The sequence below is a fragment of the Streptomyces marianii genome, from assembly GCF_005795905.1.
Classification (GTDB): domain Bacteria; phylum Actinomycetota; class Actinomycetes; order Streptomycetales; family Streptomycetaceae; genus Streptomyces; species Streptomyces marianii.
Map to the genome: position 1 here is coordinate 6,401,289 of NZ_VAWE01000001.1, position 114,968 is coordinate 6,516,256.

The 114,968-nt window shown below is 72.7% G+C and carries 102 protein-coding genes and 1 riboswitch (2 of these 103 cut by a window edge); of the genes, 67 read left to right on the plus strand and 35 right to left on the minus strand.

Annotation, left to right across the window (positions count from 1 at the left end; genetic code table 11):
* Positions 1-390: the final stretch of a gluzincin family metallopeptidase gene (locus FEF34_RS29050; RefSeq protein WP_138055794.1), read on the plus strand. The gene continues 870 nt to the left of window position 1, outside the view; the window shows 390 of its 1,260 coding nt (coding positions 871-1,260); its start codon lies off the left edge, out of view; its stop codon occupies positions 388-390.
* A 314-nt stretch (positions 391-704) separates the two neighbouring features.
* On the opposite strand, the gene FEF34_RS29055 is transcribed toward FEF34_RS29050, so the two are convergent.
* On the minus strand, positions 705-1,988 hold the full coding sequence (locus tag FEF34_RS29055) for a glycosyltransferase family 87 protein (RefSeq protein WP_138055795.1): 1,284 nt from the start codon (positions 1,986-1,988) through the stop codon (positions 705-707).
* Between the two features lie 136 nt (positions 1,989-2,124).
* Here FEF34_RS29055 and FEF34_RS29060 point away from each other — a divergent pair, with 136 nt between their 5' ends.
* Both FEF34_RS29060 and FEF34_RS29065 read left to right on the plus strand, forming a co-directional pair.
* The gene (locus FEF34_RS29060; RefSeq protein ID WP_138055796.1) at positions 2,125-3,267 is read left to right on the plus strand and encodes a glycosyltransferase family 4 protein; all 1,143 of its coding nucleotides are present in this window, start codon (positions 2,125-2,127) and stop codon (positions 3,265-3,267) included.
* 925 nt (positions 3,268-4,192) lie between these two features.
* Positions 4,193-5,833, plus strand: a complete 1,641-nt coding sequence (locus FEF34_RS29065; protein ID WP_171053342.1) for a GMC oxidoreductase — start codon at positions 4,193-4,195, stop codon at positions 5,831-5,833.
* Here the strand turns inward: FEF34_RS29065 and FEF34_RS29070 are convergent.
* Positions 5,821-7,617, minus strand: coding sequence for an AMP-dependent synthetase/ligase (locus FEF34_RS29070; protein ID WP_138055798.1), 1,797 nt, complete (start codon positions 7,615-7,617; stop codon positions 5,821-5,823). The genes FEF34_RS29065 and FEF34_RS29070 overlap by 13 nt on opposite strands.
* Before the next feature lie 237 nt (positions 7,618-7,854).
* Here FEF34_RS29070 and FEF34_RS29075 point away from each other — a divergent pair, with 237 nt between their 5' ends.
* The 6 genes from FEF34_RS29075 to FEF34_RS29100 all read left to right on the plus strand — a co-directional run bounded on the left by FEF34_RS29075 (position 7,855) and on the right by FEF34_RS29100 (position 13,478).
* Entirely contained in the window at positions 7,855-8,616 is a 762-nt protein-coding gene (locus FEF34_RS29075; protein WP_171053136.1) for a metallophosphoesterase family protein, read from the plus strand.
* Positions 8,617-8,681: 65 nt separating this feature from the next.
* Positions 8,682-9,131 carry an SRPBCC family protein gene (locus FEF34_RS29080; RefSeq protein ID WP_138055799.1) on the plus strand — a complete coding sequence of 150 codons (450 nt, stop codon included), beginning with the start codon at positions 8,682-8,684 and terminating at the stop codon, positions 9,129-9,131.
* Positions 9,132-9,143: 12 nt separating this feature from the next.
* On the plus strand, positions 9,144-10,475 hold the full coding sequence (locus tag FEF34_RS29085) for an ArsA family ATPase (protein WP_138055800.1): 1,332 nt from the start codon (positions 9,144-9,146) through the stop codon (positions 10,473-10,475).
* Positions 10,476-10,533: 58 nt separating this feature from the next.
* A complete protein-coding gene (locus FEF34_RS29090) occupies positions 10,534-10,989 on the plus strand; it encodes a DUF5304 domain-containing protein (RefSeq protein WP_138055801.1) in 456 nt (151 codons plus the stop codon).
* A 61-nt stretch (positions 10,990-11,050) separates the two neighbouring features.
* Positions 11,051-11,992, plus strand: a complete 942-nt coding sequence (locus tag FEF34_RS29095) for an ROK family glucokinase (protein WP_138055802.1) — start codon at positions 11,051-11,053, stop codon at positions 11,990-11,992.
* Between the two features lie 658 nt (positions 11,993-12,650).
* Positions 12,651-13,478 (plus strand): endonuclease/exonuclease/phosphatase family protein, encoded by an 828-nt coding sequence (locus FEF34_RS29100; protein WP_171053137.1) that lies wholly within the window; start codon positions 12,651-12,653, stop codon positions 13,476-13,478.
* 476 nt (positions 13,479-13,954) lie between these two features.
* Here FEF34_RS29100 and FEF34_RS29105 read toward each other — a convergent pair whose 3' ends face one another.
* Entirely contained in the window at positions 13,955-14,575 is a 621-nt protein-coding gene (locus FEF34_RS29105; protein WP_138055803.1) for a hypothetical protein, read from the minus strand.
* A complete protein-coding gene (locus FEF34_RS29110) occupies positions 14,568-15,347 on the minus strand; it encodes an alpha/beta hydrolase (RefSeq protein ID WP_138055804.1) in 780 nt (259 codons plus the stop codon). The genes FEF34_RS29105 and FEF34_RS29110 overlap by 8 nt, the downstream gene beginning before the upstream one ends.
* A gap of 187 nt (positions 15,348-15,534) precedes the next feature.
* Here FEF34_RS29110 and FEF34_RS29115 point away from each other — a divergent pair, with 187 nt between their 5' ends.
* The 5 genes from FEF34_RS29115 to FEF34_RS29135 all read left to right on the plus strand — a co-directional run bounded on the left by FEF34_RS29115 (position 15,535) and on the right by FEF34_RS29135 (position 21,698).
* Positions 15,535-16,287, plus strand: a complete 753-nt coding sequence (locus FEF34_RS29115; protein WP_138057790.1) for a lysophospholipid acyltransferase family protein — start codon at positions 15,535-15,537, stop codon at positions 16,285-16,287.
* Positions 16,288-16,326: 39 nt separating this feature from the next.
* Positions 16,327-17,559 carry a MacS family sensor histidine kinase gene (gene macS, locus FEF34_RS29120; protein WP_138055805.1) on the plus strand — a complete coding sequence of 411 codons (1,233 nt, stop codon included), beginning with the start codon at positions 16,327-16,329 and terminating at the stop codon, positions 17,557-17,559.
* Positions 17,556-18,245, plus strand: coding sequence for a response regulator (locus tag FEF34_RS29125; RefSeq protein ID WP_138055806.1), 690 nt, complete (start codon positions 17,556-17,558; stop codon positions 18,243-18,245). Before macS ends, FEF34_RS29125 begins: the two co-directional genes overlap by 4 nt.
* A 173-nt stretch (positions 18,246-18,418) precedes the next feature.
* On the plus strand, positions 18,419-19,447 hold the full coding sequence (locus tag FEF34_RS29130) for a 6-phosphofructokinase (RefSeq protein ID WP_138055807.1): 1,029 nt from the start codon (positions 18,419-18,421) through the stop codon (positions 19,445-19,447).
* Between the two features lie 460 nt (positions 19,448-19,907).
* Positions 19,908-21,698 carry an NlpC/P60 family protein gene (locus FEF34_RS29135; RefSeq protein WP_138055808.1) on the plus strand — a complete coding sequence of 597 codons (1,791 nt, stop codon included), beginning with the start codon at positions 19,908-19,910 and terminating at the stop codon, positions 21,696-21,698.
* Between the two features lie 103 nt (positions 21,699-21,801).
* Here FEF34_RS29135 and FEF34_RS29140 read toward each other — a convergent pair whose 3' ends face one another.
* Positions 21,802-23,721 (minus strand): anthranilate synthase family protein, encoded by a 1,920-nt coding sequence (locus FEF34_RS29140; protein ID WP_138055809.1) that lies wholly within the window; start codon positions 23,719-23,721, stop codon positions 21,802-21,804.
* Between the two features lie 94 nt (positions 23,722-23,815).
* On the minus strand, positions 23,816-23,872 hold the full coding sequence (locus FEF34_RS44340; protein ID WP_138057791.1) for a trp operon leader peptide: 57 nt from the start codon (positions 23,870-23,872) through the stop codon (positions 23,816-23,818).
* A gap of 102 nt (positions 23,873-23,974) precedes the next feature.
* Between FEF34_RS44340 and FEF34_RS29150 the strand changes: the two genes are divergently transcribed.
* Complete coding sequence (locus FEF34_RS29150) at positions 23,975-25,327, plus strand: class II 3-deoxy-7-phosphoheptulonate synthase (protein ID WP_138055810.1); 1,353 nt, start codon at positions 23,975-23,977, stop codon at positions 25,325-25,327.
* Between the two features lie 154 nt (positions 25,328-25,481).
* A complete protein-coding gene (locus tag FEF34_RS29155; protein WP_234042606.1) occupies positions 25,482-25,763 on the plus strand; it encodes a (2Fe-2S)-binding protein in 282 nt (93 codons plus the stop codon).
* Positions 25,764-26,017: 254 nt separating this feature from the next.
* On the opposite strand, the gene bfr is transcribed toward FEF34_RS29155, so the two are convergent.
* Positions 26,018-26,497, minus strand: a complete 480-nt coding sequence (bfr, locus tag FEF34_RS29160) for a bacterioferritin (RefSeq protein ID WP_138055812.1) — start codon at positions 26,495-26,497, stop codon at positions 26,018-26,020.
* 156 nt (positions 26,498-26,653) lie between these two features.
* Between bfr and FEF34_RS29165 the strand changes: the two genes are divergently transcribed.
* The gene (locus FEF34_RS29165; RefSeq protein ID WP_138055813.1) at positions 26,654-27,286 is read left to right on the plus strand and encodes a sulfite oxidase-like oxidoreductase; all 633 of its coding nucleotides are present in this window, start codon (positions 26,654-26,656) and stop codon (positions 27,284-27,286) included.
* 348 nt (positions 27,287-27,634) lie between these two features.
* Here FEF34_RS29165 and FEF34_RS29170 read toward each other — a convergent pair whose 3' ends face one another.
* The 5 genes from FEF34_RS29170 to thiO form a co-directional block, all read right to left on the minus strand.
* A complete protein-coding gene (locus tag FEF34_RS29170; protein WP_138055814.1) occupies positions 27,635-28,498 on the minus strand; it encodes a deoxyribonuclease IV in 864 nt (287 codons plus the stop codon).
* A gap of 5 nt (positions 28,499-28,503) precedes the next feature.
* Complete coding sequence (gene pknB, locus FEF34_RS29175; RefSeq protein WP_171053138.1) at positions 28,504-30,423, minus strand: Stk1 family PASTA domain-containing Ser/Thr kinase; 1,920 nt, start codon at positions 30,421-30,423, stop codon at positions 28,504-28,506.
* 112 nt (positions 30,424-30,535) lie between these two features.
* Positions 30,536-31,333: a thiazole synthase gene (locus FEF34_RS29180; RefSeq protein ID WP_138055815.1), complete on the minus strand. Its 798-nt coding sequence runs from the start codon at positions 31,331-31,333 to the stop codon at positions 30,536-30,538.
* 5 nt (positions 31,334-31,338) lie between these two features.
* A complete protein-coding gene (gene thiS, locus FEF34_RS29185; protein ID WP_138055816.1) occupies positions 31,339-31,554 on the minus strand; it encodes a sulfur carrier protein ThiS in 216 nt (71 codons plus the stop codon).
* The gene (gene thiO, locus FEF34_RS29190; protein ID WP_138055817.1) at positions 31,551-32,726 is read right to left on the minus strand and encodes a glycine oxidase ThiO; all 1,176 of its coding nucleotides are present in this window, start codon (positions 32,724-32,726) and stop codon (positions 31,551-31,553) included. The genes thiS and thiO overlap by 4 nt, the downstream gene beginning before the upstream one ends.
* Positions 32,724-32,836: riboswitch (TPP riboswitch) on the minus strand. (Overlaps the previous gene by 3 nt.)
* Positions 32,837-32,888: 52 nt before the next feature.
* Between thiO and FEF34_RS29195 the strand changes: the two genes are divergently transcribed.
* The 6 genes from FEF34_RS29195 (at position 32,889) to FEF34_RS29220 (ending at position 37,757) form a co-directional block, all read left to right on the plus strand.
* Positions 32,889-33,230 (plus strand): hypothetical protein, encoded by a 342-nt coding sequence (locus tag FEF34_RS29195; protein WP_138055818.1) that lies wholly within the window; start codon positions 32,889-32,891, stop codon positions 33,228-33,230.
* 85 nt (positions 33,231-33,315) lie between these two features.
* Positions 33,316-34,500, plus strand: coding sequence for an NAD(P)/FAD-dependent oxidoreductase (locus FEF34_RS29200; RefSeq protein ID WP_234043255.1), 1,185 nt, complete (start codon positions 33,316-33,318; stop codon positions 34,498-34,500).
* A 169-nt stretch (positions 34,501-34,669) separates the two neighbouring features.
* Complete coding sequence (locus FEF34_RS29205; RefSeq protein WP_138055820.1) at positions 34,670-35,035, plus strand: Rv2175c family DNA-binding protein; 366 nt, start codon at positions 34,670-34,672, stop codon at positions 35,033-35,035.
* Positions 35,036-35,151: 116 nt separating this feature from the next.
* Positions 35,152-35,802: a thiamine phosphate synthase gene (gene thiE, locus FEF34_RS29210; RefSeq protein WP_138055821.1), complete on the plus strand. Its 651-nt coding sequence runs from the start codon at positions 35,152-35,154 to the stop codon at positions 35,800-35,802.
* 76 nt (positions 35,803-35,878) lie between these two features.
* Positions 35,879-36,796, plus strand: a complete 918-nt coding sequence (gene metF, locus FEF34_RS29215; RefSeq protein ID WP_138055822.1) for a methylenetetrahydrofolate reductase [NAD(P)H] — start codon at positions 35,879-35,881, stop codon at positions 36,794-36,796.
* Positions 36,797-36,848: 52 nt separating this feature from the next.
* Positions 36,849-37,757 (plus strand): hypothetical protein, encoded by a 909-nt coding sequence (locus FEF34_RS29220; protein ID WP_138055823.1) that lies wholly within the window; start codon positions 36,849-36,851, stop codon positions 37,755-37,757.
* Positions 37,758-38,071: 314 nt separating this feature from the next.
* Here FEF34_RS29220 and FEF34_RS29225 read toward each other — a convergent pair whose 3' ends face one another.
* The 5 genes from FEF34_RS29225 to FEF34_RS29245 all read right to left on the minus strand — a co-directional run bounded on the left by FEF34_RS29225 (position 38,072) and on the right by FEF34_RS29245 (position 45,006).
* Positions 38,072-39,598 carry a phytoene desaturase family protein gene (locus tag FEF34_RS29225; RefSeq protein ID WP_234042607.1) on the minus strand — a complete coding sequence of 509 codons (1,527 nt, stop codon included), beginning with the start codon at positions 39,596-39,598 and terminating at the stop codon, positions 38,072-38,074.
* A 569-nt stretch (positions 39,599-40,167) separates the two neighbouring features.
* Positions 40,168-40,776 (minus strand): TetR/AcrR family transcriptional regulator, encoded by a 609-nt coding sequence (locus FEF34_RS29230; protein ID WP_138055824.1) that lies wholly within the window; start codon positions 40,774-40,776, stop codon positions 40,168-40,170.
* Between the two features lie 28 nt (positions 40,777-40,804).
* Complete coding sequence (locus FEF34_RS29235; protein WP_138055825.1) at positions 40,805-42,892, minus strand: YhgE/Pip family protein; 2,088 nt, start codon at positions 42,890-42,892, stop codon at positions 40,805-40,807.
* Complete coding sequence (locus FEF34_RS44345) at positions 42,864-43,979, minus strand: ATP-binding cassette domain-containing protein (RefSeq protein ID WP_138055826.1); 1,116 nt, start codon at positions 43,977-43,979, stop codon at positions 42,864-42,866. Before FEF34_RS44345 ends, FEF34_RS29235 begins: the two co-directional genes overlap by 29 nt.
* A 79-nt stretch (positions 43,980-44,058) precedes the next feature.
* Positions 44,059-45,006 carry an MASE1 domain-containing protein gene (locus FEF34_RS29245; RefSeq protein WP_138055827.1) on the minus strand — a complete coding sequence of 316 codons (948 nt, stop codon included), beginning with the start codon at positions 45,004-45,006 and terminating at the stop codon, positions 44,059-44,061.
* A gap of 607 nt (positions 45,007-45,613) precedes the next feature.
* On the opposite strand from FEF34_RS29245, the gene FEF34_RS29255 reads away from it, so the two are divergent.
* From FEF34_RS29255 to FEF34_RS29265, 3 genes are all read left to right on the plus strand, one after another.
* Positions 45,614-46,174, plus strand: coding sequence for an SAV_6107 family HEPN domain-containing protein (locus FEF34_RS29255; protein ID WP_138055828.1), 561 nt, complete (start codon positions 45,614-45,616; stop codon positions 46,172-46,174).
* A 164-nt stretch (positions 46,175-46,338) separates the two neighbouring features.
* Positions 46,339-47,127 carry a methyltransferase gene (locus FEF34_RS29260; RefSeq protein WP_138055829.1) on the plus strand — a complete coding sequence of 263 codons (789 nt, stop codon included), beginning with the start codon at positions 46,339-46,341 and terminating at the stop codon, positions 47,125-47,127.
* Positions 47,128-47,410: 283 nt separating this feature from the next.
* Complete coding sequence (locus FEF34_RS29265) at positions 47,411-47,803, plus strand: DUF3040 domain-containing protein (protein WP_138055830.1); 393 nt, start codon at positions 47,411-47,413, stop codon at positions 47,801-47,803.
* 375 nt (positions 47,804-48,178) lie between these two features.
* On the opposite strand, the gene FEF34_RS29270 is transcribed toward FEF34_RS29265, so the two are convergent.
* The 4 genes from FEF34_RS29270 to FEF34_RS29285 all read right to left on the minus strand — a co-directional run bounded on the left by FEF34_RS29270 (position 48,179) and on the right by FEF34_RS29285 (position 53,961).
* Positions 48,179-50,596, minus strand: a complete 2,418-nt coding sequence (locus FEF34_RS29270; RefSeq protein WP_171053139.1) for a transglutaminase TgpA family protein — start codon at positions 50,594-50,596, stop codon at positions 48,179-48,181.
* Positions 50,593-51,936: a DUF58 domain-containing protein gene (locus tag FEF34_RS29275; RefSeq protein ID WP_138055831.1), complete on the minus strand. Its 1,344-nt coding sequence runs from the start codon at positions 51,934-51,936 to the stop codon at positions 50,593-50,595. Before FEF34_RS29275 ends, FEF34_RS29270 begins: the two co-directional genes overlap by 4 nt.
* A complete protein-coding gene (locus FEF34_RS29280) occupies positions 51,936-52,988 on the minus strand; it encodes an AAA family ATPase (RefSeq protein ID WP_138055832.1) in 1,053 nt (350 codons plus the stop codon). The genes FEF34_RS29275 and FEF34_RS29280 overlap by 1 nt, the downstream gene beginning before the upstream one ends.
* A 430-nt stretch (positions 52,989-53,418) precedes the next feature.
* Entirely contained in the window at positions 53,419-53,961 is a 543-nt protein-coding gene (locus FEF34_RS29285) for a beta-class carbonic anhydrase (protein ID WP_138055833.1), read from the minus strand.
* Positions 53,962-54,266: 305 nt separating this feature from the next.
* On the opposite strand from FEF34_RS29285, the gene rsmH reads away from it, so the two are divergent.
* From rsmH to FEF34_RS29370, 16 genes are all read left to right on the plus strand, one after another.
* A complete protein-coding gene (rsmH, locus tag FEF34_RS29290) occupies positions 54,267-55,247 on the plus strand; it encodes a 16S rRNA (cytosine(1402)-N(4))-methyltransferase RsmH (RefSeq protein WP_138055834.1) in 981 nt (326 codons plus the stop codon).
* A gap of 60 nt (positions 55,248-55,307) precedes the next feature.
* Positions 55,308-55,868, plus strand: a complete 561-nt coding sequence (locus FEF34_RS29295; protein ID WP_407698314.1) for an FtsB family cell division protein — start codon at positions 55,308-55,310, stop codon at positions 55,866-55,868.
* A gap of 4 nt (positions 55,869-55,872) precedes the next feature.
* Positions 55,873-57,831 carry a peptidoglycan D,D-transpeptidase FtsI family protein gene (locus FEF34_RS29300; RefSeq protein ID WP_138055835.1) on the plus strand — a complete coding sequence of 653 codons (1,959 nt, stop codon included), beginning with the start codon at positions 55,873-55,875 and terminating at the stop codon, positions 57,829-57,831.
* A 17-nt stretch (positions 57,832-57,848) separates the two neighbouring features.
* On the plus strand, positions 57,849-59,543 hold the full coding sequence (locus tag FEF34_RS29305) for a UDP-N-acetylmuramoyl-L-alanyl-D-glutamate--2,6-diaminopimelate ligase (RefSeq protein WP_407698315.1): 1,695 nt from the start codon (positions 57,849-57,851) through the stop codon (positions 59,541-59,543).
* A gap of 3 nt (positions 59,544-59,546) precedes the next feature.
* On the plus strand, positions 59,547-60,983 hold the full coding sequence (locus tag FEF34_RS29310; RefSeq protein WP_138055837.1) for a UDP-N-acetylmuramoyl-tripeptide--D-alanyl-D-alanine ligase: 1,437 nt from the start codon (positions 59,547-59,549) through the stop codon (positions 60,981-60,983).
* Positions 60,980-62,050, plus strand: coding sequence for a phospho-N-acetylmuramoyl-pentapeptide-transferase (mraY, locus tag FEF34_RS29315; RefSeq protein ID WP_138055838.1), 1,071 nt, complete (start codon positions 60,980-60,982; stop codon positions 62,048-62,050). Before FEF34_RS29310 ends, mraY begins: the two co-directional genes overlap by 4 nt.
* Positions 62,047-63,474: a UDP-N-acetylmuramoyl-L-alanine--D-glutamate ligase gene (murD, locus tag FEF34_RS29320; RefSeq protein WP_138055839.1), complete on the plus strand. Its 1,428-nt coding sequence runs from the start codon at positions 62,047-62,049 to the stop codon at positions 63,472-63,474. The genes mraY and murD overlap by 4 nt, the downstream gene beginning before the upstream one ends.
* Before the next feature lie 245 nt (positions 63,475-63,719).
* Positions 63,720-65,396, plus strand: a complete 1,677-nt coding sequence (ftsW, locus tag FEF34_RS29325) for a putative lipid II flippase FtsW (protein ID WP_407698362.1) — start codon at positions 63,720-63,722, stop codon at positions 65,394-65,396.
* A 6-nt stretch (positions 65,397-65,402) separates the two neighbouring features.
* Positions 65,403-66,491, plus strand: coding sequence for an undecaprenyldiphospho-muramoylpentapeptide beta-N-acetylglucosaminyltransferase (gene murG / locus FEF34_RS29330; RefSeq protein WP_138055840.1), 1,089 nt, complete (start codon positions 65,403-65,405; stop codon positions 66,489-66,491).
* A gap of 21 nt (positions 66,492-66,512) precedes the next feature.
* Positions 66,513-67,313, plus strand: a complete 801-nt coding sequence (locus FEF34_RS29335) for a cell division protein FtsQ/DivIB (RefSeq protein WP_138055841.1) — start codon at positions 66,513-66,515, stop codon at positions 67,311-67,313.
* A 280-nt stretch (positions 67,314-67,593) separates the two neighbouring features.
* On the plus strand, positions 67,594-68,799 hold the full coding sequence (gene ftsZ, locus FEF34_RS29345) for a cell division protein FtsZ (RefSeq protein WP_138055843.1): 1,206 nt from the start codon (positions 67,594-67,596) through the stop codon (positions 68,797-68,799).
* A gap of 28 nt (positions 68,800-68,827) precedes the next feature.
* The gene (gene pgeF / locus FEF34_RS29350) at positions 68,828-69,553 is read left to right on the plus strand and encodes a peptidoglycan editing factor PgeF (protein ID WP_138055844.1); all 726 of its coding nucleotides are present in this window, start codon (positions 68,828-68,830) and stop codon (positions 69,551-69,553) included.
* On the plus strand, positions 69,550-70,269 hold the full coding sequence (locus FEF34_RS29355; protein ID WP_138055845.1) for a YggS family pyridoxal phosphate-dependent enzyme: 720 nt from the start codon (positions 69,550-69,552) through the stop codon (positions 70,267-70,269). The genes pgeF and FEF34_RS29355 overlap by 4 nt, the downstream gene beginning before the upstream one ends.
* A 134-nt stretch (positions 70,270-70,403) precedes the next feature.
* On the plus strand, positions 70,404-71,063 hold the full coding sequence (locus tag FEF34_RS29360; protein ID WP_138055846.1) for a cell division protein SepF: 660 nt from the start codon (positions 70,404-70,406) through the stop codon (positions 71,061-71,063).
* Between the two features lie 77 nt (positions 71,064-71,140).
* Positions 71,141-71,437 (plus strand): YggT family protein, encoded by a 297-nt coding sequence (locus FEF34_RS29365; RefSeq protein ID WP_017947448.1) that lies wholly within the window; start codon positions 71,141-71,143, stop codon positions 71,435-71,437.
* A gap of 49 nt (positions 71,438-71,486) precedes the next feature.
* Positions 71,487-72,569, plus strand: coding sequence for a DivIVA domain-containing protein (locus FEF34_RS29370; protein ID WP_138055847.1), 1,083 nt, complete (start codon positions 71,487-71,489; stop codon positions 72,567-72,569).
* Between the two features lie 339 nt (positions 72,570-72,908).
* Here FEF34_RS29370 and ileS read toward each other — a convergent pair whose 3' ends face one another.
* Positions 72,909-76,064: an isoleucine--tRNA ligase gene (ileS, locus tag FEF34_RS29375; RefSeq protein ID WP_138055848.1), complete on the minus strand. Its 3,156-nt coding sequence runs from the start codon at positions 76,062-76,064 to the stop codon at positions 72,909-72,911.
* Positions 76,065-76,641: 577 nt separating this feature from the next.
* Between ileS and FEF34_RS29385 the strand changes: the two genes are divergently transcribed.
* The 5 genes from FEF34_RS29385 (at position 76,642) to FEF34_RS29405 (ending at position 81,395) form a co-directional block, all read left to right on the plus strand.
* Positions 76,642-77,844, plus strand: a complete 1,203-nt coding sequence (locus FEF34_RS29385; RefSeq protein WP_138055849.1) for a TraR/DksA family transcriptional regulator — start codon at positions 76,642-76,644, stop codon at positions 77,842-77,844.
* A gap of 102 nt (positions 77,845-77,946) precedes the next feature.
* A complete protein-coding gene (lspA, locus tag FEF34_RS29390; protein ID WP_138055850.1) occupies positions 77,947-78,507 on the plus strand; it encodes a signal peptidase II in 561 nt (186 codons plus the stop codon).
* A gap of 168 nt (positions 78,508-78,675) precedes the next feature.
* Positions 78,676-79,617, plus strand: coding sequence for an RluA family pseudouridine synthase (locus FEF34_RS29395; protein ID WP_138055851.1), 942 nt, complete (start codon positions 78,676-78,678; stop codon positions 79,615-79,617).
* A complete protein-coding gene (locus tag FEF34_RS29400; protein WP_138055852.1) occupies positions 79,614-80,123 on the plus strand; it encodes a GNAT family N-acetyltransferase in 510 nt (169 codons plus the stop codon). Before FEF34_RS29395 ends, FEF34_RS29400 begins: the two co-directional genes overlap by 4 nt.
* Positions 80,124-80,648: 525 nt before the next feature.
* Positions 80,649-81,395 (plus strand): SDR family NAD(P)-dependent oxidoreductase, encoded by a 747-nt coding sequence (locus tag FEF34_RS29405; protein WP_138055853.1) that lies wholly within the window; start codon positions 80,649-80,651, stop codon positions 81,393-81,395.
* 263 nt (positions 81,396-81,658) lie between these two features.
* Here FEF34_RS29405 and FEF34_RS29410 read toward each other — a convergent pair whose 3' ends face one another.
* Positions 81,659-82,750, minus strand: a complete 1,092-nt coding sequence (locus FEF34_RS29410; RefSeq protein ID WP_138055854.1) for a mechanosensitive ion channel family protein — start codon at positions 82,748-82,750, stop codon at positions 81,659-81,661.
* Positions 82,751-82,773: 23 nt separating this feature from the next.
* On the opposite strand from FEF34_RS29410, the gene FEF34_RS29415 reads away from it, so the two are divergent.
* Positions 82,774-83,364: a dienelactone hydrolase family protein gene (locus FEF34_RS29415; RefSeq protein WP_138055855.1), complete on the plus strand. Its 591-nt coding sequence runs from the start codon at positions 82,774-82,776 to the stop codon at positions 83,362-83,364.
* A gap of 210 nt (positions 83,365-83,574) precedes the next feature.
* Here FEF34_RS29415 and FEF34_RS29420 read toward each other — a convergent pair whose 3' ends face one another.
* The 6 genes from FEF34_RS29420 to FEF34_RS29445 all read right to left on the minus strand — a co-directional run bounded on the left by FEF34_RS29420 (position 83,575) and on the right by FEF34_RS29445 (position 90,944).
* Positions 83,575-83,889: a hypothetical protein gene (locus FEF34_RS29420; RefSeq protein WP_138055856.1), complete on the minus strand. Its 315-nt coding sequence runs from the start codon at positions 83,887-83,889 to the stop codon at positions 83,575-83,577.
* 290 nt (positions 83,890-84,179) lie between these two features.
* Positions 84,180-85,763, minus strand: a complete 1,584-nt coding sequence (locus FEF34_RS29425; RefSeq protein ID WP_138055857.1) for a serine/threonine-protein kinase — start codon at positions 85,761-85,763, stop codon at positions 84,180-84,182.
* 38 nt (positions 85,764-85,801) lie between these two features.
* Entirely contained in the window at positions 85,802-87,457 is a 1,656-nt protein-coding gene (locus FEF34_RS29430; RefSeq protein WP_138055858.1) for an alkaline phosphatase D family protein, read from the minus strand.
* Positions 87,458-87,728: 271 nt separating this feature from the next.
* Positions 87,729-88,541, minus strand: coding sequence for a DsbA family protein (locus FEF34_RS29435; protein WP_138055859.1), 813 nt, complete (start codon positions 88,539-88,541; stop codon positions 87,729-87,731).
* A 56-nt stretch (positions 88,542-88,597) separates the two neighbouring features.
* Positions 88,598-89,281: a hypothetical protein gene (locus FEF34_RS29440; protein ID WP_138055860.1), complete on the minus strand. Its 684-nt coding sequence runs from the start codon at positions 89,279-89,281 to the stop codon at positions 88,598-88,600.
* A gap of 337 nt (positions 89,282-89,618) precedes the next feature.
* A complete protein-coding gene (locus FEF34_RS29445) occupies positions 89,619-90,944 on the minus strand; it encodes a DUF2252 domain-containing protein (protein WP_138055861.1) in 1,326 nt (441 codons plus the stop codon).
* Positions 90,945-91,134: 190 nt separating this feature from the next.
* Between FEF34_RS29445 and dnaE the strand changes: the two genes are divergently transcribed.
* On the plus strand, positions 91,135-94,674 hold the full coding sequence (dnaE, locus tag FEF34_RS29450; RefSeq protein WP_138055862.1) for a DNA polymerase III subunit alpha: 3,540 nt from the start codon (positions 91,135-91,137) through the stop codon (positions 94,672-94,674).
* Positions 94,675-94,878: 204 nt separating this feature from the next.
* Here dnaE and FEF34_RS41545 read toward each other — a convergent pair whose 3' ends face one another.
* Positions 94,879-95,034: a hypothetical protein gene (locus tag FEF34_RS41545; RefSeq protein ID WP_171053140.1), complete on the minus strand. Its 156-nt coding sequence runs from the start codon at positions 95,032-95,034 to the stop codon at positions 94,879-94,881.
* 223 nt (positions 95,035-95,257) lie between these two features.
* Between FEF34_RS41545 and FEF34_RS29455 the strand changes: the two genes are divergently transcribed.
* Genes FEF34_RS29455 through FEF34_RS29470 form a run of 4 tightly spaced genes read left to right on the plus strand, consistent with a single transcriptional unit; the run spans position 95,258 to position 99,108 of the window.
* The gene (locus FEF34_RS29455) at positions 95,258-96,532 is read left to right on the plus strand and encodes an NYN domain-containing protein (protein ID WP_138055863.1); all 1,275 of its coding nucleotides are present in this window, start codon (positions 95,258-95,260) and stop codon (positions 96,530-96,532) included.
* A 37-nt stretch (positions 96,533-96,569) separates the two neighbouring features.
* Entirely contained in the window at positions 96,570-97,544 is a 975-nt protein-coding gene (locus FEF34_RS29460; RefSeq protein ID WP_171053343.1) for an ABC transporter ATP-binding protein, read from the plus strand.
* Positions 97,545-97,599: 55 nt separating this feature from the next.
* Complete coding sequence (locus FEF34_RS29465; RefSeq protein ID WP_138055864.1) at positions 97,600-98,436, plus strand: ABC transporter permease; 837 nt, start codon at positions 97,600-97,602, stop codon at positions 98,434-98,436.
* A gap of 48 nt (positions 98,437-98,484) precedes the next feature.
* A complete protein-coding gene (locus tag FEF34_RS29470) occupies positions 98,485-99,108 on the plus strand; it encodes a DUF2567 domain-containing protein (protein WP_234042608.1) in 624 nt (207 codons plus the stop codon).
* A gap of 697 nt (positions 99,109-99,805) precedes the next feature.
* On the opposite strand, the gene ybaK is transcribed toward FEF34_RS29470, so the two are convergent.
* The 4 genes from ybaK to FEF34_RS29490 all read right to left on the minus strand — a co-directional run bounded on the left by ybaK (position 99,806) and on the right by FEF34_RS29490 (position 103,943).
* On the minus strand, positions 99,806-100,303 hold the full coding sequence (gene ybaK / locus FEF34_RS29475; protein WP_138055865.1) for a Cys-tRNA(Pro) deacylase: 498 nt from the start codon (positions 100,301-100,303) through the stop codon (positions 99,806-99,808).
* Between the two features lie 34 nt (positions 100,304-100,337).
* On the minus strand, positions 100,338-101,078 hold the full coding sequence (locus tag FEF34_RS29480; protein ID WP_138055866.1) for an LON peptidase substrate-binding domain-containing protein: 741 nt from the start codon (positions 101,076-101,078) through the stop codon (positions 100,338-100,340).
* A 5-nt stretch (positions 101,079-101,083) separates the two neighbouring features.
* The gene (locus tag FEF34_RS29485; protein ID WP_138057799.1) at positions 101,084-102,160 is read right to left on the minus strand and encodes a hypothetical protein; all 1,077 of its coding nucleotides are present in this window, start codon (positions 102,158-102,160) and stop codon (positions 101,084-101,086) included.
* Between the two features lie 175 nt (positions 102,161-102,335).
* Positions 102,336-103,943, minus strand: a complete 1,608-nt coding sequence (locus FEF34_RS29490) for an oxidoreductase (protein ID WP_138055867.1) — start codon at positions 103,941-103,943, stop codon at positions 102,336-102,338.
* 248 nt (positions 103,944-104,191) lie between these two features.
* Between FEF34_RS29490 and hisD the strand changes: the two genes are divergently transcribed.
* Genes hisD through hisF form a run of 8 tightly spaced genes read left to right on the plus strand, consistent with a single transcriptional unit; the run spans position 104,192 to position 109,980 of the window.
* On the plus strand, positions 104,192-105,526 hold the full coding sequence (gene hisD / locus FEF34_RS29495; protein WP_138055868.1) for a histidinol dehydrogenase: 1,335 nt from the start codon (positions 104,192-104,194) through the stop codon (positions 105,524-105,526).
* Positions 105,523-106,692, plus strand: coding sequence for a histidinol-phosphate transaminase (locus tag FEF34_RS29500; RefSeq protein ID WP_138055869.1), 1,170 nt, complete (start codon positions 105,523-105,525; stop codon positions 106,690-106,692). Before hisD ends, FEF34_RS29500 begins: the two co-directional genes overlap by 4 nt.
* On the plus strand, positions 106,689-107,282 hold the full coding sequence (gene hisB / locus FEF34_RS29505) for an imidazoleglycerol-phosphate dehydratase HisB (protein WP_138055870.1): 594 nt from the start codon (positions 106,689-106,691) through the stop codon (positions 107,280-107,282). The genes FEF34_RS29500 and hisB overlap by 4 nt, the downstream gene beginning before the upstream one ends.
* A 2-nt stretch (positions 107,283-107,284) precedes the next feature.
* A complete protein-coding gene (locus FEF34_RS41550; RefSeq protein ID WP_171053141.1) occupies positions 107,285-107,449 on the plus strand; it encodes a hypothetical protein in 165 nt (54 codons plus the stop codon).
* Positions 107,446-108,087, plus strand: coding sequence for an imidazole glycerol phosphate synthase subunit HisH (hisH, locus tag FEF34_RS29510; protein WP_138055871.1), 642 nt, complete (start codon positions 107,446-107,448; stop codon positions 108,085-108,087). Before FEF34_RS41550 ends, hisH begins: the two co-directional genes overlap by 4 nt.
* Before the next feature lie 2 nt (positions 108,088-108,089).
* The gene (gene priA / locus FEF34_RS29515) at positions 108,090-108,818 is read left to right on the plus strand and encodes a bifunctional 1-(5-phosphoribosyl)-5-((5-phosphoribosylamino)methylideneamino)imidazole-4-carboxamide isomerase/phosphoribosylanthranilate isomerase PriA (RefSeq protein WP_138055872.1); all 729 of its coding nucleotides are present in this window, start codon (positions 108,090-108,092) and stop codon (positions 108,816-108,818) included.
* Positions 108,815-109,213 carry a Rid family hydrolase gene (locus FEF34_RS29520; protein ID WP_138055873.1) on the plus strand — a complete coding sequence of 133 codons (399 nt, stop codon included), beginning with the start codon at positions 108,815-108,817 and terminating at the stop codon, positions 109,211-109,213. Before priA ends, FEF34_RS29520 begins: the two co-directional genes overlap by 4 nt.
* The gene (hisF, locus tag FEF34_RS29525) at positions 109,210-109,980 is read left to right on the plus strand and encodes an imidazole glycerol phosphate synthase subunit HisF (protein WP_138055874.1); all 771 of its coding nucleotides are present in this window, start codon (positions 109,210-109,212) and stop codon (positions 109,978-109,980) included. The genes FEF34_RS29520 and hisF overlap by 4 nt, the downstream gene beginning before the upstream one ends.
* Before the next feature lie 86 nt (positions 109,981-110,066).
* Here hisF and FEF34_RS29530 read toward each other — a convergent pair whose 3' ends face one another.
* Positions 110,067-110,699, minus strand: a complete 633-nt coding sequence (locus FEF34_RS29530) for a TIGR03085 family metal-binding protein (protein ID WP_138055875.1) — start codon at positions 110,697-110,699, stop codon at positions 110,067-110,069.
* A gap of 84 nt (positions 110,700-110,783) precedes the next feature.
* Between FEF34_RS29530 and hisI the strand changes: the two genes are divergently transcribed.
* From hisI to trpC, 6 genes are all read left to right on the plus strand, one after another.
* Complete coding sequence (hisI, locus tag FEF34_RS29535) at positions 110,784-111,143, plus strand: phosphoribosyl-AMP cyclohydrolase (protein WP_138055876.1); 360 nt, start codon at positions 110,784-110,786, stop codon at positions 111,141-111,143.
* 11 nt (positions 111,144-111,154) lie between these two features.
* Positions 111,155-112,675, plus strand: coding sequence for an anthranilate synthase component I (locus FEF34_RS29540; RefSeq protein WP_138055877.1), 1,521 nt, complete (start codon positions 111,155-111,157; stop codon positions 112,673-112,675).
* 7 nt (positions 112,676-112,682) lie between these two features.
* Complete coding sequence (locus FEF34_RS29545) at positions 112,683-113,330, plus strand: TIGR02234 family membrane protein (RefSeq protein WP_138055878.1); 648 nt, start codon at positions 112,683-112,685, stop codon at positions 113,328-113,330.
* A gap of 116 nt (positions 113,331-113,446) precedes the next feature.
* The gene (locus FEF34_RS29550; RefSeq protein WP_138055879.1) at positions 113,447-113,707 is read left to right on the plus strand and encodes an HGxxPAAW family protein; all 261 of its coding nucleotides are present in this window, start codon (positions 113,447-113,449) and stop codon (positions 113,705-113,707) included.
* A 77-nt stretch (positions 113,708-113,784) separates the two neighbouring features.
* Positions 113,785-114,321 (plus strand): DUF2752 domain-containing protein, encoded by a 537-nt coding sequence (locus tag FEF34_RS41555; protein WP_234042609.1) that lies wholly within the window; start codon positions 113,785-113,787, stop codon positions 114,319-114,321.
* A gap of 127 nt (positions 114,322-114,448) precedes the next feature.
* A protein-coding gene (trpC, locus tag FEF34_RS29560; RefSeq protein ID WP_138055880.1) for an indole-3-glycerol phosphate synthase TrpC crosses the window boundary here: on the plus strand, positions 114,449-114,968 show its 5' portion. It continues 290 nt past the right edge of the window; only the first 520 of its 810 coding nucleotides appear in the window; its start codon is at positions 114,449-114,451; the stop codon falls past the right edge of the window.

A 114,968-nucleotide genomic window follows, 5' to 3' on the forward strand; every position in this document is an offset into this window, starting at 1 on the left:
ACCTCGGCCGCCACCCCGCTCTGGCTTTCCGAGGGCTTCGCCGACTGGGCCGCCTACCGCGGCACCGGCCGCGACCCCCGTCAGGCGGCACCGGAACTGCGCCGCGCGGTCCTCCGCGGCGATCTCCCCGCGGCCCTTCCCACCGACGCCGACTTCCGCTTCGGCGGTGACGCCCGGGCGCTGGGCCGCGCCTACGAGGGCGGCCGGCTGGCCTGCGAGCTGATCGCCGACCGCTGGGGCGAAGAGCGGCTGCGCGCGTTCTACCGGACGGTGGGTGCCTCCGGGGCGCGCGACGGGGCGGTGGAGTCGGCGCTCGACGAGGTGCTGGGCACGAGCCCTGAACGCTTCACGGCGGACTGGCGGGAGTACCTGGGCGAGCGGCTGGAGTGAGGCGTGCGGTGGGCGGCCGGGGCGATGGGGCGTCCCTGGCGGGACGGTCCCGGCAGGGGCGTCCGGAACCTGGCGCGGCGGAGCGGGAGGCGGCCCGGCAGGGCGTCCGGCGCGCAGCTCTCCGAAGTCCGGTCCCGCCCTCGCCGAGCGGTGCGGGTTCGCCGTGACCGGGTCGTGCGGGTTCGCCTTCGTCGGTGCGTGTCGCTCGGGCCCCGCAGGGGTGTGTGGGTTCGCCCTGGCCGGGTCGTGCGGCTCCGCCTCCGTCCGGGCGTGTCGCCCCGCCGAGGCGTGCCCGCACCGCGTCACGCACCGCGTCAGGAGCCGACCGGGGCCCTGTCGCGGTCGGACCGGGCCGGAAGCGCCCGCCGGCCCCTGCGTCGTCGCGGGACGACCGTGCTCGTCCAGAGGCGGCGGCACGCCAGCAGCGCGGCCGCGACCAGGAGGCCGTTGCGGGCCGCGAGGACCGCGATCCCCTCGGGGTCGCTCGCGACCACCTTGTCGAACCAGACGGGGAACTCCAGGAAGGTGAGCCCCGTCGCCACCAGCACCAGCAGGCTCGGCAGGGCCATCCGGCCCGACCGGAAGGCGAGGCAGACCGCGGCCAGCCCGAGCAGCCAGACCAGGTACTGGGGGCTGATCACGCGGCTCGTGGTCGTGAAGAGGAGCACGGCCGTGAACGCCGCTTCCGCGGGCGTCGCGGCGGAGAACTCCGACGCCCGCAGCCGCCACAGCGCCAGCCAGCCGAAAGCCGCTGCCGTGAGACCCAGCGCCACGCCGCTGACCAGGGGGACGTACGGGCCGAGGAACTCGACCGAACCGTAGTTCAGCAGGACCTGCCCCTCCCAGCCGAAATGCCGTGCCACGTGGAAGACGAGCGCGCCCAGCGACTCGACCTCGGTGCCCCGGTCCCGCTGGAAGCCCAGGAACGCCAGGGCCCCGGGCATCGACACGGTGAGGACCAGCAGCAGGGTCGCCGCCGTGACCGTCGCGGCGACCCAGGCCCGTCTCTGCCGCAGCCCGGCCAGCAGCAGCACCGGCCACACCTTCAGCATCGCCCCGAACCCGGCCAGCGCCCCGGCGATCCCGGGCCGGCGGGCGGCGGCCAAGAGCGCGGCGACCGCGACCGCGGTCACCATCAGGTCGTAGCGGGCGTACGCCGTCGGACCCAGCAGCGGCACCCCCGCGATCCAGAACCACATCCCCCTCGTCGATCTGCCGGGCCGCCGCCCCGCGTAGTGCAGCAGCCCCAGGACCACCGCGTCGCAGACCAGGGCCAGCACGAAGAAGGCGCGGACGTAGTCCAGGAACGGCAGCATGCCGGGGGACAGGATCGCCAGGGCGGCCGCGGGCGGGTACTGCCAGGTGACGTCGTCCAGCGGATACGTGCCGGTCCTCAGCACCTCGTACCAGCCCCGGTAGATCACCGCGACGTCGCTGGTCACGTCGGGACCCCGGACGGGGAGGACCTTCAGCACCCAGAGCAGCAGCAGCGCCCTGGTGAGGGCGAAGGCCGCGACGGCCGCGGTCACGGAGAACCCGGACGCGGAGGGTCTCGCCGCGGCGCCGCCCGCCGCGGCGGAACGCCCTGTGCCTTTCATGATCACCCCGTGCCGCTCGATCGGTCCCGTGCCCTGTGCACCGTCCCCGCCGCCGTGCCGGGCCCGGCTGTCATGATGCCGGTCACGCCGGTCCGCCCGCGATGGGACGCGGCCGCCGTTGGTACTGTCGGCGGCGATGGACAAGACCCTCGTCGTGACCAACGACTTCCCGCCGCGCCCCGGTGGCATCCAGGCGTTCCTCCACAACATGGCGCTGCGCCTGGACCCCGAACATATCGTCGTCTACGCCTCCACCTGGAAGCACGGTCGACAAGGGGCGGAGGCGACGGCCGCGTTCGACGCCGAGCAGCCGTTCACGGTCGTCCGCGACCGGACGACGATGCTGCTGCCCACCCCGCGCGTCACCCGGCGCGCGGTGGGGCTGCTGCGGGAGCACGGGTGCACGTCGGTGTGGTTCGGGGCCGCCGCCCCGCTCGGGCTGATGGCTCCCGCGCTGCGGCGCGCGGGTGCGCGGCGTCTCGTCGCGACGGCGCACGGCCACGAGGCTGGGTGGGCCCAGCTGCCCGGATCCCGGCGACTGCTGCGCCGGATCGGCGAGGGCACGGACACGATCACCTACCTCGGCGAGTACACGCGCTCGCGGATCGCCGCCGCGCTGACGCCCGAGGCGGCCGGGCGGATGGTGCAACTGCCGCCGGGCGTCGACGAGAAGACCTTCCATCCGGGCTCGGGTGGCGAGGCGGTGCGCGAACGGCTCGGGCTCACCGACCGCCCGGTGGTCGTCTGCGTCTCCCGGCTGGTGCCCCGCAAGGGCCAGGACACCCTGATCCGGGCCATGCCCGCGATCCTCGCGAAGGTGCCGGACGCGGTGCTGCTGGTCGTCGGCGGCGGGCCCTACGAGAAGGACCTGCGGAGGCTCGCCGGGACCACCGGCGTGGCGGCCTCCGTCCGCTTCACCGGGGCGGTCCCGTGGGAGGAACTGCCCGCGCACTACGGCGCCGGCGACGTGTTCGCGATGCCGTGCCGCACCCGCCGCGGCGGGCTGGACGTCGAGGGCCTCGGCATCGTCTACCTGGAGGCGTCGGCGACGGGCCTCCCGGTCGTCGCCGGCGACTCCGGCGGCGCGCCGGACGCGGTGCTCGACGGCGAGACGGGCTGGGTCGTGCGCGGCGGCTCCCCGGAGGAGTCCGCGGACCGCGTCGTCACCCTGCTCCAGGACCCCGACCTGCGCCGCCGCATGGGCGAGCGGGGTCGCGACTGGGTCGAGGAACGCTGGCGCTGGGACCTCCTGGCGGACCGGCTCCGGGAGCTGCTGTAAGCCGGGCGACGCCGGCGACCCGGGCGGCATCGTCCGGACGACCGGGCGGACGTCCCCCGAGCCCGTGACCTTCCTCGCAGTGTCCGGTTCGGGCTCGTGGCCTCCGCGGCCCGGTATGACTCCTTGCCCCTGTCCTTGATGATCCGGGGGGTGCTGTCGCCGGTCCCGGCGCCGCCGGATGGTCGCTGACCGGAAGCGTGTCCGCCGGCAGGCAGGGCTGTGCAAAGTGGCTGCCGATCTCCGGTGCCCGGGCGGGCCACCGGCAGTGACTCCGGGGAGGGAAAGCCCGGTGACCGGCAACGACCTCACCTCGATAGACGTGTTCCGCGCCCTGGACGTGGGCAAGTCCACCCACCACGGCACGGCCCGGGCCTGTTCTCGTGCTGGGACCGTGGGCTCGGGTCTGTTCTCGTGCTGGGACCGTGGGCTCGGGTCTGTTCTCGTGCTGGGACCGTGGGCTCGGGTCTGTTCTCGTGCTGGGACCGTGGGCTCGGGTCTGTTCTCGTGCTGGGACCGTGGGCTCGGGTCTGTTCTCGTGCTGGGACCGTGGGCTCGGGTCTGTTCTCGCGCTGGGACCGTAGGCCCCGGGTCTGTTCTCGCGCTGGGACCGTAGGTCCGGGTCTGTTCTCGCGCTGGGACCGTAGGCCCCGGGCCTGCTCTCGTGCTGGGACCGTGGGCTCGGGCCTGTTCTCGCGCTGGGACCGTAGGTCCGGGTCTGTTCTCGCGCTGGGACCGTGGGCTCGGGCCCGTTCGCGCGCCGCGACCGTGGGGCCGCGCCGCTCGGACCCGCCCGCGGCGCGTTCGGACACTCGCACGGTCCCGGCCGCATCCGCCCGCCCGCGGCGCGAACCGCCCTCTTGCGTCGCGCGAAAAAGCTCCGCGCAGCGGATAGGCGGAACCGGAAAATCCGCACATGCTGCGCACTATGACACCAAATCTGACGCGCCGTCACCTCCTTGGTCTCGGCGCCCTCCAGACCGCAGCCGCGCTCGGCCTCACCCGTATCGGCCCCGCGCCCACGGCCCACGCGACGACCGTCCCGGCGGCCTCCCGGGCCGGAGCCGCCGACCACACGCCCGCCCTCGTCATCGGCTCCGGCTACGGCGCCGCCGTCACCGCCCTGCGCCTCGGCGAGGCCGGAATCCCCACCCTCGTCCTGGAGATGGGCCGGCTCTGGGACACCCCGGGCCCCGACGGGAAGCTCTTCTGCAGCACCGGCGACCCGGACCACCGCTCGATGTGGTTCCGCACCCGCACCGAGGCCCCGCTCGCCCAGTTCCTCTGGCTGGACGTCGTCAACAAGGACATCAGCCCCTATCCCGGCGTCCTCGACCGCGTGCGCTTCGACAGCATGTCGGTGTACGTGGGCCGCGGCGTCGGCGGAGGATCGCTCGTGAACGGCGGGATGGCCGTCGTCCCGCAGCGTGCGTACTTCTCCGAGATGCTGCCGAACGTCGACGCCGGGGCCATGTACGACCGGTACTTCCCGCTGGCCCGGCGGATGCTGGGCGTCAACGACGTCGACCCGGCGTGGTTCGAGTCCACCAAGTGGTACCGCTTCTCGCGGATCTCCCGCAAGCACGCCGCCAACGCCGGGCTGAGGACCGTCTTCGTGCCCAACGTCTACGACTTCGGGTACATGCAGCGCGAGGCCGCCGGCCAGGCGGTCCGCTCCGCGCTCGCCGGAGAGGTCATCTACGGCAACAACCACGGCAAGCGCAGCCTCGACAGGACCTATCTCGCCGCCGCGCTGGGAACCGGCAACGTCACCATCGAGACGATGCAACGGGCCCGCGCGCTGCGAAGACAGCCGGACGGCACGTACGTCGTCACCGCCGACCGCATCGACACGACCGGCAAGGTCGTCGCCACCCGCGAGATCGGCTGCACCCGGCTGTTCCTGGGCGCCGGCAGCCTCGGCTCCACCGAACTCCTGCTGCGCGCCCGGGAGTCGGGCGCACTGCCGGATCTCAGCGAGCACCTCGGCACCGGATGGGGAACCAACGGCAACGTCATGACCGCCCGGGCCAACCACCTCTGGGACACCGTCGGCGCCCACCAGGCCACCATGCCGGTGATGGGCATCGACGACTGGTCCAACACCGCCAACCCCGTCTTCGCCGAGATCGCCCCGCTGCCGATGGGTTTCGAGCACTGGATCAGCCTCTACCTGGCCATCACCAGGAACCCGGAGCGAGGCAGGCTCGTCCACGACCCCGGCACCGACGCGATGCGGCTCCTGTGGACCCCGGCACAGAGCAAGGTGTCCGTCGACTCCGCCAAGAAGCTGTTCGACCGCATCAACCTCAGGAACGCCACGATCTACCGGTACGACCTGTTCGGCGGCAACAAGACCTTCGCCGACGACTTCACCTACCACCCGCTCGGCGGGTGCGTGCTCGGCCGGGCCACCGACGACCACGGCCGGGTCCGGGGCGCCCCCGGGGTGTACGTCACCGACGGAGCCCTCGTGCCGGGCTCCATCGGCGTCAATCCGTTCCTCACGATCACCGCGCTCGCCGAGCGCAACATCGAACGGGTCCTCGCCGAGGACTACGCCCGGTAGATCGCCTCGATCTCGTCCGCGAAGTCCTTGGCCACCACGTTCCGCTTCAGCTTCAGCGACGGCGTGATGTGGCCGGCCTCCTCAGTGAACTGGGAGCTGAGAACCCTGAATTTCCGCACCGACTCAGCCTTGGAAACCGCGGCGTTGCCCTCGTCCACCGCCCGCTGGATCTCCGCCAGCAGATCCGCGTCCTCGCGCAGCGAGGCGGCCGTCGAACCGGCCGGCTTGCCGTTGTCGGAGGCCCAGCGGGCCAGGAACTCCTCGTCGAGGGTGACCAGCGCACCGACGAACGGCCGCCCGTCGCCCACGACCAGGCACTCCGCGACCAGCGCGTGCGCGCGGATGCGGTCCTCGATGACCGCCGGGGCGACGTTCTTGCCGCCCGCCGTCACCAGGATCTCCTTCTTCCGGCCCGTGATCGCGAGATAGCCGTCCTCGTCGAGGGTGCCGATGTCACCGGTGTGGAACCAGCCGTCGGCCAGCGCCTCGGCGGTCGCCGCCTCGTTGTTCCAGTAGCCCGTGAAGATGTGCTCGCCGTGCAGCAGCACCTCGCCGTCGTCGGCGATCCGCACCACCGAACCCGGCAGCGGCTGCCCGACCGTACCGATCTTCTGGCGGTCCCAGGGGTTGAACGCCGTCGCCGCACAGGTCTCCGTGAGGCCGTAGCCCTCCAGCACCGTGAAGCCGATGCCGCGGAAGAAGTGGCCCAGCCGCTCGCCCAGCGGGGCGCCGCCGGAGACCGCGAACTCGCCGCGCCCGCCCAGCACCGCACGCAGCTTGCTGTAGACGAGCTTGTCGAACACCTTGTGCTTGATCCTCAGTCCGAGCGGGGCACCCTGCGGGGTGCCGATCGCGCGGCTGTACTCGATGGCCGTCGCCGCGGCCTTGTCGAAGATCTTGCCCTTGCCGTCCGCCTGCGCCTTGGCCCGCGCGGAGTTGTAGACCTTCTCGAAGACCCGCGGCACACCGAGGATCAGCGTCGGGCGGAACGAGGCGAGCTCGTCGGTGAGGTTCTTGATGTCCGGTACGCAGCCGAGCTTGATGGGCGCCATCACCGACGCGACCTCGACCATGCGCCCGAAGACGTGCGCGGCGGGGAGGAAGAGCAGGACCGAGCTGTCACCGGTGCGGAACAGCGGCTTCAGACGCTCGACCAGGTTGCCGCACTCCGCGAAGAACGCCCGGTGCGTGAGCACACAGCCCTTGGGGCGGCCCGTGGTGCCCGAGGTGTAGACGATGGTCGCCGGGTCGTCGGCCTTGGCGGAAGCGCTGCGCTCGTCGACCGTCCCTTCGGGGATCTCCGCCCCGGCCTCGGTGAGCTGCGCGACCGCGCCGCCCTCGATCCGCCACACGTGCCGCAGGGCCGGCAGGGCGACGCGCACCGACTCGACGGCCGCGGCGTGCTCCTCGCTCTCGACGATCGCGGCGACGGCGCCGGAGTCCCCGAGGATCCACTGCACCTGCTCCGGCGAACTGGTCTCGTACACCGGGACGGTCACACCGCCGGCGCTCCAGATCGCGAAGTCGAGCTGCACCCACTCGTAACGGGTGCGCGACATCAGTGCGACCCGGTCCCCGGGCCCCACCCCGGCGGCGATCAGGCCCTTCGCGGCGGCCCGCACCTCGGCGAGGAACTGTGCGGCGGTGACATCGGTCCAGGTCCCGGCGACCTTTCTGCCCATGACCGCGACCTCGGGGTGCTGCGTCGCATTGCGGCGGATGAGATCCGTCAGATTGCCGTCCGTCGGGACCTCGTACAGGGCCGGAAGGCTGAACTCACGCAAGACTGCTGCTCCTCATCGGGCGCCGGCGCCACGGCTCTGTGTGAACGCACCGGGGACTGCCCGGACGTTACCCATCAGTACTCAGTTCCGGATAGGGGGTCCCGGCCAGATGTTCCCTGCGTCACACCTGTGTGCCGCACCATCGCGAACACTATTCCACCAGCCGGACGACTCGGAAGTAACCGCAGGTCCGGTGCCCTCTACTAGGAATCGGGCGACCACTCTAGGGTGATCGGCATGCGAGTCCATGTGGTCAGTGATGTGCACGGCAACACGACGGATCTGGCCAGGGCGGGAACCGGCGCCGACGCCCTGATCTGCCTCGGCGACCTGGTGCTCTTCCTCGACTACGCCGACCACTCGCGCGGCATCTTCCCCGATCTCTTCGGGGTCGAGAACGCGGACAGGATCGTGGAGCTGCGCACGGCACGGCGCTTCGAGGAGGCCCGGGAGTTCGGCCGCAGCCTGTGGGCGGGCCTCGACAGGGACGCCGTGATCCTCGAGGCGGTGCGCAAGCAGTACAGCGAGCTGTTCGCCGCCTTCCCCACTCCGACGTACGCCACCTACGGCAACGTCGACGTCCCGGCCCTCTGGCCGGAGTACGTGCGTCCGGGCACCACCGTCCTCGACGGTGAGCGGATCGAGCTGGACGGGCTCGTGTTCGGCTTCGTCGGCGGCGGGCTGCGTTCCCCCATGCGCACCCCCTTCGAGATCTCCGACGAGGAGTACGCGGCCAAGGTCGAGGCGCTCGGCGAGGTCGACGTCCTGTGCTCGCACATCCCGCCGGAGGTGCCGGAACTGACGTACGACACGGTCGCCCGCCGCTTCGAGCGCGGCAGCACGGCCCTGCTCGACGCCATCCGCCGGACCCGGCCCCGGTACTCCCTCTTCGGGCACGTGCACCAGCCGCTGGCGCGGCGCATGCGGATCGGCGCGACCGAGTGCGTGAACGTCGGGCACTTCGCGGCGACGGGGCGGCCCTGGGCCCTGGAATGGTGACCGCCCGCGTCACGGTAGATTGCACACCGCAACCCCGTCCGGCGTTCACTGGAGGAGCCACGGCGATGGCGGAACACACCAGCTCGAGCATCACCATCGACGCGGCCCCGGCCGATGTGATGGGGGTGATCTCCGACTTCGCGCGCTACCCGGAGTGGACCGGAGAGGTGAAGCAGACGGAGGTCCTGGAGAAGGACGACCAGGGCCGCGCGCTCCAGGTCCGGCTGGTGCTCGACGCCGGCGCGATCAAGGACGACCACGTCCTCGCCTACACCTGGACCGGGGACGACAAGGTCTCCTGGACGCTGGTCAAGTCCCAGATGCTGCGCGCGCTGGACGGCTCGTACGCGCTGACGCCGGTCGCCGGCGGGGAGCGGACCGAGGTCACGTACCAACTGACCGTCGACGTCAAGATCCCCATGCTCGGGATGATCAAGCGCAAGGCGGAGAAGGTCATCATCGACCGCGCCCTGGCCGGTCTGAAGAAGCGCGTCGAGTCCGGTCCGAAGGGCTGAAGCCGACCCTCCATGCGCACCGTTTTCGTCACCGGCACCGGCGGGGCCGGCCGGAGCACCGTCGCGGCCGCCCTCGCCCTTGCCGGGGCGCGGCGGGGCGAACGGGTCCTGCTGCTGTCCGACGAGCCCTCCGAGGCGCTGACCGGCACGGGGCCCGCAGCCGCCGGCCCGGACCCTTCGGGGCCGGGCTCCGCGGACTCAGGTGCCGTCGGCCCGGATCCTTCGGGGCCGGGCTCCGCGGACTCAGGTGCGGTCGGCCCGGATCCTTCGGGATCGGGCTCCGCAGCCGCCGGTCCGGGCAGGACGGGACCGGGCGGGGCGGACACCCCTGTGCCCGGCCCCACCGTCGTCCGCGTCGACTCGGGCACCGACTTCCGCCACGAGTTCCTCACCTTCCAGGAGCGGGCCGGGGCGGCGCTCGACCTGCTCGGGGCAGTGCCCTTCGAGGACGGCGAGCTGACGGAGCTTCCGGGCAGCGAGCAGTTCGCGCTGCTGCGCGCCCTCAGACACGCCGCCGGGAGCGGCCACGACCTGCTGGTCGTCGACCTTCCGCCGGTGCGCCGGGCCGTCGCCCTGCTCGCCCTGCCCGAGCAGCTGCGCCGCTACCTCCGCCGGCTGCTCCCCGCGGAGCGCCAGGCCGCCCGCTCGCTGCGCCCCGTGCTCGCCCAGCTCGCGGGAGTGCCGATGCCCGCGCAGTGGCTCTTCGAGACGGCCGCCCGGTGGGACGAGGAACTGGCCGCCGTCCAGGCCCTGGTCGAGAGCCCCGACACCTCGGTCCGCCTGGTCGCCGAACCCGGCTCCGAGGCCGCGGACCACGCCCTGCGCACGGCCCGGCTCGGCCTCGCCCTGCACGGGCCGGCCCCGGACATGGTGATCGCGAACCGGATCGTCCCGGTCGGCTCGTCCGACCCGTTCCTCGGTGCCCTCTCGGGGCGCCAGCAGAGCGCGCTCAAGGGCTGGCGCGAGGAGTTCGGCGCCGTACCGGTCCGGGAGGTGCCGCACGCCGGTCGTGACCCCCGGCAGCCCGGCGAACTCGCGCAGCTGCTCGACGGGCCCGCAGGCAGCACCGCCCGAGCCGTCGCGGGGAACCCCTGGACGGTGGAGGACCGCCGGGCGGAGGACGGTGTGCTCGTCTGGCGGCTGCCGCTGCCTGGAGCCACCAAGGACCGCCTCCAGCTGGTCCGCAGGGACGACGAACTCTTCCTGACCGTGGGCCCGTTCCGCCGCATCCTGCTCCTGCCGTCCGTGCTGCGCCGCTGCACCGTCAGCGGTGCCGCGCTCCGGGACGGCGAGCTCCGCATCCGTTTCGAGCCCGACCCCGGACTCTGGCCGCGGGGTCGCTGAACGGTCGCCCCCCGTTCGGGTACCGTCGACGTACGAGGCACTTTCCGAGGAGTACGCCATGAGCGATCCCACCGAACGTCCCGCCGTCGACGCCGACGCCTGGGCGACGGCGTGCGCCGAGGACCTGGAGGAGGAGCGGGCCCGCCGCAGCGAGCGGTACGGGCAGCAGGCCACCGGTACCGCGGGCGAGGAGTTCCGCAAGCTGCTGGACGCGGTCGCGGACAAGATGTCGTCGCTGCAGAACCCGCTGCTCGGCCTCGCCGGGCAGGGGGCCGTGCAGCAGCTGATCAGCCAGGCGAAGTCGGCCGTCGAGCCGGTCATCGAGCGCAACCCGCAGGTCTTCGACCATCTCACCGCCGCGGGCAACGAGCTGCTGGCCGCGTACCGCTCCGCCGTGGAAGGCCATGAGCGCCGCTGGACCCGGAACGAGCCGTCCGCAGGGGCCGACGGCACAGCCCGCCGGGACCGGCCGGATGAGGGCCCCGGCCCGAGCGAGAAGATCGACCTGGACTGAGGCCGGGACTGTCTCCGGTACGGTTGGCCATAGCGGGGCTCGACCGAAAACTGAGGGACACATGGGACTCACCATCGGCGTCGACATCGGCGGCACCAAGATCGCGGCCGGCGTGGTCGACGAAGAGGGCACCATCCTTGAGACGCACACGGTGCCCACTCCGCCGACCGCCGAGGGCATCGTGGACGCGATCTGCTCGGCCGTCACCGGAGCCGGTAAGGGGCACGACATCGAGGCGGTCGGCATCGGCGCCGCCGGCTACGTCGACGACAAGCGTGCCACCGTCCTCTTCGCACCGAACATCCAGTGGCGGCACGAGCCGCTGAAGGACAAGGTGGAGCAGCGCGTCAGCCTGCCGGTGGTCGTGGAGAACGACGCCAACGCGGCGGCCTGGGGCGAGTACCGATTCGGTGCCGGCCAGGGCCACAACGACGTCATCTGCATCACGCTCGGCACGGGCCTCGGCGGCGGCATCATCATCGGCAACAAACTGCGGCGCGGCCGTTTCGGCGTGGCGGCGGAGTTCGGCCACATCCGGGTCGTTCCCGACGGCCTGCTGTGCGGCTGCGGCAGCCAGGGCTGCTGGGAGCAGTACGCGTCCGGGCGCGCACTCGTCCGCTACGCCCGCCAGCGTGCCGCGGCGACCCCCGAGAACGCGGCGATCCTGCTCGGTCTCGGCGACGGCACCCCCGAGGGCATCGAGGGCAGGCACGTCAGCGAGGCGGCCCGGCAGGGCGACAAGGTCGCCGTCGACTCCTTCCGTGAGCTGGCCCGCTGGGCCGGCGCGGGCCTGGCGGACCTGGCCTCGCTGTTCGACCCCTCGGCGTTCATCGTCGGCGGCGGGGTGTCGGACGAGGGCGAGCTGGTGCTCGACCCGATCCGCAAGTCCTTCCGGCGGTGGCTGATCGGCGGACAGTGGCGCCCGCACGCCCAGGTGCTCGCGGCCCAACTCGGCAACAAGGCGGGCCTCGTCGGCGCGGCGGACCTCGCCCGCCAGGGCTGACACCCACCCTTCCGGCGCCTGCCACTCCTCCGGGGGCGGCGGGCGCCGCTTGTCGCTCCCGGGGCCGCGGTGGCGGAGCGCGGGCGGTGCGATCGCCGCGGTCCGCGGTCCGCCGTGCCCGGGGCCGGCCACCCTTCCGGCGCCTGCCACCCCTTCGGGGGCGGCGGGCGCCGCTTGTCGTTCCCGGGGCCGCGGTGGCGGAGCGCGGGCGGTGCGATCGCCGCGGTCCGCGGTCCGCCGTGCCCGGGGCCGGCCACCCTTCCGGCGCCTGCCACCCCTTCGGGGGCGGCGGGCGCCGCTTGTCGTTCCCGGGGCCGCGGTGGCGGAGCGCGGGCGGTGCGATCGCCGCGGTCCGCGGTCCGCCGTGCCCGGGGCCGGCCACCCTTCCGGCGCCTGCCACCCCTTCGGGGGCGGCGGGCGCCGCTTGTCGTTCCCGGGGCCGCGGTGGCGGAGCGCGGGCGGTGCGATCGCCGCGGTCCGCGGTCCGCCGTGCCCGGGGCCGGCCTTTGCGGGATCGGCTGCCCGGGGCGGCCCCTACGGGACCGGGCGGGACCGGGCGACCCGGTGCCGGCCACCGGCCGTACCACACGCCGCCCGTGCGGCGCGCCCGGTGTGCTGGGGCGGAGCAACGCGGCCCGGGCCGGATATCTTGAGGCCCATGGTGACGTCCGAGACGCGACCGCTGCCCAACTCCCGTACCGAGCCGGATGGTTCGGCCGTGATCCGGGTCCTCAGCTACAACATCCGCTCGATGCGCGACGACGAGGACGCCCTCAGCCGCGTCATCCGCGCCTGCCGGCCAGATCTCGTCTTCGTCCAGGAAGCCCCCCGCTTCTTCCGGTGGCGCAAGCACGCCGCCCGGCTCGCGGCCAGGACCGAGCTGGTGATGCTGAGCGGCGGTGCGACCGCCTCGGGTCCCCTGCTGCTGTGCTCGCTGCGGGCGACCGTCGAGCGCACCGAGGACGTTCTGCTGCCGCTCACGCCGGGTCTGCACCGGCGCGGCTTCGCCACCGCCGTCGTCCGTGTCGGAGGAGCCCGGCTCGGGCTGCTCAGCTGCCATCTGAGCCTGCGGACCGACGAGCGCTACGCCCAGGCCGGAATGCTGCTCGACCGGCTCGGCGCGATGGACGTGCCGCACGCGATCGCCGCCGGCGACGTCAACGAGCGTCCCGGAGGGCGCAGCTTCCGGCGCCTGGCCGCCGGGCTCAGGGACGCCTGGGAGGTGAGCCCCTGGGGCGGCGAGTACACCTCGACCCCCGCGGACCCGCACCAGCGGATCGACGCGGTGTTCGTGACCCCGGGTATCGAGGTCCTCGGCTGCGGGGTCCCCGTGGGACTGCCCGGGGTCAGCGAGGCCGATCTGAGGGCGGCCACGGACCACCTCCCGGTCCTCGCCGCCCTGCGCGTCCCGGCCGAAGCCGCCCCGACCGCCGGGAGGGGACGGGCTTGCGGGGAGGGGCGGTCGCCGGGGCGGGACCGCCCGTAGCCGGTCGTGCGCGGCCCCCGGGTGCGGCTCCCGCGGTCACCGCCGCTTCCGCCGTCGCTCGCCGCCTCCGCTCGGGCGGCACCGGCCTGCGATCAGCGCCGCCCCGGCCCGCGTCCCGGGCCGGCTTCCGGTCGCGCGCCCCGGCGCCGCGTCGGGCGGGGTCCGCCCGTCGGGGAGCGGAGTCCGGTGCACGAGGTCTCCCCCGGTCCTCCGGGCAGGGGATCGCAAGGCGGCGGATCGACCTGGTGGTGGGCCTGCTCGGCTGATTCGGCAACTGATTCGGCAACGCCGCGAGTCGCCGTGCCGGGCGTCGAGACGGGGCGACCGCGACCCGGCCGCAACCTCACAGGGCAGTACCCCTGGAAGCGTCCTGAAGATCTTGGAACTGTGCCCTGTCTGCCCTGGTTTGCGGCGATTGGCATTTACGGGCAGTCCGGGGTGAGGCGGGCGGCCAGAGCAAGATCTTCAGCGGACTTCTAGACGACCGCCCCCCGGCCCGGGTCGTCGTCGTCCTCGTCGTCCCCGTGCGACATCCGCGCCACCAGCGTGACGAATCCGCCCAGGAAGCCGCCGACGCCGAGCGTGGTCAGCCACCAGGTCATGTCCCACCGCAGGATCACGGCGAGCAGCAACAGCACCGGCCCGCCGATCACCGCGAGCCAGGCGAACTTCGCGGTCGTGTCGGCCTCCGGCAGCGGTGGGGGCTCCGGCGGGACGAAATGGCCCTCGTCGGTCTCGTCGAGGTCGTCGTCCGCCGCCTCGGCGACCTCGTAGTCGCGCGGCCCGCCGCCCACTCCGGGTGCGAACACGACGGAGCTGCCCAGCGGCTTCTCCGGCCGCGGGCGTTCCTCCTCGTCGTCGCCCCCGACATCGTTCCCTCGGTCGTCGCCGCGGGCGCGGTCGCCGTCCCCGGGCTCCGGTCCGTCGTTCCGGGCGGACTTCTCCAGGCCCGCGAGGTCCTCCACCGACTTGAACGGCTTCGCTCCAGGCGGGTCCGAGGGCTCCTCGCCGTACCCGGCGACGATGGCCGCCCAGGCGGCCTCCTCGTCGATGGGCTGCGGCTCCCGGTCCCGGTCCGCGTCGTGCTGCTCAGCCACCGGTCGTGCTTCCCTTCTTGCCGACACTCGGAGCGAGGCGCCCGATGAACGCGTGGCTCTCCTCGAAAATCCGCTCCGCGTCGTGGTCCAACGTCGCCACGTGGTAGCTCTGTTCCAGCAGGACCTCCCTGACGTCCGTCGACGACACCCGGCCGAGGATCCGGGCCGAGTCCGCCGGCGGCACCACATGGTCCTGAGGGCTGTGCAGCAGCAGCAGCGGCTGCGTGACCTGCGGAAGCTCACCGTCGACGAGCCGGAGGAAGTTCCTCAGCGAGTGCGCCGCGTGCAGGGGGACGCGGTCATAGGCGACCTCGTCCATGCCCTCCTTCGCGATGTCGTTGGCCAGGCCCTTCGTGGTGCGGACGAGATGGCGGGCCACCGGCAGGGCGTGGGCCGCCGCACCGTGCACCTTGTTGGCCGGGTTCACCACCACGATGCCGCTGATCGCGTCGCCGTGCCTGGCGGCCAGCCGCAGGGCCAGCGCGCCGCCCATGGAGAGCCCGAGGACGAAGACCTGGCCGCACTCCTCGCGCAGCGCCCGGAGCTCCCGGTCCACCTCCGCGTACCAGTCCTGCCAGCCGGTGACCGCCATGTCCTGCCAGCGGGTGCCGTGGCCCGGCAGCAGCGGAAGCGAGACGGTCAGTCCACGCTCCGCGAGGTACTCCGCCCACGGGCGCAGTGACCCGGGAGAACCGGTGAAGCCGTGACAGAGAAGGACGCCGACCTCGCCACCCTCGTGGCGGTACGGCTCGGCTCCAGGAAGGACCGGCACCGGGATCTCCTTTCGGGGCGGCCCGGGGGCCTCCCCCCGGTGGGCAGACTCACCGTACGCGACGGGACCGACACCGACCAGGGCTGAGGCCGCCCGGCACGGGACCACGGAGGGGAGCGCGGTCCCGCCAGGGGTTAAGGTCTTTTCGACGGATCCCAGGAAGGCACTCGAGTTGATCTACGGCGCAATGAAGTTCTCCATCGGCGGGGCGCTGAAGCTCGCCTTTCGGCCTTGGGTGGAGGGCCTCGAGTACATTCCCGCCGAGGGGCCGGCGATCCTCGCGAGCAACCACCTGTCCTTCTCGGACTCCTTCTTCCTGCCCGCGGTCCTGGACCGCAAGGTCACGTTCATCGCCAAGGCCGAGTACTTCACCTCGCCGGGCGTGAAGGGCAAGCTCACCGCGGCCTTCTTCAAGGGCGTCGGCCAGCTGCCGGTGGACCGCTCCGGAGCGCGCGGCGCCGGTGAGGCGGCCGTCAGGAGCGGCGTGGAGGTCATCGAGCGCGGTGAGCTCTTCGGCATCTACCCGGAGGGCACCCGCTCGCCGGACGGCCGGCTCTACCGCGGGAAGCCGGGCGGCCTGGCCCGCGTGGCGCTCGCCACCGGCGCGCCCGTCATCCCCGTCGCGATGATCGACACCGAGAAGATCCAGCCGCCCGGCAAGGTCGTCCCCAAGCTGATGAGCCCCGGGATCAGGATCGGCAAGCCGCTCGACTTCAGCCGCTACCACGGCATGGAACACGACCGCTTCATCCTGCGCTCGGTGACCGACGAGGTCATGTACGAGATCATGAAGCTCTCCGGCCAGGAGTACGTGGACATCTACGCCACGGCCGCCAAGCGGCAGATCGCGGACGCGGAGAAGGCGGCGAAGGAGGCCGCCAAGGAGGCGGAGCGGGCCGCGAAGCGGGACGGCGGGGTGGAGCGGGACGGCGACCGGTAGCGTCGCCCGTCCGGCCGGACGGTTTGGGGGGATCGGGGCATGGCCAGGCGTGAACGGGTCGTACGCATGTCGGTGGAGCTGCCGCTGTGGCGTGCGCTGACCGCGTACCGCGTGCTGACGACGGGCTACGCGGTCCTGCTCTTCGTCTTCGCCCGGGACAAGTACGAGCGCCCCTCGGTGGCCGTCGGCTTCCTCGCCGTGATGGTGGTCTGGACGCTGGCGACGCTCCCGAGGGTGGCGAACGCGGCCGCCTGCACCAAGCGCTTCCTCGGCGCCGATCTCACCGTCGCCCTCACCGGCATCCTGCTCACCCCGCTCGCAGACGCACAGGCGCAGCAGATCGACGGCCCGACCCTGCCGTCGATCTGGACCGCGGGCTCGGTGCTCGCCTTCGCGATCAAGGGCGGCTGGCGCTGGGCGGGTTTCGCGTCCTCCCTGGTGGCCGTGGCCAACATCATCGAGCGCGGCGAGCCCAGCCGGGACACCTTCCACAACGTGCTGCTGGTGTGGGTCGCGTCCATCGCCATCGGCTACGTCGTCGAGGTCGCCCGCGCCTCCGAGCGCACCCTGGCCCGCGCCCTGGAGATCGAGGCCGCCACCCGGGAACGCGAGCGGCTGGCCCGCGACATCCACGACAGCGTGCTGCAGGTGCTGGCCATGGTGCAGCGGCGCGGCACGGCGATCGGGGGCGAGGCGGCGGAGCTCGGCCGGATGGCGGGCGAGCAGGAGGTCGCCCTGCGCACCCTGGTCGCCGGCGGACTGATCCCCGCGTCCCGGGTGTCGGAGGACGAGGCCCAGGGCGCGGTCGTCAGACTCGTCGACGGGCCCGACGGGCCCGACGACGGGAGCGCCGGGGCCGACGGGCCGGTGGACCTGCGGATGCTGCTGGCGCCGCGGGCGGGCTGCCGGGTGACCCTGTCCGAGCCGGGTGCCCCGGTGCTGCTCCCGGTGCGTGCGGCGAGGGAGCTCGCGGCCGCCGTCGGCGCCGCACTGGACAATGTGCGCAGGCACGCCGGCGAGGACGCGCAGGCGTGGATCCTGGTCGAGGACTGGCCGGACGAGGTGATCGTGACGGTCCGGGACGACGGCCCGGGGATCCCGGAGGGGCGGCTGGCCCAGGCGGAGGGCGAAGGGCGGCTCGGAGTCGCGCTCTCGATCCGCGGCCGACTGCGGGACATCGGCGGTACCGCCGAGCTGGTCTCGGTGCCGGGGCAGGGTACGGAAGTCGAGTTGAAGGTCCCGCGGGGGACCCGGGGGAAGGCGGAACGATGACGGAGACGAGCGGGGCGGCGGAGCGGCCCGTGCGGGTCATGGTCGTGGACGACCACCCGATGTGGCGGGACGCGGTCGCCCGGGATCTGGCCGAGGCGGGTTACGAGGTCGTGGCGACCGCGGGCGACGGCCCGCAGGCGGTGCGCCGGGCCAGGGCGGCGGGACCGGGTGTCCTCGTGCTCGACCTCAACCTTCCGGGTATGCCGGGGGCCGCGGTCTGCAAGGAGCTCGTGGGCGCGGACCCGTCGCTGCGGGTGCTCGTGCTCTCCGCCAGCGGCGAGCACGCCGATGTGCTGGAAGCGGTGAAGTCGGGGGCGACCGGCTATCTGCTGAAGTCGGCCAGTACGGAGGAGCTGATCGACGCCGTGCGCCGTACCGCCGCCGGCGACCCGGTGTTCACCCCCGGTCTCGCGGGTCTGGTGCTGGGGGAGTACCGGCGGCTGGCGACCGATCCGGTGCCGGCCGCGGGGCCGGACGAGCCGAAGGCACCGCAGCTCACCGAGCGGGAGACGGAGGTGCTGCGGCTGGTCGCCAAGGGCCTCTCGTACAAGCAGATCGCGGAGCGGCTCGTCATCTCGCACCGCACGGTGCAGAACCATGTGCAGAACACGTTGGGCAAGCTGCAGCTGCACAACCGGGTGGAGCTCGTGCGCTACGCGATCGAGCGCGGTCTCGACGACGCCTGACGCCCGCCGGGCGGCCGGCCCGGCTTGGTGCCCGATTCACTCGATGGAGTGAACGGCCGGACGCCAACTGCCGTCGCGCTACCCGAAATTCACCTTTCGTGCCGTCCCGGAGTGACCTGGGTCACCACTAGCGTGGCCGACGAATATGGCCACCGACGGCGAAGGGACCTTCCATGCGGGTCGGAGTACTGACCGGGGGCGGCGACTGCCCCGGCCTCAACGCGGTCATCCGCGGCATCGTCCGCAAGGGCGTGCAGGAGTACGGATACGAGTTCACCGGCTACCGGGACGGCTGGCGCGGGCCGCTGGAGGGCGACACCGTGCGCCTCGACATCCCCGCGGTGCGCGGCATCCTGCCGCGCGGGGGCACCGTCCTCGGTTCCTCGCGGACCAATCCCCTCAGGGCGGAGGACGGCATCCGCCGGATCAAGGAGAACCTCGCCAAGCACGAGGTGGAGGCACTGATCGCGATCGGCGGCGAGGACACCCTCGGGGTCGCCGCGCGGCTCTCGGACGAGTACGGGATCAGATGCGTCGGCGTCCCCAAGACCATCGACAACGACCTGTCCGCCACGGACTACACCTTCGGCTTCGACACGGCCGTCGGCATCGCCACCGAGGCCATCGACCGGCTGCACACCACGGCGGAGTCCCACATGCGGGTGCTCGTGGTCGAGGTGATGGGCCGTCACGCCGGCTGGATCGCCCTGCACTCGGGGCTGGCGGGCGGGGCGAACGTCATCCTCATCCCGGAGCAGCGGTTCGACATGGACCAGGTCTGCGCCTGGGTCACCTCCCGGTTCCGGGCCTCGTACGCGCCGATCGTCGTGGTCGCCGAGGGCGCGATGCCCAAGGACGGCGACATGGTCCTCAAGGACGGGACGCTGGACTCCTTCGGTCACGTCCGGCTGTCGGGCGTCGGCGAATGGCTGGCCAAGGAGATCGAGAAGCGCACCGGAAAGGAGGCCAGGACCACCGTCCTCGGCCATGTCCAGCGCGGCGGTACGCCCAGTGCCTTCGACCGCTGGCTGGCGACCCGCTTCGGCCTGCACGCGATCGAGGCGGTGCGTGACGGCGACTACGGCAGGATGGTCGCCCTACGCGGCACGGACATCGTCCGCGTACCGATCGCCGAGGCGACGGCGAAGCTGAAGACGGTCGACCCGGCCCGCTACGAGGAGGTCGGCGTCTTCTTCGGCTGACGCGCGGCCGGGGCGGTGCGCCGGTACCGCCCCGCCCGTCACCCCGGGCCGGACCCGGGGTCCGGCCGGCGGGTGAGCGGGGACACGGCCCGGCCCCCGCCGTGGACGGCACGGCCGTCGCCGGGGCGCCGCCCCTTGGCCATCGTCCGTCAGGGCCCGGCCGGTGCCGCGCCGTCCCGGGTCCGCCCCGACACGACGCCGGCACGACGCCGGCACGACGCCGGCACGACGCCGGCACGGCGACTCGCGGCGCCGCCGGATCGACCGGGCAGGCCCGCCACGAGACCGATCCGCCGCCCTGCGATCTTCCCCTCGGCCCGGAGGGCCCGGGGAGACCCCACCCCCTCAGCCCCGAGGGCCGGGGGAGACCCCGTGCACCGGACACCGCCCCTCGACGGGGCGCACCCCGCCCGACGCGGCAGTAGGGTGTGGCCGATATTCCATGATCATGGGGGGAACCGTGTCACCTGTCAGTCGTCGTGCCGCGCTCGCCGCGGCCCTCGCGGGCACAGCCGCGGGAGTGGTCCCGTCCACGGCGCTCGCCCGCGCCCCGGAGAAGGCGTCCCGCGCGCCCGCGGCCGCCCCCGCGGCGGTCGCAGCCGCGCCCGGCGCCCAGCCGCCCGCGACCGTGTGGGTGCACCGTCAGGACGTGAACGAAGGGCGCTTCTTCCGTGCGGGGCTGGGCGGACCGCTCACCGCGCGGATGACCGGTGCGGCCGGTCCGGAGACCTACGAGGTCTCGGACGCGTACGGCCCCCTCGCCACGCTCACCAAGGGGGCGCGGACCGTCACCGTGCACGGGCCGCGACGCACCTTCACCGAGCAGAAGAAGGCCTTCACCGACCGCTTCGACCGGGCCGTCCCCGGTTGGGGCACGTCGCCCGGCGGCGGCAGATGGGCGACCCCCGACACGGGCCGCGCGGAGTTCCGCGTCGAGGGGGGAAGCGGCACCGTCGTCCTGCGGGAGGACGGGTTCAGCCAGTTCGCCACGCTTTCCGACAGCCTCGGGGACGTCGATGTGAGCGCCGTGCTCACCCTCGACCGGGCCCCGGCCGGTGACGCCGTCTCGGCCGCGGTCTGCTGCGCGTACGACGGCGACGGCCGGAACTACCGCGCCCGGCTGTCCTTCCTCACCACCGGCGAGGTCAGACTGATCCTGGAGATGGCGGCCGGGAACACCACGACGGTGCTCGGCGGCCCCGTCCAGGTGGGATCCGGCTTCCGGCCCGGTGACCGCTGGCGCCTCCGCCTGGAGCGCACGGGGACGGCACTGCGCTGCCGCGCCTGGCGCGACGGCCAGGACGAGCCCGCCACCTGGCAGGCCGCCGAGACGGACGGCACACTCGGCGCGGGCGGGACCGGCATCCGGGTCCTCGCCAACAAGGGCGGCACCGCCCTTCCGGTGAAGGTGCTGGTCGGCGAGTTCACCGTCGCCGGCCGCCGGCCCGAGCCCCCCGAGGTCACGCACGACCTGTGGGTGCGGCTGCTGGACACACCCTTCGACGGCGCCCTGACCCCCGCCCTGGAACGGCGGCTCCGCGACTGGGCGGGCGACACCTCCCCCGACGCCCTCGGCTACGCGGCCATGTTCCTGCCGCACGCGGCCGACGCGGTCGACCCGGTGCTCGGCACGCGCGTCCTCGGCGAGTCGGGGTACGGGCCCTTCAACACGAAGACCGGCGACGGGACCCGCGAGATCGGCGCCGACTTCTGGGAGTACATGGGCCTGGACACCTGGACCTTCCCCAACGGCGAGGCACCGGCGCAGCCGGAGAACACGGGCCCGCAGAAGCGGTGGGCGGGCTTCCTCGACTGCTCCGGCTACGTTCGGATGGTGTACGGGCACCACATGGGCATCCCCATGGTCAACTACCGGGACCTCGACGGCACCAACCTGCCGAGGGAGTCCGCCGACCAGGCGGCGAAGGGCCCGGGCGTGGTGGTCGCCGGCTTCACGGCCGACGGCGTCCCGGGCCAGGCCCCGCCGCCGCTGGACGGACTGCGCGCCGGTGACCTGGTGTACTTCGACGCCTACGACAGCGCCGGTGACGACGACGGCGTGGGGGACGACCGCGGGACCATCGACCACGTCGGCATCTACCTGGGCCGGGACCAGGACGGCAAGCGCCGGTTCTCGTCCAGCCGCAAGACGCCCGACGGGCCGACCATGGCGGATCTCGGGGCGCTGTCCGTGCTGGACGCCGGAACCGAGTTGTACAGCAGGAGCCTGCGCGTCATCCGCCGCTTCTGACGGCGCGGGGCGTCCCCGCCGTCCGCTGACGGGCCGCCCCGGAGGGTACGGACCGGGCTCCTTCAGGAGCCCGCCGCAGCCTTCCGGGGCCCGCCCCGACAGGTCAGGGCGCCCGTTCCGGAACCACCGCGTCGAGGAGCGTGCGCACGATCTCCGGCCCGCGCAGCGTCAGCACCGACTCCGGGTGGAACTGGATGCCCGCGAAACCCGGCCCGCGCAGCGCGTGGACCTCACCCGACGGCGCACGGCTCAGCTCGACGCCGTGCCGGGACAGCTCCGCCGCCGCCTCGTCGTCGCACACGGCCGTGAAACTGTTGTAGAAGCCGACCGTCTCCTCCGCGCCGAACAGTCCGACCCGCAGTTGCGCCCCCTGGAACGGCGTCCTCCTGCGGGCGATGTCCAGCCCCAGCTCGGCCGCGATCAGCTCATGGCCGAGGCACACCCCCAGCAGACCGCCCCGGTGGCCGCGCAGCAGGTCCGCGGTGAGCGAGCGCAGGAAGCGCATCTTCGGGTCGGCCGCGTCCGACGGGTCGCCCGGGCCCGGCCCGAGGACGACCGGCCCGTCGTGGGCGAGCGCCGCCTCCCGCACCCCCGGTTCGTCATAGCGGCGTACGGTCACGTCGAGCCCCGCCCCCCGCAGCAGATGGGCCAGCATCGCGGTGAACGTGTCCTCGCCGTCCACCACCAGCGCACGCCCCGAGACGCGCTCCGGCAGGGCCTGCATCCGCAGCCAGAACGGCGCCAGGTCCGCCCGCCGGGCGTCCAGGGCCGCCCGCACCCGGGGGTCGTCGGCCGGCCGAGGCCGTGCCTCCCCTTCCCGCGCCGGCCCCGGGCGGACCCCCAGCGCGGCCAGCACGCCCGCCGCCTTGGTGTGCGTCTCCGCCACCTCGGCCGCCGGGTCCGAGTGGCGGACCAGCGTCGCGCCGACCGGCACCCGCACCTCGCCCGAGGCGGAGATGTCGGCGGTGCGGATCAGGATCGGCGAGTCGAGGGTCTGCGCACCGCCCGCGTCGGTGCCGAGGAGGGCCAACGCGCCCGCGTAGTACCCGCGCCCGCCGTCCTCGTACCGCTCGATGACCCGGCACGCGTTCTGCACCGGCGAGCCGGTGACCGTGGCCGCGAACATCGTCTCGCGCAACACCTCGCGGACGTCGAGCGAGGAGCGTCCCCGCAGCTCGTACTCCGTGTGCGCGAGATGGGCCATCTCCTTGAGGCGGGGCCCGACGACCACGCCGCCCATGTCGCCGACCGTGCACATCATCTTGAGCTCCTCGTCGACGACCATGGAGAGTTCGTCGGTCTCCTTGCGGTCGGAGAGGAAGTCCAGCAGCCCGTCGACCGCCGGTCCTCCCGCCGGGTAGCGGTACGTCCCGCTGATCGGGTTCATCACGACCGTGCCCCCGGACATCCGCACGTGCACCTCCGGGCTCGCCCCGACGAGCGTGCGTCCGCCCGTCTCCCGGCCGGGCCGCCCCGCCGGGGAGGGCCTCCCGTCGCCGGTGTGGACGACGTACGTCCAGTACGCGCCGCGTTCGCCGGCGAGCAGCCGCCGGAAGAGCGCGAGGGCGTCGGCCCTGCCGAAGTCCGGGACGCGCCCGGTGAACGTGCGCCGGATGACGAAGTTCGCGCCCTCGCCGCGCCCGATCTCGTCCGCCACCACGCGCCGGACGATCTCCGCGTACTCCTCGTCGCCGACGTCGAAGCCGCCGCCCTCGACGCCGACCGGGTGCGCCGGAAGCCGGCCCAGCACCTCGTCGAGCGGCAGCTCGCAGGACTCCTCGGCTACCAGCACGGACAGCGGTGTGCCGTCGTCGCGCACGTCGAAGCCCCGCTCACGGATCTGCCGGAACGGCACCAGTGCCAGCGACGGACGTTCGCCCACCGGGAGGTCGGCGAGCCGCTCGACCTCGAGGACCGGGCCGGTCAGCACCTCGACGGTGTCGTGGTCGCGGCCGGGCGTGCGCCGGCGCAGCAGGGCGAAGGGAGGGGCACCGGGATTCAGCAACCGGTCGAGGACGTGCATGGTGGGGTTCCTTCCGTGGTGGGGAGGAACGGCCCGCGGAAACGGGAAAGGCCGCCCCTCGGGCGGCCTTCGCGGAACTGTGCGCGCGATCGGATCAGTGGGCCGCCGGATGAGCGGTCCACCACCGGTTCTGGGTCGTCTGCGCGAACATGCCCGGAACCCTACCCCACCGGTGTCCCGTCCGCCGGTGGCCGCCGTCTCACTTTCTGAGCCGCGGCCCGGACCGGCCGATTCACCACGTAATGTTGTCGGGGTGACCGTGAACGCTAAGCCCACCGCAACCGGTGGCAACACCTGGCGAGACCTGCCCGCGGCGCAGCAGCCCGAGTACCCCGATGCCGAGGCTCTGCGCGATGTGATCGCGGACCTCGAGTCGTATCCGCCGCTCGTCTTCGCGGGCGAGTGCGACCAGCTGCGCGCCCGGATGGGAGCCGTCGCCAAGGGCGAGGCGTTCCTGCTCCAGGGCGGCGACTGCGCCGAGGCCTTCGACGCGGTGTCCGCCGACCACATCCGCAACAAGCTGAAGACCCTGCTCCAGATGGGTGCGGTGCTGACGTACGCCGCGTCCGTGCCGGTCGTGAAGGTCGGCCGGATCGCCGGCCAGTACTCCAAGCCGCGCTCGAAGTCGACGGAGACCCGTGACGGCGTGACGCTGCCGACCTACCGGGGCGACTCGGTCAACGGCTTCGAGTTCACCGAGGCGGCCCGGGTCCCGGACCCCGAGCGGCTGAAGCGGATGTACCAAGCCTCGGCGTCGACGCTGAACCTCGTGCGCGCCTTCACCACCGGCGGTTACGCCGACCTGCGCCAGGTGCACGCCTGGAACCAGGACTTCGTGAAGTCGTCCCCGTCCGGGCAGCGCTACGAGCAGCTCGCGCGCGAGATCGACAACGCGCTGAACTTCATGAAGGCCTGCGGCACGGACCCGGCGGAGTTCCGCACCGTCGAGTTCTACGCCTCCCACGAGGCCCTGCTCATGGACTACGAGTCGGCCCTCACCCGGGTCGACTCGCGGACCGGCGATCTGTACGACGTGTCGGGCCACATGGTCTGGATCGGTGAGCGCACCCGCCAGCTGGACGGCGCGCACATCGAGTTCGCGTCGAGGATCCGCAACCCCGTCGGCGTGAAGCTCGGCCCGACGACGACCGTCGACGAGGCGCTGCAGTACGTCGAGCGGCTGGACCCGGAGCGCGAGCCCGGCCGGCTGACCTTCGTCGTCCGCATGGGCGCCGACAAGGTCCGCGACCGGCTCCCCGAGCTGGTCGAGAAGGTCACCGCCTCCGGCGCCACCGTGGCCTGGGTGACCGACCCGATGCACGGCAACACCTTCGAGGCGGCCTCCGGCCACAAGACCCGCCGCTTCGACGACGTGCTCGACGAGGTCAAGGGATTCTTCGAGGTGCACAAGGCGCTGGGCACCCACCCGGGCGGCATCCACGTCGAGCTCACCGGCGACGACGTCACCGAGTGCGTGGGCGGCGGCGACGAGATCTTCGTCGACGACCTGCACCAGCGCTACGAGACGGCCTGCGACCCCCGGCTGAACCGCAGCCAGTCGCTGGACCTGGCGTTCCTGGTCGCGGAGATGTACCGCGACCAGTGAGCCGACCGGCACGACGGTGGGGCGTGGATCCGTGTGATCCACGCCCCACCGTCGTACCCGGGGCTTTCGGGACCGGCGGACGGCGGGTAAGGTTAGGTTAGCCTCACCGATTAGTCGGGACGGGCGCCACAGTCGATCTCGATCCCGCCGGGAGGTGAACCGCGTGTACGTCTGCTCGTGCTTCGGCATCACGGAGAAGCAGGTGAAGGAACACGCGGAGGCCGGTGCCTGCACCCCCCGCCAGATCGCCTCGGTGTCCAAGGCGGGCACCGACTGCGGTTCCTGCGTGCGCCGTATCCAGGGCATCCTCGGCCGGGGCGCCTGCCCGCGCCGCGAACTGCTGGAGCAGGGCAACGGCGCTGCCGCACTGTCCGAGGGTACGACCCGGGTGGCTGCCGAGCCGTTCCCGCCCGGCCGGCTGCGCCAAGCGGCCTAGTGCCGCGTCAGGCAGGGTTTGCCCGTCAAGGAGCGGCGTCCGGTGCATGGGGTCCCCCCCGGGCCCTCCGGGCCGAGGGGAAGATCGCAAGGCGCCGGATCGACCTCGCAGTGGGCCTGATCGGTTGATTCGGCAACGCCGCGAGTCGCCGTGCCGGGCGCCGCGCCGGGGCGAACGCCGCCTGGTGCGGCACTAGCCCCCGGGCCCGCAGCGACGGCCCGGCCTCGTCCCGTAACGGTCCGGACGGGCGGTTCCTAGGACTCCGGCTGCTCGATCACCTGGGCGATGTAGAGCGGCTCTCCGAGCTTCTCGACCAGTTCCAGTTGGGTGTCGAGGTAGTCGATGTGATGCTCCTCGTCCGCCAGGATCGACTCGAAGATGTTCGCGGACGTGATGTCGCCCTTCCCCCGCATGACCTCGATGCCGCGCCGCAGCCGGTCGATCGCCTCGACCTCGACCTGCCGGTCCGCCTGGAACATCTCGGTGACCGTCTGTCCGATCCGTACGTGGAACAGCCGCTGGTAGTTCGGCAGCCCCTCCAGGAACAGGATGCGGTCGGTGAGTACCTCGGCGTGCTTCATCTCGTCGAACGACTCGGCCCGGGTGTACTTGGCGAGCTTGGTCCAGCCGAAGTTCTCCTGCATCTTGGCGTGCAGGAAGTACTGGTTGATCGCGGTCAGCTCGGCAGTCAACTGCTCGTTGAGGAACTCGAGGACCTCGGGGTCGCCCTGCATCGCAGAGGCTCCTTCCGCACATGTGACTCGGGCAGGATGCGCGCATCCTCGCACCGTGATCGAAGGTCGTCCAGTAAGTGCCTCCTTAGTCGGAGTTGCCCGAATCGGCCCAGACCTGGTCATGACCACCCCTCCTGGTCTGTCACCATTGAGGGCATGGGTCAGCCGGAGAGCCGGGAACACCGGGCGTCAGAACAGTCCGAGCTACCTCCGGGACAGCGGCTGCAGCGCGGCTGGCCGGTCACCCACTACGGGCCCGTCCCCAAGTTCAAGCCGGACCGCTGGGAGTTCCGGGTCTTCGGCGCCACCGCCGACGGCGACAAGCGCTGCTGGAACCACGAGGAGTTCTCCGCGCTGCCGTTCTCGACGGTCGTCGCCGACCTCCACTGCGTGACGAAATTCAGCATGCTCGGAGCCGAATGGGGCGGAGTGCCCGCATCGACGATCGTCGAGCTGGCCCCGCCGGCTCCGGCGGTCACCCATGTCATGGTCTGGGCCGAGTACGGCTTCAGCGCCAATCTGCGTCTCTCCGACTTCCTCTCCGAGCGCACGATCTTCGCCACCCACAAGGACGGCGAGCTGCTCACCGCCGAGCACGGCTTCCCCCTGCGGCTGATCGTCCCGCATCTGTACGCCTGGAAGGGCCCCAAGTGGGTCCGCGGTGTGGAGTACATGACGGCCGACCGGAGGGGCTTCTGGGAGGAGCGGGGTTACCACAACATCGGCGACCCATGGCGCGAGCAGCGCTACTCCTACCAGGAGGAGCCGGGCGACGGGCCCGAGTTCTAGTGCCGCATCAGGCGACGTTCGCCCCGTCGCGGCGCCCGTCGCGGCGACTCGCGGCGTTGCCGGATCAACCGAGTAGGCCCACTACGAGGTCGATCCGGCGCCTTGCGATCTTCCCCTCGGCCCGGAGGGCCTGGGGAGACCCCACCCCCTCGGCCCGGAGGGCCTGGGGAGACCCCACCCCCTCGGCCCGGGAGGGCCTGGGGAGACCCCACCCCCTCGGCCCCGAGGGCCGGGGGAGGCCCCGTGCACCGGACGCCGCTCCTTGACAGGCAAACCCTGCCTGACGCGGCACTAGTCTGATCTCCAACCTGTCGACCAGCGGCGCACCTCGGCCGCGGGGTCCCGGGCTCAGGCGTCGCGGAGCTTCTTCAGCAGGGCCACGTCCGCCGCGTACGTCTCCTTGCCGTGCCGGCCGCCCGGTGTCTCGATGATCAGCGGCACGCCTTCCGCGGCGGGGTGGCGCATCAGCTCGCCGAACGCCTCCTCGCCGATGTGGCCGGCACCGATGTTCTCGTGGCGGTCCTTGCGCGCTCCGACGACGTCCTTGGAGTCGTTGGCGTGGATCAGCCTCAGCCTGCCGGGGCCCACCGTCTCGACCAGCAGATCCAGCAGCCGCCCGGCTCCGCCGGGAGCGGCCAGGTCGTGACCTGCGGCGAACGCGTGGCAGGTGTCCAGGCACACGCCCAGTCCGGGGTGGGCCTCCAGGGCCTCGAAGTACGGACCGAGGTCGGCGACCAGCGAGCAGAGCGAGAAGCCCTGCCCGGCCGTCGGCTCCAGCAGCAGGAGCGGGTCGTCGTCGTGCGTCAGCTCGTCCAGCAGCGGCAGCACCAGCTCCCGCACCTGCGCGAGGGCAGCCTCCCGGGTCCTGCCCCCGGTCGCCGAGCCGGTGTGCACCACCACACCCGCCGCGCCGATGTCCCGGCCGCGGCGCAGCGAGTGGCGCAGCGACTCCACGGACCGCTCGGCGGTGACCGCGCTGTGGGAGCCGAAGTTGATCAGATACGGGGCGTGCACGAACGCCGGCGTGCCGGCGGTGGCGTTCCCGGTGCGGAACAGTTCGTCCTGCGCGGCGTTCCCCACCGGGGTGGCCCAGCCGCGGGGATTGGCGACGAAGACCTGGACGGCCTCGGCCTCGATCTCACGGGCGTACGCCAGACCTGTCCTGGCCAGGCCGCCGGCCACGGGCACATGCGCGCCTACGGGGTTGTGCACGGTCGTTAGAGCCCCTTGGTCTTGATCGTGATCGTGCTGCCCTCGGCGGCCTGCCCGCCGCCCTCTACGGACTGGCGCTCGACGGTGTCGCCGAGGAACGGGAAGGTCCGCTCGACCTTGACCTCGAAGCCCGCCTCCTCGAGCGCGCGCCGGGCGTCGTCCAGCGAGTCCCCGGTGACGTCCGGGACCTCGACCATCCGCGGTCCCTTGGAGACCGTGAGGGTGACGGTGTCGCCGCCGGCGGCCCGTCCGCCCTCGGCGGGCGACTGCCGGGCGACGGTCCCCGCCTCCTGGGGGGAGTGGACCTGCTCCGGCGCCACCTTCACCTTCAGCCCGGCGTCCTCGAGGGTGCTCGTGGCGTCCTCGACGGAGTCGCCGGTGACGTCCGGGACGTCGACCGGGGCGCCCTTGCTGACGACGAGCGCGACCGCGGAGTCCGGACGGCGCTCGGTGCCGGCGGCCGGGTCGGAAGCGATCACCGTGCCCTGGGCGGCCTCTTCGCTGAACTCCCTGGTGACCACGCCCGGGGCGAGACCGGCCTTGCGAAGGGTGCTTCTGGCGTCGGTGAGCTTCAGTCCCTCGAGCTCCGGAACCTTGACGATCTCGGGGCCGCGCGAGACGACGAGCGTGACCGAGCCGTTGTGGCGGATGCGCTGCCCGGGGTCGGGGCTCACGTCCATGACGGTGCCCCGGTCGTAGGCGTCGCTGAAGTCCCTCCTGACGGCTTCGACGTCCAGACCCGCGGCGGACAGCCGCTGCTTCGCCGCGGCCTCGGTCTGGCCGAGGACGGTGGGTACGCGGGTGAACTGGCCGGAATTGATGTACCAGACGCCCGCCCCGGCCCCGAGGACCAGCAGTACGGCGACGACGGCGGCGAGCACCCCCCGGCGTCCCGCCGGCAGCCGTCGGCCCCCCGGACGGGACGGCGGGGAACCGGCGGGCGGCATGTCCAGCCGGCTCGTCCGGTCGACGGCCTCGCCGGTGGGCAGCGGCCGCGCGATCACGCTCGTCCGGTCCTCTGAGCCGGCGGACTCCTCGCCCGGCGTCCTGGCCTGCGGCGGTACGGCGTCGAGCTGGTCGTCGCCGAGTCCGGCACGGGCCTCGCGGGTCCGGCCGAGCAGGGCCACGGCGTCGTCGGGACGCGACTCGGGATCCCGGGCGGTGGCGAGGGCCACCAGGCCGTCCAGCTCCGGGGCGAGCCCGGGCACGGCGGCCGACGGCGGTGGCACGTCCTCGTTGAGGTGCCGGTAGAGCACCTGGGCCGGGGTGTCGCCGGAGTGCGGCTTGCCGCCGGTGAGCATCTCGTAGAGCACGACACCGCAGGCGTACACGTCGGCGCGGGTGTCCGCCGTGCCGGACTCGATCTGCTCCGGCGCGAGGTAGGAGACGGTCCCGAGCAGCGATCCCGTGGTGCTGGTCACGGAGCCCACAGCCCGGACCAGGCCGAAGTCGGCGACCTTGACCCGCCCGTCGTCCCCGATCAGGACGTTCTCGGGCTTCATGTCCCGGTGGACGAACCCGGCCCGGTGCGCGGCGCCCAGCGCGGCCAGCACGGGCTCCAGGATGTCGAGGGCCGCCCGCGGGCGGAGCGCGCCCCGCTCCCGCAGCACGTCGCGGAGCGTGCACCCGGCGACGTACTCCATGGCCAGATAGACGTACGCGCCCTCGGCACCCTGGTCGTACACGCCGACGACGTTGGGGTGGGACAGCCGGGCCACGGACTTCGCCTCGCGGATGAACCGCTCGACGAACGAGGCGTCCGCCGCGAGCGCCGGGTGCATCACCTTGAGGGCGAGCACCCGGTCGAGCCGGGTGTCCACGGCCCGGTAGACCGTGGCCATCCCGCCGACGGCGATACGTGCGTCGACGCGGTAGCGGCCGTCGAGCACCTGCCCGACCAGGGGGTCCTGAAGGGTCGTATCCACGCAGGTGAGTCTACGAGCCCGGACACCCGGCCCCGGCCCCCCGGCCGGGGCTGCAGCGCACCTGTGACGTGCGTCATCGAAGAACGGGCGCCGTCCGAGGGGCCGGCCGCCGTCACCCGAAGGCGGGGCGCTCCGGGTCCAGTGCCGCCCGTCCCTCGACGGGGGACGAGGCCTCGGCGAAGTGGCGGCGCGGGATACGGCCCGCACGGTGGGCCAGCCGGCCCGCCTCGACCGCGTGCCGCATCGCCTCGGCCATCACGACCGGTTCCTGCGCCCGGGTGACCGCGGAGGCCAGCATCACCGCGGAGCACCCCAGCTCCATCGCCAGCGCCGCGTCCGACGCCGTGCCGGCGCCCGCGTCCAGGACCACCGGGACCCGTGCCCGCTCGGTGATCAGCTGGAAGTTGTGCGGGTTGCGGATGCCGAGCCCGGAGCCGATGGGGGAACCGAGCGGCATGATCGCGGCGCAGCCCACGTCCTCCAGCCTCCGCGCAAGCACGGGGTCGTCGTTGGTGTAGGGCAGCACGACGAAGCCGTCGTCCACCAGCACCTCCGCCGCGTCGAGCAGCTCGACCGGATCGGGCAGCAGAGTCCGCTCGTCCGCCACCACCTCCAGCTTGATCCAGGACGTCCCGAGCGCCTCCCGGGCGAGCCGTGCGGTCAGCACGGCCTCGCCCGCCGTGAAGCAGCCCGCGGTGTTCGGCAGCACCTGGATGCCCAGGCGGTCCAGCACGGACAGCACCGAGCCCTGCACGGTCGGGTCGAGGCGGCGCATCGCGACCGTGGTCAGCTCCGTGCCGCTGGCGACCAGCGCGCGCTCCAGCACGTCGAGGCTGGGCGCCCCGCCCGTCCCCATGATCAGCCGGGACGAGAACTCCGTCCCGCCCAGTACGAAGCGGTCGTCGGCCATGTCGGTCAGCCTCCCTGCACCGCGGTGAGCACCTCGATGCGATCGCCCTCGCCGAGCAGCGTCCCCGGCCACTCGCCACGGGGGACGACGCTCTCGTTGACGGCTGCGGCAACCCCGGAGGGCGCGACGGTGAGCGTGGCCACGAGCGCGTCGAGCGTGGTGCCGGCCACGACGGCGCACCGCTGCCCGTTGACGGACAGGGTGTGCGTGGACCCGGTCATGCGGACACCTCCTGCTGGACGGGGGAGAAACGGCGTGGGGTGAAGGCCCGGGCCTCGTCGGGCAGTTCACCGGTGAGCAGGGCGTGCGCCATGACGTCGCCGGTCACGGGGGTGAGCAGGACGCCGTTGCGGTAGTGGCCGGTGGCGAGCAGCAGACCGGGCAGCTCCGCGGGACCCAGCACCGGGGCGTTGTCCGGTGAGCCGGGGCGCAGTCCCGCCCGGGTCTCGGTCAGCGGAAGCTCGGTGATGCCGGGTACCAACTCGTGCGCGTCGCGCAGCAGCTGGTACACGCCTCCCGCCGTGACCGTGGTGTCCCAGCCGAGTTCCTCGCTGGTCGCGCCCACGACCAGCTCGCCGTTCTCGCGCGGTACGAGATAGACGTGGCTGCCGCGCACCACGGCCCGGACCGTGCGCGACAGGAACGGGGCGTACGCGGGCGGCACGGCCAGCCGCAGCACCTGCCCCTTGACCGGGCGCACCGGGGGGAGCACCTCCGCGGGCACGCCCGGGAGCCGGCCGCTGAGACTGCCCGCGGCCAGCACGACCCGGTCGGCCGCGATCTCGTCGCCGCCGGCCAGCACGGCTCCGGCCGCCCGGTCCCGTACCACCGACAGCCGCTCCGCCCACCTCCGGTGGAACACCACGCCGGCCCGTTCGCAGGCCACCACGAGCGCTCTGGCCAGCCGCCGGGGATCGATCTGGTGGTCGCCGTCGACCCTCAGCCCACCGCGCACTCCCGGCGCCAGCATGGGCTCCAGCCGCCGGCACTCCCGCCCGGAGAGCCACTCCGACTCCAGCCCGAAGCGACGCTGCAGCGCGTGCAGTTCGCGCAGATGTGCCCGGTCGTCCGCGTCGAGGGCCACGGCGAGCGTCCCGCAGGAGCGGTACCCGGTGTCCTCTCCGCTCGCCTCCTCGAGCTCCGCCACGAACCGCGGATAGCGGTCCGCGGAGGAGAGGTTCAGCCCGAGCAGCGTCTCCTCGCCGTAGTGGAGCTCCGTGACGGCCGCCAGCATGCCCGCCGCGACCTGTGCCGCCCCGCCGCCCGGTTCGGGGTCGGCCAGCGCGGTCCGCAGTCCGCGCTGCGCCGCCCGCCACGCGGTGACGAGGCCGATGACGCCGCCCCCGACGACGAGGACGTCCGCGGTGTGTCCTGGTGATTGTCCTGGATGCATGCGCGTCCGGACCCTCCCTTCGCCGGCATGACCCGGATCAGGTTCGTACGGTCGGAGGCCGCCTCAGCCTCCCTCTCAGCCCGGTGCTCCGGGCTCCCGCGAGTAGCAGTACGGTGGCCAGCCTAGCCCTCGTCGCCGACCCCCGGTAAGGGAGCCGCCACCGTGGCCCGTTCGCTCGACGGACTCGTCCTCGCCCCGGTCGCCGACCAGTCGCCCGGCCAGGTCGGCACCCGGACCCGGTTCACGTACCACGAGGACGGCGGCCGGATCTGGGCCGAGTACACCGGCGGCGACGTGGTCCGCGGACATCTCGTCGGTACCCGCGAGGGGGACCGGCTGGACTTCCGCTACGTCCAGCTCGGGCAGGACGGGGCGACCTCCTCCGGGCACTGCGTGTCCACCGTCGTCGACCTCCCCGACGGGCGGGTGCGGCTGGAGGAGACCTGGGAGTGGGAGTCCCGGCAGGGGCGCGGCACGAGCGTCGTGGAGCAGCTCCCCTCCTGACGTGTTGTCAGGTGGTTAGGGTGGCCGGGTGAGTGAGAGCGAGCAGACGGCGCCGAGCCGCCGAGTCGTCATCGTCGGGGCGGGCATGGCCGGTGTGCAGACCGCCGTGGCCCTGCGCGAACAGGGCTTCACCGGCGGTATCGGCCTCATCGGCGCCGAACCGCACCAGCCCTACGACCGGCCCCCGCTGTCCAAGGCCGTGCTGCTCGGGAAGGCCGAGGACTCCGCCTTCGACGTCGACTTCGACGCGCTCGACGTCGAGCTCCGGCTGGGACTCGAGGTCACGGGCCTGCGCCCCGAGGAGCACGAGCTCGACACGCCCGCCGGGCCCGTCCCGTACGGCGTCCTCGTCATCGCCACCGGAGCGGAGCCGGTCACCCTCCCCGGCACGGAGGGGGTCCCGGGAGTCCATCTGCTGCGCACCCTCGACGACGCGGAGCGGCTCCGCCCGGTGCTGGAGCGACGCCACCGCATCGTGGTCGTCGGCGCGGGCTGGATCGGCGCCGAGTTCGCCACCGCCGCCCGCGAGGCGGGCTGCGAGGCCACCGTCGTCGAGGCCGCCGACCGGCCGCTGCCGGGAGCCCTGCCGGCCGAGGTCGCCGCCCCGATGGCCACCTGGTACGCCGAGGCCGGCGCCGAACTGCTCACCGGTGCGCGGGTCGCGGCCGTCGAGCCGGGCGCCGTGGTCCTCGAAGGGGGCCGGCGGCTGCCCGCGGACGCCGTCGTCGTCGGCGTCGGCGCCCGGCCGGCGACCCACTGGCTCGCCGGTTCCGGCATCGGCCTGGGCCCCGACGGCTCGGTCACCGCCGACGAGCGGCTGCGCACCTCGCTGCCCGACGTGTACGCGGTCGGGGACTGCGCCTCCTTCCCGTCCGGCCGCTACGGGCGGCGCATGCTCGTCCACCACTGGGACAACGCGCTCCAGGGCCCCCGTACGGTCGCGGCCAACATCGTCGGCGCGGACACGGGCGAGGGCAGCGAGCCGGGGGAGATCTACGACCCGGTGCCGTACTTCTGGTCGGAGCAGTTCGGCCGGTTCGTGCAGTACGCCGGGCATCACGGCGCGGCCGACGCGCTCGTGCGCCGGGGGGACCCGGAGGGTGCCTCCTGGTCGGTGCTGTGGCTGAGGGACGGGGTTCTGGTCGCCCTGCTGGCGGTCGGCAGGCCCCGGGACCTGGCCCAGGGGCGCAGGCTCATCGAGGTCGGCGCCCACGTCGACGCGGGGCGCGCCGCCGACCCGGCCGTCCCCCTGAAGGCCGCCGTGCTGTGACCGCGGACCGCCGTTCCGGGCGGGCGTGCCCAGGGCCGAGCAGGGGACCACTCCAAGGGCTCCCGAAGCACTCCCGAGGCGGCGGTCAGGTGGCCCGTGTCCCTCTGAAGGCCGCAGCCGGACCGGGCCCGGCTACCGACTGTCGGTCCGGGATGGCACGCTTGGTCCCGTGACCGAGATTGACGCAAAGATCGATGCTCTCGTCCCCGCCTGGCTCCACCTGCCCGACGTCGCGGAAAAGCTCGACGTCGAGGTGACGCGCGTACGGCAGCTGGTCAAGGAGGGTCAGCTGATCGCCGTGCGCCGCGGTGAGAACCGGACGCTCCAGGTCCCTGCCGCCTTCATCAAGGGCGGCAGGGTGGTCAAGGGCCTCTCCGGCACCTTGACGCTCCTGAAGGACGACGGCTTCACCGACGAAGAGATGCTGGAGTGGCTCTTCACTCCCGACCCCACCCTGCCGGGGACCCCCGCGGAGGCGCTCAGCGAGAATCGCGGCACGGAGGTGAAGCGCCGGGCCCAGGCGCTCGCCGTCTGACGACGTCCTGAGCGCGTCGCCGCGTTCCGCCACACGATCTGGATGCGTTGCGCGCACCGGCCCGGACCGCCGGCACCCGGTGCGCGCAACGCCGACCCACCCGGGGGGTACCACCCATGTCCACGTCCCGAGCGGCGCTGTCCGACGCCCGGCTCTACCTCTGCACGGACTCCCGCAGGCGCCAGGGCGACCTGCCGCAGTTCCTGGACGCCGTCCTCTCCTCCGGGGTGGACATCGTGCAACTCCGTGACAAGGGCATGGAGGCCGGCGAGGAGCTGGAGCACCTCGCCGTGTTCGCCGACGCCTGCCGCCGCCACGGGAAGCTGCTCGCGGTCAACGACCGGGCCGATGTCGCCCACGCCGCCGGCTCGGACGTGCTGCACCTCGGCCAGGGTGACCTGCCCGTGTCCGCGGCACGGGCGATCCTCGGCACCGAGGTGCTGATCGGGCGCTCCACACACGCCCGGGAGGAGGTCGACGCGGCGGTCGCCGAGCCCGGTGTCGACTACTTCTGCACCGGCCCCTGCTGGCCCACACCCACCAAGCCCGGCCGGCCGGCCCCCGGCCTCGACCTGGTGCGGTACACGGCCTCGCTAGGCCAGGACCGCCCCTGGTTCGCGATCGGCGGGATCGACGCCGGCAACCTCGACGAGGTGCTGGAGGCGGGTGCCCGCCGGGTCGTCGTCGTCCGGGCGGTCACGGAGGCCGCCGACCCCGCCGAGGCCGCCGCCCGTCTCGCCGAGCGGATACGGGCCCACGCGCAGTAGGCCGTTTCATGAGCGATCCGTGTCCGATGGGTGGAATCCGGTTGGGCGACCGCTGCCCCGTGGATAACCTGCGACTATGGCCCTCGGCACAGCTTCCACCCGGACGGATCGCGCACGCACCGTGCGCGAGCTGCTCGCCACCGACAAGACCTCGTACTCCTTCGAGTTCTGGGCGCCCAAGACGGAGAAGGGCGAGCGGAACCTCTGGAACGCGCTGCGGCGTGTCGAGGCGGTACAGCCCAGCTTCGTCTCGGTGACCTACGGTGCCGGGGGATCCACCCGCGCGGGCACGGTCAAGGCCACCCAGCAGATCGCCGCCGACACCACGCTCACCCCGGTCGCGCACCTCACCGCGGTCAACCACTCCGTCGCGGAGCTGCGCAACATGATCGGCCAGTACGCGGACGCCGGGATCAGGAACATCCTGGCCGTCCGCGGCGACCCGCCCGGCGACCCGATGGGCGAGTGGGTCGAGCATCCGGACGGTGTGCGGTACGCGGCGGAGCTCGTCCGGCTGATCAAGGAGTCGGGCGACTTCTGCGTCGGCGTCGCGGCCTTCCCCGAGATGCACCCCCGCTCCAGCGAGTGGCAGACGGACATCGGGCACTTCGTGGACAAGTGCCGCGCCGGTGCGGACTATGCGATCACTCAGATGTTCTTCCGCGTCGAGGACTATCTGCGGCTGCGCGACAGCGTCGCGGAGGCGGGCTGCGAGACCCCGATCATCCCCGAGATCATGCCCGTCACCAGCGTGCGGCAGATCGAACGGTTCGCCCAGCTCAGCAACGCGTTGTTCCCCGCCGAACTCGAACAGAGGATCCGCGCCGTCGCGGACGACCCCGCCGCTGTACGCTCCATCGGTATCGAGTTCGCGACGGAGTTCTGCGCACGGCTGCTCTCGGAGGGCGTCCCCGGGCTGCACTTCATCACACTCAACAACTCCACGGCGACGCTCGAAATCTACGAGAATCTCGGACTGCACCAGCAGTCGTGAACGGCCGCACCCGTCGCAACCCCGGGCGGGAGGCCGCAGGAGAGGGGCGGGCATGGGCTGGACGGTGCTCTACATCGCGTTCGGCATTGTCGCGCTGTGGCTGCTCGGCGAGGTGCTGCTGCAGTACAAGGCGCGGCTGCGCTGGCGGCTGGTCGCCTTCGTCGGCTTCCTGGGCGTGGTCGTCGGTGCGCTGATGCCGAACGTCATCGTGATCGGCGTGGGCGCGGCGGCCTTCGCGGTCGGCCAGACGTACGTCACGCTCTCCTTCCGGCGCGGCTTCTCCACCGGCTGGGCGCTGGGCGGCAGCCCGGGCTCCAGCCGCCGCCGGAGGTCCTCCGCCCCCGTCGACCGTGACCCCGTGCTGGAGGTGACGGGCATCGACTACGAGGACTCCTACGACGACTCCTACGACGACTCCGGTCGTCCCCGTCCGTCCGGCCCCGACCCGGACGGGTCCCCGTCCGCCGAGACCACGGCCGTCTACGAGCCGCAGCCGCTCCCGGAGGACACCGGGCAGTACGCCGTCTACTCCGACGCGGCCCACACGGCGAACCACACCCAGGCCGGCGGCGACGCCCACTACGACGGCTACTCCACCGGCTACGCCGACGCCTACTCCCAGGGCCACGACTACCAGCAGCCGGCGGGGGCCCATGACGCGTACGCGGGGTCGTACGACTACGGCACCGGCGGGGGGCAGCAGCCGTACGCCGCCTGGCCCGACCCGTACGCAGGCGCGGCGCAGGGCTCCGGCTCGTACGAGAGCTACGGCGGCCAGCAGCAGTACGCCGACCCGTACGCGTCGCAGGGCTACAACGAGACGCCGCCGGGCGGTGTGTGGGTGCCGCCCCAGCGCGACGGGGACCAGGCGCCGCCGCCGGCGGAGCAGCCCTCGCAGTACGGCTACGACCAGGGCTACCAGAGCGACCCCAACGGCCAGACCTACCGCTACCGGGACTAATCGCAGTGCTCCCCCGCGTCCCGGCGGCCCATCGGCGCGTGGAGCCGGGCGCCTGGAATCCGGGACGCGGCCCCGGGCTCTTGGATCCCGGGACGCGGTACCCGGCTCGTGCGTCCCGGGCGCCGGAGGGGTACCGTCCGCGCCCCGTCCTCCGAGCGCTCCGTCGCGGTTGGACCGCCCGGGGCGGGAGTGGCGCACGTTCCAGACCGTCACCCGGCCGGGGCGCCGCGATACGGAGCCGCACAGCGGGGCCTTCGACGCCCGGTCGCCCCGGAGAGCGAGGCCCTCCGCCGCCGGAAGGGCCCCGGACCAGGTCACTGCGAACCGCGGAAGTCCGCGCCCTCCACGATGAGGCCGGTCACCAGCGCGCCCGACATGCCGCTGTGCGCGAGTCCGCCGCCGGGATGCGACCAGCCGCCCGCGAAGTACACCCCGGGCACCGGTGAGACGTTCGCCGCGGGCAGCAGTGCCCCGCCCGCTCCGGCCAGTGCCGGTCCGGGCACCCGGGGCGTGCCCGTCTCCCGGAAGGTGTCGGCGGGTGTGCGCACCTCGCGCCACAGAAGCCGCTCCCGCAGACCGGGAACGGCCGCCTCCGCGGCGGCCGTCATCCGGTCCGCGAACGCCTCCACGCCCGTGGCGTCCCCGTCCGTCACGTGCTCGCCCCACGAGGGGTCCGACATCCGGTCGCCGGTCCCGGCGGGAACGGTCGCGGTCACCGTGACCGCCTCGTGGCCGCCGGGCCGCAGCCGCTCGTCGTCGGGTCGCAGCACCACGACCGTCGGGCGGTCGCACAGCCGCCCCGCGGACAGCGCCGCCGACTCCCCGGCCCGGTCGGGCGAGTGCACCACCGTCCGGTGCGCCGCGTCAGCCGCCCGGGCGCCGCGCAGTGCCAGGCAGACGGTGACCCGCCCGGTCCGCACCGCCGACTGGTGGTGCGGCCACTCGTCCGGGGAGGCCCACGGCAGGACCCGGTCCCGGTACAGCGCGGGCACGGGTGCGCCCGTGACCACATGGTCGGCCTCGGCCGTGCTGCCGTCCGCCAGCTCCACGCCGACCGCCCGGCCGTCCTCGATCCGTATCTCCGTCACCTCGGTGCCGAGGACGAACTCCACCCCCCGTGCCAGGCACCGCTCGTGGACCGCGTCCGCGAGTGCCCGCATCCCGCCCCGCACGTACCAACTGCCGAAGGTCTGCTCCATGTAGGGCAGGACGGCGGCGGACGCGGGCGCGGTGGCGGGGTCGAAGCCGTACGCCAGGGCGTGGCTCTCCAGCAGCGCCGCCAGCCGCGGGTCCCGTAGCTCACGCCGGCCCACCTCGGCCAGGGTGCGCGCCGGGCGCCGCAACAGGCCGCCCTTGAGCGCCGGGTACGGGTCCCGGGCGAAGCGGGAGGTCTCCGGGGGCAGCGGCTCCTCCAGCAGCGGGCGCCGCGAACGGTCCCAGGCGTCCCGCGCACGCCCCAGGAACTCGCCCCAGCGTTCGCCGGCTCCGGTGCCGAGAGCTCCGTCCAGCGCAGCGACGACACCCGCACGCGAGGCGTTCGGCAGGGTCACGGCCGTGCCGTCCGCGAAGACATGACGGCTCGCCGGGTCCACCTGGACCAGCTCCACGCACTTCTCCAGCGGCTCCTTGCCGGTCTTCACGAAGAAGTCCCGCCAGACGGCGGGCAGATGGAGCAGGCCGGGCCCGGTGTCGAAGGCGAAGCCGGCGCGCTCGAACCGGCGCACCCCGCCGCCGTACGTGTCCGTCCGCTCGAACACCGTCACCCGGTGTCCCGCCACGGCCAGCCGGGCGGCTGCCGCCATGGCGCCCATCCCGGCGCCGATCACCACAATCCGTGCCATGCCAGGGACTGTATCGGCAGCCTTCGACAGTCACCGTGGCGGTGGCCGCGGCAGGCCCGCGGCGCGCGCCGTGCCTCCCGGCGCCGGGTGGGAGAGGCGGATCCGCGGGGCGGGGAGGGCCGGTGCCACGTGCCCCGGCACGAGCGGCGTCGCCGCGGCGATCGCCGCCACCGGGTGGACGGGGAGGCGGTCGTGACCAGCCCGCACCCGGGGCGGGAGGGGGTGAGCACGGGCCTCTGAGTATCCGTACCTAGTGGGGGAGATGAGTAGGCGCGCGGATGGGGCCGACCGGCGCGGACGGAAGAGTGGAGGCCACGGAGGGGCGCGGCGCCGGCACCGCCGGCACGGGGCGGCGGAACGGCGCGGCGCACCTGCGAGCGGGGGTTGCCCGGACCCGGGGGAACAGCGGTACAGGGCAGCGGGGGAACGAAGGGGAAACGCCGGTGGGGCGAAGCTCGGAGGATCGAGCTTCGCCCCACCGGCACTCGTCGTTCGTGCTCTCGGTGCCCTCGGCGGGCGGTGCGGTCACGGCCCACCGGGAGCCCGTGACGGCACGGGGGACGGAGGCGTCAGCAGCCGCTGACCCGCCCGTGGAGCAGACGGGAGAGGGCCGAGTGCACGTCGTCGATCGACCGCTCCCGCTGGAACGCCTGCCAGTCGAGCGCCGCCACCAGCACCATCCCGACCAGCGCGGCCGAGGTCAGCGGAATGTCGATCTCCTCGCTCAGCTCGCCGCGCTCGACCCCTTCCCTGAGGACGGTCTCGACGACGGCGACCGCCTGCTGACGGACCACCATCAGCGTCGACTGCCAGGCGCGGTTGGTGCGCCACAGCTCGGCGACGTACAGCTGGGTGAAGGCCGGGTAGCGGTCGATGAAGACCAGGCCGGCCCGGATCATCCCGTCCAGGGCCTCGATCTTGGTGCCGCCCCGCCGCTCCGCCTCGTCGGCGGCCTCCTGCAGCGAGGAGGCCAGCAGGCCGACCCCGTACCGCAGCAGTTCCTCGAAGAGCTCGGCCTTGCTCTTGAAGTTGTAGTAGACCGTGCCCTTGGCGACGCCGGCCCGCTCGGCGATCTCGTCGACCGTGGTGGCGGAGAAGCCCTGTTCGGCGATGAGGGTCACCGCCGCCTCGTAGAGCTTGGCGCGGGTGGCCTGTCTCCGGGTGCTGCTGCTGTTCATGGTGCCGATTCTCACAGGTCCACCCGTCTCACAGGCTCAGCTCGGGGTGAAGACGGTCGAACGTCCACACCTGCTTGCGACGTGCCGACAGGGCGGTGAGGGCGAGGGCCCCGGCGGTGAACGCCACGAGGACGGCCACGGCCTGCCACACCGGCCCGATGCCGCCGCCCGTGATGAGCCGGCGCAGCGCCTCGACCACGTACGTCATCGGCAGGAAGGGGTGGACGGCGTTGAAGAACGGCGGGCTCGTCTGGACGGGGTAGGTGCCGCCCGCCGAGGTCAGCTGCAGCATCAGCAGAGCGAGCACCAGGATCCGGCCCGCCGCGCCGAAGCGGGCGTTGAGCCACTGGATGATCGCGGCGAAGCAGCACACGACCAGGGCGAGGAAGCCGACCGTCCCGGCGGTGCGGGCCATCTCCAGCCCCAGTCCCCAGTGGAGCACGGCCATCAGCGCGCCGACCTGGAGCAGTCCGATCGCGGCGACCGGCAGCCAGCCGGCGACGGCGATCCGCCAGGCCGAGGCGCCTGCGGCGAGGGCGCGCCGGTTGAGCGGCTGGATCAGCATGTACGCCACCATGGCGCCCACCCAGAGGGAGAGCGGGATGAAGTACGGGGCGAAGCCCGTGCCGTAGTTGTCCGCCTTGTGCAGGGACTGGGACGCGAGCTGGACCGGGTCGGCCATCACGTCCGTGCGCAGGTCGCGCTCCTGCTTGTCGTAGTCGGGGATCTTGCCGACGCCGTCGTTCAGCCCGCCGGCCAGCTCGCCCGAGCCGTCGACGAGCTTGAACATGCCGCCGTCGAGGTCGTGCGCACCGCTCTTGAGCCTGCCCACGCCGGTGTCGAGGTCGGTGGACCCGGTGCGCGCGCTGCCCAGGCCCTCGTGGAGGTCGCCGGCGCCCTTGGCGACCTTGCGCGCTCCGGAGTTCAGCCGGTTGACGTCCGCGACGGCCTTCTCGACGTCGTCCTCGAGGGTGGGGGAGCGGTCGGCGAGATCCTTGGCCATCTTCTGGATCGCGGCGAGCCGGGCGTCGAGCTGCTCGAGTTCGCCGCTGTTGTCCCGCACGAGCTTGACGACGTCGTCGGCGACCGCGGCGGAGTCGGCCGTCGCGGTCTCGGCCTTCTCCAGCACGGAGCAGACTGCGGGGTCGGGCAGAACGGCGTCCTCGCAGCGGGACTTGTGCAGAGCGGCCGCCTTGTCGGCGGCGTCGTGCGCCTTGGTCGCGGCGGCGGGGGCGGTCGTCACGAGGAGGTCGAGATGGCTGCGGGCGGCGCGGGCGCCGTTCTCCACGAACCGCGCGTGCTCGCCGATCGTGGCGCCCTTGTCCTTGATGTAGGGCCGGACGTCGGCCGCGATGCCGTTGACCTTGTCGGCCAGCCGCTGGGTGCCGGCGGCGACCTCGCGGGCGCCCTTCTCCAGCTTCTCGGCGCCGTCGTCGAGGCGGGTGATGCCGCCCGCGAGTTTCCCGCTGCCGTCCTTGGCGTCCTTCAGGCCGTCGGCGAGTTCCTTGGAGCCCTCCTTCGCCTTGCCGATGCCGCCCTTGAGTTTGTCGGCGCCCTTCGCGGCCTTCTCGGTCGCGTCGTGGATGTCGGAGAACGAGATGAAGATCTTGTCGAGGAAGGAGCGGGAGGCGTTCTTGGACGCGGACTTGCGCACCTCGGCGAAGACCGTGCGGGATATCTGCCCGACGATGTAGTTGTTCGCGTCGTTCGTCCGCACCTCCAGCGCCCCGGTCTCCGGGGCGTCGCCGGAGGCGGAGGCGATGCGCTCGCTGAAGTCGGCGGGCATGGTCAGGGACAGGTAGTACGTACCGTTCTCGACGCCCTCGCGGGCGTCCCGGGCGCCCACCTCGTGCCAGTCGAAGACATCGCTCTCGCGCAGGCCCTCAGTGATCTCGTCGCCCGCGGCGATCTTCTTCCCGGCGGCGGTCGCGCCCTTGTCGTCGTTGACGAGCGCCACGGGGATCTTGTCGAGGCGGCTGTACGGGTCCCAGAACGACCACAGGTACAGGGCGCCGTAGAGCAGCGGAAGCAGCAGTATCGCCACGAGCGCGGCGCGCGGCAGCCTGCCCCTGCCGAACCGCTTCAGCTCAAGCGCGGCCAGTTTCGGCGAGCGCATCGGCCGCCCCCTCCTCGGTGTCGTGCGTGGTCCGGTGCGTGGCGCCGGTCCCGCCGTCGTGCGCGCGGGTGCGGTCGGCGGAATCCGCTGCGGTGACCTTGTCCGCGTCCGCGTCCGTACCTGCCGCGGTGCCGGGTCCGATGCCGGCGTCCCCCGCGTCCTTCGCCGACGCGGCCGGCTCCGCGCCGGAGTCCGTCACCCCGGCGGTCCCGCTGGCGGCCTCCCGCGGGTTTCCGCCCCCGGCCGCAGGGGGCTTCGGTGCGCCCGCGGCATCCGCGGCCTCGGCGCTGCCCCCGTGCTCGGCGCCGTTACCGCTCTTCGCGGCGGGCGCGTCGGGCGTACGGTCCGCCGTACCGCCGCCCGGCTCGTCCGCAGCGGCCGGGTGCGGCGCCCCCGCGCCGGTACGGACCACGACCGCGTCCCGAGGCGCCTCACTGCAGACCGCGAGCACGGTCGTGCCCCCGGCGGTGATGCCGCGCAGGAGGTCCCACGCCTCCGCCCGGTCCGCCTCGGAGAGCTTGAGGTCGGCGTCGTCGACGGCCAGCAGCCGCGGACGGCCGATCAGGCTGAGGGCCACGGAGAGGCGGAGGGCCTCCAGCCGTTCGAGATCCCGCACCGCCGTGCGCTCCGCCTTCGGCAGGGCGTCCACGTCGAGCCCGACGCGGCCCAGGGCCTCATCGATCCGCGCCCGGGCCGCCGCGGCCCGTTCCCCCGACGGCCTCAGCAGCGCCCGGAGCCCTCCGTCGAACCGCCGCTGCATCAACGCCCGCTCCCGCAGGTGCTCGGCCACGGTGAGCGCCGGGTCGAGATCGCTCACCCCCGGGACCGGCCCCAGCGCGCTGATCCGCCGGACGGCCGCCATCTTGCGCGGCAGCCGCAGCCCGCCCACCTCCGCGTACCCGTCCGCCGCCTTCATGCGTCCGGTGAGCGCGAGCAGCAGACAGGTGCGGCCCGAGCCCGACGGGCCCTCGATCGCGATGAGCGAGCCCGGGCCGGCCTCGACGTCCACCTTCCGGAACGCCCAGCCGCGCGGCCCCTTGAGGCCGAAGCCCTCGGCTCGTACGGCTGCCCCGTGTGGGCTGTCCACGCGGCCTCCCCCTTTTGAACTGACTGGTCAGTGCAAAACTTACTCCGTACCCGGGAACGAAGCAAAACGGGGGGAGGGTTCAGCGGTCGCGCGGTTCGATTCCCGCCACGATCTCGGCCAGCCGGGCGCAGACGCGTCTGATCTCCTCGTGGGTCTGGTTGCGCTCAGTGATCACGGCCGCCATCAGCAGCGCCGTCAGTGCCGTGACCCCGTTGAAGGCCTGCAGCGTGACCATGTTCGCGAACAGGTCCCGTCCGGCGAACGGCCCGAGCTGCCCGGCCGCGGCCGTGATCGCGAGCGTCGACACCAGCAGCGCGCATGGTGCGGCCCCCGCAAGCTGGAACCGGAAGGCCGCCCAGATCAGGCAGGGGGAGACCAGGAACAGCAGCGACGAGTTGCGCGTCGAGGTCGCCAGCAGTGTCACTCCCAGCGTGCAGAGCCCGAGCGCCGTCGCCTCCGCCCAGCGTGCCGGTCCGGCGGGGACCGGCCACCGCGCCCGGCGCAGTACGAGCAGGAACGGAGTGACCACCAGCACGCCCATCGCGTCGCCCGTCCACCACACCGACCACGCGGGCCAGAAGCCTTCCGGCTCCAGTGCCCCGGCCTGGACGAGGGTCGCGGTGCCGACGGTCGAGCTGACCAGCATCCCGCCCAGCGCCCCGAGGAAGACGAGTGCCAGCACGTCCCGGAGCCGGTCCAGTTCCTGCCGGAACCCCGCGCGGCGCAGCATCAGGTAGGCGCAGACCGGCGCGGCGGTGTTTCCGGCGACGATGGCCAGCACCGCGAAGGCGGTCGGGCCGATGGAGAAGTTGACCAGGAAGGCCCCGAGCGCGATGCCGGGCCAGACCCGCGGTCCGAAGAACAGCAGCGCGGCGAGCGCCACGCCCGTCGGCGGCCACAGCGGGGTGACCTGGCCGCGCACCAGCTGCTGTAGCAGCCCGAGCCTGGCGGAGCCGTAGTAGACGGCGGCCACAGCGAGGATCCGCAGCGCCGACGAGGCGTAACGCCGGATCTCCTCATTGCGCACGACAGCAGTGTCCTTCGCCGGTGCCGCGGAGGCGAGTCGGCCGTCCCGGAGCCGAGCGGAGCGGGGCCGCGGGCCCGGCGGGGTGGCCGTCCCGGACCGGTCCGGTGTTCGGGGCCGCAGGCCGGTCGTAGCGGGCCACGAGCACCGCGGCGTCGTCCCGCTGGCCGGGTCAGGTCGGCCGCCTCGATCGCCGCGGAGGCGAGTACGTCGGGGACGGCCTCGGATCCGGTCCGCACCGGCTCGGCCATCTCGGCCATCTCGGCCAGACCGGCCTCCATCGGGTACGTGGGGCCCTCCACCACCCCGTCGGTGCGCAGGACGAGCACCGCCCGGCTCCGCCAGTCCGCGGTGCGGCACGGGGTGCTGCTCGCCGTCGACGATCCCGAGGGGGCGGGCCGCCGCGGTCCGGAGCGACGCCGTAGCCGCCGCCCCCGGTGGCCCACGCCGTCGGCACCTGGCCGCGCGGGAGACGTGGGTCGCCGCCCAGCGCGGGCAGGACACCCCCTTCGCCCGGGACAAGCCCAGGTCAGGGCGAATTGTCAGTGGTGCCCCCCACCATGGTTCACGGACGGCCGGAGTGCCGTCACCCGACGACAGGAGGCTCGTCATGGCCAGCTCGTACGCCGCTGCCGCAGGCCGGCTCCGCGCAGGCGGCCCTGCCCCCTCACCGACCGGTCCCGCGACCGACGTCCACCCCGTGCCGCGGCGCTCGTCCGCACCCCCTGCCGCACTCGACCTGCTCGCCCAGGCGCGGGCGGGCCTGGCGGAGGCCGCGTGCCTGGAGACGCCGAACCAGCGGTACGCCACGGCCCATCTCGCCGCGCTGCGCACCGCGGCGGCCGTCCTCGCCGCCCGAGGGCGGCCGGAGACCAGCCCGCGCCGGCGCGCACGCATACGCTCCGCCTGGGAGGTCCTGCCGGAGATCGCCCCGGAGCTCACCGAGTGGAGCGCGCTCTTCGCCTCCGGCGCCGAGCGCCGGGCCCGCGCCGAGGCGGGCATCCGGGGCGCCGTAGGCAGCCGCGACGCCGACGACCTGCTCCGCGACGTCGCCCTGTTCCTGCGGCTGGTGGAGCGGATGCTGGTGCTCCAGCCGGTGCTGCCGCAGCCCAGCCCCGAGCAGCACGGTCCGGGCGCCCCGAGGGTGTGCCCGGAGGACGCCGCGGGATGAGAAGGCCCGGGGCCGGGTGACGCCGGGCCGGACGGCGGGTTCGGCCGGCCCGGGGGCGCCCCGGGGGGGACCGGGGCGCCCGGCCGAGGCAATAGGGTGGAGTCAGCCTGCACCGTTCACGCCCCGTCAGCAGGGGCGGCACCCGCGCCGAGGAGTCAACTGCCGTGTCGGACCAGACGCCCCCTGTTCGACCTCGCCGTGGGGAGACCCCGTCCCGCGCCTCCCTTCGCACGGCCGTGGTCTGGGAGGTGCTCAGGGACGCCCTGGACCGCCGGGTCAAGGCGACCGGCCGTGACGCCCTGGACGTCCTCGACACCGGCGGCGGCTCCGGCAACTTCGCCGTGCCCGCGGCGCGCCTCGGCCACCACGTCACCGTGGTCGACCCCAGCCCCAACGCGCTGTTCGCTCTGGAGCGCCGGGCGGCCGAGGCGGGGGTTGCCGACCGGGTGCGCGGGGTCCAGGGCGATGTCCACGGACTGTTCGACGTCGTGGAGCGCGGCGGCTTCGACGCCGTGCTGTTCCACGGCGTGCTCGAGTACGTCGAGGACCCGGCCGAAGGCGTGCGGAACGCGGTGGAGGCGCTGCGCCCCGGGGGCGCCCTCAGCCTGCTCGCCGCCGGGCTCGGCGGTGCCGTCCTCGCCCGGGCCCTGGCCGGACACTTCACCGAGGCCCGGAGGGCGCTCGGCGACCCGGCGGGGCGCTGGGGCGAGGGCGACCCGACGCCCCGCCGCTTCACGGCCGAGCAGCTCACGCAACTCGTCGGCGACTCGGGCCTGGAGGTCGGGTCCGTGCACGGTGTCCGGGTCTTCGCCGACCTGGTCCCGGGGGTGCTCGTGGACACCGAGCCGGGTGCGCTGGAGGCCCTGCTGAAGCTGGAGGAGGCCGCCGCCGAGTCGCCCGCCTTCCACGCCGTCGCCACCCAGCTCCACGTCCTCGGTGAGAAGCGTGGCTGATCACCGGCTTCCCGGCGCGGCGGGCCGCCGCTGATCAGCCACGCAGCTGCACATGGAGTACGCCACAGGCCCCCCGATCGAGGCGTTCGCCCCGTATGATCGGGGGACACGATCCGGCATGACGGACAGGCGGTTGGGGAATCAACGCCTCAGCAGTCGATCCGGCATGGCAGGCCCCTCAGGGCAATCGGGCACTCGGCGGGTTTCACGGGGGCGATTCCCTGCCTATCCTGAAAGGGCCGCATACCGGTCGCCCCCCGCGACCGACGACTAGGAGGACTCCGTGCCGCTCTCGGAGCACGAGCAGCGAATGCTCGAGCAGATGGAGCGAGCGCTGTACGCCGAAGATCCCAAGTTCGCGACAGCGCTTGAGGGAAGCGGGCTGCGTACGTACACCCGACGACGGGTCTACCAAGCGGTCGCCGGCTTCCTGGTGGGTATCGCGCTCCTCATGGCCGGAATGGTCGCCCAGCAGATCTGGATCAGCGTGGTGGGTTTTCTCGTCATGCTCGGCTGTGCGGTCCTGGCGGTCACCGGCTGGCGCAAGGCGCCGAAGCCGGGTGAGCAAAGCGGCCCCGGGGCCGAGGCCACGCGCCGACAGCCCAGGCAGCGCCGGTCGATGATGGACCGGATCGAGCAGCGGTGGCAGCGCCGCCGCGACGAGCAGGGCCACTGAGCCCCGGCCACGTCCACGCACTCCGACATGGCTGAGGGGTGACCGCACGGCGGTCACCCCTCACGCGTCTCTCCGCCCGGGTACTCGTTCGCCGCGGACACCTCCCGTCGGCCCCGGGAGCCCCGCGCTTCCGGATGCGCCACGGGCAGGGCACTCGCCCGAGGGCATCGCCCCCGCCATCCGTGGCGCACCGCTCCCGCCACCCGCCGGCATCGCTTCCTCCGACGAGCACGGCGCCCCCGAGCGCCGAGCCTGGCAGCAACCCATCCCGGGCCGCGGAAGAACTCTCACAGTTATGTTTTCCGCGGTCCTGCCCGTTGGGACGAGGGCCGGGCCCGGCGGGAAGCACGTCCCGCCGGGCGCGGCCGCTGCTCGTCAGCCCCGCTGCCGCAGTGGCCTCCGCAGTTGCGCCGTCGCGCGGTCCAGCAACCGCCGCCGGATGGCGGCGGCGCGTTCCGCCAGGGCGTTCCAGCGCTCCGAGCACGCCCATACGACGCGCACCGTGGAACGCGGCAGCAGCAGTGCCCGCAGCCCGGCGACGCGGCCGGCCCGCTCGCCCAGGCCCCCCCGCACCCGGCCGGCGTCCTCGGCCAGCCCGGTGCCCGGGACGGGTCTCGGCGCGTACAGCACCTGCTCCACCGCATGGGCCACCCGGTGGACCGAGTCCGCGGGTGCGCCCTCCAGCCGGCCGAGCCGGACGATGCGCGCGGCCGCCTTCCTCGGCGACAGCGACTCGTCCGGTGGGATGCCGTGGTCCCAGGCGGTGTCGGCGATCTCCCGCCAGACCAGAAGCGTCCGCGCCGCGGCCTCCTCGGCCGTACACCCTTCGGAGCCGAGCCGGACCCTGCGCAGTCTCGTCCGCCAGAGCATCGGCAGCAGCGGGATCACCAGCAGTGCGGCGACCGCCCCGGTCCATACCAGGACCGTGCCGAGCGACGGGCCCTGGTCTTCGGACACCGCGACGTCCTGCGGCGTCGTGGCCCCGCACTCGCCGAGCTGGCGCTCCTGCGGCGAGCAGTCGGACGACCGCGACGGGGCGACCGGCACGGCCTGGGACGCCCCCGCCTCCGGGTCCGCCGGGCTGCTCGGCCCGTCGGACGGGGTGGCCGCACGTGTGTAGTCGGGTGCGCTGCCCCGGCTCGGCGTCGGCTCGAACCGGGTCCACCCCACGCCCTCGAAGTACAGCTCGGGCCAGGCGTGGGCGTCCTGGTTGCTGACCGACGTCGAACCGTCCGCCGCGGGGGTGCCGGGCGTGAAGCCCACCGCCACCCGGGCCGGTATCCCCAGGGTCCGCGCCATGGCGGCCATGGAGAACGAGAAGTGGATGCAGAACCCTTCCTTGTTCCTCAGGAAGCGCGAGATCGCCCCGACGCCGCCGCCCGAATCCACCTGGGTGTCGTAGGTGAAGCCGCCGTCCGCGGCGAACCAGTCCTGGAGCCTGACCGCCCGCTCGTAGTCGTTCGCGGCGCCCCGCGTCACCCGCAGGGCCGTGGACCTCACATCGGCCGGCAGCGTGTCCGGCACCTCGGTGTACTCCTCCAGCAGCGCGGCGGGGGCCTTCGGCGCCTCGGCGAGCTGCTTCGCGGTGGGCTTCACCTGGAGGCTGGTGACCGAGTACTGCAGGCCGCCGGTCGTCTGCCCCCGGTCTCCGACGATCGTGCGCCGGGCCGGGTCGAAGCGCCAGCTGCCGTCCACGGCCACCTCGGTCGCCGGGTACGGCATGGGCAGCCAGCCCTGCTTGTAGGCACCCGCGGCGGAGATGCTCGTCCTGATCTCCGTCGTGCCGACACCACCGCCGAGGCCCTCCGGGCGGGGCAGCTCGGCGGGGATGTCGGTGACCTTGCGGACCGAGAACTTCCAAGCCCCGCCGTCGAACTGGTCCAGTGCCATGATCCGCAGATACATGTCACCGGTGGCCTTCGCGTTCGTCGTGTACTTCAGCCATTCCCGGTTTTCCGGCTGGTTCAGGCTGTCCTGCAGCGTCACCACCGGGTTCACCGCGTTGATCGTGCCGCCGCCGGAGCCCGTGCCCGCACCGCGGCCGCCCTGGCCGATCAGTCCGCCGCCCAGAGCCGGGAGCGACCAGTGGACGACCAGGGCGACGCCGAGCGCGGCCGCACCGATGCGCCGGCCGGTGCGCACCTGCGCTTGCGCGGTCCCGTCCTCGCGGTCGAACGCGTCCCTGCCGCGCGGCGGGGCGCCGCCGAAGACCCGGCCCCACTGGGACAGCCGGTCCCGGCCCTCGGCCAGCAGAAGCATCAGATAGCCCGAGGCCGCCAGCAGGAACGACCACCAGCCCGCTCCGCCCCCGGACAGACCGGCGGCCACCGAGAACAACGCCAGCAGGGGCAGACCCGCGGGGGCGGCGCTGCGGTACGTCACGGCCAGCGCGTCCACGGCCAGGCCGATCAACAGCACCCCGCCGATCAGCATCAGCTTGATGCCGTCGGTCGCCGGCGCCGGGATCGCGTACCGGCCGACGTCCTGCGCACCGCCGGCCAGCAGCTCGCCGAACCTGGTGAGCACGTCCGGCCCGGGGACCAGCCCGAGCACGGCGTGCTCGCGGGCGAAGACCAGAGTGAGTATCAGCAGCGCCAGCACGGCCTGGGCCGCTACTGTCAGCGGCCGTGCCAGCGGCACCCGCCGCGCCGCCGCACCGGCCCCGCTGACCAGTGCCGACAGGAACGCGGCCTGAAGCAGCCACGTGGATGGATCGACCAGCGGGACCATCGCGGCCGCCGCCAGCAGCGTGGCGCCGTAGGCGCACAGGGCGAGCCTGCCACGGCCGCTCATGACCGTCCCCCCGAAGGATCCGTCGTACCGGCCGGGGCGGAGTCCGCGCGCTCGCGCGCCGCCCGCCGCCACAGCTCGGGCAGCGCCGCGCCCGGCCCGGCGGCGACCACGGTCCACCCGGCCTCGCGCAGCCGTGCCTCCACCGCGTCGTCCACCGCTCCGTTCGCCGTCCACAGGCGGCTGTCCGTCACGAACGCGACCGCGCTCCCGCTGCGCTGACGCATCCGAGCCGCCACCGCCGCCTGCTCCTCGTCCAGGTCGCCGAAGAAGGCGACCAGCAGTCCCTCGCCGCCGCCGCGCAGCACGTCGTAGGCGCGCGAGAGACCCGGACCGTCCGAGTGGTCCACGACCGCGAGCGCGTCCAGCATCATCCCGGCCGATTCGGCGGACTCCTGCGGGGAGCCGGCGAGGCCGTCCCCGCCGTCGCCGGGCACCGAGGTGCCCGTGTCCGTCAGCAGCCGGACCGAGAAGCCCCGCTCCAGCATGTGCACCAGGGCGGAGGCCGCGCCCGAAACCGCCCACTCGAAGGCCGAGTCGGGCCCGGAGCCCCGGTAGGCCCTGCGCCGGGTGTCGAGCAGTACCGTGCATCTGGCCCGCTGCGGCTGCTCCTCGCGCCGCACCATCAACTCGCCGTAGCGGGCGGTGGAACGCCAGTGCACGCGCCGCAGGTCGTCCCCGTGCCGGTAGGTCCGGGGGATCACGTCGTCGTCCCCGGCCAGGGCGAGGGTGCGCTGCCGTCCGTCGCCGTACCCCGTGGCATCCCCCGAGAGCCGTACCGGCGGCAGCGGCTCGGTGCGGGGGATCACGGTGAGGGTGTCGGCGGAGCTGAAGGAACGGGTCAGCTCGCACATCCCGAACGGGTCGTTCAACCGCAGCTGCAGCGGACCGAGGGGATAGCGTCCGCGCAGGTCGGACCGGACCCGGTAGGACACCTCACGCCGGCCTCCGGGCTCCACGCGGTCCAGCACGAACCGGGGCCGGGGCCCCAGTACGTAGGGCACGTGGTCCTGGAGCATCAGCAGCCCCGTGGGCAGCCGGGAGACGTTGTCCAGACGCAGATGCACCCGCGCCTCGGACCCGGCGGGCACCCGGGACGGGAACAGCCTCCGGCTGCCCGCCACCCGGTGGCGGGTGCGGTACAGCACGGCCACGCAGATCAGGGGCAGCACGGCGAGCAGCAGCCCGATCCGGAGCAGATCGCTCTGCCCGAGGACCACGGCACACACCGCCGCGGCCACCCCGGCCGCCAGGAACGAGCGGCCGCGTGTGGTCAGCCCGCCGAGAGCCGACCGCAGACCGCCCCTCTCCTCATCGCCGGCGACAGGGCTCCCGGCCGTCATCAGATCCGCCGGACGCCGGGCCGCTGCCGGCCGTAGGCCGGGCTGCCGGGCGCCTGGCGGGCACCGATCCCGTACGCGGTGTCGTTTCCCGAGGTCGGCACGGGCGTGTGCTGGAGGATCTCCAGCACGACCTGCTCGGCGGTGCGGCGGTTCAGCTGTGCCTGGGCCGTCGGCAGCAGGCGGTGGGCGAGCACCGGCACGGCGAGGGACTGGACGTCGTCCGGCAGTGCGTAGTCACGGCCGCTCAGCGCAGCCGAGGCCTTGGCGGCGCGCAGCAGGTGCAGGGTGGCGCGCGGTGAGGCGCCCAGCCGGAGGTCGGGGTGGTTGCGGGTCCCGGCGACCAGCTCCACCGCGTACCGCCGGACGGAGTCGGCGACATGGACCGTCCGCACCGCGTCGATCAGCTTCACGATGTCATGCGCGTGGGCCGCCGGCTGGAGGTCCTCGAGCGGGGACACCGCGCCGTGCACGTCGAGCATCTGCAGCTCGGCCTCCGGTGTCGGATAGCCCATCGACACCCGGGCCATGAAGCGGTCCCGCTGGGCCTCGGGCAGCGGGTAGGTGCCCTCCATCTCCACCGGATTCTGCGTGGCCACCACCATGAAGGGAGTGGGCAGTTCGTACGTCTGCCCGTCGATGGTGACCTGCCGCTCCTCCATGGACTCGAGCAGCGCGGACTGGGTCTTGGGGGACGCCCGGTTGATCTCGTCGCCGATCACTATCTGCGCGAAGATCGCGCCGGGCTTGAACTCGAAGTCCCGTCTCTGCTGGTCGTAGATCGACACGCCGGTGATGTCCGACGGCAGAAGGTCCGGCGTGAACTGGATGCGCCGGACCGAGCAGTCGATCGACCGCGCCAGTGCCTTCGCCAGCATCGTCTTGCCCACGCCCGGCACGTCCTCGATGAGGAGATGCCCCTCGGCGAGCAGCACTGTCAGCGAGAGCCGTACGACCTCAGGCTTGCCCTCGATCACACCCTCCACCGACCTGCGGACGTGCTCCGCTGTGGTGGTCAGATCCGTGAGGCTCGCTCGATCGTCATAGGTCGTCACCCGGCCCTCCTCGGCCCGTTCCATGGGCCGGTGCACTGCTTGCGGCACGGCCCACCCCGAAACACGGACACCTTCTCCGGTCGGTTCCGCGAAGGTGCCACACCCGCATTCTTGTTGCCGTTGCCGCGTCGTGTCACTCGCCTGTGGACAAGTGGGCGCCATATGTCTGAGGTTGCCGCGTTTGGCCGTTCACGCAGCGCTGTGATCCACCCCACGCCGGGTCGGTGCGGCGACCCGGTGCGACGCCGTAAGGACATCCCGTACGACGGCGTACGGACATCCCGTGCGACGGCGTACGGACATCCCGTGCGACGGCGTACGGACATCCCGTGACGGCGCGGCACGGGCCCTCCCGTCCCGCGCCGTCACGGTCGCGGACAGGCGGACGGCGCCGCGCTGTGGGCTCGCGCGGCGTCGTCCGGAGCGTGCCTCAGCCGGTGGGGTCGATCTCCCGCAGCAGACCCGACGTGACGTCGAAGACGAAGCCGCGCACGTCGCCGGTGTGCAGCAGGAACGGCGAGGTGCGCACCCGCTGCATCGACTGGCGCACGTCCTGGTCCACGTCGCGGAACGCCTCGACCGCCCAGGAGGGCCGCTGGCCGACCTCGTCCTCCAGCTCGTGCCGGAAGTCCTCGGTCAGGCTCTCCAGTCCGCAGCCGGTGTGGTGGATGAGGATGACGCTGCGGGTGCCCAGCGCGCGCTGGCTGATGGTCAGGGAGCGGATCACGTCGTCGGTGACCACTCCGCCCGCGTTGCGGATCGTGTGACAGTCGCCGAGCTGCAGGCCCAGTGCGGCATGGAGGTCGAGACGGGCGTCCATACAGGCCACCACGGCGACCCGGAGCACCGGCCGGGCGTCCATGCCGGGGTCGGTGAAGCCCGAGGCGTAGTGCTGGTTGGCTTCGACGAGCCGGTCGGTGACCGTGCCGTCGGCGACGGCGGTCTCTGCGGGGAGGTGCGCGGAAGTCGACATGTCTCCGACGGTAATGGTCACCGGCCTGCTCAGCTCGCTGTGAGAGGGGACAAAGAACGTCAACGCGGCTTGTTGTGAGCTAACCCACAGGCAGGGGCGGACCGTGTCCGTTCGGGTCAGCCGCCCGCTCCCGGACCCCTCGCCGGCCGCCGCTGCGACGCGCCAGCCGGTTGATTGACCGGCACGACCAGTGGACTAAAGTGACGCGCAGTTCACGGACACATCCAGCACTTTTCCGCGACTTCCCCGCGGGTGCGGCAAACCTACGGCCCGGCCAGCGCCCGTGCCGGACCTGAGAGGGCGCATTGAGCCAGCGACACGTCCCGGTGATGCTCCAGCGGTGTCTGGACCTGCTGGCGCCGGCCCTGGAGCGTCCCGACGGTGGCGGTCCCGCCGAAGGCCCGGCCCCCGTGGTCGTCGACTGCACCCTCGGCCTCGGCGGGCACAGCGAGGCGCTCCTGGCCCGCTTCCCCGCCGCCCGGCTCGTCGCGCTCGACCGGGACAAGGAGGCGCTGCGGCTGTCCGGTGAGCGGCTCGCGCCGTTCGGCGACCGCGCCACCCTCGTGCACGCCGTCTACGACGAGCTGCCCGACGTCCTCGACCGGCTCGGCATCCCCGCCGTCCAGGGCGTCCTGTTCGACCTCGGCGTCTCCTCGATGCAGCTCGACGAGGCCGACCGCGGCTTCGCCTACGCCCAGGACGCCCCGCTCGACATGCGGATGGACCAGACGACCGGCGTCAGCGCCGCCGAGGTCCTCAACACCTACCCGCCCGGCGAGCTGGTCCGCATCCTGCGTGCGTACGGCGAGGAGAAGCAGGCCAAGCGGATCGTGGCCGCGATCGTGCGGGAACGGGAGAAGGAACCGTTCTCCAACAGCGCCCGGCTCGTCGAGCTGATCCGCGACGCGCTCCCGCAGGCCGCCAAGCGCACCGGCGGCAACCCGGCCAAGCGCACGTTCCAGGCCCTGCGCATCGAGGTCAACGGCGAACTGACCGTACTGGAGCGGGCGATCCCGGCCGCGGTGAAGGCACTCGCCGTCGGCGGCCGGATCGCGGTCCTCTCGTACCACTCGCTGGAGGACCGGCTGGTCAAGCAGGTCCTCGCGGAGGGTGCCGCCAGTACGGCACCGCCCGGACTGCCCGTCGTCCCCGAGCGCTACCAGCCGCGGCTCAAGCTCCTCACCCGCGGCGCCGAACTCCCTTCCGAGGAAGAGGTCGCGGAGAACCGCCGGGCCGCGCCCGCGCGGCTGCGTGGCGCCGAGCGCATCCGCGAGGACGTGCGGTGACGGCGGCCGCACCGAGGGAGCGCGACCGGTGACGGCAGCCGCGGTGAGGGAGGGCTCGGGGTGAGGAAGGCCGCCGGACAGCTCAAGGGGCGTGCCGCACGGCTCGTGCGGCTCATGCCGTCCGGGCCGAGCACCGCGGCCCGCACCCCCTTCGTCCTGCTGGTCGTCGTCCTGCTCGGCGGTGGACTGATCACCCTGCTGCTGCTCAACACCTCCCTCAACGAGGGCTCGTTCCGACTGAGCGAGCTCAGGAAGAAGACCACCGAACTCACCGACCAGGAACAGGCGCTGCAGCGGGACGTGGACGAGCGCTCCGCCCCGGACGCACTGGAGCGGCGGGCGCGCGAGCTGGGCATGGTCCCCGGCGGCAACCCCGCGTTCCTCGGCCCCGACGGCACGGTCCGCGGCGTTCCGAGGCGGGCGAAGGCCGACCCGTCGCCCGTCCGGCGGCCGGATCCGTCGCAGCGGCCGGTCGGGCCACCCGTGGCCGCGCCGCCGCCCGCGTCCGGCGCGCCCGCGCCGGCTCCCGCCTCGCCGAAGCCGTCGGCCGCAGGCGCGTCCGCGGCGCCCGCGGCACCGTCCGCGCCGGCGCAGCCGCCCCCCACGACCCCCGGCAGGTGACGCAGTGCCATCCAAGGAACCACCGCGGCGCCGTGTTCCGGGCCCCGCGCGCCGGGGCGGACCGGCCGGCCGGATCCGGCCAGCGCCCCGCCGCACCGCGTCGCCCCGGCGGCCCGCGGCGCCCGGCCGGATCCGGCTCGGCAACCCCCGCCCCCGGCTGAGGCTCGTCAGCCTCGCGCTCACGCTCGTCATGCTGACGTTCGTGATCCGGCTGCTGCAGGTGCAGGCCGTCGACGCCGGCACGTACGCCGCGATGGCCGAGAAGAACCGCTACACGAGCCACAAGCTGGCTGCCGAGCGCGGCCGGATCACGGACCGTGCCGGGATCGCGCTCGCCACCACCGTGGACGCGCACGACATCACCGCCGACCCGAAGATGTTCACACCCGGGGAGAGCAAGGCCCCGGACGCGCCGGAGCAGGCCGCGGCGCTGCTGGCGCCGATCCTGGGCGCCGATGCCGCGGAGCTCGCGAACAAGCTCAAGGCCCCCAAGTCCCGGTACACCGTCCTCGCCCGCCGCCAGACCCCGCAGGTCTGGAAGCAGATCAAGGACCTCAAGGCCGTCTTCGCCGAGAAGGCCGCCGCCGACAAGGCCAAGGGCGGGCCCGGCGCCAACGTGCTCGCCGGCGTCTTCCAGGAGACCAGCAGCCGACGCGTCTACCCCAACGGCGATCTCGCCGCCGGGATACTGGGCTGGGTCAACGCCGCCGGCCGCGGCGCGGGCGGCCTGGAGTCCATGCTCGACGAGGAGCTGGCGGGCAAGGACGGCAGCATCACCTACGCGCAGTCGGGCGGCCGCCGGGTGCCCACCGCCGGGACCCGGGAGAAGCCCGCCGTCCCCGGCTCCGACATCGAGCTGACGATCGACCGCGACATCCAGTGGGCCGCCCAGCGCGCGATCAGCGAGCAGGTGACGAAGTCCGGGGCCGACCGCGGGTACGTGGTGGTCCAGAACACGATGACCGGCGAGGTCCTGGCGATGGCCAACGCGCCCGGCTTCAACCCCAACGACATCGTGCGGGCCAACCCCGCCGCCATGGGCAACGCGGCCCTCCAGGACGTCTACGAGCCCGGCTCCACCAGCAAGGTCATGTCCATGGCCGCCGTGCTGGAGGAGCGGGCCGCCACCCCGGGCACCCATGTCACCGTCCCCAACCGGCTCCACCGCGGCGACCGGCTCTTCAAGGACGACATCGACCACCCCACGTGGTACCTGACGCTCAACGGGGTCCTCGCCAAGTCCAGCAACATCGGGACCATCCTGGCGACCGGGCAGCTCGGGAAGACCCAGAGCCAGGCCAACCGCGTCCTCTACTCCTACCTCCGGAAGTTCGGCATCGGCAGCCCCACCGGCCTCGGCTACCCGGGCGAGACCCCCGGCATCCTCGCCAAGCCGCAGGACTGGTCGACCTCCCAGCAGTTCACGATCCCGTTCGGCCAGGGCCTGTCGATCAACGCCATGCAGGCGGCCTCCGTCTACTCGACCATCGCCAACGGCGGCGTACGCATCGAGCCCACCCTGGTGCGCGGCACCCGCGGGCCCGACGGACGCTTCAACCCGGCGGAAGCGCCGGAGAAGACCCGTGTGGTCAGCGAGAAGACCGCGAAGACCCTCGCCACCATGCTCGAATCGGTCGTGGGCGACGAGGAGGGCACCGGCACCAAGGCCCGGATCCCCGGCTACCGGGTCGCAGGCAAGACCGGCACCGCGAACCGGGTCGACCCCGAGCTCGGCCGCTACCGGGGCTACACCGCCTCCTTCGCGGGCTTCGCGCCCGCCGACAAGCCTCAGATCACCGTTTACTGCGCCATCCAGAACCCGACCCGCGGCAGCTACTTCGGCGGCCAGATCTGCGGACCCATCTACAAGAAGGTCATGGAGTTCGCGCTCAAGACCCAGCAGGTCGCGCCGACCGGCGCGGCTCCCGCGCGACTGCCGGTCGCTTTCGACCCCGGCGCGTGACCCGGGAGGAACAGCCAGTGAGAACCATCACGCCGGACCCCGGGAACCGCCGCCCGGGGTCCGCCTCGCCCCGGCCCGCCGGGAGCCCGTCCCCGGGTGCCCCCAGCCCCCGGCGGGGGCCCTCATTTAGCGCCGGTCCCGGTGCTGCCGGTACGCTCACCGCCGTGCCACAAGCTGATCAGTACCGAACCGCCCCTCCCCGTCCGGCCGAGGTCCGCCCGATCGGCCTCGCAGATCTGGCCGCCCGGCTGGGGGTCGAAACCCCGGGCTCCGGCGCGGTCACCGGCATCACGCACGACTCCCGCGCGGTGCGCCCCGGGGACGTGTACGCCGCTCTGCCCGGTGCCCGGCTGCACGGCGCCGACTACGTTGCCCAGGCCAGGGATCTCGGCGCGGCCGCGATCCTCACCGACCCGACGGGCGCCGACCGCGCCGCCGCGACCGGACTGCCCGTCCTGGTCACCGAGAACCCGCGCGGCAGAATGGGCGAGCTCGCCGCCGAGATCTACGGACGCCCCGGTGCGGCGCTGCTGCAGATCGGCATCACCGGGACCTCCGGCAAGACCACCACGGCATACCTCGTGGAGGGCGGTCTACGCGGCGCCGGCCGCAGCACCGGCCTGATCGGCACGGTCGAGATGCGCATCGACGAGGAGCGCATCAAATCGGAGCGCACCACCCCCGAAGCCACCGATCTGCAGGCCCTGTTCGCCGTGATGCGGGAACGCGGCGTCGATTCGGTCGCCATGGAGGTCTCCAGCCACGCCCTGGTGCTCGGCCGGGTCGACGGCTGCGTCTTCGACGTCGCAGTCTTCAACAACCTCTCGCCGGAGCACATGGAGTTCCACTCCGGCATGGAGGACTACTTCCAGGCCAAGGCCCAGCTGTTCACCCCGGCCCGCGCCCGGCGGGGCGTCGTCAACCTCGACGACGAGTACGGCCAGCGCCTGGTGACGGAGTCCTCGATCCCCGTCGTCACGTTCTCCGCCGAGGGCCACCCCGACGCCGACTGGCGCGCGGACGACGTCGAAGTGGGCCCGCTGGGTTCCACGTTCACCGTCATCGGCCCGCAGGACGAGCGGGTGCGCGCCCGGGCACCACTGCCGGGCCCCTTCAACGTCGCCAACACGCTCGCCGCGATCGTCACCCTCGCCGTCGCCGGCATCGACCCGCAGACCGCGGCCGACGGTGTCGCCGCGGTACCGGGCGTCCCCGGCCGGCTGGAGCGCGTGGACGCCGGCCAGCCCTATCTCGCGGTGGTCGACTACGCCCACAAGACCGACGCGGTCGAATCGGTCCTGCGCTCCCTGCGCAAGGTCACCGAGGGCAGGCTGCACATCGTGCTCGGCTGCGGCGGCGACCGCGACCGGACCAAGCGCGGCCCGATGGGCGCCGCCGCGGCCCGCTACGCCGACACCGCCGTCCTCACCTCGGACAACCCCCGCTCCGAGGATCCCCTCGCGATCCTCGCCGCGATGCTCGCGGGCGCCGCCGAGGTGCCCGCCCACGAGCGCGGCGACGTCCTCGTGGAAGCGGACCGGGCCGCCGCCATCGCCGCGGCCGTCGCCCGCGCCGCGCCCGGCGACACCGTGCTGATCGCGGGCAAGGGACACGAGCAGGGGCAGGACGTCGCCGGGGTGGTCCGCCCCTTCGACGACCGGCAGGTGCTTCGCGAGGCGATCGAGCACAGCAACAAGAACAGTGAGGGATGAGCCGTGATCGCCCTCTCCCTCGCCGAGATCGCCCGGATCGTCGACGGGCGGCCGTGCGACATACCGGATCCGTCCGTGCGCGTCACCGGGCCCGTCGTCCGGGACTCCCGTGAGGTGGTGCCCGGCAGCCTGTTCGTCGCCTTCGCCGGCGTCCGCGTCGACGGCCACGACTACGCCGCGGACGTGGTAGCCGCGGGCGCGGCCGCCGTGCTGGCCTCGCGTCCCGTCGGTGTCCCCGCGATCGTCGTGGACGACGTCCGGAAGGCCCTCGGGGCACTGGCCCGCGCCGTCGTGGAACGCCTCGGCGCCACCGTCGTGGCGCTCACCGGCTCCGCCGGCAAGACGAGCACCAAGGACCTCATCGCCCAGGTGCTGCGCCGGTTGGCGCCGACCGTCTGGACCCCAGGCTCCCTCAACAACGAGATCGGGCTGCCGCTGACCGCGCTCAGCGCCACCGACGAAACCCGGTTCCTGGTCCTGGAGATGGGTGCCCGCGGCATCGGCCACATCCGCTACCTCACCGAACTCACCCCGCCCCGCATCGGCGTCGTGCTGAACGTGGGCAGCGCCCACATCGGGGAGTTCGGCGGCCGTGAGCAGATCGCCGAGGCCAAGGGCGAACTGGTCGAGACGCTGCCCACCGCGGCCGAGGGCGGAGTTGCCGTCCTCAACGCCGACGACCCCCTGGTACGCGCGATGTCCGCCCGTACCGAGGCGCGCGTCGTGCTGTTCGGGGAGTCGGACGAAGCGGACGTACGCGCCGAGAACGTCCGGCTCATGCCGGGCGGACAGCCCGCATTCCTCCTTCGCACACCCTCCGGGTGCAGCGACGTGACCTTGCGGCTGTACGGTGAGCACCACGTGTCGAACGCGCTCGCCGCGGCCGCCGTCGCCCATGAGCTGGGCATGTCCGTCGACGAGATCGCCACCGCGCTCTCGGAGGCGGGCACCCTCTCCCGCTGGCGTATGGAGGTCACCGAGCGTCCGGACGGTGTGACGGTCGTCAACGACGCCTACAACGCGAACCCCGAGTCCATGCGAGCCGCACTGCGCGCGCTCGCCGCCATGGGCGCGGCCGCCCAGGCCGCCGGGGGGCGCACGTGGGCGGTGCTCGGTCCGATGGCCGAGCTCGGCGGCGAGGCGCTGACGGAGCACGACGCGGTCGGACGGCTCGCCGTCCGGCTCAACGTCAGCAAGCTCGTCGCCGTCGGGGGCAGGGAAGCGTCCTGGCTGCAGCTGGGCGCATATAACGAGGGTTCGTGGGGTGAGGAGTCGGTGCACGTGTCCGACGCGCAGGCGGCGGTCGACCTGTTGCGCAGAGAGCTGCGCCCGGGAGACGTCGTGCTGGTGAAGGCTTCCAGGTCGGCCGGGCTCGAGCGGATCGCCGAGGCGCTGCTCGCCGACACCGGTTCGACCGAGGGGCAGGTCGCCGGCCGATGAGGCAGATCCTCTTCGCGGGAGCCATCGGGCTCTTCCTGACGCTCATCGGTACCCCGCTGCTGATCAAGTTGCTGGCCCGCAAGGGCTACGGCCAGTTCATCCGTGACGACGGCCCGCGCAGCCACGGCAGCAAGAAGGGCACGCCCACCATGGGCGGCATCGCCTTCATCCTGGCCACGCTGATCGCGTACGCCCTGACCAAGGTGATCACCGGCGAGGACCCGACCATCCCGGGTCTGCTGGTGCTGTTCCTGATGGCGGGCATGGGACTGGTCGGCTTCCTCGACGACTACATCAAGATCGTCAAGCAGCGGTCCCTGGGCCTGCGGGCCAAGGCGAAGATGGCCGGCCAGCTGATCGTCGGCATCGCCTTCGCGGTGCTGGCGCTGCAGTTCCCGGACAACCGCGGCAACACGCCGGCCTCCACCAAGCTGTCGTTCGTCACCGACTTCGGCTGGACGATCGGTCCGGTGCTGTTCGTGGTCTGGGCGCTGTTCATGATCCTCGCGATGTCGAACGGCGTGAACCTCACCGACGGCCTGGACGGCCTGGCCACCGGCGCCTCCGTGATGGTCTTCGGCGCGTACACCTTCATCGGCCTCTGGCAGTTCCAGGAGTCCTGCGCCAACGCGATGACCCTGACCAACCCCGCCGCCTGCTTCGAGGTGCGGGACCCCCTCGACCTCGCGGTCGTGGCCGCGGCGCTGATGGGAGCCTGCTTCGGCTTCCTGTGGTGGAACACCTCGCCGGCGAAGATCTTCATGGGTGACACCGGCTCCCTGGCCCTCGGCGGCGCGCTCGCCGGTCTGGCGATCTGTTCGCGCACGGAGCTGCTCCTGGCGCTCCTCGGCGGCCTCTTCGTCCTGATCACCCTGTCCGTGATCATCCAGGTCGGTTCCTTCCGGCTCACCGGGAAGCGCGTCTTCCGGATGGCCCCGCTGCAGCACCACTTCGAGCTCAAGGGCTGGTCCGAAGTCCTGGTCGTGGTCCGTTTCTGGATCATTCAGGGCATGTGCGTCATTGTGGGACTGGGCATCTTCTACGCGGGCTGGGCGGCCGACAAGTGAGCACGCAGGACTGGCAGGGCAAGCGCGTCACCGTCGCCGGGCTGGGCGTGAGCGGCATCCCGGCCGCCCGCGTCCTGCACGGCCTCGGTGCGGTCGTCACGGTCGTCAACGAAGGCGACGACGAGCGCGCGCGGGCCCAGGCGGCCGAGCTGGAGTCGGAGGGGGTCACCGTCCGCCTCGGCGACGCCGCCACCCTGCCGCAGGGCACCGAGCTGGTCGTCACGGCGCCCGGCTGGAAGCCCGACAAGCCCCTGTTCACGGCCGCCGCGGAGGCGGGCGTCGAGGTCTGGGGCGACGTCGAACTCGCCTGGCGGCTGCGCGGCCTGGACGGCAGGGAAGCCGCTCCCTGGCTCGCGGTCACCGGCACCAACGGCAAGACGACGACCGTGCGGATGCTCGCCGCTATCCTGGAGGCGGCCGGTCTGAGGACCGCGGCCGTCGGCAACATCGGGGTTTCCCTGCTGGACGCGGTGCTCGGCGACGAGAAGTACGACGTGCTCGCCGTCGAGCTCTCCAGCTACCAGCTCCACTGGGCCCCCTCGCTGCGCGCCCACTCCGCCGCCGTCCTCAACCTGGCGCCGGACCACCTCGACTGGCACGGCTCCATGGAGGCGTACGCCGCCGACAAGGGCCGTGTCTACGAAGGCAACACGGTCGCCTGCGTCTACAACGCCGCCGACCCCGCCACCGAGGACCTGGTGCGGGAGGCGGACGTCGTCGAGGGCTGCCGCGCCATCGGCTTCACCCTCGGTACGCCCGGACCCTCCCAACTCGGAGTCGTGGACGGCATCCTCGTCGACCGCGCCTTCGTCGAGAACCGGCAGAAGCAGGCACAGGAGCTGGCGCAGGTCTCCGACGTCCACCCGCCGGCCCCCCACAACATCGCCAACGCCCTCGCCGCAGCCGCGCTGGCCCGCGCGTTCGGCGTCGAGCCCGCGGCGGTGCGGGAGGGGCTGCGGGCCTTCCGGCCCGACGCGCACCGTATCGAGCACGTGGCCGAGGTCGACGGCGTCGCCTACGTGGACGACTCCAAGGCCACCAACACCCATGCCACGGAAGCCTCCTTGGCGGCGTACGACCCGATCGTCTGGATCGCGGGCGGCCTCGCCAAGGGCGCGACCTTCGACGAACTCGTCGGGAAGTCCGCCGGCCGGCTGCGCGGCGCGGTGCTGATGGGCGCGGACCGGGCGCTGATCGCCGAAGCCCTGGCGCGACACGCGCCCGAGGTCCCGGTGGTCGACCTCGACCGGACCGACACTGGGGCGATGTCGGCGGCGGTCCGCGAAGCGGCACGGCTCGCACGGCCCGGGGACACGGTCCTGCTGGCCCCCGCCTGCGCCTCGATGGACATGTTCGCCAACTACAACAAGCGAGGCGAGGCGTTCGCGGACGCGGTCCGCACCCTCGCCGCCGAGCGCGCCTGACCGGCCCTGGCCCCGCCGCCACGACCCGGCGGCGTGGGCCACGACCTGGAGGGGACAGCGACATGCCACCCGACGCGACCACGACGCCCGACCCCCGCCGCCCCGGCGCCGCGGACTCGCTGTGGCCCGACGGTCCCCACGGCGCTCCGGAACCCACCGGCCGTACGACGACCGCCGCGGATCCCGGCCGGGGGAGGCGCGACGCGGCTGCCGCGGACACGACCGGTTCCGGGGTGGGCCCGGGAATGGCCCCGGACGGGGAGACAAGCGGCTCTGCGGTGCGCGCCGGCCGGCCCGCGGACACGGTCGAGAACGGCCCCGCAGGTCACCCGGACGGGGCCGTCGGCACGGACGCTGCCGGTTCTGCGGCGCCCCTCGGCGGGTCTCTCGCCAGGGGAGCGAACGCTTCTGCCGCGCACCCCGACCCGGCCGCCGCGCGAGGCGCGTCGGCCCCCACGACCCATCACGCCGCGCGCGGCGGCGGGGCTGCGGAGCCGTCCGGTACGCCGCCCGCCCGGCGGGTACGCGCGCTCGGCCGGCGCCTGGTGCCCTCGCCGGCCCTCGCCGGACTCCCCGCGCCGGCTCTGGCCGGACTGCCCGGAGTCGCACTGCGCGGCAGGACCGCCAGGTCCGGGCCGCGTCCGGCGTACGGCTGGGGCGGAGGCGGCGGCCGGACCCGCCCGCCCCGCGGCGGCGGACTGCGTCGGCTGTACGAGCAGGCCCGCCGGGCCTGGGACCGGCCGCTGACCGCCTACTACGTGATCCTCGGCGCCGGTCTGCTGATCACCGTGCTCGGTCTGGTGATGGTCTACTCCGCCTCGATGATCACGGCGCTGAAGTACTCGCTGCCCTCCTCGTACTTCTTCCGCAAGCAGTTCCTCGCCGCCGTGATCGGCGCCGGACTGCTTCTGATCGCCTCCCGGATGCCACTCCGGCTCCACCGGGGCCTCGCCTACCCGATCCTCGTCGTCAGCGCCTGTCTGATGGTCCTGGTGCAGGTCCCCGGGATAGGGCAGTCGGTGAACGGCAACCAGAACTGGATCTCGCTCGGCGGGCCCTTCCAGCTGCAGCCCAGTGAGTTCGGCAAGCTGGCCCTGATCCTCTGGGGCGCCGACCTGCTCGCCCGCAAGCAGGACAAACGGCTGCTCACACAGTGGAAGCACCTGCTCGTCCCGCTGGTCCCGGTGGCCTTCATACTGCTGGGGCTGATCATGCTCGGCGGCGACATGGGCACCGCCATCATCCTGACCGCGATCCTCTTCGGGCTGCTCTGGCTGGCCGGCGCCCCGACCAGGCTGTTCGTGGGCGTGCTGTCCGTCGCCGCGGTGATCGGCGCGGTCCTGATCAAGACCAACGCGAACAGGATGGCCCGCTTCCAGTGCGTCGGCGCCACCGACCCCGGCCCGGACGACAGCTGCTGGCAGGCCGTGCACGGGATCTACGCCCTGGCCTCGGGCGGCTGGTTCGGTTCGGGCATCGGGGCGAGTGTGGAAAAATGGGGTCAACTACCCGAAGCGCACACCGACTTCATCTTCGCCATCACCGGGGAGGAACTGGGCCTCGCGGGGACACTGTCGGTGCTCGCTCTCTTCGCGGCTCTAGGCTATGCGGGTATCCGCGTGGCCGGACGCACGGAGGACCCCTTCGTGAGGTACGCCGCGGGAGGCGTGACCACCTGGATCACGGCCCAGGCCGTGGTCAACATCGGTGCGGTGCTCGGGCTGCTGCCGATCGCCGGCGTCCCCCTCCCGCTGTTCTCCTACGGGGGCTCCGCCCTGCTGCCGACCATGTTCGCGGTCGGACTGCTGATCGCCTTCGCGCGGGAGGATCCCGCGGCGAAGGCGGCCCTGGCCGTGCGGCCCGGGATGAGATGGAAGACGATGAGACGGCGCGTCAAGGAACGTCCGTCCGGAGAGCGGTGAATTTCGGTGCATGTCGTACTCGCCGGCGGGGGGACCGCCGGCCACATCGAGCCCGCGCTCGCCCTCGCGGACGCCCTGCGGAGGCAGGATCCGACGATGGGCATCACGGCCCTCGGTACCGAGCGCGGCCTGGAGACCCGGCTCGTCCCCGAGCGGGGTTACGAGCTGGCGCTGATCCCCGCCGTGCCGCTGCCGCGCAAACCGACGCCCGAGCTGATCACCGTCCCGGGCCGGCTGCGCGGCACGATCAAGGCCGCCGAGCAGATCCTGGAGCGCACGAAGGCGGACGCCGTCGTGGGCTTCGGCGGGTATGTCGCGCTGCCCGGATACCTGGCCGCCAAGCGGCTCGGGGTGCCCATCGTCGTCCACGAGGCCAACGCCCGCCCCGGCCTGGCCAACAAGATCGGTTCGCGGTACGCCGCCGCGGTCGCCGTGTCGACGCCCGACAGCAAGCTGCGGGGCGCGCGCTACGTCGGGATCCCGCTGCGCCGCTCCATCGCCACCCTCGACCGGGCCCGTGTCCGGCCCGAGGCGCGTGCCGCCTTCGGCCTGGACCCCAATCTGCCGACACTGCTGGTCTCGGGCGGTTCGCAGGGCGCCCGCCGCCTCAACGAGGTGGTCCAGCAGGTCGCTCCGCTGCTCCAGCGCTCCGGTATCCAGGTCCTGCACGCGGTCGGGCCGAAGAACGAACTGCCGCACGCGGACAACATGCCCGGGATGCCGCCCTACATCCCGGTACCGTACGTGGACCGGATGGATCTCGCGTACGCCGCAGCCGACATGATGCTGTGCCGTGCGGGCGCCATGACGGTCGCCGAACTCTCCGCCGTGGGCCTGCCCGCCGCGTACGTACCGCTGCCGATCGGCAACGGCGAACAGCGGCTCAACGCGCAGCCCGTGGTGAAGGCCGGCGGCGGGCTGCTGGTCGACGACGCCGAGCTGACCCCCGAGTGGGTCCAGGGCCATGTGCTCCCGGTGCTCGCCGATCCGCACCGGCTGTACGAGATGTCCCGTGCCGCAGCCGAGTTCGGGCGCCGGGACGCAGACGATCTGCTTGTCGGAATGGTCTACGAGGCGATCGCCTCGCGCCGATAGGCACGGCGAAGGGCAGGGAGCATGGCCGGACCGACGACCGCCGAACGCGGCACCCGCAGGCCGAACGGACCGTCGTCGCCCGGCCGGCTCCGCAGGGGCCCGGCCCCGCGCCGCCCCCGGCTCCCCGTCCCCCGGTTCCTGCTCCCCCTGGTCGCCGCCGCCGTTCTCGCCGGCGGCGGCCTGTGGGTGCTGTACGGCTCCTCCTGGGTCCGGGCCGAGCAGGTGGAGGTCTCCGGCACAAGGGTCCTGACGCCCCGTGAGGTCGAGGAGGCGGCGGGTGTGCCGCTCGGAACCCCTCTGGTCTCCGTGGATCTGGACGGCATCGGGCACCGGCTCCGTGACCGGCTCGCGCGCATCGACTCGGTCGAGGTCGAACGCTCGTGGCCGCACGGAGTCGTGCTCCGGGTGACGGAGCGGGTGCCCGTTCTCCTCATGCGCAAGGGTGCCCGGTTCGTCGAAGTCGACACCAAGGGCGTCCGGTTCGCCACGGTGGACAAGGCGCCCAAAGGTGTACCGCTGGTGGAGATGGCGGAGAATCAGTCACCCAGCGCCGCGCGCTTCGGGGGCCGGCGGCTGCTGGAGGGGGCGGCACTGGTCGTCTCCCAACTCCCCGCCGGGATCGCCGGGGACCTCCGGAGCGTACAAGTCATTTCGTACGATTCCCTCACTCTCAAGTTGACGCGCGACCGTGAGGTGATGTGGGGCAGCAGCGAGGACGGCGAGGTCAAGGCCCGTACGCTCAGCGCCCTGATGAAGGCCGCTCCCCGTGCGCGGCATTTCGACGTGAGTGCCCCCACCGCCCCTGCCGCGTCGGCGAGTTGACGCACAAATGCGCAGGCCAGCACCCTGGTTGGTCAGCGCAACGGCTGATCACATAGGGTGAAAAGAAAAACGGGAGGTTCGGCGTGTTCGTTGAACGCACGCCACTTGTCGACTTAGTGTCTCGTTCGAGAGAGTCCAGGAAGCAGAGACACTGGTAACCCTAAACTTCAACGTTAGGGTTTGGGTCGGCATTTCGGACCGTCCCAATCGGCATCCGTCGTCGCGGCGCGGCCACCACCGCGAAGCGGCGACTCGTAACTCGAGGCGAGAGGCCTTCGACGTGGCAGCACCGCAGAACTACCTCGCAGTCATCAAGGTCATCGGTGTCGGCGGCGGTGGTGTCAATGCCATCAACCGAATGATCGAGGTCGGCCTCAAGGGCGTCGAGTTCATCGCGATCAACACCGACGCGCAAGCCCTGCTGATGAGCGACGCCGACGTCAAGCTCGACGTCGGCCGCGAACTCACCCGCGGGCTCGGGGCCGGAGCCAACCCGGCAGTCGGTCGCAAGGCGGCAGAGGACCACCGAGAGGAGATCGAGGAGGTCCTCAAGGGGGCCGACATGGTCTTCGTCACCGCCGGCGAAGGCGGCGGCACCGGCACCGGCGGCGCACCCGTCGTGGCCAACATCGCGCGTTCGCTCGGTGCCCTCACCATCGGTGTGGTCACCCGGCCCTTCACCTTCGAGGGCCGCCGCCGCGCCAACCAGGCGGAGGACGGCATCGCCGAGCTCCGCGAAGAGGTCGACACCCTCATCGTCATCCCGAACGACCGGCTGCTGTCCATCTCGGACCGCCAGGTCAGCGTGCTCGACGCGTTCAAGTCCGCGGACCAGGTGCTGCTGTCCGGCGTCCAGGGCATCACCGACCTCATCACCACGCCCGGTCTCATCAACCTCGACTTCGCCGACGTCAAGTCCGTCATGTCCGAGGCCGGCTCCGCCCTCATGGGCATCGGCTCGGCCCGCGGCGACGACCGAGCGGTGGCCGCGGCCGAGATGGCGATCTCCTCGCCGCTGCTGGAGGCGTCCATCGACGGCGCCCGCGGCGTACTGCTCTCGATCTCCGGTGGTTCGGACCTCGGCCTGTTCGAGATCAACGAGGCCGCTCAGCTGGTGAGCGAGGCCGCCCACCCCGAGGCCAACATCATCTTCGGCGCCGTCATCGACGACGCCCTGGGCGACGAGGTGCGGGTCACCGTCATCGCGGCCGGCTTCGACGGCGGCCAGCCCCCCGCCCGCCGCGAGAACGTGATCGGTTCCTCCTCCGCCAAGCGCGAGGAGCCCGCGCCGGCCGCCCGGCCGGAGCCGGCCCGCTCCCTCGGCGGACTCGGCACCGTATCGCCGCGCGAGGAGCCCGCCCCCGCGGAGCCGGCCCCCGCGGCGAACGAGGCCTCCGTCCCGCAGGCCCCGTCGCCGCAGGTGCCGCCGGCCCGGCCGTACGACAGCTCGGCCGAGGAACTGGACGTCCCGGACTTCCTGAAGTGACCTTGAAGTGATAGGGGAGCACAACAGAGTGAGCGGCGCCCACTTCGCCTTCACCGACCGGTGGGGCGGGGTGAGCGCCGCTCCGTACGACGAGCTCAATCTCGGCGGCGCGGTCGGTGACGACCACGTCGCCGTCCGTACGAACCGGGAGCTCGCATCCGGGCGGCTGGGCATCGACCCGGGGCTCGTCGTCTGGATGAACCAGGTGCACGGCCGGGACGTCGCCGTCGTCGACGGGCCCTGGACCGGCCCGGACATCCCGGCCGTCGACGCGGTGGTCACCTCCCGGCGCGGGCTTCCGCTCGCGGTCCTCACCGCCGACTGCACGCCGGTACTGCTCGCCGACCCGGTCGCCGGAGTGGTGGGCGCGGCCCACGCCGGACGCCCCGGGATGGTGACCGGGGTGGTGCCCGCCGCGGTCGAGGCGATGGTCCGGCTCGGCGCCGAACCGTCCCGCATCGCCGCCCGGACCGGGCCCTCGGTCTGCGGGCGGTGCTACGAAGTGCCCGAGACCATGCGGGCGCAGGTCGCCGAGGCCGAGCCGGCGGCCTGGGCCGAGACCAGCTGGGGCACCCCGGCCGTGGACGTCGCCGCCGGAGTGCACGCCCAGCTCGAAGCGCTCGGCGTACGTGACCGGAGTGCGTCGCCGGTCTGCACACTGGAGTCGGGAGACCACTTCTCCTACCGACGCGACCGCACCACCGGGCGGCTCGCCGGATATGTCTGGCTGGACCGCGAAAGAGACGACGCATGACCGACCGCAGGACCGAACTCGCCGAGAACCTCGCGCGGGTGGAGGAACGTATCGCCTCCGCCTGTGCAGCGGCCGGACGCAAGCGGGAGGAGGTGACCCTCATCGTGGTCACCAAGACCTACCCCGCGAGCGACGTCCGCCTGCTGCACGAACTCGGTGTGCGGCACGTCGCCGAGAACAAGGACCAGGAGGCGGCCCCGAAGGCGGCTGCCTGCTCGGATCTGTCGCTCACCTGGCACTTCGTCGGTCAGCTTCAGACCAATAAGGCCCGTTCCGTTGCCGGTTATGCCGATATCGTGCAGTCCGTGGACCGGCTGAAGCTCGTCCGCGCCCTGTCCGCGGCGGCGGTCCGCGCCGAACGGGAACTGGGCTGCCTCATCCAGGTCGCCCTCGACGCGGAGTCCGGGCGGCAGGGCGACCGCGGCGGTGTCGCGCCCTGCGACATCGGGGAGTTGGCCGCCGCGGTGGACGGGGCCCCCGGGCTCCGGCTCGACGGACTGATGACGGTCGCCCCGCTCGAGGGGCCTTATGCAGGGCGTCAACAGGCCGCTTTCGAGCGGCTGATGGAATTCTCATCCCGCCTGCGCGCGGACCGTCCGGCTGCGAACATGGTCTCGGCAGGGATGAGTGCGGACCTCGAGCAGGCCGTGGCGGCCGGAGCGACACACGTGCGCGTCGGTACGGCGGTGCTCGGAGTCCGACCCCGGCTCGGGTAACGTCGCGAAGCAAGTCGGACCACAGCAGAAAATATGGTCATTTCCGTCGAAAGGCGGACGGGCCGAGTGGATCGCGGGCACTTGGTGACGTAGCCGAACGAAGCCGATCCACCACAGAGCGGAGGACTCAGAGAATGGCCGGCGCGATGCGCAAGATGGCGGTCTACCTCGGCCTCGTGGAGGACGATGGGTACGACGGCCGGGGATTCGACCCCGATGACGACTTCGAACCCGAGATGGAGCCGGAGCCCGAGCGGGACCGTCGGCGCCACCAGCCCCCGCATCAGGTGGAACGGGAAGAACCGGTGCGCGTGGTCCAGCCCCCGGCGCCGCGTGAGTCCGCGCCGCGACCGGCTCACGCGTCCGCGCCGGCGTCCGCACCGCTGTCCACTCCGCTCTCCGCGGAATCCGGACGTCCCGCACGAATCGCCCCCGTGGCATCCATCACACCTGAACGTCCCAGTCTGGAGAAGAACGCACCGGTGATCATGCCCAAGGTTGTGTCCGAGCGGGAGCCGTACCGCATCACCACGCTGCACCCGCGGACCTACAACGAGGCCCGTACCATCGGGGAACACTTCCGCGAGGGCACCCCGGTGATCATGAATCTGACCGAGATGGACGACACCGATGCGAAGCGACTTGTCGACTTTGCCGCGGGACTCGTCTTCGGCCTCCATGGCAGCATTGAGCGGGTGACTCAGAAAGTCTTCCTCCTCTCGCCTGCTAACGTCGATGTCACGGCGGAGGACAAGGCCCGCATCGCAGAGGGCGGGTTCTTCAACCAGAGCTAGAACGAGCCAGAACACGACCGAGGGAACGACCCGGCCGCAAGGCCGGCAACGAGAGCCAGGGGAGAGGGAAGCGCGGGATGAGCGTCGCACTGCAGGTGATCTACATCGCTCTGATGTGCTTCCTCATCGTGCTGATTTTCCGGCTGGTCATGGACTACGTCTTCCAGTTCGCCCGCTCGTGGCAACCCGGGAGGGCGATGGTGGTCGTTCTGGAGGCCACCTACACTGTCACCGATCCACCGCTCAAGCTTCTGCGGCGGTTCATTCCGCCGCTGCGTCTCGGGGGCGTGGCACTCGATCTGTCCTTCTTCGTTCTGATGATCATCGTTTACATCCTGATCTCCGTCGTGAGCAGCGTGGGGAGAGGGATGTGAACGACAGGGTCTTGCCGACTGCCGACGACTACGTAGAGGTGAAGTAGAGATGCCGCTGACCCCCGAGGACGTGCGGAACAAGCAGTTCACGACCGTCCGCCTCCGAGAAGGCTATGACGAGGACGAGGTCGATGCCTTTCTCGACGAGGTCGAAGCCGAGCTGACGCGCCTCCTCCGAGAGAACGAGGACCTGCGCGCAAAGCTGGCGGCGGCGACCCGTGCGGCCGCGCAGAACCAGCAGCAGCAGGGCATGCGCAAGCCGCCGGAGCCGCAGGACGGCCGCGGTCCCGGCGCTCCCGTGCCCGCCGCCATATCCGGACCCCCGGTCCAGCAGCAGCCCCCGCAGATGGGTCCCCCCCAGCTGCCCGGTGGAGCTCCTCAGCTGCCGGCCGGTCCCGGTGGTCACGGTCCCCAGGGGCACCCGCAGGGTGGTCCGATGGGGCCCGGCCCGATGCAGGGTGGTCCCATGGGCGGTCCGATGGGCGGCCCCATGGGCGGTCACGGCGGCCCGCAGCTCCCGGGCCAGGGCCCGGGCGGCGACAGCGCCGCGCGCGTGCTGTCGCTGGCTCAGCAGACCGCCGACCAGGCGATCGCGGAGGCCCGTTCCGAGGCCAACAAGATCGTCGGCGAGGCCCGGTCCCGTGCCGAGGGCCTGGAGCGGGACGCCCGCGCCAAGGCCGACGCGCTGGAGCGGGACGCGCAGGAGAAGCACCGCGTCGCGATGGGCTCGCTCGAGTCCGCCCGCGCCACGCTTGAGCGCAAGGTCGAGGACCTGCGCGGCTTCGAGCGCGAGTACCGCACCCGACTGAAGTCGTACCTGGAGAGCCAGCTGCGCCAGCTGGAGACCCAGTCCGACGACTCGCTGGCCCCGCCGCGGACTCCGGCGGCCGCGTCGCTGCCCCCGTCCCCGTCGATGGCTCCGGCCGGCGCCGGTGCCCCCTCCTTCGGCGGGAACCAGGCGATGGGCGGCAACCAGGGCATGGGCGGCGCCCCGTCGTACGGCGGTCAGCAGCAGATGTCTCCGGCGATGACCCAGCCGATGGCACCGGTGCGGCCGCAGGGCGGTCCGCAGCCGATGCAGCAGGCGCCGTCGCCGATGCGCGGTTTCCTCATCGACGAGGACGACAACTGACGGCGGGCCACGGCGCGGAGCGCGCTCGGCCGTCGGCAGGCTGAAACGGGCCGGGCCCGGGACCAACGTCCCGGGCCCGGCCCGTTCTTGCGCTCGGACTGCGCGGCGGCGGGCGCCGCGATCCGGGGCGTGGCCGGGCACGTGGGCGTGACGTCCCCCGGTGCGGGGCCTTACCCCTGCGGCCGTGGGAGGCATGGCCCGCGGACGGCGGGGGCCGTGCCCCGCGTCCACGGTCCGTGTCGAAGGCGCTGCCCTGCCGGCGCGTGCCGCGCGGACGCCCGACGCGAAAGGGTCCGGCCCCCGAAGGAGCCGGACCCACGATGCGAGGCGCGGTGCGGGTTACGCCTTGCGGAGGCGGAACGTCAGCGACAGACCCTCGTCCGTGAACGGGGAGCCGTACGCGTCGTCGCCCTCACCCGTCGCGAAGTCCGTCGCGAGGACCTCGTCCGCGATCAGCCCGGAGTGGTCCGTGAGAGCCGAGGCGACCTCGGCGTCCGAGGAGGACCAGCGGAGCGCGATGCGGTCGGCGACGTCCAGGCCGCTGTTCTTGCGCGCCTCCTGGATCAGCCGGATCGCGTCGCGGGCGAGGCCCGCCCGCCGCAGCTCCGGAGTGATCTCCAGATCGAGCGCTACCGTGGCGCCCTGGTCGGAGGCGACCGACCAGCCCTCGCGCGGGGTCTCCGTGATGATGACCTCCTCCGGGGACAGGGTCACCTCCTCGCCGCCGACCTCGATCACGGCCGAGCCGGACCGCAGTGCCAGAGACAGCGCCGCCGCGTCCGCCGCGGCCACGGCCTTCGCGACGTCCTGCACGCCCTTCCCGAAACGCTTGCCCAGAGCCCGGAAGTTCGCCTTCGCCGTCGTATCGACCAGCGATCCGCCGCCCGCTGGACCGGCGGAGGAATCAGTCAGCGACGCCAAGGAGGAGACGTTGAGCTCCTCGGTGATCTGCGCGTGCAGTTCCGGCGACAGGGAGTCGAATCCCGGGGCCGCGACGAGTGCCCGCGACAGCGGCTGGCGGGTCTTCACACCCGACTCCGCGCGCGTGGCACGGCCCAGCTCGACCAGCCGGCGGACCAGCGCCATCTGCTGGGACAGCTCCGGGTCGACGGCGGAGAGGTCCGCCTCCGGCCAGGTCGAGAGATGCACGGACTCCGGGGCGTCCGGCCTCACCGGAACCACCAGGTCCTGCCACACCCGCTCCGTGATGAACGGGGTCAGCGGGGCCATCAGCCGCGTGACGGTCTCGATCACGTCGTGGAGCGTGCGCAGCGCGGCCGCGTCGCCCTGCCAGAACCGGCGGCGCGAGCGGCGTACGTACCAGTTCGACAGATCGTCCACGAATGACGAGATCAGCTTGCCGGCGCGCTGGGTGTCGTACGCCTCCAGCGCCTGCGTCACCTGGTCGACCAGCGCGTGCAGCTCGGAGAGCAGCCAGCGGTCGAGCACCGTGCGCTCCGCCGGAGCCGGGTCGGCGGTGGACGGCGCCCAGCCCGAGGTCCGGGCGTACAGTGCCTGGAAGGCCACCGTGTTCCAGTAGGTCAGCAGCGTCTTTCGCACGACCTCCTGGATCGTGCCGTGGCCCACCCGGCGGGCCGCCCACGGCGAGCCGCCTGCGGCCATGAACCAGCGCACGGCGTCGGCGCCGTGCTGGTCCATGAGCGGGATCGGCTGCAGGATGTTGCCCAGGTGCTTGGACATCTTGCGGCCGTCCTCGGCGAGGATGTGGCCCAGGCAGACCACGTTCTCGTACGACGACTTGTCGAAGACCAGCGTGCCGACCGCCATCAGCGTGTAGAACCAGCCGCGGGTCTGGTCGATCGCCTCGGAGATGAACTGCGCCGGGTAGCGCTTCTCGAAGATGTCCTTGTTCCGGTACGGGTAGCCCCACTGCGCGAACGGCATGGACCCGGAGTCGTACCACGCGTCGATGACCTCGGGCACCCGTGTCGCCGTCGAGGAGCACTGCGGGCAGGCGAAGGTGACGGCGTCGATGAACGGCCGGTGCGGGTCCAGGCCCGACTGGTCCGCCCCGGTGAGCTCGCCCAGCTCGGCGAGCGAGCCGACGCAGGTGAGGTGGTCCTCCTCGCAGCGCCAGATCGGCAGCGGGGTGCCCCAGTAGCGGTTGCGGGACAGCGCCCAGTCGATGTTGTTGTTGAGCCAGTCGCCGTACCGGCCGTGCTTGACCGACTCCGGGAACCAGTTGGTGTTCTCGTTCTCCTCGAGGAGCCGGTCCTTGACCGCGGTCGTGCGGATGTACCACGACGGCTGCGCGTAGTAGAGCAGCGCCGTGTGGCAGCGCCAGCAGTGCGGGTAGCTGTGCTCGTACGGGACGTGCCGGAAGAGCAGGCCGCGGGCGTCCAGGTCCTGGGTGAGCGCTTCGTCGGCCTTCTTGAAGAACACGCCGCCGACCAGGGGCACGTCCTCCTCGAAGGTGCCGTCGGGTCGGACCGGGTTCACCACGGGGAGCTCGTAGGCGCGGCAGACCTTGAGGTCGTCCTCACCGAAGGCGGGGGACTGGTGGACGAGACCGGTGCCGTCGTCGGTCGTGACGTACTCGGCGTTGACCACGAAGTGCGCCGGGGCCGGGAACTCGACGAGCTCGAACGGCCGGCGGTAGCCCCAGCGCTCCATCTCGGAGCCGGTGAAGGTCCGGCCCGTGGCCTCCCAGCCTTCACCGAGGGCCTTCTCCAGCAGCGGCTCGGCGACGACGAGTTTCTCCTCGCCGTTCGTGGCCACCACGTAGGTGACCCCGGGGTGGGCGGCCACCGCGGTGTTGGACACCAGCGTCCACGGGGTCGTCGTCCAGACCAGCAGCGACGCCTCGCCCGCGAGCGGGCCGGAGGTCAGCGGGAAGCGGACGAAGACGGACGGGTCGACGACGGTCTCGTAGCCCTGCGCCAGCTCGTGGTCGGACAGCCCGGTGCCGCAGCGCGGGCACCAGGGGGCGACGCGGTGGTCCTGGACGAGCAGGCCCTTGCCGAAGATCTCCTTCAGGGACCACCACACGGACTCGACGTACTCGGGGTCCATGGTCCGGTACGCCTCGTCGAGGTCGACCCAGTAGCCCATGCGGGTCGTCAGCTCGGCGAAGGCGTCGGTGTGGCGGGTCACGGACTCGCGGCACTTCGCGTTGAACTCCGCGATGCCGTACGCCTCGATGTCCTTCTTGCCGTTGAAGCCGAGCTCCTTCTCGACGGCGAGCTCGACCGGCAGCCCGTGGCAGTCCCAGCCGGCCTTGCGGGCCACGTGGTAGCCCCGCATGGTCCGGAAGCGGGGGAAGACGTCCTTGAAGACGCGGGCCTCGATGTGGTGGGCGCCGGGCATGCCGTTGGCCGTGGGCGGGCCCTCGTAGAAGACCCACTCGGGGCGGCCCTCGGACTGCTCGAGGCTCTTCGCGAAGACCTTGCTCTCACGCCAGAAGTCGAGCACGGCGTGCTCGAGCGCGGGCAGGTCGACCTGGGCGGGCACCTGGCGGTACTGCGGCGGCGTCATGTACGGGCTCCTCCAACGGAGTGTGTCTCTTCCGTCGGAGGGACGAGAGCCGATGCGCTGCGCTCCCGCGGTACCACCCTCCTTGGCCCTCCGGCGCGTGGCCGGACAGCCCCCTCATTGGGGTCGCGATGCCGGTTCTACTGGCCCTGGGCTGCCCGTGGGCGTTCTTCCGGCGGCTCCGGGGTGATCCTTCGCACCGCGCTCGCCCCCGGGCTCTCACCGTCCCCGGGTCGCTCATGGCTGCGTACGACGCTACTCGTCCCCATCCACGCCTTTCGCTTCGCCCAGTGTACGGGCCCGGGCGCGTGGGGGCCGACCGGATTTCCCGGCCGGCGGACGGGTCGGAGGCCGGGCCGCGCTTGACCCGAATGGCCACACGGGGCGCGGCGGGTCCCGCGCGGCACCCGCCCGGCGGATTAGGGGGCGGGGAGCTGGGCACAACGGATGCAGGCTCGCGTTGGGGAAGGCGCGGGGCGGGCCGGACAGGCGGCGTGCCCCGTTGCCGCGGCGCTGGGGTCGATTTATCGTCCCAGCACGATTCGCGAGCAAGATCACAATATGTGAAGGGGCCGCGGCCATGGTGGCGAAGAAGACCGCCGTGAAGAAGACGGCGTCAGCGAGGTCCACCGCCGCTGCGGGGGCGGCGGCCAAGGAGACGAACGGCAAGAAGAGCGCCGTCGCGAAGAAGACCACCAGGAGGGTGACGAAGACGGTCCCCTCCGGCGCGAACGCGCACGACGCGGCCGGGGCCAAGCCGGCGGAACCCGCCAGGAAGGCCGCGCGGAAGACCACGGCGGCGGCGGCCAAGCGGTCCGCCGCCGGTCCGTCCGCGGGGGCCGGGAAGTCGGCGAGGAGCCCGAAGGGCCGCGCCCGGGAGCACCCGGCCGAGGAGGCGGGGAAGCGGCGGGCGGAAGCGGCCGCGGAGCCGGCGAAGGAAGCCGCGGAGGCACCGGCGAGGGATCCGGGCCGGAAGGCCGCGAGGAAGGCGACCGCGCGGGCCGCCGCGCGGGCCGGCGCCGGTTCGGGGGCCACGGGTACCGGGAGGGCCTCGGGCACGGGCTCGAAGGCTCCGGACGCCGGCTCGAAGGCCACCGAAGGCAGGAAGACCGCCGCGGGTACGAGGAAGAGCGCGGTCGCGCGCAAGACCGCGGCCGGCACGGAGACGGCGGGGCGCTCGGCGGCCGCGGCCGCGAAGGCGCCGGGCAGGAAGGCGACTGCGAGGGCAGGCGCCAGGAAGGCCGCCACGGCGGCCGGGGAAGCGGTCGAGGCCGCGAAGCAGACGGGAGCCAGGACGGTGGCAGCCAAGAAGAGCGAGGGCGGGTCCGGTACGGCCGCGGAGGACACCGCGTCGCCGGTGCCGCAGGCCCGTGTCGCCGCGGCACCGGGAGACCTCGCCGTACGGCCGGGGGAGGACCCGTGGACGACGGAGGAGGTCGCCGAGGCGCGCGCCGAGCTGGAGAGCGAGCTGGCCCGGCTGCAGGCCGAGATCAGCCACTCCGAGGAGGCGCTGACCGGGCTGATGCGGGACTCCGGGGACGGCGCCGGGGACGACCAGGCCGACACCGGCACCAAGAACATCACCCGGGAGCACGAGATGGCGCTGGCCGCCAACGCCCGCGAGATGGTCGAGCAGAGCGAGCGGGCCCTGCACCGGCTGGACGCGGGTACGTACGGCCTCTGCGAGATCTGCGGCAACCCGATCGGCAAGGCGCGGATGCAGGCGTTCCCCCGGGCCACGCTGTGCGTGGAGGACAAGCAGAAGCAGGAGCGTCGGGGCTGAGCCCGCCCCCGGCTCCGGGCCCCCTCCACGGTGTCCGGAGCCGGGTCCGCACGTGTGTGCCGTACCCTCGTGACCAGTCGGCACCTAGGTTGAGGGACTCACGTGGCAGAGGCGGAGCGCATCATCGGTACGCCGGACGTAGACGACGAGGCGGCGGCTCCCGCCGAGCGGCCCGGGGGCAGGCGCCGGATCTTCGCCCTGTTCGCCGTGGCCGCCGTGGCCTACGCGCTGGACCTCGTCACCAAGATGGTGGTCGTCGCCAAGCTGGAGCACCACCAGCCGATCCAGGTGATCGGTGACTGGCTGCGGTTCGAGGCGGTCCGCAACCCCGGAGCGGCGTTCGGCTTCGGCGAGGCGTTCACGATCATCTTCACGATCATCGCGGCGGTGGTGATCGTGGTGATCGCGCGGCTGGCGCGCAAGCTCTACAGCCTGCCGTGGGCCATCGCGCTCGGCATGCTGCTGGGCGGGGCGCTGGGCAATCTCACGGACCGGATCTTCCGTTCGCCGGGGGTCTTCGAGGGCGCGGTCGTCGACTTCATCGCGCCGAAGCACTTCGCCGTGTTCAACCTGGCCGACTCGGCGATCGTGTGCGGCGGCATCCTCATCGTGATCCTGTCCTTCAAGGGCCTGGACCCGGACGGCACCGTCCACAAGGACTGAGGCGGCCGGACTCCGGCCGCGACGGTCACGGGACCGAACCGGCGGCGGGGGCCGCGGTCGGGGCGGACCCGAGTCCGGTTGTCCACAGGCGGCCCGGTCCGGGCGGCCCGGGGCCCGGTTGTCCACAGGCGGGCCCGGTCACAGGGACCGACAAGGCATACTCGACGGGTGAGCACGATTCCCGAAACCCGCACCCTGCCCGTTCCCGACGGTCTCGAGGGCGAGCGCGTCGACGCCGCCATATCGCGCATGTTCGGCTTCTCCCGGACGAAGGCGGCCGAGCTCGCCGCCGGGGGCAAGGTCCAGGTCGACGGCTCGGTCGTGGGCAAGTCCGAGCGGGTGCGCGGCGGTGCCTGGCTCGAGGTCGAGATGCCGCAGGCCCCCGCGCCGGTCCAGGTCGTCGCCGAGCCGGTCGAGGGCATGGAGATCGTGCACGACGACGAGGACATCGTGGTGATCGTGAAGCCGGTCGGTGTGGCCGCCCACCCGAGCCCCGGCTGGACGGGGCCGACGGTGATCGGCGGGCTGGCCGCGGCGGGGTACCGGATCTCGACGTCGGGCGCCGCCGAGCGGCAGGGCATCGTGCACCGGCTGGACGTCGGCACGTCCGGGCTGATGGTGGTCGCCAAGTCGGAGCGTGCGTACACCCTGCTGAAGCAGCAGTTCCGGGAGCGCACGGTCGACAAGCGGTACCACGCGCTGGTGCAGGGCCACCCGGACCCGCTGAGCGGCACGATCGACGCGCCCATCGGCCGCCACCCCCAGCACGACTACAAGTGGGCCGTGACCGCGGAGGGCAAGCCCTCCGTCACGCACTACGACCTGATCGAGGCGTTCCGCGCCGCTTCGCTGCTGGACATCAAACTGGAGACCGGCCGCACGCACCAGATCCGGGTTCACATGTCCGCCCACCGGCACCCGTGCGTCGGCGACCTCACCTACGGGGCGGACCCGACGATGGCGCGGCGGCTGGGGCTGACCCGGCAGTGGCTGCACGCGGTGCGCCTGGGGTTCGAGCATCCTGCGGACGGCCGGTGGGCCGAGTTCGGCAGCGACTATCCCGAGGACCTGCAGGCGGCGCTGGACCGGATCGCGGCGGAGAGCGCATGAGCGGGGACGCGGAACGCCCGCCGGAAGGCGTCGCCCCGGGCGGTTATGCCGTGAGGGAGGCGACGGATCCCGCGGACCGTGAGGCCTGCTTCAGGGTGCGCAAGGAGGTGTTCGTCGTCGAGCAGCGGGTGCCCCAGGAGATCGAGTACGACGCGTACGACGCCGAGGGCGCGGACACGATCCACGTCCTGGCCGTCGGCCCGGAGGGCCCGCTGGGCACGGGCCGTCTGCTGCACGGCCCGGCGGCGGCCGGCAGGACCGGCGGCGACCCGTCGGTCGGCTCGCTGGGGCGGCTCGCGGTGACCAGGGTCGCGCGCGGCCGGGGCGTCGGGGTGGCACTCGTCCGCGCGATCGAGTCCGCGGCCCGTGAGCGCGGCCTCACCGCGGTCGACCTGCACGCGCAGACCCAGGCGCTCGCGTTCTACGAGCGCCTGGGATACGAGGCCTACGGTCCCGAGTTCCCGGACGCGGGCATCCCCCACCGGGCCATGCGCCGAGCGCTCTGACGGCCGTTCCGCCCGAGTCCCGCCCTGCCCGCACCGTCCGCCGCGCTCGTACGCCCCCGCCGGACACCGAAGTGACCGTTGCCGGGGCGGCGAATGCGTGCCCCGCCCCGGGCCGGTGACGGGCGTACAGCAGACGGACCGGTCGGGCGTATGCGGATGAGTCGGGAGGAACACATGGCACGCCGGATGTGCTGATCGGAGAGCCGACCGTTCCACAGGTGCTCGTGGACCAACCGGCCCCGCTGTTCGTGCTGTTGCCGGGGCCGTGATCACCGTGCCGCTCGGGGAGCGGCTCGGACTGCCCGCGCCGCTCCTGAACCCGCTGTCGCCCGCCCGGCACGAGGTGCCGGCCGCACGCAGCGAGCCGGGGCCGCCCCGGGGGTCGTCGAACGCGTCCTGCTGCGCCTGGACGTCCGCAGTCCGCGCTGAGCACCTCCGCTCGGGCGCGGCACGCCACGAACCGGCCGCGCGGGCGGGGCGGTTTCGGACCGGCGCCGGGCGGTCGGCCGGCCGTAGGATCGGCTCATGGCGCGCACCGTGGTGATCAGTGGCGGGGGTACGGGAATCGGGCTCGCGACGGCGGAGGTGTTCGCCGCTGACGGCGAGCGGGTACTGCTGCTGGGGCGCCGCGAGGAGGTGCTCGCGCGGGCGGCCGAGCGGATTCCGGGCGCGCGCTACTGCGCCGCGGATCTCAGTGAGCCCGAAGGGGCCCGCCGCGCCGCGGGGTTCGCCGCCCGGGAGTACGGCACGGTGGACGTGCTCGTCCACAGCGCGGGCGGCAACGGAGGGCTGGAGGACCGGCCGGAGTACGAGGACCCGCTGGAGGCGGTCGCCCACGACTGGACCCTCAACTTCCGCCTCAACACCCTCACCGCCGTGCTCCTCACCGAGGCACTCGAGGGCCACCTCGCCACGCCCGGAGGTCGCGTGCTCTTCCTCAGCTCCATCGCGGCCTATCGGGGGTCCGGCTCGGGCGCGTACGCGGCGTCCAAGGCAGCTCTGCACCCGTACGCGCACGACCTGGCCCGCCGGCTCGGGCCGCGCGGCATCACGGTCAACCTGGTGGCGCCCGGCTACGTCGAGGAGACCGGCTTCTTCGGCGACGGGATCGGCGAGGATCGCCGCATGCGGCTCATCGCCGAGACGTCCACGGGCCGGCCGGGCCATCCCGGCGACGTGGCCCGGACCCTCCACTGGCTCGCCTCCCACGCGGCGTCCCACATCACGTCCCAGGTCGTCCAGGTCAACGGCGGCGCGGAGCGCGGCCACTAGGGCGTGTGGCGAAAGTCCCTCCTGGCCCGCGACGCCTGGCACGCACGCTCGCTGCGTTGTCGGAGTCATCCGAGTACGTCCAGTACGAGGATGATCCTCCGCCTTGCGATCTTCCCCTCGGCCCGGAGGGCCGGGGGGAGGCCCCATGCACCAGACGCCGCAGGCCCCGCCCTACGGGCGGACGGAGCTACTTTCGCAACTCGCCCTAGTGCCGCGTCAGGCGACGTCCACCCCGACGGGACGCCCGGGAGCGGTCCAGCACGCTACCCGCGGCCGGTCCGCTGGGCGGGGGTGTCGGGCTGGGTGTGCGTCGCGGGCGGGGGGACCGCCTGGGACGTGGCGATGCGCGGGAGGGCGTGCGGGTGGTGGTCGCAGAGCCAGGCGATCAACTGCTCGCGCACGGCGCACCGCACCGTCCAGATGTCGTCCGCGTCCTTCGCGGTGACGACGGCGCGCACCACCATCGTGTTCGGTGTGGTGTCCGTGACCGCGATCGACCAGTCGCGGCCGTCCCAGGCCGGGCACTCGCGCAGGACGTCGTGGAGTTTCTCACGCATCTCGTGCACCGGTGCCGTGTGGTCGAGGTGGAAGAAGACCGTCCCGGTCATCTGCGCACCGCCGCGCGACCAGTTCTCGAACGGCTTGCTTGTGAAGTACGACACAGGCATCGTGATCCGCCGCTCGTCCCAGGTCCGCACCGCGAGGAAGGTGAGCGTCACCTCCTCCACCGTGCCCCACTCGCCGTCCACGACGACGGTGTCCCCGATGCGCACCATGTCGCCGAAGGCGATCTGGAATCCGGCGAAGAGATTGCCCAGCGTGGACTGGGCCGCGACACCGGCGACGATACCGAGGACACCGGCGGAGGCCAGCAGCGAGGCTCCCAGCTTGTCCATGCCGGGGAAGGTCAGCAGCATCGACGCCAAGGCCACCACGGCGACCAGGGCGGTGACGATCCGCTGGACCAGCGCGACCTGGGTGCGGACCCGGCGTACCCGCGCGAGGTCCCGGGAGGTGGCGGCGAAGCGGGAGTACGAGGCCTCCACCACCGCCGCGGCGATCCGCACCACCAGCCAGGCCGAGGCGGCGATGAGGACGAGCGTCAGGACATGGCCGATGAAGGCCTCGTTCCGTTCGACGACCTCGACGGCGGTCTCCGTGTAGGTCCCTCGCAACAGCCCGGTCAGCACCACCACCTGCAACGGCACCCGGCAGCGGCGCAGCAGCCCCCACAGCGGGGTCTCGCTGTGGCGGGCGTCCGCGCGCCGGAGCAGCAGATCGGCGAGCCACCCCAGCAGCAGCGTGAGCAGGACCGAGCCGACGAGGACGATCAACGGGCGCAGCACGTTCTCCATGCCCTCGAACGTAACCTGACCGCATGGACATCATGCTTTTCCATTCGACGTACGGCGTGCGCCCCGCCGTGCTCGCCGCCGCCGAGCGCCTGCGAGATGCAGGTCACCGGGTGTGGACCCCGGATCTGTTCGACGGCCGGGTGTACGACTCCGTGGAGGAGGGCAGGGTGTACAAGGACGAGGTCGGGGTGGACGAGCTGCTGAAGCGGGCGATCGTGGCCGCCGCGCCGCACTCGGAGCGCGGGCTCGTGTACGCGGGGTTCTCCCTGGGGGCGGCCATCGCCCAGAACCTCGCCCTCGGCGACGAGAAGGCCCGCGGTCTCCTGCTGCTGCACGGCACGTCCGACATCGCGGAGAACGCGCGGGCCGAGGACCTGCCCGTACAACTGCACGTCGCCGATCCGGACCCGTTCGAGCCTGACGACTGGCTCACCGCCTGGTACCTGCGCATGGGCAGGACGGGCGCGGACGTCGAGGTGCACCGCTACGCCGGCGCCGGGCACCTGTACACGGACCCCGACCTTCCGGACTGGGACGAGGAGGCGGCCGGTCGGACGTGGCGCGTGGCGCTCGGCTTCCTGGAGACGCTGGGGGAGGCCGAGGGGACCGTGTGACCGCGTGACGTGCGACCGGGGGTTCGCGTGCCGGAGAGGTCCGGGCAGCGCACCGGAGGCCCGGCACCCGGAGGGGCCTGCGCTCCGGGGATGTCGGCGTCATTGAACACTTCCACTGGCAGGCGCCGCGCGAGGATACGCGACGCGGCGGACGTGTGGCTCCGCTGCCGGAACCACACGTCGTGGTTTTCTGTCTCTGGGGTCTAGGGCTCAGCGGCCGTTGCCATGGCCGCCGCGGCCGTTGTCGTTGCCGTGACCGTTGCCGTAGCCGCCGCGGCCGTTGTCGTTGCCGTAGCCGCCGCGGTCGTTGTCGTGACCGTTGCCGTAGCCGCCGCGGCCGTTGTCGTTGCCCCACCAGTTGTCGTCGTCGCCATAGCCCCAGCTGTAACTGCCATTGTTGCAGTTGTCGTTGCCGTTGCTGTTGGACGCGGACGCAGTGCCCGCCGCGCCAAGCGCGACTCCTCCGGCCAGCAGCAGACTGGCAGCGGACGCCGCGATGACACGCTTCGCGCGTTGTACTCGCATGGGGAATACCCTTCGTTACATCTTTCCCGTGTACTCCGCTGAAGGAGTGTGAGGTTGATGGCCGCCGCAGCACACAGTGGGACGTGCGGTACAGCGGTCTCAGGGTTGCCGCGCGTGCAGAAGGCACAGGCTCGATCCCGCGGACGCACGGTGGACATCCGTACAACAGGCCGTGTGAACCGGGTCGGCCGGCGGTGCCATTCAGTGCGGCTTTCCACTGCCGAGTTTAGTCCCGTTTGCGCAGGTCGGCACCTCGGGGATGGCTATCGGCCGCGTGGTACGCGGCCCTTCTAGTCGCGGCCGCAGCGCCCCGACGGGTTGTCCGCCGGGGGACGGCACTGGAGCGCCGAGTCGGCCGCGTGGGGGCTGAGATAGCGGCCCAGGCAGCTGTCGGCCGTGGTGCGGTCGCGTTCGGCGCAGAACCTGAGCGCGGCCCGGCCGTCGTCGAACGGTCCCTCGGCGTAGATCACCCAGTAGCCGGGCCGCAGTGACGCGTAGTCGTCGCTGCGCAGGTACCGGGCCTCGGGGACCGTCTCGCGGATCCGGGCGAGCCGGACGTCGCGGGCGGCCGTGCCGGATCCGACGGGCTCGGAGAAGAGCTGCGCGATCCAGCGACCCGAGGACGGCGGGGACGCGGCGGGATCGGCCGGAGTGCTCGGAGTCGCCGACGCGGTGACGGTGACCGTCGGCGCCGGCGGCGTGCTCGGACTCGGTGCCGTGCTCGAGGCGGGTGCGGCGGAGGCGTGGACCGAGGGGCCCGATGCCCCACCCGGGCCCTTCGCATCGTCCGTGGCCCGTCCGCCGGGATCCCGCAGCGCCAGCGCGACCGCGCCGGCGGCCGTGATCGCGAGGGCCACGGCGATGACGGCGGCGACGAGGGGCGCACGGTTCGCCGGTCTGCCCTCCGGGAGCCGGGAGGACGGCTGGGGGGCCGTCGCCCGCGGGTTGTCCAGCCGGGTCGGCACCGGCGGAACCGGTCCCGGCACCGGCCCGGGCGGCGGTGTCGCCGTCGTCATCGTGGGCTGCGCCCAGTACGGCGCCGTCCCCGTCTCGACCTGCGCCAGCATGGCGTCCAACCGTGCCGCGTCGGGCCGGTCCGCCGGGTCCCGTACGAGCAGGGCCTGGAGTACGGGTGCGAGCGGTCCGGAACGCACCGGCGGCGGCACCGCCTCGTCGAGCACGGCCGCGAGTGTGGCCAGTGTCGTCGGTCGGCGCAGCGGGCTGACGCCCTCCACGCCCACGTACAGCACCAGGCCCAGCGACCAGAGGTCGGATGCCGGGGTGTCGTCGAGGCCGCGGACGCGTTCGGGCGCCATGTACTCGGGCGAGCCGATCAGTTCGCCCGTGGCGGTCAGTGCGGTCGAGCCCTGCAGCGCCGCGATCCCGAAGTCGGTGAGCACGGCGGTGTCGCCGCCGGTGCCGGAGTGCCCGGTGGCATCGTCCGGGCGGAGCAGGACGTTGGCGGGCTTGACGTCCCGGTGCTGGATGCCGGCCGCGTGCGCGGCGCGCAGCGCGGAGAGCACCTGCCGTCCGATGCGCGCCGCCTCGGGCGGGGTCAGCGGCCCCTGGGCCAGGCGGTCCTGGAGCGAGAGCCCGGGCACCAGCTCCATCACGATCCACGGATGCGGTTCGGCGTCCACGATGTGATGAACCGTCACCACGTTCGGGTGGTTCAGCCGGGCGAGCGCCCGGGCCTCGCGCAGCACGCGTTCGCGTACGGCCGCGGAAGCGGAGGCGTCGGATCTGACCGCCTTCAGGGCGACTTCACGGTGGAGCACGGTGTCGCGGGCCCGCCACACCGTGCCCATGCCTCCGCTGCCGAGCCTCTCGATCAGCTCGAACCGCCCGTCGACCAGTTCCCCCGGCGCATTCATGGCGCCAGGTTAGGGGAACCACCGCGGGGGGTGCGGCCTCAGCGCACCGGCTGGTTGACGCGCTCGACCTTCTGCGTTCCGTTCAGCGTCCGGTACGAGCGGGTCCAGGCCGCGGTCGCGTCGGGCCGGGTCTTGTCGGAGACGGTGTAGTAGTCCATCTGCGACCGTTCGGCGGTCACGTCGAGGACGCCGTAGCCGTGGTGGTCCATGTCGAGCCACTTCACATGGCGGTTCGCGACCTTGACGGCGGTGGCCGCGACCAGCGAGACGGTGCCGGGGGCGACGTGCAGCATGTCGTCCAGGTTGTCGGAGGTCACCGACGTCACCACGAACTCGGTGGCCGCCGACCGCGACAGCGGGTACGTCGCCGCCTTCACCGGCACGTCGTTTGCCCATGCCATGTGGATGTCGCCGGTGAGGAAGACGGTGTTCTCGATCCCCCGGTCCGTCAGGTGCTTCAGCAGCTCCTTCCGGTCGTCCGTGTAGCCGTCCCACTGGTCCACGTTGGCCGCGAGGCCCTCCTTGGGCAGGCCGAGCAGTTCGGCGATCGGCCCCAGCAGGTGGGCGGGTACGGAACCGAAGGCCACCGGCGAGATCATCACCGAGGTGCCGACGAGCTTCCAGGTGGCGTCCGAGGACGCCAGGCCGGACTTGAGCCAGTCCAGCTGGGCGCGGCCGGTGATCGTGCGCTCCGGGTCGTCGACCTTGCCGCTGCCCACGGACGCCTGCTCGGAGCGGAACGAGCGGAGGTCCAGCAGATGCAGGTCGGCCAGCTTGCCGAAGCGCAGCCGGCGGTAGACGGTGCCCTCGGTGGAGGTGCGCACGGGCATCCACTCGAAGTAGGCCCGCTTGGCCGCCGCGGCGCGGGCCGCGTAGTCGCCCTCGGTGCCGGGCGTGTGGTTCTCCGCGCCGCCCGCCCAGGCGTCGTTGGCGATCTCGTGGTCGTCCCAGATCGCGACGAGCGGATGGGCGGCGTGCAGTGCCTGGAGGTCGGCGTCGGTCTTGTACTTGCCGTGCCGGACGCGGTAGTCGGCGAGGGTCGTGATCTCGTGCGCGGGCTCGTGCCGGCGCACGACGTACTCGTCGGCCGGGTAGCCGCCGGTGCCGTACTCGTAGATGTAGTCGCCGAGGTGCAGGATCGCGTCCAGGTCGGCGCGGGCCGCGAGATGGCGGTACGCCGCGAAGTATCCGGACTCCCAGTTGGCGCAGGAGACCACGCCGAAGCGCACCCCGGGCGCGGCGGCGTCGGCGGCGGGCGCGGTCCTGGTGCGGCCGGTGGCGGAGACGGTGCCGCCGGAGGCGAAGCGGAAGAAGTAGGCGGTGGCCGGGGAGAGCCCTCTGACGTCGACCTTGACGGTGTGGTCGGTGGCCGCGGTGGCGTTGGTCCGGCCGCCGGCGACGACCTTGGTGAAGCCCCTGTCCTCGGCGATCTCCCAACTCACTTCGGTGTCGGGGCCCTTGCCGGAACCGGGCAGGGCGTCGGGGGCCGGGGTGACCCGGGTCCACAACAGCACGCCGTCGGGGAGCGGATCCCCGGAGGCGACCCCGTGGAGGAAGGCCGTGCCCTGTTCGGCGGCGGAGGCGGGGGATGCGGCCGCGAGCGCGGGAGCGGCGGCGGCAGTGGCGACAGCGGTGGCGGCAGCGGCTTTGACGACCGAGCGGCGGCTGGGGGTTGAGGTGAGTCTTGTGGTCACGGGCGGTCAGACTACTGACCGGTAAGGCGAACGGGCAGGCGAATTCGAGAAAGTTCGCCTGCGCGTTTTCGCTTGTCCGCGCGCCGTTGCCTGACGGTGGGCCGGGCGACGGCGCGCGGCGGGCTCCGCGCGGGAAGCGGCGCGCCCGGGGCGAGTCCGCGGTGGAGCGACGTGCCCAGGCCGCCGGCGCAGTGCCCGAACGCCGAGCGGGCCGTGTGCCCGGGGAGTTCCCGGGCACACGGCCCGCGTCGGGGACCGGCTCTTTGAGCCGTCAGCTCTTGAGCGCCTTGTCGACCGCCGCGTTGAACTGCTCGACCGTCATCGGGGCGCTGTCGCTGCCCTCCGCGACGACCTTCTTGCCGTCCATCCTCAGGGTCGGCGTGCCGGTCACCCCGCTGTCGTCGAAGGTCTTCGACATCTTCAGCGCCCAGGAGTCGAACGTGCCGTTCTCGACGTTCTTCTTGAACCCGGCGTTGTTCTTGAGCGCGTCCACCGAGTCGGCGATCTCCAGCAGGTACGCGTCCTTGGCGAACTTGTCGTCGCTCTCCTCCGGGTGGAAGTTCGCGGAGTAGAGGGCCGCCTTGTACTCCATGAAGGCCTCGGGGCTCACGTCGAGTGCCGCGCCGAGGGCGGAGAGGGCGTTCTTGGAACCCTCGCCGTTGTCGCTCTTGTCGATGAACGTCGCGCCGATGTACTTCAGCTTGTACTTGCCCGCGTCCACGTCCTTCTTCACGGTCTCGCCCACCGCCTGCTCGAACGTCGCGCAGACCGGGCAGCGCGAGTCCTCGTAGACCTCGAGGGTCTTCTTCGCGGCCGGCTTGCCGATGACGACGGTGGTGCCGTTCTCTCCCTCGGTGTTCTTGGGCTTGACGACCTTCGCGTTCTTCGCAGCCTCCCAGGCCGAGGGCTTGTTGGCCTGCATGACGGCGTAGCCGATGCCGCCCGCGGCCGCCAGGACCGCGACGGTCGAGGCCGCGACGACGACCTGCCGCCTGATCCTGTCCTTCTTGGCCTGGCGCTCGCGCTCCAGACGCAGACGCTCGCGGGCGGCGGCCTTGTTCGCGCGGCTGTTGCGTGCACTCATGATCGTTTTCTCCGTGGGGAAGGTGTGAAAGGGGTCGGTCGGGGACGTGCCGGGGCTCAGGCGTGAGCCGGAGCGGGCAGAGGTGGTCCCCTCCGTCGCACGGAGTGCACGAAGTGGCGGGTACGGGCGAGGGCCGGGCGGGCCGCCGTCCGCACCGGGGGGCGGGCGGCGGCGGCGCGGCGGTGCACGACGGCGACGGCGGTCAGCAGCGGCCGGAACGCCGCCAGGGCCGCCGTGCGGAGCAGACCCGCGAGCGCCGACTCGCCGTGGCGCAGCCAGGCCGCGGCGAGCAGCCCGACCGAGACGTGGGCGGCGAGCAGCAGCCAGGGCGCATACGGATCGGGGGAGTCGACCAGCGCGGCGAGCCGGCCGTCGGCCGCCGCCACACCGGGTAGCCGCGCCCCGGCGCTGCCACCGCAGAGCACGTCCACGCCGACCGCGCGGAGCGACCCGGCGACGGGCCCGCCCGCGGCGCCGTAACAGACGTGCTGTCCGGCGGTGAAGACCGTGTCCGCGGCCAGTTCCAGGGGGACCAGTGCGGCCGCGATCGGCCCGTACCCCCGCTCCCGGCCCGCCAGGGCGTACGTGACCAGGAACACTCCGCCGGCGACCGCCGCGACGGTCGTCAGCGGCAGCGGCGCCCGGGAGAGCAGCACATGGGAGGCCACGGACAGCGTCACGACGAGTGCCGTGAAAACCGCCGCCCGCAGCCCTCTGAGCCGGGTCTCGCCTATCTGCACGGGGCTCCTGACTGGTGGACGTCCGCACTGCCGGTCCCGGGACCGCCCGCGGGGAGGAATCCGGCATCGTCTGGAGTGTGCCATGCCGTTCGGTAAGGGGCTGCTAAGGATCCGGCCTCCCTGCGGCGGTCGCCCGTCCGGGACGGGCGACCGCGGTCGCCGTTCCCATGTGCCGGGCGGTCGCCGTCCCTTGGTCGCTTCGTGCGTGCCGGGCCGCCGCCTTGTGGTTGCCCTCCGTGCGTGCCCGGCCGTCGTGCCGCTCTCCGTCCGCGAGGTCCATGGCGGGCCCCGCGGCCGCCGCTCCGCCGGGCCGAGGCGGTCCCCGGCCCGGCCGGGCCTACAACCCGGGGATCCGGCCGTTGCGGAACAGGTCCAGGAAGATCTGGTGGTCGGCACGGGCCCGGGCGCCGTAGTCGTGCGCGAAGTCCACCAGCAGGTCCCCCAAGCCGTCCTCGTCCGCCGCGATCGCCGCGTCGATGGCCCGCTCCGTCGAGAACGGCACCAGCGAGTGGCCGCTCTCGTCGTCCGCGGCCGCGTGCATGGTCGCCGTGGCCCGGCCGAGGTCCGCGACCACCGCCGCGATCTCCTCCGGGTCGTCGATGTCCGACCAGTCCAGGTCGACCGCGTACGGGGAGACCTCGGCGACCAGCTGACCCGAGTTGTCGAGCTCCGTCCAGCCCAGCCAGGGGTCCGCGTGGGCCTGAAGGGCCCGCTGCGAGATCACCGTGCGGTGCCCCTCGTGCCGGAAGTAGCTCCGCACCCGCTCGTCCGTGATGTGCCGGGACACCGCCGGGGTCTGGGCCTGCTTCATGTAGATCACGACGTCGTTCTCGAGGGCGTCGCTGTTGCCCTCGAGCAGGATGTTGTACGAGGGCAGACCGGCGGAGCCGATACCGATGCCGCGCCGTCCGACCACGTCCTTCACGCGGTACGAGTCGGGCCGGGCGAGGCTGGACTCGGGCAGGGTCTCCAGATAGCCGTCGAACGCCGCCAGCACCTTGTAGCGGGTGGCCGCGTCCAGCTCGATCGCCCCGCCGCCCCCGGTGAAACGGCGTTCGAAGTCGCGGATCTCGGTCATCGAGTCCAGCAGCCCGAAGCGGGTCAGCGAGCGGGCGCTGCGCAGCGCCTCCAGTAGCGCGCCGTCCGCCGTGTCCAGGGTGAAGGGCGGCACCTCGTCGTTCTTCGCTCCGGTCGCCAGGGCGTGGACGCGCTCGCGGTAGGCGGCGGCGAAGATCCGCACCAGCTCGGTGATCTGCTCGTCACCGAGGGCCTTCGTGTAGCCGATCAGCGCCAGCGAGGCGGAGAGCCGCTTGAGGTCCCAGATGAAGGGGCCCACGTACGCCTCGTCGAAGTCGTTGACGTTGAAGATCAGCCGACCGTTGGAGTCCATGTACGTGCCGAAGTTCTCGGCGTGGAGGTCGCCGTGGATCCACACCCGGCTGGTCCGCTCGTCCAGGTACGGACCGGCGTGCTGCTCGCGCTCCAGGTCGGCGTAGAACAGGCTCGCCGAGCCCCGGTAGAAGGCGAAGGCCGAGGCCGCCATCTTGCGGAACTTCACCCGGAACGCGGCCGGGTCGGCGGCCAGGAGCTCGCCGAAGGCGGTGCCGAACACGGAGAGGATCTCCTCACCGCGCTCGCCGGCCGGGGGCTGGTGGACCGACATCGCTGGGTGCCTCCTGGTGCATGTCGTGAGGGACGGGTGTTCCGTCCCACTCAACGCACGACGGTAGTGCCGAGTGCCCGGCGCGCCCACCTGCGACTCCCCGCCGGGTCGTGGTGCCCGGCCCCTTCTGTCGGTGCGGAGGCATAGACTTCCACGCTGTCCACCCAGACCGTCCTGGAGGCCTCCCGTCGTGACCAAGCCGCCCTTCACGCACCTTCACGTCCACACCCAGTACTCGCTGCTGGACGGTGCCGCGCGGCTCAAGGACATGTTCAATGCCTGCAACGAGATGGGCATGACGCACATCGCCATGAGCGATCACGGCAACCTCCACGGCGCATACGACTTCTTCCACACCGCGCAGAAGGCCGGGGTCACCCCGATCATCGGCATCGAGGCCTATGTCGCGCCGGAGTCGCGGCGGAACAAGCGGAAGATCCTGTGGGGCCAGCCGCACCAGAAACGGGACGACGTCTCCGGTTCCGGCGGCTACACCCACAAGACGATCTGGGCGGCGAACGCGACGGGTGTGCACAACCTCTTCCGCCTCTCCTCGGACGCGTACGCCGAGGGCTGGCTCCAGAAGTGGCCCCGGATGGACAAGGAGACGATCTCCCAGTGGTCCGAGGGCCTGATCGCCTCCACCGGCTGCCCCTCGGGCGAGCTCCAGACCCGGCTGCGTCTCGGCCAGTTCGACGAGGCCCTGAAGTCGGCGTCCGAGTACCAGGACATCTTCGGCAAGGACCGGTACTTCCTGGAGCTGATGGACCACGGCATCGAGATCGAGCGCCGCGTCCGCGACGGGCTGCTGGAGATCGGCAGGAAGCTCGGCATCCCGCCGCTGGTCACGAACGACTCGCACTACACGTACTCCCACGAGGCCGGCGCCCACGACGCGCTGCTGTGCATCCAGACCGGCAAGAACCTCTCCGACCCCGACCGCTTCAAGTTCGACGGCACCGGCTACTACCTGAAGTCGACCGACGAGATGTACGCGATCGACTCGTCGGACGCCTGGCAGGAGGGCTGCCGCAACACGCTGCTGGTCGCCGAGCAGGTCGACACGACCGGGATGTTCGAGAAGCGCGACCTGATGCCGAAGTTCGACATCCCCGAGGGGCACACGGAGGTCTCCTGGTTCCGTGAGGAGACCATGCGCGGCATGCAGCGCAGGTTCCCCGACGGCATCCCGGACGACCGCATGAAGCAGGTCGAGTACGAGATGGACACGATCATCTCGATGGGCTTCCCGGGCTACTTCCTCGTCGTCGCCGACTTCATCATGTGGGCGAAGAAGCAGGGCATCGCGGTCGGCCCCGGCCGGGGCTCCGCGGCCGGCTCCATCGTCGCGTACGCCATGGGCATCACCGACCTGGACCCCATCCCGCACGGACTGATCTTCGAGCGCTTCCTCAACCCCGAGCGCGTCTCCATGCCCGACGTCGACATCGACTTCGACGAGCGCAGGCGCGTCGAGGTGATCAGGTACGTGACGGAGAAGTACGGCGCGGACAAGGTCGCCATGATCGGCACGTACGGCACCATCAAGGCCAAGAACGCCATCAAGGACTCCGCCCGCGTGCTCGGCTACCCGTACGCGATGGGCGACCGGCTCACCAAGGCCATGCCCGCCGACGTCCTCGGCAAGGGCATCCCGCTCTCCGGCATCCTCGACCCCCAGCACCCGCGCTACAGCGAGGCCGGCGAGATCCGCGGGATGTACGAGAACGAGCCGGACGTCAAGAAGGTCATCGACACCGCCCGCGGCGTGGAGGGCCTGGTCCGGCAGATGGGTGTGCACGCCGCCGGCGTGATCATGTCCAGCGAGACCATCACCGACCATGTCCCCGTGTGGGTGAGGCACACCGACGGGGTGACCATCACCCAGTGGGACTACCCGAGCTGTGAGTCGCTCGGCCTGCTGAAGATGGACTTCCTGGGCCTGCGCAACCTCACGATCATGGACGACGCCGTCAAGATGGTGAAGGCCAACAAGGGGATCGACATCGATCTCCTGAGCCTGCCGCTCGACGACCCCACGACGTTCGAGCTGCTGCAGCGCGGCGACACCCTCGGTGTGTTCCAGTTCGACGGCGGCCCCATGCGCTCGCTGCTGCGGCTCATGAAGCCCGACAACTTCGAGGACATCTCCGCCGTGTCGGCCCTCTACCGGCCGGGCCCGATGGGCATGAACTCGCACACCAACTACGCCCTCCGCAAGAACGGCCAGCAGGAGATCACCCCGATCCACCCCGAGCTGGAGGAGCCGCTCAAGGAGGTCCTGGACGTCACCTATGGCCTGATCGTCTACCAGGAGCAGGTGCAGAAGGCCGCCCAGATCATCGCCGGCTACTCCCTCGGCGAGGCCGACATCCTCCGCCGCGTGATGGGCAAGAAGAAGCCCGAGGAACTGGCGAAGAACTTCGTCCTCTTCCAGGAGGGCGCCCGGAAGAAGGACTACAGCGACGAGGCCATCCAGGCCCTGTGGGACGTGCTGGTCCCCTTCGCCGGATACGCCTTCAACAAGGCGCACTCCGCCGCCTACGGCCTCGTCTCGTACTGGACTGCCTACCTCAAGGCCAACCACCCGGCCGAGTACATGGCGGCGCTGCTCACCTCGGTCAAGGACGACAAGGACAAGTCCGCCGTCTATCTGAACGAGTGCCGCCGCATGGGCATCAAGGTCCTGCCGCCCAACGTGAACGAGTCGGAGCCGAACTTCGCGGCCCAGGGCGACGACGTGATCCTCTTCGGCCTCACGGCCGTCCGGAACGTCGGGCAGAACGTCGTGGACTCGATCATCAAGTGCCGCAAGGCCAAGGGGAAGTACGCGACGTTCCCCGACTTCCTGGACAAGGTCGAGGCGGTCGTCTGCAACAAGCGGACCATCGAGTCGCTCATCAAGGCCGGCGCCTTCGACGAGATGGGCCACACCCGCAAGGGCCTGGTCGCCCAGCACGAACCGATGATCGACAACGTGGTCGCGGTCAAGCGCAAGGAGGCCGAGGGCCAGTTCGACCTCTTCGGCGGCATGGGCGACGAGTCGAGCGGTGAGCCGGGCTTCGGGCTCGACGTCGAGTTCTCGGACGTGGAGTGGGAGAAGTCGTACCTGCTCGCCCAGGAGCGCGAGATGCTCGGCCTGTACGTCTCCGACCACCCGCTCTTCGGCATCGAGCACGTGCTGAGCGACAAGACCGACGCGGCCATCGCGCAGCTCACCGGCGGGGAGCACTCCGACGGCGCCGTCGTCACCATCGGCGGCATCATCTCGGGCCTGCAGCGGAAGATGACCAAGCAGGGCAACGCCTGGGCCATCGCCACCGTGGAGGACCTGGCCGGCTCGATCGAGTGCATGTTCTTCCCGGCGACGTACCAGCTGGTGTCCACCCAGCTCGTCGAGGACACGGTCGTCTTCGTGAAGGGCCGGCTCGACAAGCGCGAGGACGTCCCGCGGCTGGTCGCGATGGAGCTGATGGTCCCCGACCTCTCCTCGGCGGGCACCAACGCGCCCGTGGTGATCACCATTCCGACGGTGAAGGTCAACCCGCCCATGATCAGCCGGCTCGGCGAGATCCTGGGCCACCACAAGGGCAACACGGAGGTGCGGATCAAGCTCCAGGGCGCCCGCAAGACCACGGTGCTGCGTCTCGACCGGCACCGGGTCCAGCCCGATCCCGCGCTGTTCGGCGATCTGAAGGTGCTGCTCGGCCCGTCCTGCCTGGCGGGCTGAGGGCCGTGACCGCGCGGTGCCCGGGCCGTTGACGGCCGCGGCCCGGCACGTGCGGGATCCGGATCCGATGGGCGGGAGCCCGCCGACAGCGCACGGCGGGCGGCGTAAGCGAGGGGCGCGGCGCATGTGAGGGGCGCGCCCGACGGCCGGGCGCGCCCCTCATGCATACGTCACACAGGGAAACCGTATGCCGGGCGTGACGCGTCAGTTGTGGCCGAAGCGCTTCTGCCGCCCCTTGTGGGCCACGCCCGTCGCGATCGGCGCGTCCGCCTGGGTCTCGGGGGTACGGGCCTCCTGGCCGCCGCGCTCACCGGGGGAGCCGCTCTGGGCCTTGCGTTCTCGGTTCTTGTTCTTGGCCATGGTGATGCCTCCCGTGGGATGTAGGGGCCAGGGCCGTCCTCAGACTCACATAGCCGAATACTCTGCGCACTTCGGATCGTTGCAGTGAGTAACGGGCTGCTGTTACGGTGCGGCTTCACTCCCCGCCACGCCGATGATCGAGTTCCGGCGGTCAACCCTGCGGCGTTCGGGCAGACTCGAAGGAAACCCGAAGCAACTCCGATCCCGAGGTTCCCGAAAGAGGGTGGAACGCGTGGACCGCTGCGTCGTCCTGGTGGACGCCGGCTATCTGCTGGGAGCCGCCGCGAGCCTCCTCGCCGGGGAACCGGCCCGTTCCCGCATCACCGTCGACCACGCCGCCCTCATCCAGGCCCTGCGCGAGCGCGCGGAGGCCGACACCGAGCGCCCCCTGCTGCGCATCTACTGGTTCGACGGCGCTCCCGACCGGGTTCCCCAGCCCGAGCACCGCCGCCTCCGGGTCATGCCCCGGGTCACCGTCCGGCTGGGCGCGCTCACCCGCAGCGACGGCCGCTGGGCGCAGAAGGGCGTCGACGCCGCCATGCACGCGGAGCTCACGGAACTCGCCAGGAACCGGGCCTGTTCGGACGTGGTGCTGGTGACCGGGGACGGCGATCTGCTCCCCGGACTGATGTCCGCGAAGGAGCACGGCGTCGCCGTCCACCTCTGGGCCGTCCAGGCCGCCGACGGCGACTACAACCAGTCGGAGGATCTGGTCGCCGAGGCCGACGAACGCCGCGTCCTCGACCGTGCCTGGATCACCCAGGCGGTGCGCGCCAAGGAACTCACCGGTGTCTGCGCCCCGCCGCCCGCGCCCCGACCCGAGATCGCGGCCATCCTCTCCGCCCCGCTTCCCGAGTCGGCGCCGTCCGCCACGGAACACTCTGAGGAGACCGCCGCCCCGGCGGCGGGCGGCAACGGCGCGGCGCCCCCGGCCGCGTCAGCCGCGAGCGGCACGGAGAACGGCGCCGCCGAGCCCGTCGCCCACCACCACACGAAGGGGGTCCCCACCCCCAAGGACCTGGCGGGCCTGCGCGGCCCGTCCGGCCAGGCCGAGCGCCATCCGGCCGCCGGGGCGACCCTGCGCTGGTCCTCCGACAAGGGCTGGATCGAACGCCCGGGCGCCGGTGCGCCCGCCGAGTCCCCGGAGGCGGCGTCCCTGCCCACCCTGGCCCAGCTCACCAGCGCCGAGCAGCGCTGGGCGGACCGCGAGGAGGACATCACCACCGTCGGCGGTGACCCCTTCGAGGTGGGGCAGGTCTTCGCCCGGCGCTGGATGGAGCGGCTGCCGGACCCGGCGCACGTGGAGAAGCTGTCCGGCATGTACCCGCGCGTCCCGCACCGCATCGACGGCGAACTGCTGCGGTACGCGGCCCGGTTCGGGCTCCTCGCGCACAAGGACGACCAGATCGACGAACACGACCGCTACGCCATCAGGGCCGGATTCTGGCGGGAGATCGATGTCCGAGCGGCCACCGAACGCGCCCCGGCCGGGGACTAGGCCGGGCGACCCCTTAGGCTCGTCCCTCGTGAGTACGGTGTGCGTGGTGCGGGATCTGGTCAAGACGTACCCCGCCGCGCGTGCCCGGCGGGGGGTTCCCGCGACCCCCGAGGTGCGTGCCAACGACGGGATCGGCCTCGACGTGGGGCGCGGTGAGATCTTCGGGCTGCTCGGCCCCAACGGCGCCGGCAAGTCGACCCTCGTCCGGCAGCTGACCGGTCTGATGCGCCCGGACTCCGGCACCGTCGAGGTGCTCGGCCACGATCTCGTACGCCACCCCGAGCGGGCGTCGCGGCTCATCGGCTACCTCGGCCAGGAGTCCACCGCCCTCGACGAGCTGACCGTCGCCCTCGCCGCCGAGACCACGGGCCGGCTGCGCGGGCTCGGGGCGCGGCAGGCGCGTGCCGAACGCGACACGGTCCTGGAGGAGCTCGGCCTGACCGGCCTCGCGGGGCGGCCCCTGAAGAAGCTCTCCGGTGGGCAGCGGCGGCTCGCGTGCTTCGCCGCCACTCTGGTGGGGGAGCGTCCGGTACTGGTGCTGGACGAGCCCACCACCGGGATGGACCCGGTCGCGCGGCGGGCGGTCTGGGCCGCCGTCGACCGCCGGCGCGCCGAGAACGAAGTGACCGTCCTCCTCGTCACCCACAACGTCATCGAGGCGGAGACCGTTCTCGACCGGGTCGCCGTGCTGGAACGGGGCAAGGTGATCGCCTGCGACACGCCCGCCGGGCTCAAGGAGCGCGTGGCCGGCGAGGTCCGGGTGGAACTGGTCTGGCGCGAGCGGGCCCCGCTCGACGTGCCCGAGGTCGCCGCGCTCCGGCCGTCCGCCCAGGAGTCCGGGCGCCGCTGGGTCCTCCGGCTCGCCCCGGACGAGGCCCGGGCGGCCGTGGCCGCCGTGACCGGCGGCGAGGCGTTCTCGGCCCTCGACGACTTCGCCCTGGCCACGCCGAGCCTGGAGGACGTGTACCTCGCGCTCGGCGGCCACGCGACGAAAGGGCTGGTGAAGGCGTGAGACGTGAGCCGTCGCCCGCACCGACGTCGTCCGTACCGAACAGGAGCAGCGCCAGGTGAGCATCGTGCCTGCGGAGGCCGTTTCCGCGCGTGTGCGGGGGGCGTACGGCGCCCGATCCGGGGACGAAGAAGGGGGTGCCGCGCCGCTCGCCCCGCGCGCCCGGCTGCTGCCGGCGCTCGCTGCGGTGTACCGCGCCCAGCTGTCCCGGGCCCGTGTCGCGCGGATACCGCTGCTCTTCGTCGCCACGTTCCAGTCCGTCGGGATCATGGTGCTGATGCGCGGTGTGGTCGATGGCGGAGCGGAGGCGCGGGCCGTGGTGGCCGGGTCGTCCGTCCTGGTCGTGGCCTTCGTCGCGCTCAATCTGCTGGCCCAGTACTTCGGCCAGCTTCGCGCTTCCGGTGGTCTGGACCACTATGCGACGCTGCCGGTGCCGCCGGCGGCGGTGGTGCTCGGGGCGGCGGGGGCCTACGCCTCGTTCACCGTGCCGGGAACGGCCGTGACGGCGGTCGTCGGCTCGGTGCTGTTCGGGTTGCCCCTGACCCATCTGTGGGTACTCGTGGCGGTGATCCCGCTCGCGGGCGCCGCGCTGGCCGGGCTCGGCGCGGCACTCGGGCTGCTCGCGCCACGCCAGGAACTGGCGACGCTCCTCGGTCAGTTGGGCATGTCCGCGGCCCTGCTGCTGGGGGTGCTCCCGGCGGGGCGGCTGCCGGGGCCGATCGCGCTCGCGCGGGATCTGGTGCCGTCCACGTACGGAGTCGAGGCTTTCGCCCGTACGTTCGACGCCCATCCGCACTGGCCGACGGTCGCGATGGACCTCGCGGTCTGTGCGGCCGTGGGGGTGGTCTCGCTGGCCGTCGCGACCCGGGCGTACCGGCGGGCCGCGGTCCGCTGAGTCACGGCCGGTGAGGCGGGCCACAGGGACGTTTGGCACGATGTCAGGGTGACAGCACCCCTGACGCCGCCCCAGCGGCCCGCCCCGCACGACTCGTCCCGGAGCCACCCGCATCCCGCGCCGGACCCGGACGGAGAAGGGCTGGAGATGAGGAGCGAACTGCGCCGGGCGGCGGTCGTCCTGGTGGCCGTGACGCTCGCCGGCATCGTGCTCGGTCTGCTGTGGCTGTGGCTGGCTCCGAAGGTGCCGCTGGTCTCGACCGACAAGGCGGTCTTCTTCGCGGACACCGAAGGCGAGGAGGCGGCGGGCGCGGACGGCACGTTCGTCCTGCTGGCGCTCGGCTTCGGCGTGCTCAGCGCAGCGGTCACCTTCTGGTTCAACCGCCGCGGGGGCATCGCTGTCGTCGCCGCGCTCGCCCTCGGCGGCGTCCTCGCGTCCGCTGTCGCCTGGGGCACGGGCTATCTGCTCGGACCCGAGCAGGACGTCGTCGCCCACGCCCGCGCGGTCGGCCAGGGCGTCGTCTTCGACGCGCCGCTCCGCCTCCGCGCGAAGGGCGCGCTGCTGGCCTGGCCCATCGCGGCGATGGTCGTGCACCTCGCCCTCACCGCCCTCTTCGCCCCGCGCGACCCCGAGCCGGAGTGGCCTCCGCTGGGCCCGGAACACCGGCGCTGACCGCCCGGCGGGCGGGGCCCGGTGCGTCGGGCCGGTTTGACGGGTGGGCTCGTGGCCACCGCCGACCGGTGACGGTTCTCGCGCGCGGCCCCGCGCCGAGCGGGCCGCCGCTCACTGCGGTTCTGCGGTCGGCTCGCGCTCACACACGGCCCTGTGCCCCGGGCGGGCCCCGCGCACCTCGTGCTCGTCGTCCGGCCGGCAGGGGGGACCGGCAGGTCGGGGGCGGTCGGCGGCGGGGCCGCCCGCGCGAGCACCCCGCATGCGTCGCCCCGCGGCCGCCGAGCATGCCGCCTGCGGAGCCGCGGCGCCCACGTCGTGCCGGTCGACGCCCCCGCGCTGCCGCGTGGTCGAGGCATGCGGCTCGGCGTCCGCGCGGCGAGCCGTCGCCGTCCCGCCGCCCGGAGGAGGCGGGACGGCGACGGTCGCTCGTCAGGCCGGCCGACGGCCGTGGTTCGCCCGGCGCTTCCTCAGCCGCCACTTCCGTTTGCGCGTGCGCTTGGACACTGCACCTCCTCGGGTCGGCATGTCCTTCGGGCGTAGCGAAGGACGGGCCGGCCGTCGAGGGGGCGTGCGGGGCGCGGGCGGTGCACGCGGAGGCGCTGAACGGGGTCCGTACCGGGGGACCGCGGGCGGCGTACGCGGGGCACCGAGCGCGCCCCGGGCGTCAGGAGGCCGCGGGGTAGCGCGCTCGGTGACGCTACACGCGCCCGATCGGTGCCAGGACGGCGTTCGTCAGCGAGGCCAGGTCCGAGGGGGACAGCTCCACCTCGAGCCCGCGCCGGCCCGCCGAGACGCAGATCGTCGGGTGCGCGGAGGCGGAGGCGTCCAGCACCGTGCGCAGACGCTTGCGCTGGCCCAGCGGGGAGATGCCGCCACGGACGTAGCCCGTGGTGCGCTCCGCCGCCGCCGGGTCGGCCATCGACGCGCGCTTGCCGCCGACCGCCGTGGCCAGCGCCTTGAGGTCCAGTTGCCCGGCGACCGGCACGACGGCGACCGTCAGCTCTCCGTCCACGTCGGCGACGAGCGTCTTGAAGACCCGCTCCGGCGCCACGCCCAGTGCCTGTGCCGCCTCCTCCCCGTACGACGGGGACGCCGGGTCGTGCTCGTACGCGTGCACGGTGAACGCCGTACCCGCGGCCGTCAGCGCCACCGTTGCCGGCGTGCCTCCCTGCTGCTTCCTGGCCTTCTTCGCCACGGTCCTGCTACTCCCTCGCCCCGGTCGGTCCGGCTCAGTTCGGGCTCGTCGGCGAGCGGGTCAGATCGACCGCGGGCAACGACGGCAGATGACGTATCACCGCGGTCTCGGACCGCAGCAGCTTCAGCTCCTCGCGCAGCCGGGTCGCCGTGTCCGGAGCCTGCAGCAGTTTCTGCTTCGACGGCGTGTCGAGCACGGCGGCGGCGGCGACCAGGTACGAGACCACCGACGGCTCGTCCGGAAGCTCCGAGGTCGTCGACAGTGAGCGCTCCCGCGCCCCGGCCAGCCGCTTCTGGTAGTTGCGGAACGCCCGCAGCACGCCTTCGGCCAGCATGCCCGCGCCCTCCCCCGACTCCTCCGGGATCTCCTCGAGCTCGGCCGTCAGGAACGGTCCGCTCGCGTCGACCGAGAGCAGTTTGACCCGGGTGGTGCCGGTGGCCAGCACCTCGAAGCTGCCGTCGGCGCGTTCCCGGATCGTCGCGGCGTCCGCGATGCAGCCGACGCGGTGGAACGCCTGGAGAGGGTCCGGGCCGAAGCCCGCGGCGGGGCCCTTCTCGGGCCGGGCGGTCTGGTCGGGCATCCCGGGCGCGGTCGGAGCGACCTCGCGGCCGTCGCGGATGGCGACCACGGCGAACCGGCGGGGCTCGGACTCGTCGGTCTTCAACAGCTCGCGCATCATGGCGCGATAACGCTCCTCGAAGACGTTCAGCGGCAGCACGAGGCCGGGGAAAAGCACCGCGTTGAGCGGAAAGAGAGGCAGGCGAGCGGTGGTCACAGCGGTCAAGCGTAGTGGTCGCCGGGCACGGCGCGTCCGGCCGCCCGTCCCTGGCCGGCAACGGCCGTGCCGGCGGAGCGGACGCGCCGCCCGCCGCGGATCGGCGTCGAGGACGCCACCTCGATGCGGACCCCGTCCCGCGCCTCCAGGAACTGGCCCAGCGGATCGTCCGTCACCTGGCTCCACGGGAACGACGTGGCGTACGGGCCGATCGAGCGGAACTGCTCCAGCGCCTCGTTCCAGCGGCTCCGCGCGATCAGCACGTACACGAGGAGGTTGCGGACCTCGGCGGGCCAGGGGTCACCGGGCCGGTACCGGGCGGACAGTTCCGCCGCCCGGTCGGCGGCCGTGTCGATCCGGTCCGTCTGTACGGCCGTGACGCCCCCCGCGAGCAGCAGTGTGAGGGCGGCGCGCACCGGCAGGGCCTGCACCAGCGAGCCGGGCAGGGAGTCCTCGGCCGCGCGCTCGGCGAAGTCGAAGCACTCCCGGTGCGAGCCGTGCCAGACCGCCGAGAGGTAGCGCAGCGCGGCGACATGGCAGCCGTAGTGGTGCGAGGAACGACGCACCGCCTGCCCCCACAGCGCCTCGAAGGCGGTGTGCGTGGCGTGCGTGCCGCGGGCGTGGTCCAGGGCCAGCCGCCAGGGGACGGGGTCGCGCGGGTCGGCCTCGGCCGCGGCGTGGACGAGGGGGCCGACCTCGCGCAGCCGCTCGACGCTCGCGGGCGACCCCCAGGCCCTGCGGACTTCGAGTTCGGCCTTCACGAGCAGGGCGTCGGGGTCGCGCGGCGTGGCGGCGAGCCAGCCGGCGAGCCAGTCGGGCCTGTTGTACGCGAACGCCGCGAGCCGTACGACGTAGCGGTCGCGGTTCTCCCACTCGGCCGCTCCCCGGGTGGTGGCGAGCAGCTTGGCGGCCGGTTCGTGATCGCCGAGCGCGGCGGCCAGAAGCGCGGGCCCGAGATCCCCGTCCGGGGCGTCGAGCAGGACCGCATCGTCCGGGGGCAGTCCGTCGGCGAGCCGCGGGGTGTGCCGGACCATACGAGCGGTGCTGATCAGGGCGCGCAGCAGAGACATGGTGCGGACCATTGAAAGCCGCAGGTCGGGGTCGCGCCAGAGGGCATCTGTGAAGTTTTGGTAGGAGGTGGAATGGTTGTCCTGGCTCGGGTCAAGAAAACGCAAAGGAGCGCGCATTCGCGGTGCATTCGGGGCGCGCGACACGCTCGACGGGAGCGCCTTCCGCGCCCCGGTGGCCGGGCACCGCTCAGCTGCGTCTCAGCAGCCGGGACGCGCCCGCCGCCACCGTCGTCGCGAGTATCCAGCCCAGCAGCACCAGCGCCGCGGCGCCCCACTGCCAGTGGCCCTCCAGCCGCCAGTGGCCGTCCTGGCCCAGATTGATCACCGGCAGGAGCAGATCGAGGGCGTAGAGCGAGGGGTTCCACTCGGGATTCTCGCCCGGCTTCATCGCGTCGGGGGCGTAGCGGGAGAACGCCAGCGCGCCGGCGGCCCAGAGCACCGCCATCCACAGTGCCGCGCGGCCCGGACGGTAACCGTACGCGACCGTCCAGTCCTGGACGTAGCCCCAGAGCTTCGCGGCGAGCGGCAGCGTCTCGCGGCGGCGGCGCTGCTTGGCGAGGAGCACCTCGCGGGCGTCCGCGTCCTCCCCGCTGTTGCGCAGTACGGTCGCCAGCCGCTCGTACGGCTCCGGCTGGTACTCGGGAGTGGCCGCGGCGACCCATTCCAGTCGCCGCGCGAGCGGGAAGCGGCTGTAGGGCACGAGGTTCTCGTAGACGAACCCGCCCATCGCCAGCCCGCCCGGACCCGGCCAGCTCGTCGAGTGGTCGATGAGCGTGACGACCTTCGCCCCGTTCAGCACCACGCGCCCCTGTTCCGGCCGCTCCCCGGTGAAGCGCAGCTCCGGAGTGACGATCCGGCGCAGCGACAGCTCCTCCCGGCGCGCGCCCGACAGCACGAACCGGGCGTGGTGGAGGTCGACGGCGTCACCGAACCGGCCGTCGTCCAGCCGCACGCCGCCATGGCACTCGAAACGCTGCTCCCGAGCGCCCGCCCGGTGCCCCGGGGCGTCGAAGGAGAGACCGAACGGTGGAGTGGCGCCCTGGTCGCCCGCGCAGTCCACCCACGCCCTGGTCAGGTACAGCGTGCGCTCCACCGTCAGCTGGGGGGCGTTCAGTGCGCGCCGGCCCTCGGCCGCCCGCAGCCGGCTTCCGCGCAGGCTCAGCGACACCCCGACCTTCGCGCCGCGCAGACTGACCTCCCCGTACGTCTCGATCAGCTCGGCCTGCAGATCCTGACCGACCGACAGGCCGTCGGCGGTGATGGCCCTGCCGTGCCGGTCCGGCCGCACCCGGATCTGGTTGATCAGCAGATCCGTGCCTATCTGCGCGTCCGTGAGCCGTATTCCCTGCTCGACGCGGCAGCGCGGAAGATGCAGATCGCCCTCGGTGTGCAGCCGGGCGGCCTCCAGCCGGGGCATCGCGCACCCCAGCAGCCGCAGCGTGGTGAACCGCGACTCCGGCAGCGTCAGCTCGCTCTCGAAACGGCACCCGGTCAGCTCGACGTACGGGGCGATCGTGCCGCCCGCGAGCGTGAGCTTCCCCGTCACGTACGCGCCCAGCAGCTTCAGCGCACAGACCCGCCCCGGGCGCGCCGGTGGGCCGCTGAGCAGCAGCAACGCGATCACATCGGCGCGGACGCTCCGCCCGGGGCCCCACTCCAGTTCGGAGAAGGGGTCGTTCAGCAGCGGATTGCCGTCGCGAAGATCGCAGGTCATTCCGTACTCGAACGAGGTCCACATCGTGCGTTCCGCCGTGGTGAGATCGTTGGGCATGTCGACGCCCTGCGGCTCGGTCAATGCCGCTCCCTCGCTTTCCCCCGGTCCGCCTACCCGGTCTCGTACTGCCGTTCTTCCCGCTGGGTAACGCACTGAACACGAGTGGTCATGACCGACATCGGTGCCGTGCGGGGCGGGCCGGCCGCCCGGGGCCCCGGGTCCCACGGGGGAGCACGCGGTTCACGTCCCGTGACCGTCAGACGGGTGGGCGTGTATCAGCCAGTGATACGGAAGGCCGGTACGCGGATTCCGTCTGAGAGAATTGAGCCGTGATCTCTCGTATCGACCTCCGCGGCGACGCCCTCCCCGAGGGCGCCGCGCTGCGCGACCTGCTGCCCCGTGCCGAGTTCGACGTGGAAGCCGCCCTGGAGAAGGTGCGGCCCATCTGCGAGGACGTGCGGCATCGCGGGACGGCGGCGCTGATCGAGTACGCGGAGAAGTTCGACGGCGTGCTCCTGGACCGGGTGCGGGTGCCAGAGAAGGCCCTCGTGGAGGCGCTCGAACAGCTCGACCCCGAGGTCAGGGCCGCCCTGGAGGAGTCCGCCCGCCGGGCCAGGACCGTCCATCGCGCCCAGCGCCGCGAGGCGCACACCACCCGGGTCGTGCCCGGTGGCACGGTGACCGAGAAGTGGGTTCCGGTCGGGCGGGTCGGGCTGTACGCGCCGGGCGGCCGTTCGGTCTACCCCTCGTCCGTGATCATGAACGCGGTGCCCGCGCAGGAGGCCGGCGTCGAGTCCGTCGCGCTCGCCTCCCCGCCGCAGAAGGAGTTCGGCGGACTGCCGCACCCGACGATCCTCGCCGCCTGCGCGCTGCTCGGCGTCGACGAGGTGTACGCCGTGGGCGGCGCCCAGGCCGTGGCGATGTTCGCGTACGGCACCTCGGGACCGGACGGGTGTGCGCCCGCGAACATGGTGACCGGCCCCGGCAACGTCTGGGTCGCCGCCGCCAAGCGCTACTTCACGGGCCGTATCGGCATCGACACCGAAGCCGGTCCCACCGAGATCGCGGTCCTGGCCGACGCCACCGCCGACCCGGCCCACGTCGCGGCCGACCTGATCAGCCAGGCCGAGCACGACCCGCTGGCCGCCGCCGTGCTGGTCACCGACTCGCCCGGGCTCGCGGACGCGGTCGAGCGCGAGCTGGAGTCCCAGATCGCCGCGACCAAGCACGTCGAGGACCGGATCGTCCCGGCCCTGTCCGGGAAGCAGTCCGCGATCGTCCTCGTCGACGGCGTCGAGGAGGGCCTGCGCGTCGTCGACGCGTACGGCGCCGAGCACCTGGAGATCCAGACCACCGACGCTGCCGCCGTGGCCGACCGGGTGCGCAACGCGGGTGCGATCTTCGTCGGCCCCTGGGCGCCGGTCTCCCTCGGCGACTACTGCGCCGGGTCCAACCACGTGCTGCCGACCGGCGGCTGCGCCTGCCACTCCTCCGGTCTGTCCGTCCAGTCCTTCCTGCGTGGCGTCCACATCGTCGACTACACGCGCGAGGCGCTCGCCGACGTCGCCCACCACGTGGTGACCCTCGCCGAGGCGGAGGACCTCCCGGCGCACGGCGCCGCCGTGAAGGCAAGGTTCGACTGGAAGGTGCCCTCGAGCAAGTGAGCACGACCGACATCGGCATCGACGACCTGCCCATCCGCGAGGAGCTGCGTGGCAAGTCGCCGTACGGCGCGCCACAGCTCGACGTGCCCGTGCAGCTGAACACCAACGAGAACCCGTACCCGCTGCCCGAAGCGCTCGTCGAGCGGATCGCCGAGCGGGTGCGCGAGGCCGCGCGTGGCCTCAACCGCTACCCGGACCGGGACGCGGTAGAACTGCGCACCGAACTGGCCGGGTACCTCACCCGCACCGGGAAGCACCCGGTCGCCCTCGAGAACGTCTGGGCGGCCAACGGCTCCAACGAGATCATCCAGCAGCTGCTGCAGACCTTCGGCGGGCCGGGGCGCACCGCCATCGGCTTCGAGCCGTCGTACTCGATGCACGCGCTGATCGCGCGCGGCACCGGCACCGGCTGGATCTCCGGCCCGCGCAACGACGACTTCACCATCGACGAACGGGCGGCCGCGGCTGCGATCGCCGAGCACCGGCCCGACGTCGTCTTCATCACCTCGCCCAACAACCCCACCGGCACCGCCGTCGCACCGGAGACGGTCCTCGCGCTGTACGAGGCCGCCCAGCAGGCCAGGGCGGACGGCGCGGGGGCGCTCGTCGTCATCGACGAGGCATACGTCGAGTTCAGCCACCGGCCCTCGCTGCTCCCGCTGATCGAGGGCCGGCCGAACCTCGTCGTCTCGCGCACCATGTCCAAGGCATTCGGCGCCGCGGGACTGCGTCTCGGCTATCTCGCCGCGCACCGCGCCGTGGTCGACGCCCTGCAGCTGGTACGCCTCCCGTACCACCTCTCGGCCGTCACCCAGGCCACCGCCCTGGCCGCCCTGGAGCACACCGATACGCTGCTGAAGTACGTCGAGAGGCTCAAGGACGAGCGGGACCGGCTGGTGGACGGGCTGCGCGCCATCGGCTTCGAGGTGACCGACTCCGACGCCAACTTCGTGCAGTTCGGGCGGTTCGACGGCGAGGGCGGCGCCCACGCGGCCTGGCAGAGGATCCTCGACCGGGGGGTCCTGGTCCGTGACAACGGCGTACCGGGCCGGCTGCGGGTGACCGCCGGTACCCCCGAAGAGAACGACGCGTTCCTCGATGCGGTGCGCGCACTGAAGAGTTCCGTGGGGGACGCCCCCACACCCCCGAAGGAGCAGAAGCGATGAGCCGGGTAGGACGCGTCGAGCGCACCACCAAGGAGACCTCTGTCGTCGTCGAGATCGATCTCGACGGCACCGGGAAGGTCGATGTGGCGACCGGGGTCGGTTTCTACGACCACATGCTCGACCAGCTGGGCCGCCACGGTCTGTTCGACCTGACCGTCAAGACCGACGGCGACCTGCACATCGACAGCCACCACACCATCGAGGACACCGCCCTCGCGCTGGGTGCCGCCTTCAAGCAGGCCCTCGGCGACAAGGTCGGCATCTACCGCTTCGGTAACTGCACCGTGCCGCTGGACGAGTCGCTCGCCCAGGTGACCGTCGACCTCTCCGGCCGCCCGTACCTCGTGCACACCGAGCCGGAGAACATGGCACCGATGATCGGCGCGTACGACACCACGATGACCCGGCACATACTGGAGTCCTTCGTGGCCCAGGCGCAGATCGCGCTCCACGTCCACGTGCCGTACGGACGCAACGCCCACCACATCGTGGAGTGCCAGTTCAAGGCGCTGGCGCGGGCGCTGCGCTACGCCTCGGAGCGCGACCCGCGCGCAGCCGGAATCCTGCCGTCCACGAAGGGTGCCCTCTAGTCGTGAACGGGCTTTCCACGGTTCTGATCGTCGTCGGGTTCTTCCTGATCGGCGGCATCATCTCCTTCGCCAAGCAGCAGATGCCCAAGGGCCTGATCGCGCTGCTGTCCGTCGGCGCCGCCATGTGCCTCGCCGCCGGCGTCCTGCGACTGGACGTGTGGTCATGAGCGGGCGGAGGAACGTCGTCGTCTTCGACTACGGCTTCGGCAACGTACGGTCCGCCGAGCGGGCTCTCGCACGCGTCGGCGCGGACGTCGAGATCACCCGCGACTTCGACCGGGCGATGAACGCCGACGGGCTGCTCGTGCCGGGCGTCGGCGCCTTCTCCGCGTGCATGACGGGGCTGCGGGAGGCCCGCGGCCACTGGGTCGTCGACCGCAGGCTCTCCGGAGGCCGCCCCGTCATGGGCATCTGCGTGGGCATGCAGATCCTCTTCGAGCGCGGCATCGAGCACGGCGTCGAGACCGAGGGCCTCGACGAGTGGCCCGGGGTCGTCGGCCCGCTGAATGCCCCGGTCGTGCCGCACATGGGCTGGAACACCGTCAAGGCCCCCGAGGACTCGGAGATGTTCGCCGGCCTCGACGCCGACGCCCGCTTCTACTTCGTGCACTCCTACGCCGTGCGCGACTGGGACTTCGAGGCGACCAGCGCGGCCATGGCCGTCCCGAAGGTCACCTGGGCGACCCACGGCGAGCCCTTCGTCGCGGCCGTCGAGAACGGCGCCCTGTGGGCCACCCAGTTCCACCCCGAGAAGTCCGGCGACGCCGGCGCCCAGCTGCTCACCAACTGGATCGAGACCCTCTGATCATGGCTCAGAAGCTTGAACTCCTCCCCGCCGTCGACGTCCGCGACGGCCAGGCCGTCCGCCTCGTCCACGGCGAGTCCGGCACGGAGACCTCCTACGGATCCCCGCTGGAGGCCGCCCTCACCTGGCAGCGGGCGGGCGCCGAGTGGCTGCATCTGGTCGATCTGGACGCCGCCTTCGGCACCGGTGACAACCGGGAGCTGATCGCCGAGGTGGCCGGTGCCATGGACCTCAAGGTCGAGCTGTCCGGCGGCATCCGCGACGACGCCTCGCTCGCCGCCGCCCTCGCCACCGGCTGCACCCGGGTCAACCTCGGCACCGCCGCACTGGAAACCCCCGAGTGGGTCGCCAAGGTCATCGCCGAGTACGGCGACAGGATCGCGGTCGGCCTGGACGTACGGGGCACGACCCTGCGCGGCCGCGGCTGGACCCGTGACGGCGGGGACCTCTACGAGACCCTGGCCCGGCTCGACTCCGAGGGCTGCGCCCGCTACGTCGTGACCGACATCGCCAAGGACGGCACGCTCCAGGGCCCCAACCTGGAACTGCTGCGCAACGTCTGCGCCGCAACCGACAAGCCGGTCGTCGCCTCCGGCGGCGTCTCCTCCCTCGACGACCTGCGCGCGCTCGCCGGGCTCGTCCCGATCGGCGTCGAGGGCGCGATCGTCGGCAAGGCGCTGTACGCCGAGGCGTTCACGCTGGAAGAGGCCCTGGAGGCGGTGTCCCGGTGAGCGACGACATCCGACGCGTCGGTTCCGCCGGCCCCTGGGAGGACGCCTTCGGGTACTCCCGCGCGGTCGAGCTGCCGAACGGCCTGGTGCTGGTGTCCGGCTGCACCTCGGTCGTCGACGGCGTGGTCGTCGACGGCGGTCCGTACGACCAGGCCGTCAACGCCTTCAACGCGGCGCTGGCCGCGCTGAAGGAGCTGGGTCTGGACAGTGAGCACGTCGTACGCACCCGGATGTACCTCACGCACGCCCGGGACGTCGACGAGGTGGGCCGGGCCCACAAGGAACTGTTCGGCGGTGTGCGCCCGGCCGCGTCGATGCTCATCGTCTCCGGGTTCGTCGACCCGCGGCTGGTCGTCGAGGTCGAGGTCGAGGCGTACCGCGGGGAGAGCGCATGACCCTCGCCGTCCGAGTCATCCCCTGCCTCGACGTGGACAACGGCCGCGTCGTCAAGGGCGTCAACTTCCAGAACCTGCGCGACGCGGGCGACCCCGTCGAGATGGCCAAGCTGTACGACGCGGAGGGCGCCGACGAGCTCACCTTCCTCGACATCACGGCCTCCTCCGGCGACCGGGAGACCACGTACGACGTGGTGCGACGCACCGCCGAGCAGGTGTTCATCCCGCTCACGGTCGGCGGCGGGGTCCGCTCCGCGGACGATGTCGACAAGCTGCTGCGGGCCGGCGCCGACAAGGTCGGCGTCAACACCGCGGCGATCGCCCGGCCCGAGCTGATCCGTGAGATCGCCGAGCGCTTCGGGCGCCAGGTGCTGGTGCTGTCCGTCGACGCCCGCCGCACCCCGGAGGGCACCGTCACCCCGTCCGGCTACGAGGTCACCACCCACGGCGGACGGCGCGGCACCGGCATCGACGCCGTCGAGTGGGCCCACCGCGCGGCCGAGTTGGGCGCGGGGGAGATCCTGCTCAACTCGATGGACGCGGACGGCACCAAGGACGGCTACGACACCCGGATGATCGAGGCCGTCCGCAAGCACGTCACGGTCCCGGTGATCGCCTCCGGCGGCGCGGGCAGGGTCGGCGACTTCGCCCCCGCCATCGCGGCCGGGGCGGACGCGGTGCTGGCGGCGTCCGTCTTCCACTTCGGTGATCTGCGGATCTCCCAGGTCAAGCAGGCGCTGCGCGAGGCGGGGCACCACGTCCGCTGACCCATTCCCGTTCCACCCTTGGCCCGGCCCGTCCCTGACGGCTCGAGGGCCCGACAGCCTGGCGGCTGCCTCGGCCAGGGTGGGAGTCAGCCCATCCCCAGCTGCGTCCTGCCGACCCGGTCGACCGCCTCCTTGTCGCCCTCGACCTCCACGTGCGCCGCGTCCTGCCGGCCGAAGGCGTACATGGTCAGCTCGCCGGGCTCACCGGTCACCGTCACCACCGGGGCACCGCGGTGCGCCACCGCCGTCTGCCCGTTCGGACGCCGCAGCACCAGCCCCACCGGCGCCTTGCGGCCCAGCAGCCGGGCCGACTTCTCCAGCCGGGACCACAGCGCGTCCGCGAACACCGGATCCAGCTCCCGCGGCGTCCAGTCGGCCTGCGCCCGCCGCACGTCCTCGGCGTGCACATAGAACTCGACCGTGTTCGACGCCTCGTCCACCGGCTTGATCGCGAACGGCGACATCCTCGGCGGGCCGGTGCGGATCAGCCGGATCAGCTCCTCGAACGGCCTCGCCGCGTACTCGGCCTGCACCCGGTCCAGCCTGCTCCTCAGGGGACCCAGCACGATCCCCGCGGCCTCCGGCCGCCGCTCGCGCACCACGACGTGGGCCGCGAGGTCCCGGGTGTTCCACCCCTCGCACAGCGTCGGGGCGTCCGGGCCCGCCGCCTCCAGCAGATCGGCGAGCAGAAGTCGTTCACGCTTCGCATGGGTCGACATGGCCGCCAGCCTACGACCGGCACGCCACGTCCGCCCAGTGGACGCACGCCCGTCACGCCCCCGCGGGCGCGGCACAATGGCGGCATGACCAGCACCCCCAGCGCACTCGACCCCGCCATCGCCGCCCGCCTCAAGCGCAGCGCCGACGGCCTGGTCCCGGCCATCGCCCAGCAGTACGACACCGGTGAGGTGCTGATGCTCGGCTGGATGGACGACGAGGCACTGCACCGCACCCTCACCACGGGGCGCGCCACCTACTGGTCCCGCAGCCGCCGGGAGTACTGGGTAAAGGGCGACACCTCCGGCCACGTCCAGCACGTGAAGGCCGTCGCCCTCGACTGCGACGCCGACACCGTCCTCGTGAAGGTCGACCAGATCGGGGCCGCCTGTCACACCGGCGACCGCACCTGCTTCGACGCCGGCGTGCTCGCTCTGGGCCAGTAGGGTCGTACGTCATGGATCTCGAGACGTTCCGCAAGCTGGCGGCCGACCGCCGCGTCATCCCCGTGAGCCGGCGCCTCCTCGCGGACGGCGACACCCCGGTCGGCCTCTACCGCAAGCTCGCCGGCGAGCGTCCCGGCACCTTCCTCCTCGAGTCGGCCGAGGGGGGCCGCTCCTGGTCCCGGTACTCCTTCGTCGGCGTACGGTCCGCCGCGACCCTCACCGTCCGCGACGGCCGGGCGCACTGGCTCGGCACCCCGCCCGTGGGCGTCCCCACGGACGGCGACCCGCTGCAGGCCCTCCGGGCGACCGTCGAGACCCTCCACACCCCCCGGCAGGACCTCGACGAGGGCATGCCGCCCTTCACCGGCGGCATGGTCGGCTACCTCGGCTACGACATCGTCCGCCGGCTGGAGCGGATCGGCGAGCACGGCAGGGACGACCTGCGGCTCCCCGAGCTGACCATGCTGCTCACCTCCGACCTCGCCGTGCTCGACCACTGGGACGGCTCCGTGCTGCTGATCGCCAACGCGATCAACCACAACGACCTCGACACCGGCGTCGACGAGGCGTATGCGGACGCCGTCGCCCGGCTCGACGCCATGGAGGCCGACCTGGCCCGGCCCGTCGAGAGCCGGCCGCGCGCGCTCCCCGCCTCCGAACTGCCCCCGTACACCGGGCCCATGTGGAGCGGCGAGGACTTCCGGGCCGCCGTAGAGGACGTCAAGGAGCGCATCCGTGCGGGCGAGGCCTTCCAGGTCGTGCCGTCGCAGCGGTTCGAGACCCCCTGCGAGGCGAGCGCCCTCGACGTCTACCGGGTGCTCCGGGCGACCAACCCCAGCCCGTACATGTACCTGCTGCGCTTCCCCCACGAGGAGGGCGGGTTCGACGTCGTCGGCTCCAGCCCGGAGGCGCTGGTCAAGGTCGAGGACGGGCGCGCCATGGTGCACCCCATCGCCGGCACCCGCCCGCGTGGCGCGACCCCGCAGGAGGACCAGGCGCTCGCCGACGAGCTGCTCGCCGACCCCAAGGAGCGGGCCGAGCACCTCATGCTCGTCGACCTCGGCCGCAACGACCTGGGCCGGGTCTGCGAGCCGGGCTCCGTCGAGGTCGTCGACTTCATGTCGATCGAGAAGTACTCGCACGTCATGCACATCGTCTCGACGGTGACGGGCCGGGTCGCCGAGGGCCGCACCGCCTTCGACGTGCTCACCGCCTGCTTCCCCGCGGGCACCCTCTCCGGTGCCCCCAAGCCCCGTGCGATGCAGATCATCGAGGAACTGGAGCCGTCGCGGCGCGGTCTGTACGGCGGCGCCGTCGGCTACCTCGACTTCGCCGGCGACTCCGACACGGCGATCGCCATCCGTACCGCGCTGCTCCGCGACGGCACCGCCCATGTGCAGGCCGGGGCGGGCATCGTCGCGGACTCGGACCCGGTCGCCGAGGACAACGAGTGCCGCAACAAGGCGGCCGCGGTGCTGCGGGCCGTGCACACCGCGAACCGGCTGAACGGCGGCGGGACGCGTAAGGGATAGTGAGGGCGTGACTGCTGTACCCGTACCCCATTCCAGCGGAGAGACCGAGCGGACGGCCGGGGCCGCCGCGAGCGGCCGGCGCAGCCTCGCGGCGACCCTCTTCCTCGGCGCCGTCGGCGCCGCCGTGGTGCTGCTCGCCTCCGGGCAGACCTGGGCCGAGGGCACGGCCGCCGTCGGAGCCGGCAGCGTGCCGCTCGAGGCCGACGGCCGTGACGTCACCGGGCTGCCCGCGGCGCTCGCCGTCGTCGGCCTCGCCGCACTCGTCGCGGTCTTCGCGGTCCGCCGGGCGGGCCGTGTGATCGTGTCCGCCCTGCTCGCGCTGAGCGGGGCCGGGGCCGCGGCCGCCGCCCTCCTCGGCGCCTCCGACGGGGCGGCGCTCGACGAGAAGGCCCGGCAGACCACCGGCGACACGGCCGCGGCCGTCGACGGCCTCGCCCACACGGCCTGGCCGTACGTCACCGCCGTCGCCGGGCTGCTGATCCTGGCCGCCGGGCTGCTCGCCCTGCGGTACGGCTCCTCGTGGCCCGCCATGTCGGGGCGCTACGAGCGCGAGGGCGGCGCCCCGCGCGGGGCCGGCCCGGCCGCCGACCCGGACCGGCCCGAGGAGCTGTGGAAGGCCCTCGACCGGGGTGAGGACCCCACCGGCGACCGGTGAGACGTTCCCTCCGCGATCAGTGACGACCCCCACGTCCCGGCAGCCCCACGGGTACGGGACAATGGGGCGCAGGGCATCCGACCCACCCCCAGCGCAACACCAACGAGGAGCACTTCATGGCGGGCAGCAGCCACGGACACACCCCGGCCGCCTGGACCGGTGTCACCATCTCCTTCATCGGCTTCAGCATCGCGGGAGTCTTCATGGTGGCCGCAAACCCGCTCGGGTTCTGGGCCGGCATGGGCGTCGTCGTCCTCGGCGGGGTCGTCGGCGTCGCGATGAAGGCCGCCGGCCTCGGGCAGAAGGAGGCGGCCGTGCCCGTCCCCGCCCGCACCCCGGCCGCGCAGCCGGTGGCGGCCGAGGCGACCGCCTCCTGACCGCGGAGATCCCCGCCAGAGGCGCGGCCCGGCGAGCCCGGGCTGCGCCTCTGCGCACGACCGGGGACAATCACGGGGTGGATGCCACACCTGCCGCCACCCCCGTTCCGGGACCGTCCGCCGAAGCGGGACCGTCCCACGCCGCCGCGCCGGGACCCGAACCCGCACCCGGGCCCTGGTACCTCCAGGGTCCGCCGCCGGTGCCCCCCGCGCCGCCGCCCCTGCACCGCCGCCTCGCGGCGCCGCTGGCCACGATGGGCGTCGTCGTCGGGGCCTTCGCCTACGTGGGCGCCGTCGACCCGAACGAGCCGGGCCACTACCCGGTCTGCCCGCTGCTGCAGTTCACCGGGATCTACTGCCCTGGCTGCGGCGGGCTGCGCAGTGCCCACGCCTTCGTCCACGGCGACCTGGACACGGCCTTCGGCGCCAACGCCCTCGCCGTCGCCGGATACCTGGTCTTCGCCGTGCTCTGGGCCGTGTGGCTCGTCCGCGCGGCCAGGGCGAAACCGGTACGAATCGCTCTGGGGCCCGTCTGGTGGTGGGGTCTCGGCGCGCTCCTGGCCGTTTTCACGGTTGTCCGGAACCTGCCGTTCGGCTCGGGGCTCATCCCCTGATCCGGGGAAGAAATCCCAGGTAGTGGGACGGGCTGTCAACCGGATGCGGAGCCATCGCCTTCATCCGGATACCATCGGGATTGCCGACAGTGATCCATCATCAACATCCCGGAAGGGGGCCGCTCGCGTGAGTGTGCTCGACGAGATCATCGAAGGCGTGCGCGCCGACCTCGCAGAGCGGCAGGCGCGGGTCAGCCTCGACGAGCTCAAGGAGCGTGCCGCCAAGGCGCCCCAGGCCAAGGACGGCGTCGCCGCGCTGCGCGGCGACGGCGTGAAGGTCATCTGCGAGGTGAAGCGCTCCAGCCCCTCCAAGGGCGCGCTCGCCGCGATCGCCGACCCCGCCGGCCTGGCCGCCGACTACGAGGCGGGCGGCGCGGCCGTCATCTCCGTCCTGACCGAGCAGCGGCGCTTCGGCGGCTCGCTCGAGGACCTGGAAGCCGTGCGGGCCCGGGTGGACATCCCCGTGCTCCGCAAGGACTTCATCGTCACGTCCTACCAGCTGTGGGAGGCCCGTGCGTACGGCGCCGACCTGGCCCTGCTGATCGTCGCCGCCCTCGACCAGGAGGCCCTCGTCTCCCTGATCGAGCGCGCCGAGTCGATCGGACTCACGCCGCTCGTCGAGGTCCACGACGAGGACGAGGTCGAGC

What these genes read in the sequence shown, in the direction of transcription:
- FEF34_RS29055 (WP_138055795.1), bottom strand. Translation starts at nt 1,988, where the DNA reads ATGAAAGGCACAGGGCGTTCCGCCGCGGCGGGCGGCGCCGCGGCGAGA.
- FEF34_RS29060 (WP_138055796.1), top strand. Translation starts at nt 2,125, where the DNA reads ATGGACAAGACCCTCGTCGTGACCAACGACTTCCCGCCGCGCCCCGGT.
- FEF34_RS29065 (WP_171053342.1), top strand. Translation starts at nt 4,193, where the DNA reads ATGACACCAAATCTGACGCGCCGTCACCTCCTTGGTCTCGGCGCCCTC.
- FEF34_RS29075 (WP_171053136.1), top strand. Translation starts at nt 7,855, where the DNA reads ATGCGAGTCCATGTGGTCAGTGATGTGCACGGCAACACGACGGATCTG.
- FEF34_RS29080 (WP_138055799.1), top strand. Translation starts at nt 8,682, where the DNA reads ATGGCGGAACACACCAGCTCGAGCATCACCATCGACGCGGCCCCGGCC.
- FEF34_RS29085 (WP_138055800.1), top strand. Translation starts at nt 9,144, where the DNA reads ATGCGCACCGTTTTCGTCACCGGCACCGGCGGGGCCGGCCGGAGCACC.
- FEF34_RS29090 (WP_138055801.1), top strand. Translation starts at nt 10,534, where the DNA reads ATGAGCGATCCCACCGAACGTCCCGCCGTCGACGCCGACGCCTGGGCG.
- FEF34_RS29095 (WP_138055802.1), top strand. Translation starts at nt 11,051, where the DNA reads ATGGGACTCACCATCGGCGTCGACATCGGCGGCACCAAGATCGCGGCC.
- FEF34_RS29100 (WP_171053137.1), top strand. Translation starts at nt 12,651, where the DNA reads ATGGTGACGTCCGAGACGCGACCGCTGCCCAACTCCCGTACCGAGCCG.
- FEF34_RS29115 (WP_138057790.1), top strand. Translation starts at nt 15,535, where the DNA reads ATGAAGTTCTCCATCGGCGGGGCGCTGAAGCTCGCCTTTCGGCCTTGG.
- macS (WP_138055805.1), top strand. Translation starts at nt 16,327, where the DNA reads ATGGCCAGGCGTGAACGGGTCGTACGCATGTCGGTGGAGCTGCCGCTG.
- FEF34_RS29125 (WP_138055806.1), top strand. Translation starts at nt 17,556, where the DNA reads ATGACGGAGACGAGCGGGGCGGCGGAGCGGCCCGTGCGGGTCATGGTC.
- FEF34_RS29130 (WP_138055807.1), top strand. Translation starts at nt 18,419, where the DNA reads ATGCGGGTCGGAGTACTGACCGGGGGCGGCGACTGCCCCGGCCTCAAC.
- FEF34_RS29140 (WP_138055809.1), bottom strand. Translation starts at nt 23,721, where the DNA reads ATGCACGTCCTCGACCGGTTGCTGAATCCCGGTGCCCCTCCCTTCGCC.
- bfr (WP_138055812.1), bottom strand. Translation starts at nt 26,497, where the DNA reads ATGCAGGGCGACCCCGAGGTCCTCGAGTTCCTCAACGAGCAGTTGACT.
- FEF34_RS29165 (WP_138055813.1), top strand. Translation starts at nt 26,654, where the DNA reads ATGGGTCAGCCGGAGAGCCGGGAACACCGGGCGTCAGAACAGTCCGAG.
- FEF34_RS29180 (WP_138055815.1), bottom strand. Translation starts at nt 31,333, where the DNA reads ATGGCCGACGACCGCTTCGTACTGGGCGGGACGGAGTTCTCGTCCCGG.
- thiS (WP_138055816.1), bottom strand. Translation starts at nt 31,554, where the DNA reads ATGACCGGGTCCACGCACACCCTGTCCGTCAACGGGCAGCGGTGCGCC.
- thiO (WP_138055817.1), bottom strand. Translation starts at nt 32,726, where the DNA reads ATGCATCCAGGACAATCACCAGGACACACCGCGGACGTCCTCGTCGTC.
- FEF34_RS29200 (WP_234043255.1), top strand. Translation starts at nt 33,316, where the DNA reads ATGGCCGGTGTGCAGACCGCCGTGGCCCTGCGCGAACAGGGCTTCACC.
- thiE (WP_138055821.1), top strand. Translation starts at nt 35,152, where the DNA reads ATGTCCACGTCCCGAGCGGCGCTGTCCGACGCCCGGCTCTACCTCTGC.
- metF (WP_138055822.1), top strand. Translation starts at nt 35,879, where the DNA reads ATGGCCCTCGGCACAGCTTCCACCCGGACGGATCGCGCACGCACCGTG.
- FEF34_RS29220 (WP_138055823.1), top strand. Translation starts at nt 36,849, where the DNA reads ATGGGCTGGACGGTGCTCTACATCGCGTTCGGCATTGTCGCGCTGTGG.
- FEF34_RS29225 (WP_234042607.1), bottom strand. Translation starts at nt 39,598, where the DNA reads ATGGCACGGATTGTGGTGATCGGCGCCGGGATGGGCGCCATGGCGGCA.
- FEF34_RS29230 (WP_138055824.1), bottom strand. Translation starts at nt 40,776, where the DNA reads ATGAACAGCAGCAGCACCCGGAGACAGGCCACCCGCGCCAAGCTCTAC.
- FEF34_RS29235 (WP_138055825.1), bottom strand. Translation starts at nt 42,892, where the DNA reads ATGCGCTCGCCGAAACTGGCCGCGCTTGAGCTGAAGCGGTTCGGCAGG.
- FEF34_RS29255 (WP_138055828.1), top strand. Translation starts at nt 45,614, where the DNA reads ATGGCCAGCTCGTACGCCGCTGCCGCAGGCCGGCTCCGCGCAGGCGGC.
- FEF34_RS29270 (WP_171053139.1), bottom strand. Translation starts at nt 50,596, where the DNA reads ATGAGCGGCCGTGGCAGGCTCGCCCTGTGCGCCTACGGCGCCACGCTG.
- FEF34_RS29275 (WP_138055831.1), bottom strand. Translation starts at nt 51,936, where the DNA reads ATGACGGCCGGGAGCCCTGTCGCCGGCGATGAGGAGAGGGGCGGTCTG.
- FEF34_RS29285 (WP_138055833.1), bottom strand. Translation starts at nt 53,961, where the DNA reads ATGTCGACTTCCGCGCACCTCCCCGCAGAGACCGCCGTCGCCGACGGC.
- mraY (WP_138055838.1), top strand. Translation starts at nt 60,980, where the DNA reads ATGAGGCAGATCCTCTTCGCGGGAGCCATCGGGCTCTTCCTGACGCTC.
- ftsW (WP_407698362.1), top strand. Translation starts at nt 63,720, where the DNA reads ATGGCCCCGGACGGGGAGACAAGCGGCTCTGCGGTGCGCGCCGGCCGG.
- FEF34_RS29335 (WP_138055841.1), top strand. Translation starts at nt 66,513, where the DNA reads ATGGCCGGACCGACGACCGCCGAACGCGGCACCCGCAGGCCGAACGGA.
- FEF34_RS29355 (WP_138055845.1), top strand. Translation starts at nt 69,550, where the DNA reads ATGACCGACCGCAGGACCGAACTCGCCGAGAACCTCGCGCGGGTGGAG.
- FEF34_RS29360 (WP_138055846.1), top strand. Translation starts at nt 70,404, where the DNA reads ATGGCCGGCGCGATGCGCAAGATGGCGGTCTACCTCGGCCTCGTGGAG.
- FEF34_RS29365 (WP_017947448.1), top strand. Translation starts at nt 71,141, where the DNA reads ATGAGCGTCGCACTGCAGGTGATCTACATCGCTCTGATGTGCTTCCTC.
- FEF34_RS29370 (WP_138055847.1), top strand. Translation starts at nt 71,487, where the DNA reads ATGCCGCTGACCCCCGAGGACGTGCGGAACAAGCAGTTCACGACCGTC.
- ileS (WP_138055848.1), bottom strand. Translation starts at nt 76,064, where the DNA reads ATGACGCCGCCGCAGTACCGCCAGGTGCCCGCCCAGGTCGACCTGCCC.
- FEF34_RS29385 (WP_138055849.1), top strand. Translation starts at nt 76,642, where the DNA reads ATGGTGGCGAAGAAGACCGCCGTGAAGAAGACGGCGTCAGCGAGGTCC.
- FEF34_RS29400 (WP_138055852.1), top strand. Translation starts at nt 79,614, where the DNA reads ATGAGCGGGGACGCGGAACGCCCGCCGGAAGGCGTCGCCCCGGGCGGT.
- FEF34_RS29405 (WP_138055853.1), top strand. Translation starts at nt 80,649, where the DNA reads ATGGCGCGCACCGTGGTGATCAGTGGCGGGGGTACGGGAATCGGGCTC.
- FEF34_RS29410 (WP_138055854.1), bottom strand. Translation starts at nt 82,750, where the DNA reads ATGGAGAACGTGCTGCGCCCGTTGATCGTCCTCGTCGGCTCGGTCCTG.
- FEF34_RS29415 (WP_138055855.1), top strand. Translation starts at nt 82,774, where the DNA reads ATGGACATCATGCTTTTCCATTCGACGTACGGCGTGCGCCCCGCCGTG.
- FEF34_RS29420 (WP_138055856.1), bottom strand. Translation starts at nt 83,889, where the DNA reads ATGCGAGTACAACGCGCGAAGCGTGTCATCGCGGCGTCCGCTGCCAGT.
- FEF34_RS29425 (WP_138055857.1), bottom strand. Translation starts at nt 85,763, where the DNA reads ATGAATGCGCCGGGGGAACTGGTCGACGGGCGGTTCGAGCTGATCGAG.
- FEF34_RS29435 (WP_138055859.1), bottom strand. Translation starts at nt 88,541, where the DNA reads ATGAGTGCACGCAACAGCCGCGCGAACAAGGCCGCCGCCCGCGAGCGT.
- FEF34_RS29445 (WP_138055861.1), bottom strand. Translation starts at nt 90,944, where the DNA reads ATGTCGGTCCACCAGCCCCCGGCCGGCGAGCGCGGTGAGGAGATCCTC.
- FEF34_RS41545 (WP_171053140.1), bottom strand. Translation starts at nt 95,034, where the DNA reads ATGGCCAAGAACAAGAACCGAGAACGCAAGGCCCAGAGCGGCTCCCCC.
- FEF34_RS29485 (WP_138057799.1), bottom strand. Translation starts at nt 102,160, where the DNA reads ATGGTCCGCACCATGTCTCTGCTGCGCGCCCTGATCAGCACCGCTCGT.
- hisB (WP_138055870.1), top strand. Translation starts at nt 106,689, where the DNA reads ATGAGCCGGGTAGGACGCGTCGAGCGCACCACCAAGGAGACCTCTGTC.
- hisH (WP_138055871.1), top strand. Translation starts at nt 107,446, where the DNA reads ATGAGCGGGCGGAGGAACGTCGTCGTCTTCGACTACGGCTTCGGCAAC.
- priA (WP_138055872.1), top strand. Translation starts at nt 108,090, where the DNA reads ATGGCTCAGAAGCTTGAACTCCTCCCCGCCGTCGACGTCCGCGACGGC.
- hisF (WP_138055874.1), top strand. Translation starts at nt 109,210, where the DNA reads ATGACCCTCGCCGTCCGAGTCATCCCCTGCCTCGACGTGGACAACGGC.
- FEF34_RS29530 (WP_138055875.1), bottom strand. Translation starts at nt 110,699, where the DNA reads ATGTCGACCCATGCGAAGCGTGAACGACTTCTGCTCGCCGATCTGCTG.
- hisI (WP_138055876.1), top strand. Translation starts at nt 110,784, where the DNA reads ATGACCAGCACCCCCAGCGCACTCGACCCCGCCATCGCCGCCCGCCTC.
- FEF34_RS29540 (WP_138055877.1), top strand. Translation starts at nt 111,155, where the DNA reads ATGGATCTCGAGACGTTCCGCAAGCTGGCGGCCGACCGCCGCGTCATC.
- FEF34_RS29550 (WP_138055879.1), top strand. Translation starts at nt 113,447, where the DNA reads ATGGCGGGCAGCAGCCACGGACACACCCCGGCCGCCTGGACCGGTGTC.